Source organism: Micromonospora sp. CPM1 (assembly GCF_023896895.1).
GTDB lineage: Bacteria > Actinomycetota > Actinomycetes > Mycobacteriales > Micromonosporaceae > Micromonospora > Micromonospora tulbaghiae.
The window spans coordinates 170,335-281,516 of the sequence record NZ_JAMHIU010000003.1 but is presented as its reverse complement, the minus strand read 5'-3'; the positions used below and the strand labels follow the sequence as shown (position 1 = coordinate 281,516).

107 protein-coding genes (2 of these 107 only partly in view) are annotated in these 111,182 nt (G+C 74.0%); 52 read left to right on the top strand and 55 right to left on the bottom strand.

The window, feature by feature from the left end; genetic code table 11:
* Positions 1-473, top strand: partial view of an SDR family NAD(P)-dependent oxidoreductase gene (locus M8C11_RS05735; protein ID WP_252448669.1) — the 3' portion only. It extends 295 nt beyond the left edge of the window; only the last 473 of its 768 coding nucleotides appear in the window; the start codon falls outside the window, past its left edge; it ends in the stop codon at positions 471-473.
* Positions 474-675: 202 nt separating this feature from the next.
* Complete coding sequence (locus tag M8C11_RS05730) at positions 676-2,538, top strand: long-chain fatty acid--CoA ligase (RefSeq protein WP_252448668.1); 1,863 nt, start codon at positions 676-678, stop codon at positions 2,536-2,538.
* Here M8C11_RS05730 and M8C11_RS05725 read toward each other — a convergent pair.
* Entirely contained in the window at positions 2,446-3,417 is a 972-nt protein-coding gene (locus M8C11_RS05725) for an oxygenase MpaB family protein (protein ID WP_252448667.1), read from the bottom strand. The two genes, M8C11_RS05730 and M8C11_RS05725, sit on opposite strands and share 93 nt — an antisense overlap.
* A gap of 153 nt (positions 3,418-3,570) precedes the next feature.
* On the opposite strand from M8C11_RS05725, the gene M8C11_RS05720 reads away from it, so the two are divergent.
* Positions 3,571-4,788 carry an oxygenase MpaB family protein gene (locus M8C11_RS05720; protein WP_091423732.1) on the top strand — a complete coding sequence of 406 codons (1,218 nt, stop codon included), beginning with the start codon at positions 3,571-3,573 and terminating at the stop codon, positions 4,786-4,788.
* A gap of 13 nt (positions 4,789-4,801) precedes the next feature.
* Here M8C11_RS05720 and M8C11_RS05715 read toward each other — a convergent pair whose 3' ends face one another.
* A complete protein-coding gene (locus tag M8C11_RS05715; protein WP_252448666.1) occupies positions 4,802-5,965 on the bottom strand; it encodes a TetR/AcrR family transcriptional regulator in 1,164 nt (387 codons plus the stop codon).
* A gap of 92 nt (positions 5,966-6,057) precedes the next feature.
* Positions 6,058-7,266 carry a TetR/AcrR family transcriptional regulator gene (locus tag M8C11_RS05710; protein ID WP_252448665.1) on the bottom strand — a complete coding sequence of 403 codons (1,209 nt, stop codon included), beginning with the start codon at positions 7,264-7,266 and terminating at the stop codon, positions 6,058-6,060.
* 162 nt (positions 7,267-7,428) lie between these two features.
* On the opposite strand from M8C11_RS05710, the gene M8C11_RS05705 reads away from it, so the two are divergent.
* Positions 7,429-8,643 (top strand): acetyl-CoA C-acetyltransferase, encoded by a 1,215-nt coding sequence (locus M8C11_RS05705; RefSeq protein WP_120570672.1) that lies wholly within the window; start codon positions 7,429-7,431, stop codon positions 8,641-8,643.
* A 9-nt stretch (positions 8,644-8,652) separates the two neighbouring features.
* Positions 8,653-10,800, top strand: coding sequence for a 3-hydroxyacyl-CoA dehydrogenase NAD-binding domain-containing protein (locus tag M8C11_RS05700; RefSeq protein ID WP_252448664.1), 2,148 nt, complete (start codon positions 8,653-8,655; stop codon positions 10,798-10,800).
* A 6-nt stretch (positions 10,801-10,806) separates the two neighbouring features.
* Here M8C11_RS05700 and M8C11_RS05695 read toward each other — a convergent pair whose 3' ends face one another.
* Both M8C11_RS05695 and M8C11_RS05690 read right to left on the bottom strand, forming a co-directional pair.
* The gene (locus M8C11_RS05695) at positions 10,807-12,753 is read right to left on the bottom strand and encodes a GMC family oxidoreductase N-terminal domain-containing protein (RefSeq protein WP_252448663.1); all 1,947 of its coding nucleotides are present in this window, start codon (positions 12,751-12,753) and stop codon (positions 10,807-10,809) included.
* Between the two features lie 32 nt (positions 12,754-12,785).
* Positions 12,786-13,937 carry an acyl-CoA dehydrogenase family protein gene (locus M8C11_RS05690; RefSeq protein ID WP_252448662.1) on the bottom strand — a complete coding sequence of 384 codons (1,152 nt, stop codon included), beginning with the start codon at positions 13,935-13,937 and terminating at the stop codon, positions 12,786-12,788.
* A gap of 76 nt (positions 13,938-14,013) precedes the next feature.
* Between M8C11_RS05690 and M8C11_RS05685 the strand changes: the two genes are divergently transcribed.
* The gene (locus M8C11_RS05685; RefSeq protein ID WP_252448661.1) at positions 14,014-15,504 is read left to right on the top strand and encodes an aldehyde dehydrogenase family protein; all 1,491 of its coding nucleotides are present in this window, start codon (positions 14,014-14,016) and stop codon (positions 15,502-15,504) included.
* A gap of 1 nt (position 15,505) precedes the next feature.
* On the opposite strand, the gene M8C11_RS05680 is transcribed toward M8C11_RS05685, so the two are convergent.
* Positions 15,506-16,186, bottom strand: coding sequence for a GntR family transcriptional regulator (locus tag M8C11_RS05680; protein WP_252448660.1), 681 nt, complete (start codon positions 16,184-16,186; stop codon positions 15,506-15,508).
* Positions 16,187-16,241: 55 nt separating this feature from the next.
* On the opposite strand from M8C11_RS05680, the gene M8C11_RS05675 reads away from it, so the two are divergent.
* Genes M8C11_RS05675 through M8C11_RS05660 form a run of 4 tightly spaced genes read left to right on the top strand, consistent with a single transcriptional unit; the run spans position 16,242 to position 20,361 of the window.
* Positions 16,242-17,021 carry an enoyl-CoA hydratase-related protein gene (locus tag M8C11_RS05675; protein ID WP_252448659.1) on the top strand — a complete coding sequence of 260 codons (780 nt, stop codon included), beginning with the start codon at positions 16,242-16,244 and terminating at the stop codon, positions 17,019-17,021.
* Positions 17,018-18,178 (top strand): CaiB/BaiF CoA-transferase family protein, encoded by a 1,161-nt coding sequence (locus tag M8C11_RS05670; protein ID WP_252448658.1) that lies wholly within the window; start codon positions 17,018-17,020, stop codon positions 18,176-18,178. The genes M8C11_RS05675 and M8C11_RS05670 overlap by 4 nt, the downstream gene beginning before the upstream one ends.
* The gene (locus M8C11_RS05665) at positions 18,178-19,206 is read left to right on the top strand and encodes an LLM class F420-dependent oxidoreductase (protein WP_121683904.1); all 1,029 of its coding nucleotides are present in this window, start codon (positions 18,178-18,180) and stop codon (positions 19,204-19,206) included. Before M8C11_RS05670 ends, M8C11_RS05665 begins: the two co-directional genes overlap by 1 nt.
* 21 nt (positions 19,207-19,227) lie before the next feature.
* The gene (locus M8C11_RS05660) at positions 19,228-20,361 is read left to right on the top strand and encodes an acyl-CoA dehydrogenase family protein (protein ID WP_252448657.1); all 1,134 of its coding nucleotides are present in this window, start codon (positions 19,228-19,230) and stop codon (positions 20,359-20,361) included.
* On the opposite strand, the gene M8C11_RS05655 is transcribed toward M8C11_RS05660, so the two are convergent.
* The 4 genes from M8C11_RS05655 to M8C11_RS05640 form a co-directional block, all read right to left on the bottom strand.
* The gene (locus tag M8C11_RS05655) at positions 20,347-21,054 is read right to left on the bottom strand and encodes a TetR/AcrR family transcriptional regulator (RefSeq protein ID WP_120570663.1); all 708 of its coding nucleotides are present in this window, start codon (positions 21,052-21,054) and stop codon (positions 20,347-20,349) included. The genes M8C11_RS05660 and M8C11_RS05655 overlap by 15 nt on opposite strands.
* Positions 21,055-21,191: 137 nt before the next feature.
* On the bottom strand, positions 21,192-21,944 hold the full coding sequence (locus M8C11_RS05650) for a succinate dehydrogenase/fumarate reductase iron-sulfur subunit (protein WP_030499798.1): 753 nt from the start codon (positions 21,942-21,944) through the stop codon (positions 21,192-21,194).
* Complete coding sequence (locus M8C11_RS05645; protein ID WP_252448656.1) at positions 21,941-23,878, bottom strand: fumarate reductase/succinate dehydrogenase flavoprotein subunit; 1,938 nt, start codon at positions 23,876-23,878, stop codon at positions 21,941-21,943. Before M8C11_RS05645 ends, M8C11_RS05650 begins: the two co-directional genes overlap by 4 nt.
* 1 nt (position 23,879) lies before the next feature.
* Complete coding sequence (locus M8C11_RS05640) at positions 23,880-24,611, bottom strand: succinate dehydrogenase cytochrome b subunit (protein WP_199733105.1); 732 nt, start codon at positions 24,609-24,611, stop codon at positions 23,880-23,882.
* 35 nt (positions 24,612-24,646) lie between these two features.
* Between M8C11_RS05640 and M8C11_RS05635 the strand changes: the two genes are divergently transcribed.
* Positions 24,647-25,576, top strand: coding sequence for a LysR family transcriptional regulator (locus M8C11_RS05635; protein ID WP_252448655.1), 930 nt, complete (start codon positions 24,647-24,649; stop codon positions 25,574-25,576).
* 100 nt (positions 25,577-25,676) lie between these two features.
* Here the strand turns inward: M8C11_RS05635 and hrpA are convergent, their stop codons facing one another.
* Positions 25,677-29,672 carry an ATP-dependent RNA helicase HrpA gene (gene hrpA, locus M8C11_RS05630; protein WP_252448654.1) on the bottom strand — a complete coding sequence of 1,332 codons (3,996 nt, stop codon included), beginning with the start codon at positions 29,670-29,672 and terminating at the stop codon, positions 25,677-25,679.
* 141 nt (positions 29,673-29,813) lie between these two features.
* Between hrpA and M8C11_RS05625 the strand changes: the two genes are divergently transcribed.
* The gene (locus tag M8C11_RS05625) at positions 29,814-30,287 is read left to right on the top strand and encodes a cytidine deaminase (protein WP_121682967.1); all 474 of its coding nucleotides are present in this window, start codon (positions 29,814-29,816) and stop codon (positions 30,285-30,287) included.
* Positions 30,288-30,322: 35 nt separating this feature from the next.
* Here the strand turns inward: M8C11_RS05625 and M8C11_RS05620 are convergent, their stop codons facing one another.
* Both M8C11_RS05620 and M8C11_RS05615 read right to left on the bottom strand, forming a co-directional pair.
* Positions 30,323-30,682 (bottom strand): YciI family protein, encoded by a 360-nt coding sequence (locus M8C11_RS05620; RefSeq protein ID WP_252448653.1) that lies wholly within the window; start codon positions 30,680-30,682, stop codon positions 30,323-30,325.
* Between the two features lie 4 nt (positions 30,683-30,686).
* Positions 30,687-31,619 (bottom strand): MerR family transcriptional regulator, encoded by a 933-nt coding sequence (locus M8C11_RS05615; protein WP_252448652.1) that lies wholly within the window; start codon positions 31,617-31,619, stop codon positions 30,687-30,689.
* 119 nt (positions 31,620-31,738) lie between these two features.
* Between M8C11_RS05615 and M8C11_RS05610 the strand changes: the two genes are divergently transcribed.
* The 4 genes from M8C11_RS05610 to M8C11_RS05595 all read left to right on the top strand — a co-directional run bounded on the left by M8C11_RS05610 (position 31,739) and on the right by M8C11_RS05595 (position 35,779).
* Complete coding sequence (locus tag M8C11_RS05610; RefSeq protein WP_252448651.1) at positions 31,739-32,785, top strand: iron ABC transporter permease; 1,047 nt, start codon at positions 31,739-31,741, stop codon at positions 32,783-32,785.
* A gap of 140 nt (positions 32,786-32,925) precedes the next feature.
* Positions 32,926-33,918, top strand: a complete 993-nt coding sequence (locus tag M8C11_RS05605; RefSeq protein ID WP_252448650.1) for an iron chelate uptake ABC transporter family permease subunit — start codon at positions 32,926-32,928, stop codon at positions 33,916-33,918.
* A complete protein-coding gene (locus M8C11_RS05600; protein WP_252448649.1) occupies positions 33,915-34,802 on the top strand; it encodes an ABC transporter ATP-binding protein in 888 nt (295 codons plus the stop codon). Before M8C11_RS05605 ends, M8C11_RS05600 begins: the two co-directional genes overlap by 4 nt.
* A gap of 32 nt (positions 34,803-34,834) precedes the next feature.
* Entirely contained in the window at positions 34,835-35,779 is a 945-nt protein-coding gene (locus M8C11_RS05595; RefSeq protein WP_252448648.1) for an ABC transporter substrate-binding protein, read from the top strand.
* 55 nt (positions 35,780-35,834) lie between these two features.
* Here the strand turns inward: M8C11_RS05595 and M8C11_RS05590 are convergent, their stop codons facing one another.
* The 4 genes from M8C11_RS05590 to M8C11_RS05575 all read right to left on the bottom strand — a co-directional run bounded on the left by M8C11_RS05590 (position 35,835) and on the right by M8C11_RS05575 (position 39,059).
* The gene (locus M8C11_RS05590; RefSeq protein WP_252448647.1) at positions 35,835-37,094 is read right to left on the bottom strand and encodes an Nramp family divalent metal transporter; all 1,260 of its coding nucleotides are present in this window, start codon (positions 37,092-37,094) and stop codon (positions 35,835-35,837) included.
* Between the two features lie 77 nt (positions 37,095-37,171).
* Positions 37,172-37,363 carry a hypothetical protein gene (locus M8C11_RS05585; RefSeq protein WP_252448646.1) on the bottom strand — a complete coding sequence of 64 codons (192 nt, stop codon included), beginning with the start codon at positions 37,361-37,363 and terminating at the stop codon, positions 37,172-37,174.
* A 67-nt stretch (positions 37,364-37,430) separates the two neighbouring features.
* On the bottom strand, positions 37,431-38,300 hold the full coding sequence (locus M8C11_RS05580; protein WP_252448645.1) for a manganese catalase family protein: 870 nt from the start codon (positions 38,298-38,300) through the stop codon (positions 37,431-37,433).
* Positions 38,301-38,315: 15 nt separating this feature from the next.
* Complete coding sequence (locus tag M8C11_RS05575; RefSeq protein WP_252448644.1) at positions 38,316-39,059, bottom strand: sensor histidine kinase KdpD; 744 nt, start codon at positions 39,057-39,059, stop codon at positions 38,316-38,318.
* A 65-nt stretch (positions 39,060-39,124) separates the two neighbouring features.
* Between M8C11_RS05575 and M8C11_RS05570 the strand changes: the two genes are divergently transcribed.
* Positions 39,125-39,775 carry a response regulator transcription factor gene (locus M8C11_RS05570; protein ID WP_252448643.1) on the top strand — a complete coding sequence of 217 codons (651 nt, stop codon included), beginning with the start codon at positions 39,125-39,127 and terminating at the stop codon, positions 39,773-39,775.
* A gap of 137 nt (positions 39,776-39,912) precedes the next feature.
* Here the strand turns inward: M8C11_RS05570 and M8C11_RS05565 are convergent, their stop codons facing one another.
* The 3 genes from M8C11_RS05565 to trmB form a co-directional block, all read right to left on the bottom strand.
* Complete coding sequence (locus M8C11_RS05565) at positions 39,913-40,560, bottom strand: hypothetical protein (RefSeq protein WP_252448642.1); 648 nt, start codon at positions 40,558-40,560, stop codon at positions 39,913-39,915.
* Positions 40,561-40,679: 119 nt separating this feature from the next.
* A complete protein-coding gene (locus M8C11_RS05560) occupies positions 40,680-43,184 on the bottom strand; it encodes an RNA helicase (RefSeq protein ID WP_252448641.1) in 2,505 nt (834 codons plus the stop codon).
* Between the two features lie 75 nt (positions 43,185-43,259).
* Complete coding sequence (gene trmB / locus M8C11_RS05555) at positions 43,260-43,886, bottom strand: tRNA (guanosine(46)-N7)-methyltransferase TrmB (protein ID WP_233586196.1); 627 nt, start codon at positions 43,884-43,886, stop codon at positions 43,260-43,262.
* 139 nt (positions 43,887-44,025) lie between these two features.
* On the opposite strand from trmB, the gene M8C11_RS05550 reads away from it, so the two are divergent.
* A complete protein-coding gene (locus M8C11_RS05550; RefSeq protein ID WP_120570644.1) occupies positions 44,026-44,607 on the top strand; it encodes a hypothetical protein in 582 nt (193 codons plus the stop codon).
* 502 nt (positions 44,608-45,109) lie between these two features.
* Positions 45,110-45,718 (top strand): class F sortase, encoded by a 609-nt coding sequence (locus tag M8C11_RS05545; protein ID WP_256485494.1) that lies wholly within the window; start codon positions 45,110-45,112, stop codon positions 45,716-45,718.
* A 159-nt stretch (positions 45,719-45,877) separates the two neighbouring features.
* Here M8C11_RS05545 and M8C11_RS05540 read toward each other — a convergent pair whose 3' ends face one another.
* From M8C11_RS05540 to M8C11_RS05530, 3 genes are read right to left on the bottom strand one after another with little or no spacing between them, the layout of a single operon-like run.
* Complete coding sequence (locus M8C11_RS05540) at positions 45,878-46,192, bottom strand: antibiotic biosynthesis monooxygenase (RefSeq protein ID WP_018784922.1); 315 nt, start codon at positions 46,190-46,192, stop codon at positions 45,878-45,880.
* 25 nt (positions 46,193-46,217) lie between these two features.
* The gene (locus M8C11_RS05535) at positions 46,218-47,015 is read right to left on the bottom strand and encodes an exodeoxyribonuclease III (RefSeq protein WP_252448639.1); all 798 of its coding nucleotides are present in this window, start codon (positions 47,013-47,015) and stop codon (positions 46,218-46,220) included.
* Positions 47,016-47,052: 37 nt separating this feature from the next.
* Positions 47,053-47,973 (bottom strand): proteasome assembly chaperone family protein, encoded by a 921-nt coding sequence (locus M8C11_RS05530; protein ID WP_120570641.1) that lies wholly within the window; start codon positions 47,971-47,973, stop codon positions 47,053-47,055.
* Between the two features lie 392 nt (positions 47,974-48,365).
* Here M8C11_RS05530 and M8C11_RS05525 point away from each other — a divergent pair, with 392 nt between their 5' ends.
* The 3 genes from M8C11_RS05525 (at position 48,366) to M8C11_RS05515 (ending at position 50,241) form a co-directional block, all read left to right on the top strand.
* A complete protein-coding gene (locus M8C11_RS05525; RefSeq protein WP_252448638.1) occupies positions 48,366-49,217 on the top strand; it encodes a peptidase M23 in 852 nt (283 codons plus the stop codon).
* Between the two features lie 94 nt (positions 49,218-49,311).
* Positions 49,312-49,458: a hypothetical protein gene (locus M8C11_RS05520; RefSeq protein ID WP_013285352.1), complete on the top strand. Its 147-nt coding sequence runs from the start codon at positions 49,312-49,314 to the stop codon at positions 49,456-49,458.
* Between the two features lie 39 nt (positions 49,459-49,497).
* The gene (locus tag M8C11_RS05515; protein ID WP_252448637.1) at positions 49,498-50,241 is read left to right on the top strand and encodes an EcsC family protein; all 744 of its coding nucleotides are present in this window, start codon (positions 49,498-49,500) and stop codon (positions 50,239-50,241) included.
* Here M8C11_RS05515 and M8C11_RS05510 read toward each other — a convergent pair.
* Positions 50,218-51,072 (bottom strand): SGNH/GDSL hydrolase family protein, encoded by an 855-nt coding sequence (locus tag M8C11_RS05510; RefSeq protein ID WP_252448636.1) that lies wholly within the window; start codon positions 51,070-51,072, stop codon positions 50,218-50,220. The two genes, M8C11_RS05515 and M8C11_RS05510, sit on opposite strands and share 24 nt — an antisense overlap.
* A gap of 99 nt (positions 51,073-51,171) precedes the next feature.
* Complete coding sequence (locus tag M8C11_RS05505; RefSeq protein WP_120570637.1) at positions 51,172-51,765, bottom strand: antibiotic biosynthesis monooxygenase; 594 nt, start codon at positions 51,763-51,765, stop codon at positions 51,172-51,174.
* Positions 51,766-51,927: 162 nt separating this feature from the next.
* Here M8C11_RS05505 and M8C11_RS05500 point away from each other — a divergent pair, with 162 nt between their 5' ends.
* The 5 genes from M8C11_RS05500 to M8C11_RS05480 are packed head-to-tail and all read left to right on the top strand — an operon-like array spanning position 51,928 to position 56,495.
* On the top strand, positions 51,928-52,191 hold the full coding sequence (locus M8C11_RS05500; protein ID WP_120570636.1) for a DUF6343 family protein: 264 nt from the start codon (positions 51,928-51,930) through the stop codon (positions 52,189-52,191).
* A gap of 12 nt (positions 52,192-52,203) precedes the next feature.
* On the top strand, positions 52,204-53,616 hold the full coding sequence (locus tag M8C11_RS05495) for an NADP-dependent succinic semialdehyde dehydrogenase (protein WP_252448635.1): 1,413 nt from the start codon (positions 52,204-52,206) through the stop codon (positions 53,614-53,616).
* A 32-nt stretch (positions 53,617-53,648) separates the two neighbouring features.
* A complete protein-coding gene (locus M8C11_RS05490) occupies positions 53,649-54,623 on the top strand; it encodes a TIGR03885 family FMN-dependent LLM class oxidoreductase (protein ID WP_308212723.1) in 975 nt (324 codons plus the stop codon).
* Between the two features lie 37 nt (positions 54,624-54,660).
* Entirely contained in the window at positions 54,661-56,241 is a 1,581-nt protein-coding gene (locus M8C11_RS05485; protein ID WP_252448633.1) for a Na+/H+ antiporter, read from the top strand.
* Positions 56,238-56,495 carry a UBP-type zinc finger domain-containing protein gene (locus M8C11_RS05480; RefSeq protein ID WP_120570632.1) on the top strand — a complete coding sequence of 86 codons (258 nt, stop codon included), beginning with the start codon at positions 56,238-56,240 and terminating at the stop codon, positions 56,493-56,495. Before M8C11_RS05485 ends, M8C11_RS05480 begins: the two co-directional genes overlap by 4 nt.
* A 1-nt stretch (position 56,496) precedes the next feature.
* Here the strand turns inward: M8C11_RS05480 and M8C11_RS05475 are convergent, their stop codons facing one another.
* Entirely contained in the window at positions 56,497-57,030 is a 534-nt protein-coding gene (locus tag M8C11_RS05475; protein WP_252448632.1) for a GNAT family N-acetyltransferase, read from the bottom strand.
* A gap of 23 nt (positions 57,031-57,053) precedes the next feature.
* A complete protein-coding gene (locus tag M8C11_RS05470; RefSeq protein ID WP_252448631.1) occupies positions 57,054-58,301 on the bottom strand; it encodes an MFS transporter in 1,248 nt (415 codons plus the stop codon).
* Positions 58,302-58,494: 193 nt separating this feature from the next.
* Here M8C11_RS05470 and M8C11_RS05465 point away from each other — a divergent pair, with 193 nt between their 5' ends.
* Positions 58,495-59,598 carry a GNAT family N-acetyltransferase gene (locus tag M8C11_RS05465; RefSeq protein ID WP_252448630.1) on the top strand — a complete coding sequence of 368 codons (1,104 nt, stop codon included), beginning with the start codon at positions 58,495-58,497 and terminating at the stop codon, positions 59,596-59,598.
* 12 nt (positions 59,599-59,610) lie between these two features.
* Here the strand turns inward: M8C11_RS05465 and M8C11_RS05460 are convergent, their stop codons facing one another.
* Both M8C11_RS05460 and M8C11_RS05455 read right to left on the bottom strand, forming a co-directional pair.
* Positions 59,611-59,931 (bottom strand): multidrug efflux SMR transporter, encoded by a 321-nt coding sequence (locus M8C11_RS05460; RefSeq protein ID WP_069089914.1) that lies wholly within the window; start codon positions 59,929-59,931, stop codon positions 59,611-59,613.
* Positions 59,932-59,984: 53 nt separating this feature from the next.
* Positions 59,985-62,591: a glycoside hydrolase family 9 protein gene (locus M8C11_RS05455; RefSeq protein ID WP_252448629.1), complete on the bottom strand. Its 2,607-nt coding sequence runs from the start codon at positions 62,589-62,591 to the stop codon at positions 59,985-59,987.
* Positions 62,592-62,804: 213 nt separating this feature from the next.
* Here M8C11_RS05455 and M8C11_RS05450 point away from each other — a divergent pair, with 213 nt between their 5' ends.
* The gene (locus M8C11_RS05450) at positions 62,805-63,530 is read left to right on the top strand and encodes a PP2C family serine/threonine-protein phosphatase (protein ID WP_252448628.1); all 726 of its coding nucleotides are present in this window, start codon (positions 62,805-62,807) and stop codon (positions 63,528-63,530) included.
* 3 nt (positions 63,531-63,533) lie between these two features.
* Here M8C11_RS05450 and hrpB read toward each other — a convergent pair whose 3' ends face one another.
* Both hrpB and M8C11_RS05440 read right to left on the bottom strand, forming a co-directional pair.
* Positions 63,534-66,143 (bottom strand): ATP-dependent helicase HrpB, encoded by a 2,610-nt coding sequence (gene hrpB, locus M8C11_RS05445; RefSeq protein WP_252448627.1) that lies wholly within the window; start codon positions 66,141-66,143, stop codon positions 63,534-63,536.
* A 134-nt stretch (positions 66,144-66,277) separates the two neighbouring features.
* Positions 66,278-67,099, bottom strand: coding sequence for a SigB/SigF/SigG family RNA polymerase sigma factor (locus M8C11_RS05440; protein WP_252448626.1), 822 nt, complete (start codon positions 67,097-67,099; stop codon positions 66,278-66,280).
* A 333-nt stretch (positions 67,100-67,432) separates the two neighbouring features.
* Here M8C11_RS05440 and M8C11_RS05435 point away from each other — a divergent pair, with 333 nt between their 5' ends.
* The gene (locus tag M8C11_RS05435) at positions 67,433-68,170 is read left to right on the top strand and encodes a hypothetical protein (RefSeq protein WP_252448625.1); all 738 of its coding nucleotides are present in this window, start codon (positions 67,433-67,435) and stop codon (positions 68,168-68,170) included.
* Here the strand turns inward: M8C11_RS05435 and M8C11_RS05430 are convergent.
* Positions 68,119-69,708 (bottom strand): phospholipase D-like domain-containing protein, encoded by a 1,590-nt coding sequence (locus M8C11_RS05430; RefSeq protein ID WP_252448624.1) that lies wholly within the window; start codon positions 69,706-69,708, stop codon positions 68,119-68,121. The two genes, M8C11_RS05435 and M8C11_RS05430, sit on opposite strands and share 52 nt — an antisense overlap.
* 140 nt (positions 69,709-69,848) lie before the next feature.
* Between M8C11_RS05430 and M8C11_RS30195 the strand changes: the two genes are divergently transcribed.
* Positions 69,849-69,974: a hypothetical protein gene (locus M8C11_RS30195; RefSeq protein WP_255498982.1), complete on the top strand. Its 126-nt coding sequence runs from the start codon at positions 69,849-69,851 to the stop codon at positions 69,972-69,974.
* Positions 69,975-70,018: 44 nt separating this feature from the next.
* Here the strand turns inward: M8C11_RS30195 and M8C11_RS05425 are convergent, their stop codons facing one another.
* Positions 70,019-71,005: a pirin family protein gene (locus tag M8C11_RS05425; protein ID WP_252448623.1), complete on the bottom strand. Its 987-nt coding sequence runs from the start codon at positions 71,003-71,005 to the stop codon at positions 70,019-70,021.
* A gap of 11 nt (positions 71,006-71,016) precedes the next feature.
* Positions 71,017-71,499 carry a MarR family winged helix-turn-helix transcriptional regulator gene (locus M8C11_RS05420; RefSeq protein ID WP_073827571.1) on the bottom strand — a complete coding sequence of 161 codons (483 nt, stop codon included), beginning with the start codon at positions 71,497-71,499 and terminating at the stop codon, positions 71,017-71,019.
* A gap of 113 nt (positions 71,500-71,612) precedes the next feature.
* Here M8C11_RS05420 and M8C11_RS05415 point away from each other — a divergent pair, with 113 nt between their 5' ends.
* Positions 71,613-72,197 (top strand): DUF1684 domain-containing protein, encoded by a 585-nt coding sequence (locus M8C11_RS05415; protein WP_121684319.1) that lies wholly within the window; start codon positions 71,613-71,615, stop codon positions 72,195-72,197.
* 53 nt (positions 72,198-72,250) lie between these two features.
* On the opposite strand, the gene M8C11_RS05410 is transcribed toward M8C11_RS05415, so the two are convergent.
* Entirely contained in the window at positions 72,251-72,838 is a 588-nt protein-coding gene (locus tag M8C11_RS05410; protein ID WP_252448622.1) for a general stress protein, read from the bottom strand.
* A 111-nt stretch (positions 72,839-72,949) separates the two neighbouring features.
* On the opposite strand from M8C11_RS05410, the gene M8C11_RS05405 reads away from it, so the two are divergent.
* Positions 72,950-74,773 (top strand): glycoside hydrolase family 15 protein, encoded by a 1,824-nt coding sequence (locus M8C11_RS05405; RefSeq protein WP_252448621.1) that lies wholly within the window; start codon positions 72,950-72,952, stop codon positions 74,771-74,773.
* Positions 74,774-74,856: 83 nt separating this feature from the next.
* Positions 74,857-75,357 carry a metallophosphoesterase gene (locus M8C11_RS05400; RefSeq protein WP_252448620.1) on the top strand — a complete coding sequence of 167 codons (501 nt, stop codon included), beginning with the start codon at positions 74,857-74,859 and terminating at the stop codon, positions 75,355-75,357.
* 2 nt (positions 75,358-75,359) lie between these two features.
* On the opposite strand, the gene M8C11_RS05395 is transcribed toward M8C11_RS05400, so the two are convergent.
* Positions 75,360-75,584: a DUF3072 domain-containing protein gene (locus M8C11_RS05395; protein ID WP_252448619.1), complete on the bottom strand. Its 225-nt coding sequence runs from the start codon at positions 75,582-75,584 to the stop codon at positions 75,360-75,362.
* 101 nt (positions 75,585-75,685) lie between these two features.
* On the opposite strand from M8C11_RS05395, the gene M8C11_RS05390 reads away from it, so the two are divergent.
* The gene (locus M8C11_RS05390; protein ID WP_252448702.1) at positions 75,686-76,624 is read left to right on the top strand and encodes an NAD(P)/FAD-dependent oxidoreductase; all 939 of its coding nucleotides are present in this window, start codon (positions 75,686-75,688) and stop codon (positions 76,622-76,624) included.
* 10 nt (positions 76,625-76,634) lie between these two features.
* On the opposite strand, the gene M8C11_RS05385 is transcribed toward M8C11_RS05390, so the two are convergent.
* The 3 genes from M8C11_RS05385 to M8C11_RS05375 form a co-directional block, all read right to left on the bottom strand.
* Positions 76,635-77,924, bottom strand: a complete 1,290-nt coding sequence (locus M8C11_RS05385; RefSeq protein WP_120570616.1) for a sodium:proton antiporter — start codon at positions 77,922-77,924, stop codon at positions 76,635-76,637.
* A 101-nt stretch (positions 77,925-78,025) separates the two neighbouring features.
* Positions 78,026-78,703: an HAD family hydrolase gene (locus tag M8C11_RS05380; protein WP_252448618.1), complete on the bottom strand. Its 678-nt coding sequence runs from the start codon at positions 78,701-78,703 to the stop codon at positions 78,026-78,028.
* Between the two features lie 9 nt (positions 78,704-78,712).
* Positions 78,713-80,866 (bottom strand): SpoIIE family protein phosphatase, encoded by a 2,154-nt coding sequence (locus tag M8C11_RS05375; protein ID WP_252448617.1) that lies wholly within the window; start codon positions 80,864-80,866, stop codon positions 78,713-78,715.
* A 199-nt stretch (positions 80,867-81,065) separates the two neighbouring features.
* On the opposite strand from M8C11_RS05375, the gene M8C11_RS05370 reads away from it, so the two are divergent.
* Positions 81,066-81,923: a hypothetical protein gene (locus M8C11_RS05370; protein WP_252448616.1), complete on the top strand. Its 858-nt coding sequence runs from the start codon at positions 81,066-81,068 to the stop codon at positions 81,921-81,923.
* A gap of 60 nt (positions 81,924-81,983) precedes the next feature.
* On the opposite strand, the gene M8C11_RS05365 is transcribed toward M8C11_RS05370, so the two are convergent.
* Positions 81,984-82,346 (bottom strand): DUF6401 family natural product biosynthesis protein, encoded by a 363-nt coding sequence (locus M8C11_RS05365; RefSeq protein ID WP_252448615.1) that lies wholly within the window; start codon positions 82,344-82,346, stop codon positions 81,984-81,986.
* Between the two features lie 163 nt (positions 82,347-82,509).
* On the opposite strand from M8C11_RS05365, the gene M8C11_RS05360 reads away from it, so the two are divergent.
* Positions 82,510-82,956, top strand: coding sequence for a hypothetical protein (locus M8C11_RS05360; RefSeq protein WP_252448614.1), 447 nt, complete (start codon positions 82,510-82,512; stop codon positions 82,954-82,956).
* A 1-nt stretch (position 82,957) separates the two neighbouring features.
* Here M8C11_RS05360 and M8C11_RS05355 read toward each other — a convergent pair whose 3' ends face one another.
* The 5 genes from M8C11_RS05355 to M8C11_RS05335 all read right to left on the bottom strand — a co-directional run bounded on the left by M8C11_RS05355 (position 82,958) and on the right by M8C11_RS05335 (position 85,717).
* Entirely contained in the window at positions 82,958-83,170 is a 213-nt protein-coding gene (locus tag M8C11_RS05355) for a hypothetical protein (protein ID WP_018784964.1), read from the bottom strand.
* A 163-nt stretch (positions 83,171-83,333) separates the two neighbouring features.
* Positions 83,334-83,594 carry a hypothetical protein gene (locus tag M8C11_RS05350; protein WP_162959122.1) on the bottom strand — a complete coding sequence of 87 codons (261 nt, stop codon included), beginning with the start codon at positions 83,592-83,594 and terminating at the stop codon, positions 83,334-83,336.
* A gap of 99 nt (positions 83,595-83,693) precedes the next feature.
* Positions 83,694-84,155 carry an SRPBCC family protein gene (locus M8C11_RS05345; protein WP_120570609.1) on the bottom strand — a complete coding sequence of 154 codons (462 nt, stop codon included), beginning with the start codon at positions 84,153-84,155 and terminating at the stop codon, positions 83,694-83,696.
* 56 nt (positions 84,156-84,211) lie between these two features.
* Positions 84,212-84,628 carry a DUF2795 domain-containing protein gene (locus tag M8C11_RS05340; RefSeq protein ID WP_252448613.1) on the bottom strand — a complete coding sequence of 139 codons (417 nt, stop codon included), beginning with the start codon at positions 84,626-84,628 and terminating at the stop codon, positions 84,212-84,214.
* Positions 84,629-84,685: 57 nt separating this feature from the next.
* Positions 84,686-85,717 (bottom strand): YihY/virulence factor BrkB family protein, encoded by a 1,032-nt coding sequence (locus M8C11_RS05335; protein ID WP_252448612.1) that lies wholly within the window; start codon positions 85,715-85,717, stop codon positions 84,686-84,688.
* A gap of 138 nt (positions 85,718-85,855) precedes the next feature.
* Here M8C11_RS05335 and M8C11_RS05330 point away from each other — a divergent pair, with 138 nt between their 5' ends.
* Entirely contained in the window at positions 85,856-86,260 is a 405-nt protein-coding gene (locus M8C11_RS05330) for a ChaB family protein (protein WP_030499864.1), read from the top strand.
* Positions 86,261-86,335: 75 nt separating this feature from the next.
* Here the strand turns inward: M8C11_RS05330 and M8C11_RS05325 are convergent, their stop codons facing one another.
* Positions 86,336-87,769 (bottom strand): aldehyde dehydrogenase, encoded by a 1,434-nt coding sequence (locus tag M8C11_RS05325; RefSeq protein WP_252448611.1) that lies wholly within the window; start codon positions 87,767-87,769, stop codon positions 86,336-86,338.
* Positions 87,770-87,841: 72 nt separating this feature from the next.
* Here M8C11_RS05325 and M8C11_RS05320 point away from each other — a divergent pair, with 72 nt between their 5' ends.
* Positions 87,842-89,434, top strand: a complete 1,593-nt coding sequence (locus M8C11_RS05320; RefSeq protein WP_252448610.1) for an NAD(P)/FAD-dependent oxidoreductase — start codon at positions 87,842-87,844, stop codon at positions 89,432-89,434.
* 452 nt (positions 89,435-89,886) lie between these two features.
* Here the strand turns inward: M8C11_RS05320 and M8C11_RS05315 are convergent, their stop codons facing one another.
* Both M8C11_RS05315 and M8C11_RS05310 read right to left on the bottom strand, forming a co-directional pair.
* A complete protein-coding gene (locus tag M8C11_RS05315; RefSeq protein WP_121685420.1) occupies positions 89,887-90,654 on the bottom strand; it encodes a polyprenol monophosphomannose synthase in 768 nt (255 codons plus the stop codon).
* A gap of 90 nt (positions 90,655-90,744) precedes the next feature.
* Complete coding sequence (locus M8C11_RS05310; RefSeq protein ID WP_252448609.1) at positions 90,745-91,191, bottom strand: SRPBCC family protein; 447 nt, start codon at positions 91,189-91,191, stop codon at positions 90,745-90,747.
* Positions 91,192-91,374: 183 nt separating this feature from the next.
* Here M8C11_RS05310 and M8C11_RS05305 point away from each other — a divergent pair, with 183 nt between their 5' ends.
* From M8C11_RS05305 to M8C11_RS05270, 8 genes are read left to right on the top strand one after another with little or no spacing between them, the layout of a single operon-like run.
* Positions 91,375-93,039 carry an HAD-IIIA family hydrolase gene (locus M8C11_RS05305; protein ID WP_374667163.1) on the top strand — a complete coding sequence of 555 codons (1,665 nt, stop codon included), beginning with the start codon at positions 91,375-91,377 and terminating at the stop codon, positions 93,037-93,039.
* On the top strand, positions 93,036-94,010 hold the full coding sequence (locus M8C11_RS05300; protein WP_252448606.1) for a glycosyltransferase: 975 nt from the start codon (positions 93,036-93,038) through the stop codon (positions 94,008-94,010). The genes M8C11_RS05305 and M8C11_RS05300 overlap by 4 nt, the downstream gene beginning before the upstream one ends.
* On the top strand, positions 93,995-95,212 hold the full coding sequence (locus tag M8C11_RS05295) for a glycosyltransferase (RefSeq protein WP_252448604.1): 1,218 nt from the start codon (positions 93,995-93,997) through the stop codon (positions 95,210-95,212). Before M8C11_RS05300 ends, M8C11_RS05295 begins: the two co-directional genes overlap by 16 nt.
* Positions 95,212-95,934 carry an SIS domain-containing protein gene (locus M8C11_RS05290; RefSeq protein ID WP_252448602.1) on the top strand — a complete coding sequence of 241 codons (723 nt, stop codon included), beginning with the start codon at positions 95,212-95,214 and terminating at the stop codon, positions 95,932-95,934. The genes M8C11_RS05295 and M8C11_RS05290 overlap by 1 nt, the downstream gene beginning before the upstream one ends.
* A complete protein-coding gene (locus M8C11_RS05285) occupies positions 95,931-97,421 on the top strand; it encodes a PfkB family carbohydrate kinase (RefSeq protein WP_252448600.1) in 1,491 nt (496 codons plus the stop codon). The genes M8C11_RS05290 and M8C11_RS05285 overlap by 4 nt, the downstream gene beginning before the upstream one ends.
* 55 nt (positions 97,422-97,476) lie before the next feature.
* Positions 97,477-98,178, top strand: a complete 702-nt coding sequence (locus tag M8C11_RS05280; RefSeq protein WP_252448598.1) for an SDR family oxidoreductase — start codon at positions 97,477-97,479, stop codon at positions 98,176-98,178.
* Positions 98,175-99,134, top strand: coding sequence for a glycosyltransferase family 9 protein (locus M8C11_RS05275; protein ID WP_252448596.1), 960 nt, complete (start codon positions 98,175-98,177; stop codon positions 99,132-99,134). Before M8C11_RS05280 ends, M8C11_RS05275 begins: the two co-directional genes overlap by 4 nt.
* Positions 99,118-100,107, top strand: coding sequence for a DNA topoisomerase IB (locus M8C11_RS05270; protein ID WP_252448594.1), 990 nt, complete (start codon positions 99,118-99,120; stop codon positions 100,105-100,107). The genes M8C11_RS05275 and M8C11_RS05270 overlap by 17 nt, the downstream gene beginning before the upstream one ends.
* 176 nt (positions 100,108-100,283) lie before the next feature.
* On the opposite strand, the gene M8C11_RS05265 is transcribed toward M8C11_RS05270, so the two are convergent.
* The 5 genes from M8C11_RS05265 to M8C11_RS30190 form a co-directional block, all read right to left on the bottom strand.
* Positions 100,284-101,327 (bottom strand): helix-turn-helix domain-containing protein, encoded by a 1,044-nt coding sequence (locus M8C11_RS05265; RefSeq protein ID WP_252448593.1) that lies wholly within the window; start codon positions 101,325-101,327, stop codon positions 100,284-100,286.
* A 124-nt stretch (positions 101,328-101,451) separates the two neighbouring features.
* The gene (locus tag M8C11_RS05260) at positions 101,452-101,955 is read right to left on the bottom strand and encodes a hypothetical protein (protein ID WP_013285406.1); all 504 of its coding nucleotides are present in this window, start codon (positions 101,953-101,955) and stop codon (positions 101,452-101,454) included.
* A gap of 63 nt (positions 101,956-102,018) precedes the next feature.
* Positions 102,019-103,650, bottom strand: coding sequence for an ATP-dependent DNA helicase RecQ (locus M8C11_RS05255; protein ID WP_252448592.1), 1,632 nt, complete (start codon positions 103,648-103,650; stop codon positions 102,019-102,021).
* 49 nt (positions 103,651-103,699) lie between these two features.
* The gene (locus M8C11_RS05250; RefSeq protein WP_252448591.1) at positions 103,700-104,650 is read right to left on the bottom strand and encodes a TIGR03557 family F420-dependent LLM class oxidoreductase; all 951 of its coding nucleotides are present in this window, start codon (positions 104,648-104,650) and stop codon (positions 103,700-103,702) included.
* Positions 104,651-104,764: 114 nt separating this feature from the next.
* On the bottom strand, positions 104,765-104,887 hold the full coding sequence (locus tag M8C11_RS30190; RefSeq protein ID WP_255474080.1) for a hypothetical protein: 123 nt from the start codon (positions 104,885-104,887) through the stop codon (positions 104,765-104,767).
* A 139-nt stretch (positions 104,888-105,026) separates the two neighbouring features.
* On the opposite strand from M8C11_RS30190, the gene M8C11_RS05245 reads away from it, so the two are divergent.
* Entirely contained in the window at positions 105,027-106,526 is a 1,500-nt protein-coding gene (locus M8C11_RS05245; protein ID WP_120570592.1) for a glycoside hydrolase family 3 protein, read from the top strand.
* Between the two features lie 45 nt (positions 106,527-106,571).
* Here M8C11_RS05245 and M8C11_RS05240 read toward each other — a convergent pair whose 3' ends face one another.
* Both M8C11_RS05240 and M8C11_RS05235 read right to left on the bottom strand, forming a co-directional pair.
* Positions 106,572-106,859: a GNAT family N-acetyltransferase gene (locus M8C11_RS05240; RefSeq protein WP_252448590.1), complete on the bottom strand. Its 288-nt coding sequence runs from the start codon at positions 106,857-106,859 to the stop codon at positions 106,572-106,574.
* Positions 106,856-108,082: a cysteine desulfurase-like protein gene (locus tag M8C11_RS05235; RefSeq protein ID WP_252448589.1), complete on the bottom strand. Its 1,227-nt coding sequence runs from the start codon at positions 108,080-108,082 to the stop codon at positions 106,856-106,858. The genes M8C11_RS05240 and M8C11_RS05235 overlap by 4 nt, the downstream gene beginning before the upstream one ends.
* A gap of 98 nt (positions 108,083-108,180) precedes the next feature.
* Here M8C11_RS05235 and M8C11_RS05230 point away from each other — a divergent pair, with 98 nt between their 5' ends.
* The 4 genes from M8C11_RS05230 to M8C11_RS05215 all read left to right on the top strand — a co-directional run.
* Positions 108,181-108,540 (top strand): hypothetical protein, encoded by a 360-nt coding sequence (locus tag M8C11_RS05230; RefSeq protein ID WP_252448588.1) that lies wholly within the window; start codon positions 108,181-108,183, stop codon positions 108,538-108,540.
* A gap of 65 nt (positions 108,541-108,605) precedes the next feature.
* Positions 108,606-109,427, top strand: a complete 822-nt coding sequence (locus M8C11_RS05225; protein ID WP_252448587.1) for a DUF1206 domain-containing protein — start codon at positions 108,606-108,608, stop codon at positions 109,425-109,427.
* 76 nt (positions 109,428-109,503) lie between these two features.
* Positions 109,504-110,700 (top strand): mechanosensitive ion channel family protein, encoded by a 1,197-nt coding sequence (locus tag M8C11_RS05220; protein ID WP_252448586.1) that lies wholly within the window; start codon positions 109,504-109,506, stop codon positions 110,698-110,700.
* 239 nt (positions 110,701-110,939) lie between these two features.
* Positions 110,940-111,182 carry the 5' portion of a phage holin family protein gene (locus M8C11_RS05215; protein ID WP_013285414.1) on the top strand. The gene runs 192 nt beyond the window's last position, so only the first 243 of its 435 coding nucleotides appear in the window; it begins with the start codon at positions 110,940-110,942; its stop codon lies off the right edge, out of view.

Here is a 111,182-nt window from a genome sequence, read left to right as displayed (position 1 = left end):
CGGCGCTGCACCGCAGCGAACGGCTGAGCCTGGGGGACTGGCAGCAGGTGATCGACACCAACCTGTCCGGGGTGTTCGTCTGCGCCCGCGCGGCCGGCGCCGTCATGGTCGAGCAGGGCGCGGGCAGCATCGTCAACATGTCCTCCGTGCACGGTCAGGTCGGTTTCCCGCGCCTGGCCGCGTACAGCGCCAGCAAGGGCGGCGTCGAGCAGCTCACCCGCACGCTGGCGCTGGAGTGGGCGGCGGCCGGCGTACGCGTCAACGCGGTCGCGCCCGGCTACCTGGAGACCCCGATGACGGAGGGCCTGCGCGGCCACGAGCAGTGGTCGAGGCGGCTGCGCGACCGCATCCCGATGGGCCGGTTCGGCCGCCCCGAGGAGGTCGTCGGCGCGGTGCTGTTCCTGGCCTCGGACGCCGCGAGCTACGTCACCGGCAGTGTGTTGCACGTGGACGGCGGCTGGACCGCGCAGTGAGCCGCGGACCCTTTGGTTAGTCGGCGTTCGTCACCGCGTCACCGTCGCATGTCGATACAGCGCCAGATCGCGGGCGATCCTTCCCAGAAAGTTAACCCTCGTTTACAGTGCTGCCATCGGCTGCGGAACCCGCGCGGGCACCACGGCGGGGTGCGGCCAGCCCTGCCACCACCAGGCCCGGTTGCGTGTGAAGGAGTAGCCCATGGACCCCGCCGACGTCCTCGCCGAGGACTGCGCCAAGAAAGCCGCCGACCTGACCGTCCCGGCGCTGCTGCACCGCAACGCCACCGAGCACGGCGACCGGCCCGCGCTGACCACGCTCGGCCGCGACGACACCCGCACCTGGGCGCAGCTGCGCGACGAGGTCGCCGAGCTGTCCGCCGGCCTGGCCGAGATCGGCCTGGAGGCCGGGCGGCACATGCTGGTCATGATGTCCAGCCGCGCCGAGCACTGGCTGGTCGACCTCGCCGCGGTCCACCTGGGCGCGGTGCCCTCCACGATCTACCCGACGCTCAGCCCCGAGCAGATGCGCTACCTGGCGCGGCACAGCGCCGCCCAGGTGCTCGTGCTGGAGGGCCCGGCCGAGCTGGAGCGCTGGCGGCCGATCCTGCCCGACCTGCCCGACCTGCTCCGGGTGGTGCTGGTGGACGATCCGGGCGAAGCGTCGACGGAGGCCGTGCCGCTGTCCCGCGTGCGTACCCTCGGCCGCACCGCCCGCGAGGCGGACCCGGACGCCTTCGAGCGGCGCTGGCGCACGATCCGGCCCGAGCAGCCGGTGACGCTGCTCTACACGTCCGGGACGACGGGCGACCCGAAGGGCGTCGTGCTCAGCCACCACAACGTGCTCTACCAGGCGGTGGCGCTGGAGGCGATGGTGTCCGTCCCGGACCACGCGCCGACTGTGGCCTACCTGCCGCTCGCGCACATCGCCGAACGGTTCCTCGGCATCTACAACCCGATCTACCGCGCCGGGCACGTGACCATCTGCCCCGACGCCACGCAGCTCGTCGCGGCGCTGCGCACCGTCGGTCCCGCCTCGTTCTTCGGGGTGCCGCGGGTCTGGGAGAAGATGGCCGCCGGCGTCCAGGCCCACCTGGCCGGCGCCGAGCCCGCGGTCCGCGCCGCCGTCACCGCCGCGACCGCGGTGACCCTGGAGGCGTACGAGCTGCGCGCGGCCGGGAAGCCGGTGCCGGACGAGCTGGCCGCGCGGGTGGCGCAGGCCCGCGACACCGTGCTGCGACCGTTGCAGTCGACACTGGGCCTGCACAACATGGTCTGGCCCGGCAGCGGCGCCGCCCCGATCCCGGTGGACGTGCTGCGGTTCCTCGCCGGGCTCGGCGTCGACGTGCTGGAGGTGTGGGGTCTGACCGAGACCACCGGCACCGCCACCCTCAACACCCCCGACCGCTTCCGCACCGGGACCGTCGGCCGTCCCAACGTGGGCATGGAGGTGCGCCTCGCCGACGACGGCGAGGTTCTCGTCCGGGGTCCGCTCGTGTGCTCCGGCTACCTGCGCGAGGACGGCACCGTCGAGCCGGTCGTCGACGCGGACGGCTGGCTGGCCACCGGCGACGTCGGGACGCTCGACGACGACGGCTTCCTCACCATCACCGACCGCAAGAAGGAACTCATCATCACGTCCAGCGGGAAGAACATCTCGCCGGCGCAGATCGAGAACCTGCTGCGGGCGCACCCGCTCATCGGTCAGGCGGTGGCGATCGGCGACCGGCGGCCGTACGTCACGGCGCTGATCGTGCTGGACGAGGAGGTGGCGCCGCAGTGGGCGCGCACGCACGGCGTCGCCGACCCGCAGCTGCCCGCCCTGGCGTCGGACCCGGTGCTGCTGGCCGAGATCCAGGCCGCCGTGGACGCGGCCAACGCGCGGCTCGCCCGGCCCGAGCAGGTCAAGACGTTCCAGGTGCTGCCGTCGGCGTGGACGCCGGAGTCGGGCGAGCTGACCCCGACGTTGAAGCTACGGCGCCGGGTCGTCGTCGACCGGTACGGCGACCGGATCGACGCCCTCTACCGGCCGGGCGACGCGGTGGCGGAGCCCGTCACGGAGTAGCGCCGGGTCGATGCCGGGCGGGGGTGGCGGCGCGCCGAGGTCGGCGGGCCGGTACCCCCGCGGGTAGCCGGGATAGGTGCGGTTGCGCGGCGCGCGGGTCAGCCGGCTCACCGTCCGCGCGGGCAGCAGCCGCACCACGGCGGCCCGGGCGCGCAGCGCGCCGCCGACCAGCGCGGTCAGCGGCCGCGGCGCGGCCGGGAGCCCGAAGGCGGCGCGCATCTCGGGCGGCAGCAGCGCGCGCACGCCGAGGCGCGCGGCCGGGCGCAGCGGCGCCGGGTACCAGGACGCGAACAGGTCCAGCGTGTACGCCGCGACCCGCTCGTTGCTCGGCGTACGGCGGAACGTCTCGCGCTCGTACGCGTCCTTGAAGGCCCGGAACGCGGCGAAGTCCGCCGGGACGTCCCGGATGCCCATGCGCGCGCCGACGGCGCGGTAGTAGTGGAACGCGGCCAGCCGCTCGTGCTCGTGCAGCGGGCGCCAGCCGTAGCGGTCCAGCCAGTCGATGGGCTCGTAGACGAACGTGGACAGCACGTAGCGCATGTCGTCGTTCGAGATCGCGTACCGCCCGTGCGCCCGGTTGATCACCCGCAGCGCCTCCCGGCCGCGCGGCGAGTCGTACCCGTGCTCCAGCAGCTCGGCCATCAGCAGCGCGGTGTCGTCGTAGCGCTGCTGCGCCCGCAGCCGGAACTCGCCGGTCGCGTCGAGCAGCGCGGAGATGCCCGGCACGCAGAACGTGCGCAGCAGCGCCAGCTCCAGCGCCCGCTGGTAGTCGAAGGGGAACTCGTACCCGGCGGAGAGCCGGTAGATCTCGTGGTGGTCGCGTACCGGGTCGAGCGTCTCGATCCGGCGCAGCCAGCGGTACCGCCCGTCACGAGCCATCGCGACCACCTCCACCGTCCACCCTTGCCCATGCAGTCAAGCTCCTCTATGTTAATAGAAAATCACATCCCCGGATAACTCGAAACCTGCTTGTGCGCACCTCACGGGCCGGTGTTCAGGGCGATGTCCGGTCGAAACCGGGAAGTGGTGCTAATGGAGAATCTCAGTAGACGAAGCGTCCTGACGCTCGGTGCCGCGCTGGGACTGGTGGCGGTGGCGGACACCCCGAAGGCGTGGGCGTGGTCGTCGTCCGGCTCGATCGCCGGGACCGACACGGTCACCGACCCGTGGGACGTCTGGGACGACGACACCGACCCGCTCGTCGCCTCGCTGCTGGACGCCGGTCAGATCCCGGCGGTGAACACCGCGTTCGCGTCCTGGATCCGCAACGGCGACGCGCTGCCCGCCGGCCTGCCCCCGGCGCTCACCACCTACCTGCGGCGCGTCAACACGCTGCCGTCCTGGGCCGACCAGGCCAAGCTGGACCGCGCCGCCCAGTTCAACAAGCGCATGAGCATGTACCTGTTCCTGCTCTACGGCCTGGGCAGCGGGATCATGAGCACGGTGATCCCGCGCGAGGCCCGCAACGTCTACTGGTCCGAGGGCGGCGCGGACATGAAGTCGCGCGCCGCGAAGACCTTCACCTACGGGTACGACCTGAGCGCTCCCGACGCGTTCAAGGCCACCGGCAGCTTCGTGGTCACCTCGCACAAGACGCGGCTCACCCACGCGGCCGTACGGCACCTGCTGCCGCAGTCCGCGCCGTGGCGCGGCGTCACCGACCACCCGATCCCGATCAGCAACGGCGACATCCTCATCACCTTCCACAGCCTCGGCACCTACGTGCACCGCAAGCTGCTCGACTGGCGTCGCTGGGGCCTGCGGATGTCGGCCGCGGAGGAGGAGGCCTACCTGCACATGTGGCAGGTCGCCCTGCACCTGCTCGGGGTCCGCGACGAGTTCATCCCGAACAGCTGGGCCGCCGCCGAGGAGCAGTCCCGGTACGCGCTGAACCCGCTCCTCGCGCCGACGCCCGAGGGCATCGACCTGGCCGACATCCTGCTGAACCTGACGTCCTCGGTGGACCTGGGCGTCACCCGGGGATTCCAGCGGGAGTTCGCGCGCTACGTGCTCACCGACCGGATCGGCGACTGGCTGCGGCTGCCCCGCGACTACATCTCCCGGGGTGTGATCGAGGCCGGCTGGCCGACGTACGTGATGTTCCGCGAAGGGCTCTCGCCGCTCATGCCGGAGACGTTCGGCCTGTTCGACAGGTTCATCCGCGGGCTGGCGATGCTGTTCCTCAACAACGGCTCGTCCGCGTCGCACACCCCGATCACGATCCCGGTCATGAACCGGCCGGGCACCTGAGGCGCGTGCGGCTTCACAGCGTCAGGGCGCCGGTGACCAGCGCGGTCACCGCGTCCCGGTGGCCGGGCGAGTCCTGCCAGCGCAGGGCCCGCCCGGCCTCCACCGCCACGCCGAAGCCGGCGTGCACGAGCAGCCGGGCCTGCCGCCGGTCCAGGTCCGGCCGGACCGCCCGCAACTGCTGCTCCCAGACCGCGATGTGCTCCCGCTGGGCGAGGATGAGCGGACGCCGGACGTCGTCCGGAAGCCCGGCCACCTCGGCCTCGGCGACGCTGTTGAGGGTGTTGTGCTCGAAGCAGTAGGCCACGTACGCCGCCGCCAGCGCGACCACCGCCTGACGAGGATCGGCCGCCCGCTGGAGGCTGCGGTCCACGGCCTGGGCGAGCAGTTCCGCCGCCTGGAGGCAGGCGGCCACGAGGATGTCCACCTTGCCGGGATAGTGGCGGTAGATCGCGGACGGCGCGAGCCCCACCGCCTGGGCGATCTGCGCGTTGGTGACGGTGGCGAAGCCGTCCCGGGCGAACAGCGGCACGGCCGCGGCCAGGATCTCCGCGCGCCGGGTCCGGGGCACCGGCTGGGCGGGCAGCTCGACCAGCCGCGCCGTCCCGGCGGCGGTCGTCGGGTCGGTGGCCACCACCCGCATCGCGGACCGGAGCACCAGATCCTCGATCCGGCGCTGGGCGATCGAGGTGTGGTGCATGGTCACCGAGCCGATCACACCGAGGGCCGCGACCGCCCGCAGCCGCTCTTCGGGCAGCGGGTACTCCCGCCGTACCATCTCGGTCACCCGGCCCACGACGTGGCCGAACTTCGCGCGGAGCAGGTGGCGGTCCGCGCGCCCGAGGTAGCGGGCCTCCCACCGGTAGATGCCGCCGGAGGCGCGGTGCGCGACGGTGACCCGGGTGAGGGCCAGCAGCACGTCGGCCAGCGCCGCGTCGGGCGGCCACTCGTCGACGACCCCGACCAGGTTGTCCACCATGACGTTGGCGCACTCGGCGAACAACGCGTACTTGTTCGGGAAGTGCCGGTACAGCGCCGGCGCGCTGATGCCGACCGCCGCGGCGATCTCCTCCATGGACGCGCCGTGGTAGCCGCGCTCGCTGAACACCTGCCCGGCCGACTCCACGATGACCTGCCTGCGGTTGCGTGGCCGGGTGGCCGCGGCCGGCCCGGTGGTCACCGGACCGTCCGGGCGGACGCGGACGGGCACAGGACCATGGGTGTCAGTCAACCACAGCGGTTCACGCCGCCCGCGCCTCGCGATGACGCCGCTCAGGCGTGCAGCACGGCGAGCGCGAGCCGGGCGGTCCAGGTGTCGTAACCCGCGGTGCGGTCGAAGCGGCCGAGCCGTCCGACGTCGGTGACCACGTTCAGCGCGGCGTGCACGAGGACGCGGGCGTCGCCGGCCGGCAGGTCCGGCCGTACCGCCCGGACCAGGCCCACCCACTCCTCGACGTGCAGGCGTTGCGCGCCGCGCAACTCGTGGCGGTCCCGGTCCGGCAGGTTGTTGTTCTCCGCCAGGTACACCGCGACCAGGTCGCTCTGGCCGAACGCGAAGTCGACGTAGGCCCGCACCACCCGGTGCAGCGCGTCGGCCGGGTCGCTCGCGTCGGCGATCGCCGCGGTGGTGGCACCGGTCAGCCGGTCGGTGGCCCGGTAGTAGGCGGCCGCGAGCAGGTCGGCCTTGCCGGGGAAGTAGCGGTACACGCTGGACGCCTGCATGCCCGCGGCGCGGCCGATGTCCTCGACCGCGACGGCGTGGTAGCCGTGCCTGTGGAACAGCCGCATCGCCTCGATCAGCAGCAACTCGCGGCGCGACGCCGGGCGCACCGGGCCGGTGGCGGGCGTGTCCTCCGGCGCGGGACGCCGCCGCGGCGGCACCGCCGGCGCGTCGGTCCGCAGCAGCGTCCAGGCGACCCGGGTGAGCAGGTGCTCGGTGTCGGTGCCGGTGGCCGCGGCCCGGTACGTGGTAACGCTGCCGAACGCGCTCAGCGCCGCGTTCACCAGCAGGTCCGCCTGCCCGGCGGTCAGCTCGGGACGCAGCTCGCGCAGCGGCGCGGCGACGCGGCCGACGAGCGTGGCCATCGACGCGGCGAACTCCTGCCGGTGCTCGGGCGTCAGGTAGCGGCCCTCCCACTGGTACAGCCCGGCCACCCGCCGCCGGCTCACCGCGACCTCGGCGAGCGCGCGCAGCAGCTCGTCGAGCAGCCCGTCGGCGCTGTTCGCCGCCGGCTGCCCGGTCGCGGCGAGCAGGGCGCCGACGACCTCGCGGGTGGCGTGCACGAGGATCGCGTACTTGTTCGGGAAGTGCCGGTAGACGGCCGGCCCGCTGATGCCGACGGCGGCGGCGATCTCGTCCACCGAGACGCCGTGGTAGCCCCGCTCGCAGAACAGCTCGGCACCGGCGAGCGCGATCCGGGCCTTGCGGTCCTTGGGCCGTCTGACCGGTGCCGGGGCGGTGTCGCTGGCTGTTCGTCGCACCGCTACACGTTAGCGCCCCCTCGCGTGGATCCGGTGGCGCCCCTCGGCGGTTTCCGTCGCGGAGCCGGAGCCGGACAGCGCGGAACGCTTCTTGACAAGCGGCGGCAGGCTCAAGAAAAGTTAGGCGAAATTCGCATGCGGGTGAGCAATGAGGAGCTTGGCATGACGACCGATGCGTTCATCTACGACGCGTTGCGCACGCCGCGCGGGCGGGGCAAGCCGACCGGAGCGTTGCACGGGGTGAAGCCGGTTTCGCTGATCACCGGCCTGATCGAGGAGACCCTGCGGCGGATGCCCGGCCTCGATCCGGCGCTGATCGACGACATCGTGCTCGGGGTGGTGTCCCCGCTCGGCGACCAGGGCGCCGACATCGCCCGGACCGCCGCCGTCGCTGCCGGCCTGCCCGACACGGTGGCCGGCGTCCAGCTCAACCGCTTCTGCGCCTCCGGCCTGGAGGCGGTGAACATCGCCGCGCAGAAGGTGCGCTCCGGCTGGGAGGATCTCGTCCTCGCCGGTGGCGTCGAGTCGATGTCCCGGGTGCCGATGGGCTCCGACGGCGGGGCGTGGGCGCTCGATCCGGAGGTCAACTACACCACCGGGTTCGTGCCGCAGGGCATCAGCGCCGACCTCATCGCCACCATCGCCGGCTTCGACCGGGAGACGGTCGACGCGTACGCGCTCCAGTCGCAGGCGCGGGCCGCGAAGGCGTGGGCCAACGGCTACTTCGCCCGGTCCGTGGTGCCGGTCCGCGACCGCAACGGGCTCACCGTCCTGGACCGGGACGAGCACATCCGGGCGGACTCGACGGCGGAGAGCCTCGCCGCGCTGCGCCCCTCGTTCGCCGAGATCGGCCAGAAGGCGGGCTTCGACGCGGTCGCGTTGCAGAAGTACCACTGGGTCGAGCGGATCGAGCACGTCCACACCGCGGGGAACTCCTCCGGCATCGTGGACGGTGCCGCGCTCGTCGCGATCGGCAGCGAGGCGGCCGGCGCCGCCGCCGGCCTCACCCCGCGCGCCCGCGTCGTGGCCACCGCGCTCAGCGGCGCCGACCCGACCATCATGCTCACCGGCCCGGCCCCGGCCGCCCGCAAGGCCCTGGCCAAGGCCGGTCTCGGCGTCGACGACCTCGACCTGGTGGAGATCAACGAGGCGTTCGCCGCGGTGGTCCTGCGGTTCGTCGCCGACCTCGGCCTGAACCCGGACATCGTCAACGCCAACGGCGGGGCGATCGCGATGGGCCACCCGCTGGGCGCGACCGGCGCCATGATCCTCGGCACGCTCGTCGACGAACTGGAACGACGCGGCGGCCGCTACGGCCTGGCCACGCTCTGCGCGGGCGGCGGCATGGGCATCGCCACCGTGATCGAACGAATCTGAGGAGCACGAATGGCCAACACCATCCGGTGGGAGCACGGCGACGACGGCATCGTGCTGCTCACCCTCGACCACCCCGGCCGCTCGGCGAACGTGATGAACGCGGAGTTCGGCGCGAGCCTCACGGCCACGGTGGACCGGCTCGAAGCCGAGCGCGACCGGATCACCGGCGTGATCGTCACCTCGGCCAAGAAGACGTTCTTCGCCGGCGGCGACCTGGAGACCCTGGTGCGGCTGACGCCCGCCGACGCCGAGGCGTCCGCCGCCGACGCGGCCGCGCTCAAGCACGCCGTACGCCGGCTGGAGACGCTCGGCCGGCCGGTCGTCGCCGCGATCAACGGATCGGCCCTCGGCGGCGGGCTGGAACTGGCGCTGGGCTGCCACCACCGGGTCGTGCTCGACGACCCGGCCATCGAGATCGGCTTTCCCGAGGTCACGCTCGGCCTGCTGCCCGGCTGCGGCGGCGTGGTGCGTACCGTCCGGCTGCTCGGCGTCACCGCCGCGCTGACCGACTGGCTGCTGCGCGGCCAGCGCCGCCGGCCGCAGGACGCGCTCGCGCACGGGCTCGTCGACGAGATCGCCGCCGACCGGGACGCCCTGATGGCCGCAGCCCGCGACTGGATCGCCGCCCACCCGGACGCGACCCAGCCGTACGACCGCAAGGGCTACCGGATGCCCGGCGGCACCCCGTCCAGCCCCGGCCTCGCGATGCAGTTGCCGGCCATGCCCGCCCTGCTGCGCAAGCAGCTCAAGGGCGCGCCCTACCCGGCGCCCCGCAACATCCTCGCCGCCGCCGTCGAGGGCGCCCAGGTCGACCTGGACACCGCGTTCGCGATCGAGGGCCGGTACTTCACCGAGCTGGCCACCGGGCAGATCGCCAAGAACATGATCAAGGCGCTCTTCTTCGACCTCCAGGCCGCCCGGTCCCGGGCCGCCGGCGGGGACCACGAGCCGGTGCGCAGCGTCGCGGTCGTCGGCGCGGGCATGATGGGCGCCGCCATCGCGTACGTCTGCGCCCGCGCCGGCATGCGGGTGGTGCTCAAGGACGTTACCGCCGAGGGTGCGGCGCGCGGCAAGGCGTACTCGGCGGGCCTGCTCGACAAGGCCGTCGCCCGGGGCCGGACGACACCGGCGGAGCGCGACGAGTTCCTGGCCCGCATCCACGCCACCGGCGACGTCGCCGACCTGGCCGGCGTCGACCTCGTCATCGAGGCGGTCTTCGAGGACCCGGCGCTCAAGCACAAGGTGTACGCCGAGATCGAACAGGTCGCGCCGGACGCGCTCATCGCCTCCAACACCTCCACGCTGCCCATCACGCTGCTCGCCGAGGGCGTCAGCCGGCCGGAGGAGTTCGTCGGGCTGCACTTCTTCTCCCCGGTGGACAAGATGCCGCTGGTCGAGGTGATCCGCGGGGAGCGGACCGACGAGACCACACTGGGCCGCGCCCTGGGCGTCGTCCGCCGGCTGCGCAAGACGCCGATCGTGGTCAACGACAGCCGGGGCTTCTTCACCAGCCGGGTCATCGGGACGTTCACCAACGAGGGCGTGGCGATGCTGGCCGAGGGCATCCCGGCGGCGACCATCGAGCAGGCGAGCAGCCAGGCCGGGTATCCCGCGCCGGTCCTCGCGCTGATGGACGAGCTGACCCTGACCCTGCCCCGGAAGATCCGGCAGGAGACGGCCGCGGCCACTGTGGCCGCCGGAGGCACCTGGACGCCGCACGCGGCCGACGCGGTGATCGACCGGATGATCGACGAGTGCGGCCGGACCGGGCGCTCCGGTGGCGCCGGCTTCTACGACTACCGCGACGGGAAGCGGGCCGGGCTCTGGCCGGGTCTGCGGGAGCAGTTCGGCGGCACGAACCTGGACACGCCGTTCGAGGACCTCAAGGAGCGGATGCTCTTCATCGAGGCGATCGAGTCGGTGCGGTGCCTGGACGAGGGCGTGCTGACCTCGGTGGCGGACGCCAACGTCGGCTCGATCCTGGGCATCGGCTATCCGAGCTGGACCGGCGGCGTCCTCCAGTACGTCAACCAGTACGACGGCGGGCTGCCGGGCTTCGTGGCCCGCGCCCGGGTGCTGGCCGAGCGCTACGGCGAGCGGTTCGACCCGCCGCCGCTGCTGACGGCGATGGCCGAGCGGGGCGAACGGTTCGAGTAGCGGCGGTCAGAGCGCGGCGGCGAGTCGCTGGGCGTTCATGTACGCGATGGCCTCCACGGAGATCATCGGGTTGACGCCCAGCGACCCCGGGAAGGTCGACGCGTCGGCGAGGACCAGGTTGGGGACCTCCCACGTCGCGCCGTCCGGCCGGGCCACCGACGTCGCCGCGCTGCCGCCCATCCGGGCCGCGCCCATGATGTGCAGGGCGGCCATGGTGACCTGCCCGGGCGCGGTTCCCAGCGTCTCGACGTGCCGGACGAACTCGTCGACGGAACCCGTGCCGCGTTCCCAGACCGGGCCGCGCTGGTGTCCGGACCAGAGCCGCAGCGCTCCGGCCGCCTCGACGATCCGGGCCGCGCCGGCGATCCCCGCCCGCAGGTGGGCCGCGTCGTAGGGGGACAGGCGGTAGTGCACCACCGGCTCGCCGTCGCGGCCGACCCGCACCTCACCGCTGTCGCGGTCGCGGGTGATCACGCCGACTCCGCCGAGGTGTGGCAGCGCGCGCATCCGGTCCAGATGTGCCCGTCCGCCCGTCCAGCTCATGAACGACACGGCGGTGGCCGGGTTGGTGGCGGCGGTCTCGTAGATGACGCCGTAGCCGCGGCCGTCGAGGTCGGCGTGTTCGGTGGAGTACCGGGTCTGCATCCCGCCCTCCCACGGCCGGACCTCCTCGGCGAACACGCCCCACACGCCGGTCGCCGGATGCAGGTGCAGGTGCCGGCCGATGTTCGGGTTGGTGAGCCCGGAGCGGCGGAGCAGTGCGGGTGTCTGCACGCTGCCGGCGGCGACCACCACGGCGCGGGCGCGTACGGCGACCGGATGGCCGTCCGCGGTGTGGCCGGTCACGCCCGTCGCCCGGCCCGCTTCGACGGTGACGGTCCGCACGTCGACGCCGACGACGAGCCGCGCACCGGCGCGTTCCGCGTCGGCCAGCCAGGTCTTCGTCGCGGACCGTTTGGCGCCGATCCGGCAGCCCAGGCCGCAGCGCCCGCACTCGACACCGGTGTCGCAGCCGTCGACGTTGCGGGGCATCTCGTCGACGTGCCAGCCCAGCCGGTTCAGTCCGCGCTCCATCAGCGCGTCCCGGGAGGAGATCCGGCCGTGCTCGCGGTTGACGCCGAGCCGCGTCCACACCGCGTCGAGGCAGCCGTCGTACTCGTCGGTGGCGAACTGCGGCACGCCGAGCGCGGCCCACTCCTCGCGTACCCGGGCCGGGGTGGGGAACGACGTGGTGTAGTTCACCACTGTGCCCCCGCCGAGGCACTGTCCCTGGAGGAGGCTGAGCTGGCCCTCGGCGGTGGCGGCGGGGCCGGGGGCGTAGAGCCGGGACAGCCCGGACAGCTCCCCGCCGTCGAAGTCCCGGTCGTCGTAGTAGCCGCCCTTCTCGACGACGACCACGTCCAGGCCGTGCCCGGCGAGGACCGCGGCGGCAGTGCCGCCGCCGGCGCCGGATCCGACGACGACGACGTCGCAGTCCAGTGTGGCCGGCGCGGACGGGTGGACCGGGGTCAGCGGCGGCGCGGGCGCGTCGGCCCGGACCCCGAGCGGTCCGGGATAGCCGATGGCGTCCCACACGGGCGAGTGCCCGGCCGGCCCCGGCGTCAGGTAGTAGGAGAGGGTGGCGGCGCCCTTGAGTGCCTGGAACAGCGCCCGTTTGGCGGTGACCCGCGAGTGGGCCAGCGCGAGCAGCGTCCTCTCCCGGCGTTGCGGCGACTGCCGGGAGAACGGCTGCGCGCAACCGCCGAGGACGAACTGGGTGACCGGGGAGTCCCACCGGTCCAGCAGCCGCAGGAACTGCCGGACCTCGGCGGTGCGCGGATTGTGCAGGACGAGCGCGGCCATCACCTCGGTCGCGCCGAGCCGGCTGGCCGACGGGATCCCGGCGCCGTCACCCGGCGCGAACGTGTCGCAGATGCTCGCCAGGGCGGCGCGCTGGCGGTCGGACAGGTGCACGGTGCCTCCGATCGACCGAGGGGCCGGATGGGTCAGGACATCTGCTCGGACAGGCCGTACGTCTTGGCGATGATCTCGCGCTGGATCTCGCTGGCGCCGCCGTAGACGGTGGACACGATCGACGAGCGGACCAGGCGCTCCATGTCGAACTCGGTGGTGTAGCCGTAGCCGCCCATCATCTGCATCGCGTCCAGGGTGACCCGGCGGGCGGTCTCGGTGGCCTTGAGCTTCGCCATCGAACTCTCCCGGGGCAGCACCGTGTCCGGTGCCCTGTCGACCTTGGCGGCGGTGTCGTAGACCAGCAGCCGGGCGCACTCGATCTCGGTGGCCAGGTCGGCCAGCCGGTGCCGGAGCACCTGGAACGATCCGATCGGCCGGCGGAACTGCCGCCGGTTCCGGACGTACTCCACGACGTCGTCGAACGCCCGCTGCGCGGTGCCGAGCATGACGCTGGCGAGGATCAGCCGCTCCATGTTGAGCCCGGCCATCAGTTGCCGCCAGCCGTTGTCGACCTCGCCGACCACGGCGTCGGCGGGCAGCGCGCAGTCGGTGAAGTAGAGGTCGTTCACCTCCCGGCCGCCCATTGTGTCGATGCCGGAGACGGTCAGGCCGGGCGCCGAGGCGGGGACCAGGAACATGGTCAGGCCGTGGTGGTCGCCGGCCCGGCCGGAGGTGCGGGCGACCAGCAGGATGTGCTCGGCCAGGTGGGCGTTCGAACACCACGTCTTCTGGCCGTTGACGACGTACCCGTCGTCGCGGCGCTCGGCGCGGCAGCTCAGGTTCGCCACGTCGGAGCCGGCCTCGGGCTCGGACATCGCGACCGCCTCGATGACGCCGCGGGCCACTCCGGACAGGATCAGCTTCTTCTGCGCCGGCGTGCCGAACCGCTGGTAGGTGGCGGCCACGATGATCGAGGTGGTGAAGCCGCCGATCGGGGCCATCGCGCGGGCCGTCTCCTCCAGGAACAGGCACAGCTCCGTCATGCCGGCGCCGCCGCCGTCGAACTCCTCGGGCAGGGACAGGCCCAGCCAGCCGAGGTCGGCCATCTTGCGGTACAGCTCCGGGCTGTGCGGTTCCCGGCCGCCGTTCGTGAGGTTCCGCCGCTGCTCGCGGGTGCCCACCTCGCGGCGGCAGAAGTCCCGCACCGCCTCGACCAGGGATCGTTGCTCGTCGCTCCACTCCACCGCGGTACCTCCAGCGCGTCAGCAGGGATTGACAGCAAGGCTAGACTATCGAATATCAAATGTCAGGAGGCTGTCGATGACGTCCCTCGTGGAGCACCCTCGCCGGCTGCGCGTCGTCGACCCGGTGACAGGTGAGCACCGCGCCGACTACGAGATCGCCGACGACGCCGCCGTGCGCGCCGCCGTGGCGCGGGCCCGCGAGGCGGCCGGCTGGTGGGCCGCCCTGGACGCCCGGCAACGCCGCCGCCACCTGCTGGCGTACAAGGCGGCGGTCGCCGGCGGCATCGAGGAACTGGCCGGGATCGTCCGGAGCGAGACCGGCAAGAGCCTCGCCGGGGCGCAGCTCGAGGTGATGCTCGCCGTCGAGCACCTGGACTGGGCGGCCCGGCACGCCGCGCGGGTGCTCAGGCGACGGTCGGTCTCCTCCGGCCTGCTCGCGTTCAACCAGGCCGCCTCCGTCGAGTACGTGCCGTACGGCGTGGTTGGCGTGATCGGTCCGTGGAACTACCCCGTCTACACGCCGATGGGCGCGGTGTCGCACGCGCTCGCGGCCGGCAACGCGGTGGTGTTCAAGCCCAGCGAGTTCACCCCCGGCGTCGGTGTGTGGCTGGCCGAGCGCTGGCACGAGCTGTTCCCCGACCACCCGGTCCTCCAGGTGGTGACCGGCGACGGCACGACCGGCGCCGCGCTGTGCCGCGCGTCGGCCGACAAGATCGCGTTCACCGGGTCGGCCGCGACTGGGCGCGCGGTGATGGCCGCCTGCGCCGAGAGCCTGACCCCGGTGGTGATCGAGGGCGGCGGCAAGGACGCGCTGATCGTCACCGCCGACGCCGACCTGGACGCGGCCGCGCGGGCGGCGGTCTTCGGCGGCCTGGGCAACGCCGGGCAGACGTGTGCCGGCGTCGAGCGCGTCTACGTCGAACGGTCCGTCTACGAGCCGTTCCTGGCCACGCTCACCGACCTGGCACGGCAGGTCCGGCCGGGCGCCGAGCCGGACGCGCCGTACGGGCCGATGACCACACCCGCCCAGCCCGAGGTCGTCCGGCGCCACGTCACCGACGCGCTCGACCGGGGCGCCCGGGCTGTGGTCGGCGACGCGGATTCGGTCCGGCCCCCGTTCGTGGAGCCGGTCGTGCTGACCGACGTCCCCGAGGACAGCACCGCCGTCACCGAGGAGACGTTCGGCCCGGTGCTCGTGGTCAACCCGGTGGCCGACGCCGACGAGGCGGTACGCCGGACGAACGCGACCAGCTACGGGCTCTCCGGTTCGATCTTCACCCGCGACCGCCGCCGTGGCCTGGCGCTCGCCGGGCGGCTGCGGGCCGGCGCGGTGTCGGTCAACTCCGTGCTGGGGTACGCGGGCGTGCCGTCACTGCCCTTCGGCGGTGTGGGCGACTCGGGGTTCGGCCGGGTCCACGGCGCGGACGGCCTGCGCGAGTTCAGCCGGGCGCGATCGGTGACGTGGCAGCGGTTCCGGCCGCTGATCGAGGTGATGACGCTCCAGCCGTCCGCCTCCGCCATGAAGCGCTCGCTGGCGATGTTCGCGTGGCGTCATGGCCGCCGATGACTCACTCGTTCCACACGCCCAGCCCGTCGAGGTGCTTGACCAGCCGTTCCGCGCCGTCGGTGAAGTGCCGGGCCATGACCGGCCGGACGGCCTCCGGGTCGCGGGCTTCGAGCGCGTCGAGCAGCGCCTCGTGATCGGCGATCATGCCCGCCCGCCACTCGGGGTCGGCGGCGTAGAACCGCGACGGCGTGTAGCGGGTCACGGTCCGCAGCAGCCAGGACAGCTTGCGCGCGTCGGCGAGCCGGTTGATCCGGCGGTGGAACTCGTATTCGAGCTGCTCCACGCGGCTGACCTGCCGGGCCTGGGCGGCGCGGCGCAGCCGCTCGTGCTGCTGCCGCAGGTCGTCGAGCTGGTCCGGGGTGATGCCGGTGGCGACCCGGGCGGCCAGCTCACCGGCGATGTGGCCCTGGAGGCTGAACACGTCGATGATGTCCTGCCGGGACAGCGGCGCCACCACGTGCCCGCGGCGCGGTTGCAGCTCGACCATGTCCTCCGCGCGCAGCATCAGCAGCGCCTCGCGTACCGGCGTGATGCTCAGCCCGGTCTCCTGGGCGACCTCCTCCAGCCGGATGCGTTCGCCGGGGCGCAGCTGGCCGGACATGATCCGGTCGCGCAGCAGACTCGCCACGGTCTCGGAGAGCTGGGGCTGGGAGACGTTCTGGATCCTGCCGCGGTCCGCCACCACCTGAGGGTATCAAATGTCAAATGTCACAACAGGGAAGCCGGCTGGCGCCGGCTTGCGGGCCGCCACCAGCGGCGGCGTACGCACGATCTGGTTCGACCGGCCCGACCGGCGCAACGCGATGACGCTGGAGATGTTCCGCGACTACTACGCGGCCCTGGTGGCGGCGGACGCGGACCCGGAGGTCCGGGCGGTCGTCGTCACCGGCTCCGGTGACTGGTTCTGCTCCGGTGCCGACCCGGAGGCGCTGGCCGCACTGCTCGACGAGCGCAACCGTGACCTGCTCGCCGGCGAGTTCGGCTTCCCGCCGCACCTGCCGTTGACGCTCGGCACGCCGATCGTCGCCGCGATGAACGGCGGGGCGGCCGGCCTCGGCCTGGTCCACGCGCTCTACGCCGACGTGCGGTTCATGGCGGCGGAGGCGCGCCTGTCCACCACGTTCAGCCGGCTCGGCCTCGTCGCCGAGTACGGCAGCGCCTGGCTGCTGCCCCGGCTCGTGGGCGTCGGCGCCGCGCTGGACCTGCTGCTGTCCGGCCGCAAGGTCGACGCGGCGGAGGCGTTCCGGATCGGGCTTGTGCAACGCGTGCTCCCGCGCGACGAGGTGCTGGCCGAGGCACAAGCCTATGCCGCGGCCCTGGCGCAGCACTGCTCACCGGCGTCCATGGCGGTGATCCGGCGGCAGGTGTTCTCCGGCCTGGAGACCGGCGCCGACGAGGCCGCCGCCGACGCGATCCGCCTCATGGTCGAGTCGCTGGCCGGCGGCGACTTCGGCGAGGCCCTGCTCGGCCGGGCCCAAGGGCGCGCACCCCGCTTCGCACCCCGGGCCGGCGCGTGAGCGGCCCGCTCGCCGGCGTCCGGGTCGTGGAACTGGCCGGGATCGGCCCCGGCCCGTTCGCCGCCATGCTGCTCGCCGACCTCGGCGCCGACGTGGTCCGGGTCGACCGGCCGGAACCCGGCGCGTTCGCGGCCGGCGACCCCGGGCGGAACCTGCTCAACCGGGGCAAGCGTTCGGTCGTGGTGGACCTGAAGCACCCCGACGGCGCCGAGGTGGTCCTCGCGCTGGCCGGGCGGGCCGCGATCCTGATCGAGGGCTGGCGTCCCGGTGTCGCCGAGCGTCTGGGCGTCGGACCGGCCGCGGCGCTGGCCCGCAACCCGGGGCTGGTCTACGGGCGGATGACCGGCTGGGGGCAGGACGGGCCGCTGGCCCGCGCCGCCGGCCACGACATCGGCTACATCGCGGTGGCCGGGGCGCTGCACCCGATCGGCCGCGCCGGCGGGCCGCCGCAGATCCCGCTCAACCTGGTCGGCGACTTCGGCGGCGGCGCGCTCTACCTGGTCGTCGGCATCCTGGCGGCGCTGCACGTCGCCGGCGCCACCGGGCGAGGGCAGGTCGTCGACGCCGCCATCGTGGACGGCGCGGCCCACCTCACCACCCCGTTCGCCGGGCTGCTCGCCGAGGGTGCCTGGCGGCCCGAGCGGGGCCGCAACCTGCTCGACGGCGGCGCGCCGTTCTACGACGTGTACGCCACCGCCGACGGCGGGCACATGGCGGTCGGCGCGCTGGAGCCGCAGTTCTACGCCGAACTGCTGCGGCTGCTCGGGCTGGCCGACGCGGACCTGCCGGACCGGCACGACGTCACCGGATGGCCGGTGCTGCGCGCCCGCTTCGCCGAGGTGTTCGCCGGGCGTACCCGCGACGAGTGGACGGCCGTGTTCGACGGCACCGACGCCTGCGTCGCGCCGGTGCTGTCGCTGACCGAGGCGCCGGGTCACCCGCACCTTCACGCGCGTGGCACGTACGAGGAGCACTTCGGCGTCCGGCAGCCCGCCGTGGCGCCCCGCCTGTCCGGGACACCCGGCCGGGTCGGCGGCCCGCCGCCCGCGCCGGGCGCGGACACCGAGCCCGTCCTCACCGACTGGGGGCTGGACGAACACCTACCGCGGTGGCTGGACGGCGGCGCCGTCGGCCGGAAGCAGGGAGCAGCGCACTGATGCGTATCGGGACGACACTGGCGTACGCCGCCGATCCTCGCGGCGGCGCCGACGACGTGGCCGCCTGGGAACAGGACGGCCTGGACGTGGTCTGGGTGTCCGAGGCGTACGGCTTCGACGCGCCCACGGTCATGGGTTACCTCGCCGCCCGCACGAGCCGCGTCCACATCGGCTCCGCGATCCTGCCGATCTTCTCGCGTACCCCGGCCCTGCTGGCGCAGACCGCGGCGGGCCTGGACGCGATGTCCGGTGGCCGGGCCATCCTCGGGCTCGGTGCGTCCGGGCCGCAGGTGATCGAGGGATGGCACGGCGTCGCGTACGACCGGCCGCTGGCCCGCACCCGGGAGGTGATCGAGATCTGCCGGCGGGTGTGGCGGCGCGAGACGCTGACGAACGACGGCCTCTACCGGCTGCCGCTGCCGCCCGGCGAGGGCACCGGGCTGGGCAAGCCGCTGAAGATCCTCACCCACCCGGTCCGGGACCGCATCCCGATCCACGTGGCGAGCCTCGGCGACCGGAACGTCCGGATGACCGCCGAGATCGCCGACGGGTGGCTGCCGTTCCTCTACGACCCGCGGCGCGCGGGCGACGTCTGGGGCGCCGCGCTGGCGGCCGGCCGGGCGAAGCGGTCCGCCGATCTGGGGCCGCTGGAGGTGGTGGCCGGCGGGCCGCTGGCCATCGGCCCGGACGTGACCGGGCTGCGGGACCTCGCCCGGCCGCTGATCGCCCTGTACGTGGGCGGGATGGGCGCCAAGGGCCGCAACTTCTACCACGACCTGCTGTGCCGCTACGGCTACGCCGCCGAGGCGGACCGCATCCAGGAGCTCTACCTGGACGGCCGCAAGGCGGAGGCCGCCGCCGCGGTGCCGGCGGAACTGCTGGAACGCACCAGCCTGATCGGGCCGGAGAGCTATGTGCGCGACCGGGTCCAGGAGTACCGCGACGCGGGCGTGACGATCCTGAACGTCGCGCCGCTGGGCGAGGACCCCCGGCGCCTCGTCGCCGCCGTCGCGGACATGGCCCGGTAGCGCGGGGGAGGGAGCCGACACATGGACCGCACCGTCTTCACCGCCGACCATCTCGCGTTCGCCGAACTGGTGCGCGCGTTCATCGACAAGGAGATCACCCCGCACCACGAACGTTGGGAGGCCGACGGCATCGTCGACCGCGGCGTGTGGCGGGCCGCGGGCGCCGCCGGCCTGCTCGGCTTCTTCGTCGACGAACGGTACGGCGGCGCCGGCGTCACCGACCGGCGCTTCCACGCCGTCCTGACCGAGGAACTCGCCCGGGCCGGCGCGAGCGGTCCGGCGTTCGGCCTGCACAACGACATCATCGGGCCGTACCTGACCGACCTGACCACCGAGGAGCAGAAGCAGCGCTGGCTGCCGGGTTTCTGCTCCGGCGAGATCGTCACCGCCATCGCGATGTCCGAGCCGGGCGCCGGCAGCGACCTGGCGGGCATCACCACCACGGCGGTACGCGACGGCGACGACTGGGTCCTCAACGGGCAGAAGACGTTCATCAGCAACGGCATCCTGGCCGACCTGGTGATCGTGGTCGCCCGTACCGATCCCGGCGCCGGACGGCGGGGGATCAGCCTGCTCGTGGTCGAGCGCGGCATGCCCGGGTTCGAGCGCGGCCGCAACCTCGACAAGCTCGGCCAGAAGGCGCAGGACACCGCCGAGCTGTTCTTCGCCGACGTCCGGGTGCCGGCGGCCAACCTGCTCGGCGCCGAGGGCGAGGGCTTCGCCTACCTGATGCGCAACCTGCCGCTGGAGCGGCTGTCGATAGCCGTCGCGGCGCTCGCGGGCGCCGAGACGGTGTTCGCGCAGACGCTCGACTACTGCCGGCAGCGCCAGGCGTTCGGCCGTCCCATCGGCAGTTTCCAGCACAACCGGTTCGTGCTCGCCGAACTCGCCACCGAGCTGCGCCTGGGCCGGGTCTTCGTGGACCAGTGCCTGGTCGCGCCGGACCTCACCGCGGAGACGGCGGCGATGGCGAAGTGGTGGTGCACCGAGTTGCAGCAGCGCGTCGTGGACCGGTGCCTCCAGTTGCACGGCGGCTACGGCTACATGCGCGAGTACCCGGTGGCCCGCGCCTACCTGGACGCCCGCGTCCAGACCATCTACGGCGGCACCACCGAGATCATGAAGGAGGTGATCGGCCGGTCACTCGGCCTGTGAGCCGGGCTCCAGCATGGGTACGAGGAACCGCCGGGCCATCTCCCGCAGCGCGTCGGCGTCGTCGAGGTCGACGACGTGGCTCGGGGTGAGCAGGAAGGAGCAGGACAGGCGGGTCATCAGCTCGGCGGCCACCTCCACGTCCACTGTGGCGGCGATGGTGCCGGCGCGCTGCTCGCGACGCAGCTGCCCGGCGACGAACCGCTGCACGGTCGCCAGCGTCCGCCCGCCGTCGCTGATCATCGAGGGGATGAGCACGTCCGGTTCGACGCTCATCAGCCCGCCGATCAGCGGGTTGCGGCGGATCGCGTCCAGCGCGCTGACGAAGCCCAGCACCACCCGGTCGCCGACTGTCTCCGCCTGCTGGATGTCGACCAGGAACCGGTCGAAGTAGCGCCGGAACTCGCGGCGGACCACCTGCTCGACCAGCCGGTCCTTGGTGGCGAACCGGCGGTATGCGGTGATCCGGGAGACGCCGGCCCGGCGGGCCACGTCCTCCATGGTGGAGCGGCGGATGCCCATCCGGCAGAACTGCTCGTAGGCGGCGTCGAGGATCCGGGTGGCCACCTCGTCGGTGTCGTCGGCGCTGTGCAGCGCCTCGGTGAAGGCGCGTTCCAGCAGCGACTCCGGCGGGCCGGCCGGTTCGTCGTGACCGGCACCGGGGGAGGACGCCTGCGCCGGAGCGGTCCGGGCCATGGGTGCCCTCCCGGGAGAGACGGTGACGCGGTTGGCGCTTCACCGTACCAATCGCCGGGGCGTACCCCCGTGCGAGCGCGACCGCCGCGCCCTGCGGATGCGGGACGCGGCGGTCGCGTGGGTCGGGCCGTGTCCGGTCAGGAGCCGGCGCGCTTGGCCGTCGCCTTCAGGTAGTCCCGGTTGAGCCGGCCGATGGTGTTCAGCGGGATGCCCTTCGGGCAGGCCGCCGCGCACTCGCCGATGTTGGTGCAGCCGCCGAAGCCGGCCTCGTCGTGCGCGTCGACCATGCCGATCACCCGGGTGTAGCGCTCCGGCTGGCCCTGCGGCAGCAGCGAGAGCTGGGTGATCTTCGCGGCGGTGAACAGCATGCCGGAGCCGTTCGGGCAGGCCGCCACGCAGGCGCCGCAGCCGATGCAGGCCGCCGACTCGAACGCGGCGTCCGCGTCGGCCTTCGGCACCGGCACCGAGTGCGCCTCCGGGGCGCTGCCGGTCGGCGCGGTGACGTAGCCACCAGCGGCGATGATCTGGTCGAAGGCGTTGCGGTTGACCACCAGGTCCTTGACGACCGGGAAGGCGCGGGCCCGCCAGGGCTCGATGTCGATCGTGTCGCCGTCGGAGAACTGCCGCATGTGCAGCTGGCAGGCGGTGGTGCCGCGCTGCGGGCCGTGCGCCTCACCGTTGATCATGAGGCTGCACATGCCGCAGATGCCCTCGCGGCAGTCGTGGTCGAACGCGACCGGCTCCTCGCCGTCGAGGATCAGCCGCTCGTTGAGCACGTCGAGCATCTCCAGGAAGGACATGTCCGGGGACACGTCCTGCACCGGGTAGGTCACCATCCGACCCTTGTCCTCGGGGCCGTGCTGGCGCCAGATGCGCAGGGTCAGGTTCACTTGTAGCTCCGCTGCGTGGGGTGGACGTATTCGAAGGTCAGGTCTTCCTTGTGCAGCACGGGCTCACCGGTGCCGGTGTACTCCCAGGCCGCCACGTAGGCGAACCGGTCGTCGTCGCGCTGCGCCTCGCCGTCGGGCGTCTGGTGCTCGGCCCGGAAGTGGCCGCCGCAGGACTCCTCGCGGTGCAGGGCGTCGATGCACATCAGCTCGGCCAGCTCGAAGAAGTCGGCCACCCGGCCGGCCTTCTCCAGCGACTGGTTGAGCCCCTCGCCGTCGCCCGGGACGCGCACCCGCTGCCAGAACTGCTCGCGCAGCGCGCGGATCTCGTCGATCGCCTTGCGCAGCCCGGCCTCGGAGCGCTCCATGCCGCAGTGCTCCCACATGATCTGGCCCAGCTCGCGGTGGAACGAGTCCACGGTGCGGTCGCCGTTGATCGCCAGCAGCCGCTTGATCCGGTCCTCGACCTCGGTACGCGCCGCGACCGCATCAGGGTGGCTGGCGTCGACCTTGTCCAGCGGGCCGGAGGAGGCCAGGTAGTTGGCGAGCGTGTTCGGCAGCACGAAGTAGCCGTCGGCCAGGCCCTGCATCAGCGCCGAGGCGCCGAGCCGGTTCGCGCCGTGGTCGGAGAAGTTGGCCTCACCGATCACGAACAGGCCGGGGATGCTCGACTGGAGGTCGTAGTCGACCCAGAGGCCGCCCATCGTGTAGTGCACGGCGGGGTAGATCCGCATCGGCACCTCGTACGGGTCCTCGCCGGTGATCCGCTCGTACATCTCGAACAGGTTGCCGTACTTGGCCTCGATGGCCTTGCGGCCGAGCCGGTTGATCGCGTCGGCGAAGTCCAGGTAGACGCCGAGGCCGGTCGGGCCGACGCCGCGTCCCTCGTCGCACACGTTCTTCGCGGCGCGGGAGGCGATGTCGCGGGGGACCAGGTTGCCGAAGGACGGGTAGATCCGCTCCAGGTAGTAGTCCCGCTCGTCCTCGGGGATCTCCCGCGGGCTGCGCTGGTCGCCCTTGGCCTTGGGCACCCACACCCGGCCGTCGTTGCGCAGCGACTCGCTCATCAGGGTCAGCTTCGACTGGTGGTCGCCGGAGACCGGGATGCAGGTCGGGTGGATCTGCGTGTAGCAGGGGTTGGCGAAGTACGCGCCCTTGCGGTGCGCCCGCCAGGAGGCGGTGACGTTGCAGCCCTTGGCGTTCGTGGAGAGGTAGAAGACGTTGCCGTAGCCGCCGGAGGCGAGCACGACCGCGTCGGCCATCTCGGTGCTGATCTCGCCGGTGACCATGTCGCGGACCACGATGCCGCGCGCGCGGCCGTCGACGAGCACCAGTTCGAGCATCTCGTGGCGGGCGTTCATCTCCACGTTGCCCAGGCCGATCTGCCGCTCCAGGGCCTGGTACGCGCCGAGCAGCAGCTGCTGGCCCGTCTGGCCCCGGGCGTAGAAGGTGCGCTGCACCTGGGCGCCGCCGAAGGAACGGGTGTCCAGCAGGCCGCCGTACTCGCGGGCGAACGGCACGCCCTGGGCCACGCACTGGTCGATGATGTTGACGGACACCTCGGCCAGCCGGTGCACGTTCGACTCGCGGGAGCGGAAGTCGCCGCCCTTGACCGTGTCGTAGAACAGGCGGTGCACGGAGTCGCCGTCGTTGCGGTAGTTCTTGGCGGCGTTGATGCCGCCCTGCGCGGCGATCGAGTGGGCCCGGCGCGGGCTGTCCTGGTAGCAGTAGGACTTCACCCGGTAGCCCTGCTCGGCCAGCGTGGCGGCGGCGGAGCCGCCGGCCAGGCCGGTGCCGACCACGATCACCGTCATCTTCCGGCGGTTGGCCGGGTTGACCAGCTTCATCTCGAAGCGGTGGCGCTCCCACCGCGTCTCGATCGGGCCGTCCGGGGCCCGGGTGTCGGCGATCGGGTCGCCCTCGGTGTAGAGATCCATGTCAGGCCACCAATCCGGTGATCACGGCGAACGGGACCAGCAGGTAGCCGCCGACGAGCGCGACGGCGAAGACGAGTGCGGCGATCCGGGCCCGGCGCTCGCCCTTGGGCGTCTGCTGGCCGAGGCTGCGGAACGCGCTGAAGGCGCCGTGGCGCAGGTGGAAGCCGAGGGTCACCAGCGCGAGGGTGTAGAAGAGCGTGACGTACCAGCGCTCCGGCGCGAAGTCCGCGACGACGTTGCCGTACGGGTTCGACGGGTCGCCCTGCGGGTTCAGGTGACCCGTGGTCAGGTCCAGGATGTGGTAGATCACGAAGAGCAGGATGATCACACCACCCCAGCGCATCGTGCGGGCCGCGTAGTTCACGTGGATCTTGCGGCGGTGCGCGTACTTCACCGGCCGGGCGGCCCGGGACCGCATCGCGAGCATGGTGGCCGCGCCGATGTGCCCCAGGACGGCCAGGGTGAGCACCGTGCGCTGGATCCACAGGAACCACGTCGTCGGCAGCAGCGGCGTGCCGATGTCGCGCAGCCAGTGCGCGTAGTGGTCGAACGAGGTCTCGCCCGTGAAGATCTTCAGGTTCCCGAGCATGTGCAGGATCAGGAACAGCACAAGGATGATGCCCGTCACCGCCATGACGGCCTTGAGGCCGACGTTCGAGCGGATGGGCGACCGAGTTTTCGTGATTACCACGCGGTCGACGCTAGGAGCACTTCGATCAGGCGTCCAATGCATCGAAATCGCAGTGTTGATAGCCGTAAGCTATGTAGATGCAGCTCCATCAGCTTCGGTACTTCGTAGCGGTCGCCGAAGTACGACATTTCACCCAGGCAGCCGATCTTGTCGGCATAACCCAGCCCTCGTTGAGTAAGCAAATTCACGCCCTGGAGGCCGACCTGGGGGCCCCGCTGTTCGAGCGGGTAAGGGGCAACATCACACTCACCGCGGCCGGCGAGGTGCTGCTGCCGCTGGCCAAGCGGATCCTCGCCGACGTGGAGACCGCCACCCGCGAGGTGCAGGAGCTGGTGGGGCTGCGCCGCGGCCGGGTCCGGCTCGGCGCCACGCCCAGCCTGGCCACCTCGCTCGCCCCGCCGGTGCTGCGCCGGTTCCGCGACGCGCACCCCACTGTCGACCTGCGCGTGGAGGAGGGCGGCTCGCAGGACCTCGTCCGGGACCTGCTCCGCGGCGACCTCGACCTCGCCCTGATCATCATGCCGTCGGCCGGCACCGACCCGGGGCTGCGCGCCGACCCGATCCTGCGCGAGAGCCTGGTGGTCGCCTCGGTCGACCCGCTGCCCGGCGCCTCGGCCACCGGGGAACTGCGCATCACCGACCTGCGCGACCAGCCGCTCGTCATGTTCCGCGAGGGCTACGACCTGCGCGACGCCACGCTCCAGGCGTGCCGGGCGGCCGGGTTCGAGCCGACCCTGTCCGTCGACGGCGGGGAGATGGACGCGGTGCTCAGCTTCGTCGAGGCCGGGCTCGGCGTCGCGCTGGTGCCGGGCATCGTGGTGGCCCGCCGCCCCGGCATCCGGGTCACCCGGCTCGTGCCGCCCGGCGTCCGCCGGACCATCGCGGTGGCCCGCCGCCGCGACGTGGTGCCCACCCACGCCGGGCGCGAGCTGCGCCGCATCCTCCTGGAGTACGTCCACGACGCCACCGCCACCGCCGCCCTCCCCCCAGGCGTGGAGCCGTTATAGCTCCGCCGCCCCCGCCTCGTTGATCTTGCACTTTCGGCCCCGGCGAAAGGTGCGAATGCCCCTGCGCGGGGGCGTCAGGTGCAAGATCGGCGCGCAGGGGTCAGCGGCCCTCGGCGTCGTCCATGGCTCGGTAGATGCGCTGCTCCGACACCGGGTAGGGGGTTCCCAGGGCCTGGGCGAAGACGTTCACCCGCAGCTCCTCGATCATCCAACGGATCTGGCGCGCCGCCGGGGTCGCGCGCCTCGGCGGGGGCAGCGCGGCCAGCATGTCCTGGTACTCCTTCTGCACCGCGGCGACCCGGTCCTGCTGGGACTTGTCCCGCTGCGGGTTGCCCGGCAACCGGTCCAGCCGCCGCTCGATCGCGGTCAGGTAGCGCAGCACGTCGGGCAGCCGCGCGTACCCCGTCTCGGTGACGAAACCCTTGTGCACCAGGCCGGTGAGCTGGTTGCGGATGTCGGCCAGCGCGGCCACCACGGCGAGGTTCCGGGTGGCGCCGAGCCGCTGCTCCACCGCGTACGCGGAAGCGAGCACCCGGCGGACCCGCTCCATCACCTCGACGACCGTGTCCACCAGGTCGGCCCGGACCTTGTCGCGCAGCGCGGCGAAGCCCTCCGCGTCCCAGGCCGGGCCGCCCGCGTCGCCGATCAGCTTGTCGATCGCCGCGCCGGCCGCGTCCTCGATCAGCTCCGGCACGCTGCCGTGCGGGTTGCGCGACAGCGCCAGCTTCGCCTCGTTGCTCAGCCGCCCCTGGAGGAACTTCGCCGGTGACGGCGTCGTCAGCCGCAGCAGCCGCCGGGTGCCCGCCCAGTGCGCGGCCTCCTGCTCGGCGGCGGAGTCGAACACCTTCACCCCGACCGTCGCGCCCTCGTCCACCAGCGCCGGGTACGCGGTCACCGCGAAGCCGGCGCGTACCTGCTCGATGGTGCGCGGCAGGGTGCCGATCGACCACTCGGTCAGCCCGGTACGGGCCACGTCCGGCGCGGCGGCGGCCACGACCTGGCGTACCTCCTGGCGCAGCTCGCGTTGCAGCGCCGGCAGGTCCTTGCCCTCGGCGACCGGCTTGTCGTCGTCGCCGAGTACCCGGAACGTGACCCGCAGGTGCGGCGGGAGCCGGCTCAGGTCCCACGCGTCCGCCGGTACGGTCACGCCGGTCATCCGGCGCAACTGCCGGGTCAGCGCGGCGAGCAGCGGCTCCTCGCCCGGGGTGATCGCGGCGAGCGCGGCGCGGGCGTAGTCGGGCACCGGTACGAAGTTGCGCCGTACCGGCTTGGGCAGCGACCGGATCAGCGCGATCACCAGTTCCTCGCGCAGCCCCGGCACCTGCCAGTCGAAGCTCTCCGCCGGCACCTGGTTGAGCAGCGGCAGCGGGATGTCCACAGTCACGCCGTCGGTGGGCGCGGTCGGGTCGAACGTGTACGTCAGCGGCAGCGTCACGCCGTCGGCCCGCCACTCGTCCGGGTAGTCCTCCTCGTCCACCCCGCCGCGGCCGTCGTTGACGAGCAGTTCGCGGGTGAACGTGAGCAGGTCCGGCTGCTCCCGGCGGGTCTTCTTCCACCACGAGTCGAAGTGCCGGCCGGAGACCACGTCGGCGGGGATCCGCTGGTCGTAGAAGGCGAAGATGGTCTCGTCGTCGACCAGGATGTCGCGGCGCCGGGCCCGGTTCTCCAGTTCCTCGATCTCGGTCAGCAGCTTCTGGTTGTCCCGCCAGAACTGGTGGTGGGTCTGCCAGTCGCCCTCCACCAGGGCGTGCCGGATGAACAGCTCCCGGCTCAGGCCTGCGTCGATCCGTCCGAAGTTCACCTTCCGCGAGGTGACGAGCGGGATGCCGTACAGCGTGACCTTCTCGTAGGCCATCACCGCGGCCTGCTTCTTCTCCCAGTGCGGCTCGCTGTAGCTGCGCTTGACCAGGTGCTGGGCCAGCGGCTCGACCCACTCCGGCTCGACCCGCCCGGCCACCCGCCCCCACAGCCGGGACGTCTCCACCAGTTCGGCGGCCATCACCCAGCGCGGCGGCTTCTTGAACAGCGCGGACCCGGGGAAGATCCCGAACTTCGCGCCTCGCGCGCCGAGGTATTCGTGCTTCTGCGCGTCCTTGAGGCCGAGGTGCGACAGCAGGCCGGGCAGCAGCGACTGGTGGACCTTCGGGGTGTCGATCTCCTCCGGCAGGTCGGCGCCGGCGCCGCGCCGGCCCTCACCCTTGTCGGAGGTACGCAAGACCTGGCGCAACTGGCTGACGATGTCCTGCCACTCGCGTACCCGGAGGTAGTTGAGGTATTCGGCCTTGCACATCCGGCGGAACGCGCTGGACGACAGTTCCCGCTGCTTCTCCCGCAGGTAGCGCCACAGGTTCAGGTACGCGACGAAGTCGGACTCCTTGTCGGCGAACCGGGCGTGTGCCTGGTCGGCCTGGGCCTGCTTGTCGGCCGGGCGTTCGCGCGGATCCTGGATGGACAGCGCGGCGGCGATCACCACCACCTCGGTGGCGCAGCCGTTGCGCTCGCCCTCGAGGACCATGCGGGCCAGCCGGGGGTCGACCGGGAGCTGGGCCAGCCGCCGCCCCAGGGCGGTGAGCCGCTTCGCCGGGTCGGTCTCGGCCGGGTCGAGCGCGCCCAGCTCGTGCAGCAGGTTCACGCCGTCGGCGACGTTGCGCCGGTCCGGCGGGTCGATGAACGGGAACGCCGCGACGTCGCCGAGCCCGATCGATGTCATCTGGAGGATGACCGAGGCCAGGTTGGTCCGCAGGATCTCCGGGTCGGTGAACTCGGGGCGGGAGGTGAAGTCCTGCTCGTCGTAGAGGCGGATGCAGATGCCGTCCGAGGTGCGCCCGCAGCGGCCCTTGCGCTGGTTGGCGCTGGCCTGCGAAACCGGCTCGATCGGCAGCCGCTGCACCTTGAGCCGGCTGGAGTAGCGGGAGATCCGGGCGGTGCCCGGGTCCACCACGTACTTGATGCCGGGCACCGTCAGCGAGGTCTCCGCGACGTTCGTGGCCAGCACCACCCGGCGGTTGCTGTGCGCGGCGAAGACCCGGTGCTGCTCGGCGGTGGAGAGCCGGGCGTACAGCGGCAGGATCTCGGTGCCGAGCAGCGACCGCTTCTTCTGCACCAGCTTGCCCAGCGCGTCGGCGGTGTCGCGGATCTCCCGCTCCCCGCTGAGGAAGACCAGGATGTCGCCCGGCCCCTCGGCGGCCAGCTCCTCGACCGCGTCGCCGATGGCCTGGATCTGGTCCCGGACGTTCTCCTCGTCGGCCTCGTCCTCCTCCTCGGCCTCGGTGACCTCGACCAGCGGCCGGTAGCGGACCTCCACCGGGTACGTGCGCCCGGACACCTCGACCACGGGCGCCGGGTTGCCGTCGGCGTCGGCGAAGTGCTTCGCGAACCGGTCGGTCTCGATGGTCGCCGACGTGATGACCACCTTGAGGTCGGGCCGGCGGGGCAGGAGCTGCTTCAGGTACCCGAGGATGAAGTCGATGTTGAGGCTGCGCTCGTGCGCCTCGTCGATGATCAGCGTGTCGTACTGCCGCAGCATCCGGTCGGTCTGCAACTCGGCCAGCAGGATGCCGTCGGTCATCAGCTTGACCAGGCTGTTGTCGCCCACCTGGTCGGTGAAGCGCACCTTGTAGCCGACCACGTCGCCCAGCTCGGTGCCGAGTTCGTCGGCGATCCGGTCGGCGACCGTCCGGGCCGCCAGCCGGCGGGGCTGGGTGTGCCCGATCAGGCCGGTGATGCCGCGCCCCAGCTCCAGGCAGATCTTGGGGATCTGGGTGGTCTTCCCGGAGCCGGTCTCACCGGCCACGATCACCACCTGGTGGTCGCGGATCGCGGCGGCGATGTCGTCCTTGCGCTCGCTGACCGGCAACTGCGGCGGATAGGTGATCGCCGGCACGGCCGCGCGGCGCGACGCCAGCCGCGCCTCGGCCCGGGTCACCTCGGCCCCGATCTCGGCCAGCGCCGCCTCCCGCCGCTGCGGGTCGCGCAGCCTGCGCACGCCGTCGAGCCGCCGCTGGATCCGCCGCTGGTCGCGGAACATCAGGGGGGCGAGGCGGCGGTGCAGGTCGCGGGCGGTCTCAGGGGCGGCGGGTACGGCTGGATTCTGCATGTCGTCGCCAAGGATAGGCAGCCGCGCGGCGGACCGCCCCCGGGTTACCGGGCACCGGGCGTGCCCTCCCTGGCTGGGCCGTCCGCGCCGGATAAAGTTGCCGCCGACGAGGCCGACGGACGAGGCCGACGAGGGGCGGGGATGATCATGCGGGACACCGACCGGGCGCTCGTGCAGGCCGCCACCGCCGTCGCGAAGCTGCGCTGCCGCAGCGACAACCACACCGTCGCCGCCGCCGTACGCAGCACCGACGGCCGCGTTTTCAGCGGCGTGAACGTCTACCACTTCACCGGCGGCCCGTGCGCCGAGGTGGTGGCTCTCGGGGCCGCCGCGACCCAGGGCGCCGGTGAACTGGAGGCCATCGTCGCGGTGGGGGACCGGGGCCGGGGCGTCCTGCCGCCGTGCGGGCGCTGCCGCCAGGTGCTGCTCGACTACTTCCCGTCGATCAAGGTGATCGTCGGCCCGCCCGACGGGCTGCGCGCGATCCCGATCGCCGACCTGCTGCCCGAGACGTACGTCTGGTCCGACCAGCAGGTCGAGGTGCCCGCCGGGCCGCGCGCCGCGTTGTGGCCGATGCCTGTGGTGCCCGGCGTCCGGCAGGCCGCCGAGGACTGAACCGCCCCCGGCCCGGGCGCGGCGAGCCGCGGCGCTCAGTCGCCGGCGGCGGCCTCCAGCATCGAGCGGGGGACCGGCACCTGCTCGAAGCGGACCTGGCCCTCCGGCACCATCCAGCTGCTCAACTGCGCGACCAGCCGGCCCGCGCGGACCGCCGGGTCGTTGGCGTACAGCTCACGGGCCATCTGCGGGTCCACCGACAGCACCACGAAACCGCGGACACGCCCGTCGTCGCCGTCCAGGAACGGTCCGGCCGCGAGCACCGCACCCTGCTCCACCAGCCCGGCCTGGTGCGCCAGGTGGGCGTCCTGGATCCGGTCGAGGGCGTCCTGCGGCAGGTCCGGCGCGTCGTCCGGGCGGACCAGGAGCACCACCGTGTGCCTGTCGAATCGCATGTCCTCAGGCTAGGGGCTGCCGGGCGTGCAGTGCCCGGATCGACCAGTCCAGCACCGGGGCCAGGCTCTCGGGCGGTGGCCAGCCGTTGACCACGGAGAGCAGTTCCAGGTACCGCTCCCGGCGAGGGTCGCGCGCGGTCCGCAACCGGTCCAGCATCCGCCGGCGCAGGCTGGCGTCGTCCGGCCTGCCGCAGAGCCGTGCGTACCGGTCCGCTGCCCGGGCCAGGACGGCATCGGCCCCGGGCGAGGCCGGCTCGACACCGGCGGCCAGCGCCGGGGTCACCTCCTCCCGGACCACGGCGACCACGTCCCGGCGTACGCCCTCGGCGCCGGCCCGGTCCGCCTCGTGCTGCTCGGCCAGCCGGCGCAGCCCGGCCCGGAACTCCGGGTCCTGAGCCAGCTCGGCCAGTTCCACCCACGCCTCGACCTGGGCGTCGTCCGGATCGTCCGGCAGCTCCGGTGTGAGCGACCGGCGGATGCCCGCGAACCCCGGATCGGTCAGGCCGCCGAACGCCGCGTCGAGGAACTCGTCGACCAGTCGCCGTCGTTCCCGCGCGGCCAGGCCGGCCAGCCGGTGCAGCAGGTCGGCCTCGGACGGGCCGGCCCCGCGCCGGGCGATCACCGTGAGCACCGCGCGGCGCGACCGCAGCAGCCGGATCTGCGCGGTCAGCGCGTCCGCGTGCGCCGAGGCGACCTCGGCCAGGGTGACCTCCCGGGTCACCACCCGGCGCACTGTGGGCAGGTCCACGCCCAGCTCGCGCAACGTCCGTACCAGGTCGAGCCGGGCCACCGCGGCCGCGTCGTAGCGGCGGTGGCCGGCCGGCCCCCGGTCGGTGGGCGGCACGATGCCGCGGTCGGACCAGAACCGGATGGTCTTCACCGGCAGCCCGGTCCGCCGGGCCAGGTCACCGATCGAGTAGCGCTCCGCACCGTCCATGTGCCCACCATCGCGCCTCCCCCCGGTGGAGGCGCAACCCCATCGACAGCGCCCGCTTAGGTACGCCTTAGCAGGTCAGTTAAGGTAAGGCGCACCTAACTGGAAGGCCAAGATCCCTCGTGACCACCGTCGCCGTCCGGCCCGCGCGGGCCGGGGCTCCCGTCCGCCGCGGCACCGTACGCCGCGTCGCGGTCACCGTGGCGGCGGCACTCCTGCTCCTGCTGGCGCTGCTGGCCAGCCTGGCGCTCGGCAGCCGGCACCTCCCCGTCGACCAGGTGTGGCACGCGCTGGTGTCCCCGGACGGCGGCGACGCCACCACTGTGGTCCGGGACATGCGGCTGCCGCGTACCGCCCTCGGGCTCGTCGTCGGCCTGGCGCTGGCGCTGGCCGGGGTGCTGTTCCAGGCGGTGACCCGCAACCCGCTGGCCGAGCCGCGCATCCTCGGCATCAGCGCCGGCGCCTCGTTCGGCGTGGTGCTGGCCATCGCCGTGTTCGGGGTCGGCACGCTCGCCGGGTACGTCTGGTTCGGCATCGCGGGCGCGCTGCTCGCCGGGCTGCTCGTGTTCGCCGTCGCCAACCGCGCCCGCGAGGGCGCCAGCCCGGTCACGCTCGCGCTCGTCGGCGCGGCCCTCGACGCCGGTCTCGGCGCCATCGTGTACGCGCTGCTCAGCATCGACGCCCGCACGTTCGAGGAGTACCGCTTCTGGGTGATCGGCGGGCTGACCGGCCGCGACGTCGGCGTGGCCGGGCAGGTGCTGCCGTTCGTGGTGGCCGGGGTGCTGCTGGCCGCGCTCGCCGCCCGCGGCCTGGACGCGCTCGCCCTCGGCGACGACGTGGCCCGGGGGCTCGGGCACCGGGTCGCGCTGGTCCGGATCGCCGCCGGGGCCGGTGGCGTGCTGCTCACCGGCGCGGCGGTGGCCGCCGCCGGGCCGATCGCCTTCGTCGGGCTGGCGGTGCCGCACCTGGCCCGGGCGCTCGTCGGCGCGGACCAGCGGTGGACGCTCCTGGTCGCCGCGCTGCTCGGTCCCGCGTTGCTGCTCACGGCCGACGTGGCCGGCCGCCTGGTCGCCCCGCCCGGCGAGATCCCCGCCGGCATCATCACGGCCCTGCTCGGCGCGCCCCTCCTGGCCCTCCTGGTCCACCGAGCCAAGACGGTAACGACATGACCCGCCCCGCCCCCCACTCCCGCGATCTTGCACTCGCCGCCCCGGCCGAAGGGGCATTCCGGGCACCCGGAGGGCCCGAAGTGCAAGATCAACAACGTGGGACGCGGCGGCGCGGGCGCGGGGTTCTCCGGGTCGGGGCGGTGGTGGTGCCGTTCCGGTGGCGGCCGGTCGTGGTGGCGTTCGTGCTTTTCGTGCTGCTGTGCGCTGCGGTGGTGATCAGCCTGTCGCTGGGTACGCCGTACGTCGCCCCCGTCGACGTGGTGCGGTCGCTCTCCGGCGCGGGCACCCCGTACGACCTCGTGGTGCGCGACCTGCGACTGCCTCGCGCGGTCCTCGCGGCGGTGGCCGGCGCGGCCTTCGGCGTGGCCGGCACACTGATCCAGAGCGTCGCCCGCAACCCCCTCGCCAGCCCCGACGTCATCGGCGTCACCCAGGGCGCCGGGCTGGCCGCGACGATCGCGTTGACCAGCGGCGCGGCGGCGGTGCTCGTGGCGCCGGCGGCGCTGCTCGGCGGCCTGGCCGCCGCGGTGGTGGTGTTCGCGCTCGGCGCCCGGCACGGCCTCGCCGCCCAGCGGTTCGTGCTGGCCGGCGTGGCGGTGGCGTTCGCGTTCCGGGCGCTGATCGAGGTGGTCATGCTGACCGCCGACCCGATCGACGGGCTGCGCGCCCAGATCTGGCTGATCGGCACGCTCGCCGGCAAGGGGTGGAGCGAGGCGGCCTGGATCGCCGGCACGCTCGCCGTCCTGCTGCCGGTGCTGCTCTGGGCCGGGTGGGCGCTGCGCAGCAGCACGCTCGACGACGACACCGCGCGGGGGATCGGCCTGCGGCCGGTGGCCCGCCGGATCGGCCTGGCCGGGACGGGTGTGCTGGCCGCCGCCATGGTCACCGCCCAGGTCGGCGCCGTCGACTTCGTCGCGCTGGTGGCCCCGCAGGTGGCCCGCCGGCTGGTCCGCGCCGAGCGTCCGCCGCTGCTGTGCGCCGCGCTGCTGGGCGCGTTGCTGCTGGTCCTCGCCGACCTGGGCGCCCGCCGGCTGCTGGCGCCCACCCAACTGCCGGCCGGCGTGCTGACCGCCGCGATCGGCGGGCCGTACCTGATCTTCGTGCTGCTCCGCACCCGAGGGAGGCGGTCGTGACCGCGCTGCTGTCCACCCGCGACCTGGTCGTCGGCTACGAGGGCCGCACCGTGCTGGACGGACTGGACCTCGACCTGCCGGCCGACACGTTCACCGTGATCGTCGGCCCGAACGCCTGCGGCAAGTCGACGCTGCTGCGCACGATGGCCCGGCTGCTCACGCCGCGGCGCGGCGCGGTGCTGCTCGACGGCGCGGCGATCCGGGACCTGCCCACCCGGGACGTGGCCCGGCGGCTCGGCGTCCTGCCGCAGAGCCCGCTGGTGCCCGAGGGGATCACCGTGGCCGACCTGGTCGGGCGCGGGCGCCAGCCCTACCAGCGCTGGTGGCGTCAGTGGTCGGCCGAGGACGGGCGGGCGGTCGACGAGGCCATGCGGCTGGCCGACGTCAGCGCACTGGCTGACCGCGCGGTGGACACGCTCTCCGGCGGGCAGCGCCAGCGGGTGTGGATCGCCATGACGCTGGCGCAGGACACCGACGCGCTGCTGCTGGACGAGCCGACCACGTTCCTCGACCTGGCCCACCAGGTCGAGGTGCTGGACCTGCTGCACCGGCTGCGCGCCGAACGCGGTCGCACGGTGGTGGCCGTGCTGCACGACCTCAACCAGGCGGCCCGGTACGCCGGCCACCTGATCGCCATGCGCGACGGCGCTGTGGTGGCCGCCGGCAAGCCGCGCGAGATCCTCACCGCGGACCTGGTCCGCGACGTGTTCGGGCTCGACTGCGTGGTGGTGCCCTGCCCGGTCAGCGGCGCCCCGCTCGTGGTGCCCGCCCTCACCCAGACCGGGTCCACCCGGACCGCGCCCGCCCAGGCCGGCCCCACCCAGACCTCGGCCGTTCCGGCCGTCACGCCGGCCCCGGCCGGCGCCCCCGTCGGCGACGCCTGAGCGCGCCGGCCCGCACCACCGAAAGGAACCTGATGCGTCGTCTCGCCGTCGCACTCACCGCCGTCCTCGCTCTCGGCGTCGGCCTCACCGCCTGCGGGGAGAGCGACCCCGTCGCCGGCACCGGCACCGGGGAGACCCGGGAGATCACCCACGCCATGGGCACCACGAAGGTGCCCGTCGAGCCGAAGCGCGTGGTCGTGCTCGACACCGACAAGATCGACACCGCGCTGTCGCTTGGCGTCACCCCGGTCGGCGCGGCGACCGCCGGTGAGGCGAAGAGCTGGCCCACCTACTTCGGCGCGGACAAGCTCGCCGGCATCACCGAGGTCGGCGTGCTCACCGAGCCGGACCTGGAGGCGATCAACGCGCTCAACCCGGACCTGATCCTGGGCAGCAAGTTCCGCCAGGAGAAGTTCTACGACGAGCTGGCCAAGATCGCCCCGACCGTGTTCACCGAGAAGGTCGGCGTCACCTGGAAGGAGAACTTCCTCCTCGACGGCGCGGCGCTGGGCAAGGAGCAGCAGGCCAAGGACCTGCTGGCCGAGTACGAGAAGCGGGCGGAGGACTTCGGCGCGAAGCTCGGTGACGCCTCGGCCCGCAAGGTCTCCATCGTGCGCTTCATGCCGACCGAGATCCGCCTGTACGGCCCGGACTCGTTCTCCGGCATCGTCGTCGGCGACACCGGCCTGGGCCGCCCCGAGCGGCAGATGCTCGCCGGCAAGGAGGACAAGCGGATGGACCGGGTCAGCCCGGAGCGCATCGCCGAGGCCGACGGCGACGTGGTGTTCGTGACCGCGTACGGCGAGAAGGCCGCCGCCGAGCAGGCGAAGGTCACCGGCGGCACGCTGTGGAAGGGCCTGTCCGCGGTCAAGGCCGGCAAGGCGCACGTGGTCTCCGACGAGATCTGGATGACCGGCATCGGTGTGGGCGCCGCCAACAAGATCCTGGACGACCTGGAGAAGTACCTGGCCGCCTGAGCCCCGATCACCCGCGCCCGTCCCGCCGTCGCCGGCCGGACGGGCGCGGGTGTGTTCAGGCGGCCAGTTGCCAGAGCAGGAACGCGTTGAGCGCCACCACGAACGCGGTGATCGCCACCGCGGCGGCGGTGGTGGCCCGGCGGTTGACCAGGCTGCCCATCAGATCCCGGCGGCGCGTGAACATCACCACCGGGATCAGCGCGAACGGGATGCCGAAGCTCAGCACCACCTGGGACAGCACCAGCGCCCGCGTCGGGTCGACGCCGATCGCGAGCACCGCCAGCGCGGGCATCAGCGTGATCATCCGGCGTACCACCAGCGGGATCCGGCGGCGCAGGAAGCCCTGCATGATGATCTCGCCGGCGTACGTGCCGACGCTCGTGGAGGCGAGACCGGACAGGAGCAGGGCGACCGCGAACCCGACCGCGGCGGCCGCGCCGAGCGTGGTGGCGAGCCCGGCGTGCACGCCTTCGAGGGTGTCGGTGCCGGGGATCGAGGTGCCGTGGAAGCTGCTCGCAGCGACGAGCAGCATGGCCAGGTTGACCGCGCCGGCGATGCCCAGCGCGATCAGCACGTCGATCCGCAGGCCCTTGGCGATCACCCGCCGCTGCGTCTCGCCCTCGGCGGGCAGGCGGTTCGGGGTCAGCGCCGAGTGCACGTAGATGACGTGCGGCATCACCGTCGCGCCCAGGATGCCGGCGGCGAGCAGCATGCTGTCGGTGCCCTGCATCCGGGGCAGCAGCCCGGCCGCCGCGTCGGACACGTCCGGCTGCGCGCTGACCAGGTTGACCGCGAACGCCAGCACGATCACGCCGAGCAGCACCGCGATGGCGATCTCGAACGTCCGGAAACCTCTGGCGCGCAGCGCCAGGATGGCGAACGAGGCGGCGCCGACGATCAGGCCGCCGGGCAGCAGCGGGACGCCGAACAGCAGGTACAGCGCGACCGCCCCGCCGATCACCTCGGCCAGGTCGGTGGCCATCGCGACCAGTTCGGCCTGCGCCCACATGACCCGGTTGAGCGGACGGGGCAGGTGCTCCCGGCACAGTTCGGGCAGGCTGCGCCCGGTGGCCAGGCCGAGCTTGGCGGTGAGCGTCTGCACCAGCATGGCGGCGAGGTTCGCCGCCACCACCACCCAGACCAGCAGGTATCCGTACCGGGCCCCGGCCGTGGAGTTGGTGGCGAAGTTGCCGGGGTCGACGTAGGCGACCGCCGCCACGAACGCCGGCCCGAGCAGGATGAGGCGCCCACGGACCGGGCGCGGGGCGCGGGCGGTCCGTAGTGGGGGCAGGACTGGCGAGTCGTTGGTTACCACTGGTGCTCCTCGACGACGGACGACGGGATGACAGACGACTGACGGCGGGGGCGGCCGGGGTGGGGCAAGGGGCGAGGTCAGGCGGGTTCGTGCCGGGTGGTCGCCCGGTGGGCGGCCGGTGCCGGGTCGCGCTCCAGCGCGTCCGCGAACGGGACCAGCGCGGTGAGGGCGGCCAGCGCGAGGACGGCGGGCAGGGCCAGGCCGGCGCCCACGGAGGCGAGCGTGAGCAGGGCGAGGACGGCCGTCCTGATGCGGTTGGACGTGGACATGACGACTCCCGGACGGGTGCGGTGCGGGCGCCGGGCCGCCCGCGCGGCCGACCCGGCGCGGGCGAGGTCAGGTGAGCTTGCTCTTGACGGTGTTGGCGACCTTGCCGACCATTCCCGGGTTGGTGCCGTACAGGCGCGGGTCGCCCGGGGCGAGCACCGGCTCGGGGGCGTGCGCGCGCGGGCTGCTGTCGTAGCGGAACTCGCCCTTGCCGTCCGGCGTCGGACCGGAGGCCCACCGGCCCTCGGCGGCGTCCCGGCCGGGGGAGAAGTCCAGGTACGTGTAGCTGAACTCCTCGGTGAACTCGGGCGAGTCGGGGAAGGCGTCCGGCACCGGCATCTCCTCCAGGCCGTCGGACTTGAGCTGCTCGATGGCCGCCATCCACATGTTCTGGTGCATGGTGTCGCGGGCCAGCAGGAAGCGCAGCATCTGCTTGACGCCGGGGTCGTCGGTCATGTTGAACAGGCGGGCCACCTGGAGCCGGCCCTGGGCCTCGGCGGTGACGTTCAGGTGGAAGTCGGCCATCAGGTTGCCGCTGGCGGTGATGAAGTTGCCGTTCCACGGCACGCCGGCGCTGTCGACCGCCAGGGCCCCGCCGCCGCCGTGGATGAAGTGCGCCGGGTTGGACCCGCCGTAGATCGCGCCGACCATCGGGTTCTCCTCGGCGGCCTCCTCCAGCGAGAGCGGCGCGTTCTCCAGCAGCCGGGTGATCATCGTGGCGATCATCTCGACGTGGCCCATCTCCTCGGTGCCGACGTCGAGCAGCAGGTCCTTGTACTTGCCGGGCAGCCGGCAGTTCCAGCCCTGGAACAGGTACTGGTTGGCGACGGTCATCTCACCCCACTTGCCGCCGAGGACCTCCTGGAGGCGGCGGGCGAACGCGGCGTCCGGCCCGTCCGGCTTGGCCTCGAACTGCAGATCCTTCATGTGCGTGAACATGTCGTCTCCTCCGGTTCACCGATGCTGTCCTCTCCCGGGTGCCCGCTGCGGCGGCCCGCCGGGGCCGACCCGTGTCCCGGACGGGACAGGCAGCACCGGGACCGGCAGCCGGACGTCCACCACCAGCCCGCCGCCGCGTGGACGGCGGGCGCCCACCGTCCCGCCGTAGGTATCGACCAGGCGCCGCACGATCCACAACCCGAGGCCGTGCCCGGTGGCCGACGGGGCGGGCCGGGCCAGCGCCGCGCGCAACGCCGGACAGGGGCCACCCCGGTCGAGTACCGACAGCGTCAGCGTGGAACCGCGCGCCGCGGCGCGGACGACGACCTCGCCGCCGGCCGGGCCGTGGCGCCGCGCGTTGTCCACCAGGTTGGTGAGGATCTGCCGGACGTGCCGCTCGGGCACGGGCAGGCCGGCAGCGGTCCGGCCGATCCGCGCGCGCAGGCCGGGACCGGCCCCGGCCGTCACGGCGCGCACCACGGCGGCCAGGGGGACGCGGCGGGGTGGTTCCGGCTCGCCGGGGCCGCCGGGCCCGCCGAGGTCGTCCAGCAGGGCACCCAGGTGTACGGCGTGCTCGTGCGCCAGCGCCGCGATGGCCCGCCGGTCCGGCGTGGTCAGCGCCGGCTGCTCGGCGAGCGCCCGGGTGAGTGCCGCCAGTGCCCGCACCGGTGTCCGCAGCTCGTGGCAGAGCACCCGGATCGACAGCGACTCGTCGCGGTCGTCCGGACGTCCCCACGGGGTCATGGACTCCACAGCCATGCCGAGTTGTTCCCGACGGTTACTCACATATGCCACTAACCTGAAGCGGAAGGAGGAAAGCCGACATGGGGGACGGCACCGTCCGGCTCGCGGTGGTGGACGACCATGCGCTGTTCGTCCGCGGCCTGGAGCTGCTGCTGTCCGCCACCACCGACGGCCGGGCCCGTGTCGTCGGCTCGACCACCGACGCGGCCGGAGCCGCCGCGCTCGTCGCCCGCTGCGCACCCGATCTCGCGGTCGTGGACCTGCACATGCCGCCGCCCGGCGGCCTCCGGGCGATCGCCGCCATCCGCCGCACCAGTCCCCGCGTACGCGTCCTCGCCATGTCCGGCTCGGACGACCCGGTGCCGGCCGTGGAGGCGCTGCGCTGCGGCGCCGAGGGCTACCTGCCCAAGACCAGCGAGCCGGAGGATCTGCTGCCTCCACTGCTCGCCGTGCTGGACGGCTGGGCGGTGATGCCGGGTGCGCTGCTGCGACGGCTGGTCGGGCCCGCCCGGTCGCCCGGGCTCAACCTCGACGACGAGGAGCGCCGGCTGCTTCGGGCGATCGCGACCGGCGAGGCCACCGTGACGATCGCCGAGCGGATGCACACCTCGGAACGGACGGTGAAGCGGATGACCGCCTCCCTGCTGCGCAAGCTGCGGGTGACCAACCGGGTGGAGGCCGCCGCGCTGGCCGGGCGGGCCGGGCTGCTGGACGAGCGCTCCGACCGGTGAGGCGCCGACCCGGGCCGGCCGGGTCACCCCCTGCGGCGCGGTCCGGGCCGGGTCACCCTGCGGCGGCCGGCCCGGGGACGGCGAACGGCCGCCCCGGGGGAGCGGGACGGCCGTTCGGTCGGGCGGTGGTGAGCCGGTCAGGCGGCTGTGGACCAGATGGCCCGGAACGCGGCTGCCTCACCGGCCAGCCACTGCTCGATCTGCTCGGGCTTGACGTCGGCGGGCATCCGGTGCGCCTCGCCGCGCCGCACGTCTACCAGGACCGGCTCGGCGTGCGGCAGCACCGCGTCCATGTGCCGGGCCATCAGGTGCAGCGTGGCGAGCGTGGCCTCCTCGCTCGGCGGCGCCTCGTCGAAGTGCAGCCGGATCGCCTCGGCCCGGCCGTCGGCGTACCGGACGCCGAACTGGGGGTTGATCTTCACGGGCAGGTCACCCAGCATCGCCAGGGCGTCGCGGGTCTGGGCCAGGTCGACGCCGGCCGGCTCGCCGAGCGAGTGCAGCCAGCGGGTCGCGCCCGGCACGAGAGCCTCGTAGAGCGGCCGCCAGCGGGGCTTGACCACGTCGGCGACCTGCGCGAGGTGCGTGCCGCCGGTGTGGAACGCGACGTCGGCCTTGAGCGCCTTGACGAACTGGCCGTGCGGGTTGAAGCCGTGCCGGCTGGCCCGCTGCCGGCGTAGCCCGCCGACGAAGGTGGCCTTGGTGGGGCCGGTGCGGTCGACGTACCGGGTGAATCCGAGGAGGGTGGCGTAGGGGGTGACAGGGGTCGCGGAGGTGGGCGCAGTCACGAGCATCCTCCCAGGTCAGCAGCTCGATTAGTACATACATTCTAATCGACGGGTCTGACATCGCCCAGGGCACGAAAAGGGCCGCCCGGACATCCCGGGCGGCCCTTTTTCGCGTAGTCCTAGAGCTGGCCGACGTCGGTGATCCGGACCGCCGCCGCACCGGTCTCGTCGGACGTGGCGAGGTCGATCTCGGCGCTGATGCCCCAGTCGTGGTCGCCGTCCGGGTCGTCCAGGATCTGCCGGACGGTCCACCTGTCGCGGCCCTGCTCGATCATCAGCAGCGCCGGCCCGCGCGCGTCCGGGCCCACCCCGATCGAGTCGTACGCCTCGAAGTACGGCTCCAGCGCGTCGGCCCAGGCGTCGGCGTTCCAGCCGTCGCCGGCGTCCAGCTCGCCGAGCAGGTCCCAGCGCCGCAGCGCGGCCAGCTCGACGCGGCGGAACATCGCGTTGCGCACCAGCACCCGGAACGCCCGCGCGTTGCGGGTCACCGCCGGCGGCCGGTCGTCCAGCGACGCGGCCACCTCGGCCACGTCGGACGGGTTGCGCAGCCGCTCCCACTCGTCGATCAGGCTGGAGTCGACCTGGCGGACCAGCTCGCCCAGCCACTCGATGAGGTCGACCAGCTCCTCGGTCTTGGCATCCTCGGGGACCGTCTGCCGCAGCGTCTTGTAGGCGTCGGCGAGGTAGCGCAGCACCAGCCCCTCGGACCGGGACAGCCCGTAGAACTGGACGTACTCGGGGAACGTCATGGCCCGCTCGTACATGTCCCGGACCACGGACTTCGGGGAGAGCTGGTGGTCGGCGACCCAGGGGTGGCCCTGCCGGTACATCTCGTACGCGGACTCCAGCAGCTCGGCCAGGGGCTTGGGCCAGGTCACGTCGTCGAGCAGTTCGAGGCGTGCCTCGTACTCGATGCCTTCGGCCTTCATCGCGGCGACCGCCTCGCCGCGGGCCTTGAACTGCTGCGCGGACAGCACCTGGCGCGGGTCGTCCAGGATCGACTCGATCACGCTGAGCACGTCGAGCGCGTACGACGGGGACTCCCGGTCGAGCAGCTCGACGGTGGCCAGCGCCAGCGGCGACAGCGGCTGGTTGAGCGCGAAGTCGAGCTGGAGGTCGACGGTGAGGCGCACCCGCCGGCCGGTCTCGTCCGGCTCGGGCAGCTCCTCGACCACGCCGCCGGCGCGCAGCGCCCGGTAGATGGCGATGGCCCGGCGGATGTGCCGGCGCTGCGCGGCCGGGTCCTCGTGGTTGTCGGTGAGCAGGTGCCGCATCGAGGCGAACGCGTCGCCGGGGCGGCCGATGACGTTGAGCAGCATCGAGTGGCTGACCTGGAAGCTGGAGGTGAGCGGCTCCGGCTCGGCCTCGACCAGGCGCTGGAACGTCGGCTCGCCCCAGCCGATCGAGCCCTCCGGCGGCTTCTTCTTCACCACCTTGCGGCGCTTCTTCGGGTCGTCACCGGCCTTGGCGAGCGCCTTCTCGTTCTCGATCACGTGCTCGGGGGCCTGCACCACGACCCGGCCCAGCGTGTCGAACCCGGCCCGCCCGGCCCGGCCGGCGATCTGGTGGAACTCGCGGGCCTTGAGCAGCCGGGTGCGGGTGCCGTCGTACTTGCTCAGACCGGTGAACAGCACGGTACGGATCGGCACGTTGATGCCGACGCCGAGCGTGTCCGTACCGCAGATGACCTTGAGCAGGCCGGCCTGGGCGAGCGTCTCGACCAGGCGGCGGTACTTCGGGAGCATGCCGGCGTGGTGCACGCCGATGCCGTGCCGCACCAGCCGGGACAGCGTCTTGCCGAAGCCCGAGGTGAACCGGAAGTTGCCGATCGCCTGGGCGATCATGTCCTTCTCGGCGCGGGTGCAGACGTTCACGCTCATCAGCGCCTGCGCGCGTTCCAGCGCGGCGGCCTGGGTGAAGTGCACGACGTACACCGGGGCCTGCTTGGTCTCCAGCAGCTCCTCCAGCGTCTCGTGCAGCGGCGTGGTCGCGTACGAGAAGAGGAGCGGGACCGGCCGCTCGGCCGAGCGGACGACGGCGGTCGGCCGCCCGGTGCGCCGGGTCAGGTCGTCGACGAAGCGGGTGGTGTCGCCGAGCGTGGCGGACATCAGCACGAACTGGGCCTGCGGCAGCTCGATCAGCGGCACCTGCCAGGCCCAGCCGCGGTCAGGCTCGGCGTAGAAGTGGAACTCGTCCATGATCACCTGGCCGACGTCGGCGCGGCGGCCCTCGCGCAGCGCCAGGTTGGCCAGGATCTCCGCGGTGCAGCAGATGATCGGCGCGTCCGCGTTGACGCTGGCGTCGCCGGTGAGCATGCCGACGTTCTCGGCGCCGAAGACCTCGCAGAGCGCGAAGAACTTCTCCGAGACCAGCGCCTTGATCGGCGCGGTGTAGAAGGTCGTCCGGTCGTCGGCCAGCGCCGCGAAGTGCGCCGCGATCGCCACCAGGCTCTTGCCCGAGCCGGTCGGCGTATTCATGATCACGTTCGCGCCGGAGACGATCTCGATGACCGCCTCCTCCTGGTGGGGATAGAGGTCCAGGCCGCGCTCGGACGCCCAGGAGGCGAACGCGTCGTAGAGGGTGTCGGGGTCGGCGGTCTTCGGCAGCGCGGCGGTGAGAGTCATGGCGGCTCCCATCGTGCCTGGATCACACCGCGCCGCGCCAACCGGGTTCAGCGAACCGGCTTCCGGGCACCGGCTTCAGCGCCGCCGGTGGATCAGGTCGAAGACCTCCCGGCCGGCGGTCAGCGCGCGGCGCTCGAACTTCGTCACCGGCCGGTGCGCCGGACGCGGCGCGTAGCCGCCGTACACGTCCACCAGCTCCGGGTCGGCGGTGAGCGTCTCGCGCATCGACTCGGCGTACTCGGCCCAGTCCGTCGCGCAGTGCAACGTGCCGCCCGGCGCCAGCCGGGACCGCAGCAGCGCCACGTGCGCCGGCGCGATGATCCGCCGCTTGTGGTGGCGCGTCTTCGGCCACGGGTCGGGGAAGAAGACGTGCACCGCGTCCAGGCAGCCCTCCGGCATGGCCCGGACCAGGTCCAGCGCGTCCCCCTCGGCCACCCGGACGTTGTCCAGACCGTGGCGTTCGACCAGGTCGAGCAGGTTGGCGATTCCCGGCGTATGGACCTCGACCGCCAGATAGTGTCGGTCCCGGTCGGCCGCCGCCATCACGGCGGTGGCGTCGCCCATGCCGGAGCCGATCTCCAGCACCAGCGGCGCCCGTCGTCCGAACAGCGCCGTCGGATCGCACGGCCCGTCGAGGGCGGCGATCTCCAGGCCGTACGCGGGCCAGAGCCGGGTGAGCGCGTCGCGCTGCCGCTCGCTCATCCGTCCGCGACGCGGATGGAACGTGCGGATGCGGCCGGCGGCGATGTCGGGGAGGGTCACAGCGACCCGAGCCTAGCCCGGATCGGATGTGATGTGCCGCCGGGGGTGAGAGGATTCATCCCGTACGCCGGGAGGGGTCATGGGGTCGTTCAGGGTACGTAGGGCGCTGCTGGTCGCGGTCGCCGCGTGCGCCGCCCCGCTGGTCGGCGCGGTGCCCGCCCAGGCCGCGCCGCGCGCCGCCGAACCGGTGCCGGAACAGCCCCCGGCCGACGTGATCTTCGTGGAGGTCACCCCGGGCACCGTCTCGCCCGGCTACCTCGTCGGCATCCGGGCGAGCTGCCGCAACAACTCGGTTCCGGCGATCGTCACCTCGGACGCGTTCGGCAAGATCCAGGTGCAGCCGCAGCGCGGCCTGCTCACCGCCTCGCCGATGGTGCACGAGCGCACCCGGCCGGGCAACTACCGGGTCAAGCTGGAGTGCCCGGGCGGGGAGACCGCCTCCACCATGCTCCAGGTGGTCAAGCAGGGGCAGCCCACCCGGCAGCCGAGCCACGGGCCCAGTCACCTGCCCAGCCGCGGCCCGGCGACCGGTTTCGGCGGCACCGCCGGCCCCGGGCTCGGTGGCCTGCTGGTGCCCGTCGGGCTGGCGGTGACTGTGGTCGGCGCCGGGCTCGGCGTGGCCGCGTCCCGCCGGCACGCCCGCGGCGCCGCCAGAGGCTGAGGCCGCGATGGCCGAGCACTTCGTCCCGCCGCCCGCCGGATCACGGCGCTCCGGCCGGCCGTTCCTGGCCCTGCCCCCACCCGCCGCGCCGCCGACCGACGCCGCCCGTCCGTCCCGGGCCGGTCCGCCCGCCGACGTGGCTCGTTCGTCGCGGGCCGGCTCGCCGTCCACCGACGCGGCCCGGTTCTCCAGGGCTGATCCGGCCGCCGCGCCCCGTGCCGGCTCGCGGCCGGGCGGCGTTTCGGCGTCCGGGACTGGTCCGGCCGTGGGCTCGCCCCACCCGGCCGGGCGGAGCCGGCCGAACGCCGAGTCCGGATCGTCGGCCGTGCCGGTCTCCGGGTCGCGGCCGTGGATGCCGCCGCCCGCCGCGTCGCGACCGTGGTACCCGCCGTCGGCCGATCCGCCTGCCCTGCGTCCACGGCCCGCGGGGCCGCCGCCGGTCGAGCCGCCACCGGCGTCGCCGGGCAGGGGGGACCGGGGCCGGGGCTCCTGGTCGAAGCCGCTGGCAGTGGTGCTGGTGCTGGTCGGCGTGTTCGCCACCGGGGCCGGGCTGGGCCGCACGGCCGGGCCGTTCGACTTCGCCGACGCGTCGACCGAGTCGAGCCGGGCGAACGGGTCGGGCGCGGCCCCGGCGAGCGCTGCCGCTCCGGTCCGGAAGCCGGCGAGCCGGCCGGTACGCCTGGCGGTGCCGGCCATCAAGGTCAACGCGCCGGTCACGCCCGTCGGGCAGGCGAAGGACGGCTCGGTGGACGTGCCGCCGCTGACCGAGCACGACCAGACCGGCTGGTACGACAGGGGAGCGGTGCCCGGCGACCCGGGCCGGGCGATCATCGTGGGCCACGTCGACACCAAGAGCGGCCCGGCCGTCTTCTACCGGCTGCGCTCGCTCAAGCCCGGCGCGCGGATCCAGGTGACCCGCGCGGACCGCAGCGTGGTGACCTTCAAGGTGGACAGCGTCGAGTACTTCGACAAGTCGAACCTGCCCGCCGCCCGGGTCTACGGCGACTCCGGTCCGGCCGAGCTGCGGCTGATCACCTGCGGCGGCGAGTGGGTCGGCGGCCGTACCGGCTATCAGGACAACGTGATCGTCTTCGCGTCCCTGACGCCCTGACCGCTCCCGCCCTGACCGCCCGGCCCGCCCTGCCCGCCCGGCCCGCCCTGACCGCCCTGACCGCCCTGACCGCGTCGATCATGAAGTTGGCGGTGACAAAACGGACGGTGAGTGCCGCCAACTTCATGATCGACCGAGAAAGGGAGGGGGAGGGAGGGGTCAGGGTTTGGCGGGGACCTGCTGGACCACCTCGAACTCCAGCAGGGTGGCGCCGGTGGCCACGGGCTTTCGGGGTTCGCCGCCCTCAGCGTGCGCGGCCCGGGACGGGCCCTGCGCCCACGCCTGGTACGCCTCCTCGCTCTCCCAGCGCGTGTACACGAAGTAGCGGGTGTCCCCGGCGACCGGGCGCAGCAGCTCGAAGCCGAGGAAGCCGGGGGAGTTCTCCACCGCGCCGGCCCGGGCCGCGAACCGCTTCTCCAGCTCCTCGCCGGCGCCGGACGGGACGTCGATCGCGTTGATCTTCACGACAGCCATGCGTCCACCCTAACGAGCCTCGGACTCAGAACGTCTCGACGGCCGGTGCCAGGTCCGCGTCGACCACGATCGGGGCGTGGTCGGAGGGGCCCTTGCCCTTGCGGGCCTCCCGGTCCACGTACGCGGAGCGGACCGCGCGGGCGAACGACGCGCTGGCGTACACCAGGTCGATCCGCATGCCCTTGTTCTGGTGGAACATCCCGGCCCGGTAGTCCCAGTACGTGAACGGGTGCGGCCCCTTCATCGGCGTCGGCACCACGTCCTCCAGTCCCAGGTCGCGCAGCGCGGCCAGGGCGGCCCGCTCGGCCGGGGTGACGTGCGTGGAGGTGACGAACAGCGCGGGATCCCAGACGTCGGCGTCGGTGGGCGCGACGTTGAAGTCACCGCAGACGGCCACCGGCAGGGGACCGGCCACCTCGGCTTCCAGGGCGTCGCGCAGCGCCGCGAACCAGGCCAGCTTGTACGCGTAGTGCGGGTCGTCCGGCGCGCGGCCGTTCGGCACGTACACCGACCAGACCCGCAGCCCGTCGCAGGTGGCCGAGATGGCGCGGGCCTCGGGCTCGGGAAACCCGGGTTCGCCCGGGTAGCCGACCGCCACGTCGGCCAGCCCGACCCGGGACAGCACCGCGACCCCGTTCCACCGCCCGTCGCTGTGGCTGGCCACCTCGTAGCCCAGCTCGCCCACCTCGGCGACCGGGAACGCCCCGTCGGGGCACTTGGTCTCCTGCAGGCACACGACGTCGGGCTTCGTGCTGGCCAGCCAGTCGAGCAGCCGGGGCAGGCGGGCCTTCACCGAGTTGACGTTCCAGGTCGCCAGGCGCATGCCCCCAGCCTGCCGCATCCCCGCCCGCCCCGCCCGGTCAGCGCTCCGGGGTGTCGCCGGGGCGCGTCTGCTCGGCGAGGAAGCGTTCCAGCTCCGCGCCGAGTTCGTCGGCGGTGGGCAGCGGCCCGGTCTCGCCGGCGAGCAGGTTCTTCTCGCCCCGGCCGCGGGCGAACGCGTCGTACTGCTCCTCCAGCGCCTGGACCAGCGTCGCCGCCTCCTCGGTCTGGGTGACCTGGCGGTCGATCTCCACCCGGACCGCCTCGGCGGCGGTCCGCAGCGTCTCGACGGGCAGCAGCAGGCCGGTGCTGCGGGACACGGCGGACAGCAGCGCCTCGGCGGCGGCCGGGTACTCGGCCTGGGCCACGTAGTGCGGCACGTGCGCGGCGAAGCCGAGGGCGTCGCGCCCCTGCTCGCCGAGGCGGTACTCCAGCAGGTGGCCGACGCCGGCCGGCACCTGCACCTTCTGCAACCACGGCTCGTGTCCGGCGATCAGTTCCTTGCGGGTGGCGTGCGCGGTGACGCCGCTGGGCCGGGTGTGCGGCACCGCCATCGGGATCGAGTTGAGCCCGACGGTGAGCCGGACGTCGAGGCGGGCGCAGAGCCCGGCGACGGCGGCCACGAAACGCTCCCACTGCAGGTCCGGCTCGGGGCCGGTGAGCAGCAGGAACGGGGTCTCGTCGTCGTCGCGCAGCAGGTGCAGCTCCAGCGCCGGGGCGTCGTAGGACTCCCAGTGGTCCTCGACGAACGTCATCACCGGGCGGCGGGAGCGGTAGTCGAAGACCTGGTCCACGTCGAAGCGGGCGATCACCCGGGCGTCGAGCGAGGTGAGCAGTTGTTCCCGGGCGAGCCGGGTGGCGTTGCCGGCGTCGACGAAGCCGGTGAGGGCCTGGATCAGCACCGGCTGGCCGAGCTCGGGCAGCTCGTCGGTGAGTTCGTAGAGCTCGTGTGGATCGAGCACCGGTGGGGTCCTCCCTGTCGACGCGTACGGGGGAGCGCCGAGCGTGCGGCCTCCCCGATTCGGCCAACGTACCGGGGTGGGTGGTCCATTCCGTTACGGCACATCCGATGCCCGGATGATGATCACGATTCGGCTACGCCCCGGTCCGGCGACCCATATCCGGATCGTCCGAACGGACTAGTTAGTCGATCACCGGACGGGACCGGGAGGTCTGCGAGGTTCGTGCCCGCGCCGTGGCCGGTCCGGGCGCACGGGTGATTGGCCCGCTTTCCGAGGTCTGCCGCGCCCTGCGGCGGGCTGTGGCGCGATGCCCGGCTTGCGGCGGCCAGAGTGTGGCGAGGGCCACCCTTTCGGCCTGGGTGATCCCGGTTTGCCCTGCCTAGCCTCGTCGGATGCGTAACGACGGCAACCTCGACGACCCGTTCGGCTCCGGCCGCCCGGCTGACCGTTCGGACGATACCCCCTCCACCAACCGGTTGACCACACTCCGGGGACTGGTCCGGCGTACCCGCTTCTGGGCACCCACGAACCCCCGGCCCGGCCGGACGAAGCTGGCGGTCGCCACGGGCGCCGCCTGCTGCCTGGGCCTGGTCGGCGTCAGCCAGGCCGGCTTCGGCGCCCCGGACCGCGCCGCCGGCCCGGCGCCCTCGGCGGAGGTCGCCGAGCGCGCGGAGGTCGACGCCGCCTCCCGGGCCATGGCCCGGCCGAGCACCGCCCCCACCACCCCCACCCCCAGCGCCAGCCCGTCCGCGACGGCGAGCCCGAAGGCGACCGCCAAGCCCAAGCCGAAGAAGACCGTCCGGCAGATCGTCCCGGTCGCCGGCCTGGACCGCACCCAGATGAACAACGCCAAGAAGATCGTGCAGGCCGGCAAGGAGATGGGCATGCCGCGCCGCGCCCTGGTCATCGCGGTGGCGACCGCCATGCAGGAGAGCACCCTGCTCAACTACGCCAGCGGCGTGCTGCCCGAGTCGCAGAGCTACCCGCACCAGGCCGTCGGCTGGGACCACGACTCGGTCGGGTTGTTCCAGCAGCGCCCGAGCAGCGGCTGGGGCACCGTCGAGCAGCTCATGGACCCGGAGTACGCGACGAAGGCGTTCCTGTCCGCGCTGGCGGAGATCCCCGGCTGGCAGGACCTGCCGCTCTCGGTCGCGGCCCAGGCGGTGCAGATCTCGGCGTTCCCGGACGCGTACGCCCAGCACGAGTGGCGGGCCGGCGAGGTGGTGGCCGAGATCCTGGGCTGACCCGGACGGGTGGTTGCCGAAGGGCCGATTCGGGTATCAGGGACTTGCCGGTCCCAGGTACACATGAAGGGGACCGCGGGACGGGAGGACCCTCATGTCGCTGATGCAACGGATCACCGCCTTCCTGCGGTCGCCGCGGGGCCAGCAGTTGGTCGACCGCGGTCGGCGTGAGATGTCGAAGCCGGAGAACCAGGCCCGGCTGCGGCAGATCGCGAACCGGCTGCAGTCGCGCCGGCGCTGACCCGCGTCACCCCCGCCGCACGAGCCTCCGGAGCCCTTCGTGACCGACCCCGCCCCCGTCGACGGGGAGCCCAACGCCGTCCCCACCACCCCCGTCCCGCCGGTGGAGGCGCCCGAGGCGCCACCGGCGAAGCTGTGGGACCGGATGCGGGACGACCCGCAGTACGCGCCGGAGCACCTCGCCCTGGAGGCGGTGCGCCGGCTCGGCCCGGAGGCCGCGCAGTGGGCCGCCCGGGAGCGGGCGCTGCGGCCGGACGCGCCGCCGGAACAGCTGGCCGACCAGGCGGTTCGCAAGTTCGTCAACCACGCCCGGCTCTCCGGCGCGGTGTCCGGCGCGGCCGGGCTGCCCGGCGCGGTGATCGACGTGGGGGTGCTGGCCTGGACCCAGGCCCGGCTGGTGCTGCACGTCGCCGCCGCCTACGGCGCCGACCCGGCGCACCCCGACCGGGCGACCGACCTGCTGGTGCTCCAGCGGGTGCACAAGGTCGCCGAGACGGCTCGCCTCGCGCTGGGCGTGGCCGCCGGCCGGGAGCGGGCCGGCGCGTTGTTCGGCTCCGCCGGTGACCGGGCGCTGGGCCGGGTGATGCTCCAGCTCGGGGTCCGGCTGGCCCGGATGGCCGGGGTGCGCGCCGCCAAGCGGATGTTCGCCAAGGTCGTGCCGGGCGCCGCGATCGTGCTCGGCACCTGGGCCAACTCGTCGGCGACCAAGGAACTGGCCGACCGCACACGCGCCCTCTATCGCGCCGCCGGCCCCCGGCAGCTACCCGGCCCGCGCCAGCCCTGACCAGCCGGAGGCGTTCCAGGCCACCTCGGCCAGCCGGCCCTGACCGGCCGCGTTCGGGTGGAACCAGTCGAGCGCGTTGACCTGGTCCAGCGTGAAGCGGTGGCGGTGCACCGCGCCGCCGTCCCACCGGCAGCGTGACCCGTACGCCCGGCAGGCGGCGCGCAGTTGCCCGTCGTACGCCTCGATCCGGTCCCGGACGCGGGCCCGGCGGGCCACCGCGGCGGGCGCGGTCGACGTGGCGTCGGCCAGCAGTGCCGGGCAGACGCCCCGCGACCAGGCCCGCACGGCGCGGGGCTCGGTGTGCCCGATCTGCCAGAGCCGGTACAGGTCCGGGATGCCGGCCACCAGCACCCGGGCCTTCGGCCGGCCCTCGCGCAGCACGCCCAGCGCCGCGTCGACCTGGTCGCGGAAGGTCGCCACCGGCGTCATGTCGTCGACGTCACCCCGGCAGGCGTCGTTCGCCCCGATCAGCACGGTGACCAGGTCGGCCTTGTCGCGTACCGCCGAACGGGCCTGGCCGGTCAGCGCGGACGCGCGGGCCCCGGGCACCGCCCGGTTGTACGCCCGCAGCCCCGGCGCGTCCGCGCGCAGCCGCCGGTAGAGGCTCTCCACCCGCAGGCCGTCCCCGGTCGACCAGGAGTTGCGTTCGCAGCTCACCAGCACCAGGCAGGAGCCGTAGCCGGTGCTTACCGAGTCGCCGAGCGCGACCAGCACCCGCGGCTCGCCGGGGCGGGGCGTGCCGGACGGCCGGGGCGACGCCTCGCCGGAGCCGTCACAGGCGAGCGCGACGAGCGCCGCCAGGCAGGCCAGCGCGGCGGTCCAGCGTCTCATCGGTCCCCCGTCCGGCGGCGGCAACGGGCGCGTCGACCCTATGCCCCGGCGGAGTCCCGGCGGCGGTTCTGTCGGCTATCGGGCATCGACCACCGTCGTTCACATCTGTGGTGTCGGCGCAGGCCGGCCGTGCAGCCACCGGTGCAGCGCCCGGGTGATCCGGGGCAGCACGAGGTAGGTCATCAGCGGGGTGAGCACGAGCGTCATCAGCAGCGTCCGGCCGGCCAGCGGCACGCCGGCGAGGAACCGGGTGGTCAGCAGCGTGGCGGCCAGGCTGAGCGGGAAGAACGCCAGCCAGATCGTGACCGCCTGCTTCCAGCGTGGCGGCGCGGCCGGTTCCGGCTCGCCGAACGTCTCGACCACGTGGTCCACCGGCGGGTCGAACCAGCCCTCGATGCCGGTGCGCCGCTCCACCCGGGTGTGCTCGACGATGCCCTGCGCCGAGCTGAGCCACCAGCGCCGCTGCGGCGAGTCCTCCCAGCCGCGCAGCGTGTCCGCGTCGGCGAAGCGGTACATCACGTGCCACTCGCCCGAGCCGGGGGCGCTGCGGACGAAACCGGCGCCGAGGAAGCCCGGGAAGCTCTCCGCGAGCGCCGTCCCCGCCCGCATCCACGCCACCACCTCGTCGGTACGCGCCGGGTCGGCGCGCCGGGACACGGCGACGGTCACGGGTACGGCCTGCGTCGTGGTCATGCCATCCTCTCCACCGTCCGCGGGATCTCCGCCGGTACCGGCGCACCGATGTAACGCACCCGCCCGCGGGGCGCATCCGGCGCCTGCCCGCCGGGTGTCCCGGATCACCGGCGTTCCCGCGCCGGCCGGTTATCCCCGCCCGTGCCGGGGTAGGCCCCAGGAATGACCCGATCACAGCCCCGTCGCGCCCGTGGCACGGTCGGCCACGCCAACAGTGCCCTGAACCTGCGGCTGGCGCTCGCCACGTTCGGTCTGGTCGTGATGACCGTCTTCGCGGTGCTCGCGTTCGCCGCGGACGTCGCCTGGCTGGGTGTCGTCTGCGCGCTGCTCGCCGTGGTGGCGGTGGTCGACCTGGTCGTGATCCAGCGCCGCCGCGCCGCGCGCCGCCGGGAGGAACCGGGCGTGCGGCACTCGCTGTTCGAGTGACAGGAGTACGAGATGCCCATCGCCACCACCAATCCCGCCACCGGACAGGTGCTCAAGACGTACGAGGCGATGTCGGACGAGCAGATCGACGCCGCGATCGAGCGGGCCGACCTCGCCTTCCGGCAGTTGCGTGAGACCACCATCGCGCAGCGGGCCCGGTGGCTCACCGCCGCCGCCGACCTGCTCGACGCCGAGCGCGACGAGACCGCCCGGCTGATGACCACCGAGATGGGCAAGACGTACGCCGCCGCGAAGGCGGAGGTCACCAAGTGCGCCGCCGCCTGCCGCTTCTACGCCGACAACGCGCCGGGGATGCTCGCCGACGAGCCTGCCGACGCCGCAGCGGTCAAGGCGAAGCGGGCGTACGTGCGCTACCAGCCGATCGGCCCGGTGCTGGCCGTGATGCCGTGGAACTTCCCGTTGTGGCAGGTGATGCGCTTCGCCGCCCCGGCGCTGATGGCCGGCAACACCGGCCTTCTCAAGCACGCCTCCAACGTGCCGCAGACCGCGCTCTACCTGGAGGACCTGTTCCGCCGGGCCGGTTTCCCGGAGGGCGCGTTCACCACGCTGCTGGTCGGCTCCGACGCGGTCGACCGGATCCTCAGCGACCCCCGCGTCCGCGCCGCCACGCTCACCGGCAGCGAACCGGCCGGCCGGTCCATCGCCCAGATCGCCGGCCGGGAGATCAAGAAGACGGTGCTGGAGCTGGGCGGGAGCGACCCGTTCGTGGTGATGCCCTCGGCCGATCTGGACACCGCCGCCGAGGTCGCCACCACCGCCCGCTGCCAGAACAACGGGCAGTCCTGCATCGCCGCGAAGCGGTTCATCGTGCACACCGACGTCTTCGACGCGTTCGCCGAGAAGTTCGCCGCCCGGATGGCGGCGCTGCGCGTCGGCGACCCGATGGACGACGGCACCGACGTCGGCCCGCTGGCCAGCGAGCGCGGCCGCGACGAGGTGCACGCCCAGGTCACCGACGCGGTGGACCAGGGCGCGACGGCGCTGTGCGGCGGCGAGAAGCCGGCCGGGGACGGCTGGTACTACCCGCCGACCGTGGTCACCGACCTGCGCCCGGAGATGCGGATGTGGAGCGAGGAGGTGTTCGGGCCGGTCGCCGGGCTCTACCGGGTCGGCTCGTACGACGAGGCGATCGAGGTCGCCAACGGCACCAGCTTCGGCCTCGGCTCCAACGCGTGGACCAACGACCCGGCCGAGCAGGAGCGCTTCGCCGTCGACCTGGACGCCGGCAACGTGTTCATCAACGGCATGACCACGTCCTACCCGGAGCTGCCGTTCGGCGGCGTGAAGAACTCCGGGTACGGCCGCGAGCTGTCCGCCGCCGGCATGCGCGAGTTCTGCAACACCAAGACCGTGTGGATCGGCGAGGGCGAGGCCGGCGCGGGCGCCGGCGCGCACTCCGAGTAGACGCGATTGGCCGGGCGCCGTCACGGGTAGGAGTGGCGACCATGACGGCGTTCGGCTTCCACGCATCCCACGAGCAGATCCACCCGGCCCGGCTGCTGGAGGCGGTGATCCACGCCGAGCGCGCCGGCTTCGACGCGGCCATGTGCTCCGACCACTTCTCGCCGTGGAGCAAGCGGCAGGGCCAGTCCGGCTTCGCCTGGTCCTGGCTCGGCGCCGCGCTCCAGGCCACGAACCTGTCCTTCGGTGTGGTGAACGCGCCCGGCCAGCGCTACCACCCGGCGATCATCGCGCAGGCCATCGGCACGCTCGGCGCCATGTACCCGGGCCGGTTCTGGGCCGCGCTGGGCACCGGCGAGGCGTCCAACGAGCACATCACCGGCGAGGTCTGGCCGCGCAAGGACGTCCGTACCGCCCGGCTGCGCGAGTGCGTCGACGTGATCCGGGCGCTGCTCGCAGGCGAGGAGGTCAGCCACGACGGGCTCGTCACGGTGGACCGGGCGAAGCTGTGGACCCGGCCGGAGGAGCCGCCCGCGCTGGTCGGTGCCGCGGTCAGCATCGCCACCGCCCGCTGGTGCGCCGAATGGGCGGACGGGCTGATCACCGTCAACGCGCCGGTCGAGCACCTGCGGCGGATGATCGACGCCTACCGGGACGCGGGCGGACGCGGCCCGCTGCACCTCCAGGTGCACGTGAGCTGGGCGCCCGAGCAGGAGCAGGCCGAGGCGATCGCGTACGAGCAGTGGCGCAGCAACGTGTTCGCGCCGCCGGTCTGCTGGGACCTGGAGACCCCCGAGCACTTCGACGTGGCGAGCGCCGACGTGCCGATGTCCAAGGTCGCCGAGACCGTGAACGTCTCCGCCGACCTGGGCCGGCACATCGGCTGGCTGGAGGAGTACGTGGCGCTGGGCTTCGACCAGATCGCGCTGCACCACGTCGGGCAGGAGCAGCGCGCGTTCATCGACACGTTCGGCGCCGAGGTGCTGCCGAAGCTGCGCTCCGCCGCCTGATCACACATCGGCCCCTCGGCGCCTAGGCTCGTCGTTCGTGGATGCTCTGTTCGAGGTCGTGGTCTTCCTGGCCATCGCGACCTTCGGTGCGGCGCTGGCCCGCCGGCTCGGCCTGCTGGCGCCGATCCTGCTGGTGGTGCTCGGCCTCGCGCTGTCCTTCCTGCCGTTCTTCCCGCACGTGCGGCTGGACCCGGACCTGGTGCTGGTGGGCATCCTGCCGCCGCTGCTCTACGTGGCGGCGCTGGAGACGTCGGTGCCGGCGTTCCGGCTCAACCTGCGGCCGATCCTGCTGCTCGCCGTCGGGCTGGTCATCTTCACCGCGTTCGTGGTGGGCACCGTCGTGCACTGGTTCCTGCCCGAGCTGCCGTACGCGATCTGCCTGGCACTCGGCGCGGTGGTGGCGCCGCCGGACGCGGTCGCCGCCACCGCGGTGGCCCGGCGGGTCGGCCTGCCCCGGCGGGTCGTCACCATCCTGGAGGGCGAGAGCCTGGTCAACGACGCCACCGCGCTGGTGCTGCTGCGGGTGGCGATCGTCGCCGCGACCGCCACCACCGGCGGCGTCGGCGTCGGCGACGTGGCCCGGGAGGTGGTCGTCGCGGCCGGCGGCGGCATCCTGGTCGGCCTGCTGGGCGTGGTGGTCTTCGGCTACCTGCACAAGCGCATCACCGACCCGGTGCTGGACAACGCGCTGTCGCTGATCGTGCCGTTCGCCGTCGTCTTCGCCGCCGAGGAGATCCACGCCTCCGGCGTGGTCGCCGTGGTGGTGACCGGCCTCGGCATCGGCCACAAGCTGCCCACGTTGCTGTCGGCCGCCTCCCGGCTCCAGGTGACCGCGTTCTGGCGGCTGATCCGGTTCCTGCTCGAAGGACTGGTGTTCCTGCTGGTCGGCCTGCAACTGCCGGAGGTGGTACGCGACCTCGACGAGCCGTTCGGCTCGCTGGTGGCGATCACCGCGGCGGTGCTGGCCGCCGTCTTCCTGGCCCGGTTCGTCTGGGTGTTCCCGGCCACCTACGTGGCGCGGCTCGTGCCCCGGGTCCGGCAGCGCGACCCGGCGCCGCCGGTGCAGTTCCCCGTCGTCATCGGCTGGGCCGGCATGCGGGGCGTGGTGACGCTGGCCGCCGCGCTGGGCCTGCCGCTCACCCTCGCCGGCGACACGCCGTACCCGCGCGGGCTGCTCATCTGGCTGGCCTTCGCGGTGATCGTCGCGACGCTGGTCGGGCAGGGCGCCACGCTGCCCTGGCTGGCCCGGCGGCTGCGGCTGCCCCCGGACGACCCGGTGCAGGACGCGCTGTCCGCCGCCGGGGTGCAGCAGCGGGCCAGCCGGGCGGCCCGGGAACGGCTCGACGAGCTGGCCGCCGGCGCGCCGGAGGCGGTGGTGGAGCGCCTGCGCGGGCTGACCACCTCCCGGGCCAACCTGGCCTGGGAGCGGCTCGGCGGCACCGAACGGGAAACCCCCTCCCAGGCGTACGCACGCCTGCGGCAGGAGATGATCGACGCCGAGCGGGAGGTGTTCCGGGCCGCCCGCGACTCCGGGCAGATCCCGGAGGAGGCGCTCACCCGCGCCTATCGTGATCTGGATCTGGAGGAGTCCATGCTGCGACAGGAGGCCGTCGAATGAGTTGCCAGCACCTGGCCGAGGCGGGCACGGCCGAACCGGACACCACGACCGAGTGCCCCGACTGCGTGGCCATCGGCAACCCGGACTGGGTGCACCTGCGCGCCTGCCTGACCTGCGGGCACGTGGGCTGCTGCGACTCCTCGCCGTACCAGCACGCCACGAAGCACTTCGAGTCCGCGGGGCACCCGGTGATGCGGTCGATCCAGCCGGGGGAGTCGTGGCGCTGGTGCTTCGTGGACGAGGAGATCGGCTGACTCAGCCGACCCGGCGCTCCAGCACCTGCCCGGTCCACGTCGGACGGCCCGGCCGCTCCACGGTGAACGGCTCGGTGGCGGTGAACCCGCAGCTCTCGTAGAACCGCACGAGCGCCCGGTCCGGGCTGCGGAAGCAGTCCACCCGCAGCAGGCCGACGCCGCGATCGCGGGCCAGCTCCGCCGCGTACGCCAGCAGCCGCGCCCCGACCCCGCGTCCCGCGTACGCCCGGTCGGTGACCAGCAGGTTCACGTACAGCTCCGGTTCGGTGGCCGGCGGCACGTACTCGGTCGCCGCGCCCACCACCAGCGCGCCCACCACAGTCGCGTCGATCTCGGCGAGGTGCAGCCCGTCCCCGGCCGCCCACGCGTCGGCCTGGGCGATGCGGCGCGGGTCGATCGACGCCGGCTCGGTGCCCCACTGGTCGGTACGCCCGCGTTCGGCCAGCCAGGCGGTGGCGCTGTCGAGCAGCCGCAGCAGCGTGGGGGCGTCGCCGGGTCCACCCGGTCGGATGGTGATGCTCTGCTGGTCGGTCATCCCGCCATGCTGCTACACCGGGCTCAGCCGGGCACCCCGGCGGGTCGTGCCTCCGGCGCCGGCCGGTCCGCGATCGCCCGGCGGGCCAGCGCCGGGGCGGCCAGCCCGGCGGCGGCGAAGATCCCGCCGAGCACCAGCCAGCCGACCGGACCGCCGCCGAGCACCAGCAGCGTGAGCAGGCCCCGGCCGAGCGCCTGGGCCAGCCCGGCGAGCAGGCCGTCCGCGCCCTGGTAGGCGCCGATCGCATCCGGCGGGGCCAGGTCGTAGGCGAGGCCCGCGCCGGCCGCGCCGTGCCACAGGTCGCCCACCGTCCACACCGCGGTCGCGACGAGCAGCAGGACGACCGCCGGGAGCACCGGCAGGACGCCGGTCACGGCGTAGAGCGGTGTCGCCGCCGCGAGCACCAGCCCGGCCCGGCGCAGCTTCCGGGCGGCCGGCGCGGCACGCTCCGCGCCCCGGCTCAGCCGCACCGCGAGCAGCACGGTGAGGACCGTGTTGACGAGCAGCACCGCCGACACCACAGGCGGTGGCGCGCCGGCCCGGTTCACCGTCCACAGCGGCACGACGAGCACGAGCACCGTCACGTGCGTGCTCAGCACCGCCGACGCGCCGCTGACCGCGAGGAACCGTCCGTCCCGCAGCGGGCCGCCGCGCCGCAGCGTGCCCGGCGTGCGTCGCGCGCCGGCGGCGGCCGGTTGCGGCGGCAGGCGCAGCAGCAGCGCCGCCGAGAGCAGGTAGGTGGCCGCGTTGCCGACGATCAGCACCTGGTACGCCCGGTGCGTGTCCACGGCGAGCGCGATCCCGGCCAGCGCGGTACCGACGGTGATGCCCAGGTTCGCCACCGCGCGCAGCGTGGCGAAGGCGTGCACCCGGCCGTCCGGGCCGCCCACCGCGGCGACGAGCGCCGCCCGTACCGCCAGGTTGCCGGCCACGAGCAGCGCCTCCGGCACCGCCACCGCCAGGAACGCCGGGAACGAGCCGACCATCAGGTACGCCAGCGCGACGACCGCCTGGCCCACCTGGAGGGCGGCCCGGAGCGTACGCGGATCCCACCTGTCGGCCAGCCCGCCCAGCGGCACGCTCGCGCTCAGCCCGACCAGCCCGGCGACTGTGAGTCCGGCACCCACCGAGGTGGCGGAGAGCCCCACGTCCCGGGTCAGGTAGAGCGCCCCGCCCGCCAGCCACAGCCCCGCGCCGACGGTGTTGGCCAGCGTGGCGTACGCGAGCGTGCGCAGCGGGCCGGGCGGCGGGAGCGGCGAGACGCGTCCCATCAGCGGGGTCCGGCGAGGGTCATGGGGTGGACGCTAGGACTGTTCCGGCGGGCAGGGAGCCCCGCTCGGGGCGACGCCTGTCACACCGCGAGCCCGCCGGGGCGTCGCCGCCGCTGGTCACCGCCGAGCCACCCGGAGCACGGTTCGGGAAATCCGCTCGCCTGCCGGTCCCCGCTCTGCCAGGGTCGGCGCCGTGGAGCGCAGCAGGAACGCCCGGGCCGGGGAACTGACCGAGGTGCAGCGGATCGAGGTGGCCTCCGGCGCCCCGTTCCGGGAGATCGGCATGACCCTGGTGGCCGACATGCCACCGCTGCCGGTGGAGGCGCTGGCCGCCGGGCAGCGCGCCGGACGGCTGTGGGTGGCGACCGACCCGGCCGACCGGCCGATCGCGTTCGTACTGGCCGATCTGGTCGACGGCGCGGCGCACGTGCAGCAGCTCAGCGTCGACCCGGCGTACGCCCGGCGTGGCATCGGGCGGCGTCTGCTCGACCGGGTGGCGGAGTGGGCGTCGTCGCAGGGGTTGCCGGCGCTGACGCTGACCACGTTCCGCTCGGTGCCGTGGAACGGGCCCTACTACGTGCGGTGCGGTTTCCGCGAGCTGAGCGGGACGGAGTTGACGGCGGGCCTGATCGAGTTGCTGGCCGCCGAGGCGGCGCTGGGCCTCGACCCGGCCGAGCGGATCGCGATGCGCCGCCCCGTCCCCCGCACGGGGGCCGGGAGCGGTCAACCGGTCGACCGGGGCCGCGTCCCGTGCCACGATCGCGCGGTGTCCGCCCCCGTGAACACCCTGCTGCGCCGGCAGTTCGACCTGACCTGGGCGCTCGCCGAGTACCACCTCGACCGGCTGGAGCCGGCGGACTTCCTCTGGGAGCCGGGGAGACTCTGCTGGACCATGCGTCCCGGCCCGGACGGCGGGTGGCGGCCCGACTGGGCCGACACCGAGCCGGACCCGGTCCCGGTGCCCACGATCGCGTGGCTGACCTGGCACATCGGCTGGTGGTGGTCGGTCGCCGCCGACCACGTGCGGCGGCGGCCGGCGCGGGAACGCGACGACATCCGGTGGCCCGGGCCGGGCGACGACACGGTCGTCTGGCTGCGGGAGCTGCGGACGGAGTGGACCGACGCGCTGGACGGGCTGACCGCTGACGACCTGGACCGGCCGGCCGCGTACCCCTGGCCCGCCGACGCCGGGCTCACCGTCGCGGACCTGGCCGCGTGGGTGAACGCCGAGCTGATGAAGAACGTGGCCGAGATCGGGCAGCTCCGGTTGCTGCGGGCGGCGGGGCGGCCGGCCTGAGCGGGGGCGTGCTCAGTGCGCGCCGCCGAGGTTGAGCACCACCACCCCGGCGATGACCAGCCCCGCCCCGACCACCTTCGCCACGCTCAGCGGCTCGCCCAGGAACGCCGCGCCGATCGCCATGATGGCGGCGGTGCCGAGGCCGGACCAGACCGCGTACGCGACGCCGACCGGGATGTCCTTCACGGCCAGCGAGAGCAGCCCGAACGCGGACAGGTACGCCACGGCGAGGCCGAGCGTGGGCCAGAGCCGGGTGAAGCCGTCGGTGGCCTTGAGCAGACTGGTGCCGATCACCTCGGCGGTGATCGCGCCGAGCAGGAACAGGTACGCCATCGCAGGACCGTACCCGGTCCTGCGATGGCGCCCGGTCAGCTCGGTCAGCTCGGTCAGGAGACCGTGCAGGCCTTTCCGTTCAGGGTGACCAGCCCCGGATCCGGGTTCGGGAAACGGGACGCGGTGCCGTTGAAGCCGAACGTGGTGGACGCGCCCGGCGCCAGCTTCGCGTTCCACGACAGGTTCTTCGCGGTGACCGTGGCTCCGCTCTGGCCGAGCTGCGCCGACCAGGCCTGGCTCACCTTCTGGTCGCCGAGGAAGGCCCACCGCAGGTTCCAGCCGTTCACCGCCGTCGTGCCGGTGTTGCGCACCGTCACCTGGGTGGTGAAGCCGGACGGCCAGCTCCCGTGCGTGGTGTAGGTGACCGCGCAGGACGGCGCCGGCACCGCGCCGGCGTCACCCTGGTCGGCCAGGAACGACGCGAGCCACGCCAGCGCCGAGTTCCAGTTGATCGCCACCTCGTTCGTCGCGTACGAGTTGATGTCGTCGACGTAGCAGAACATCGGCGCGCACCCGGCGAGCAGGTTCGCCGCGAACGGGTCCTGGAGCGCGGCGTTCGGACCACCGGCGAGCGAGCCGGCCGGCGGGCGCGGCAGGTCCGGGTTCAGCTGGTGGCCGAAGATCCGGCTGTGCTGGTTGCGGGCGTGCTGCTCGCCCCACCCGGTCACGTACGACATGTTCAGCGCGTTGCGGCCGAACAGGTAGTCGGCGGCCTGCACCGCGCCGTCCCGGTACTTCGCGTCCCGGCTCAGGTCGAACGCGGTGGCCAGCACGATCGCGTTGTTCACCAGGTTGCTGTTGCTGCCCCAGACGTACGCGTCGGCGCTGCCCGGGAACGGCAGCCCGTACGCCTGGCCGGCGATCGTGGCCAGGTAGCTGTCGGCGGCGGCGGTGATGGACTCGCGGATGCGGGTCTTCTCCGCGGCGGGCAGCGTGTTCGGCACGGTGGCCAGGTCCAGGCGGCCCAGCGCGGCGACGCTCTGCCAGCCGAACGCGCCGCTCGGGGCGAACACGTCGGCGGTGTGCAGCGGCGAACCGGTGACGTCGGCCAGGTACGCCTTGTCGCCGGTGGTCAGCCACAGCTCGGCGGCGGCCCAGTAGAACTCGTCGCTGACGTTGGTGTCGTCGTACGCGCCGCCGCCGGTGCTGTCGCTGGCCGGGGCGTAGATCGCCGGGTTCGCCTTGGCCGCCGCGTACGCGGTCTTCGCGGCGGTGCCGCAGCGCGCGGCGAACGCGGCGTCGTACGGGGCGTACAGCCGCTGGCACTGCGCCGCGACGGCGGCCAGGTTCAGCGTGGCGGCGGTGGACGGCGCGTGCAGCTCGCGCGGCTGCGGGTCGTCCTGGGGCGACAGCGGCAGGCCGGTCCAGTTCCGGTCGTGGATCTTGTGGTGGACCATCCCGGCCAGCGGCTTGCCCGCCGGCACCTGCATGCGCAGCAGGAACTCCAGCTCCCAGCGGGCCTCGTCGAGCACGTCCGGCACGTCGTTGCCGCGCTCGGGCAGCCGCAGCGTGGAGTCGCCCAGGGCGGCGCCGCCGTCGGCGGTCTCGGCGGTCTTGGTCCGCTCGAAGGTGCTCAGCAGCTGGTAGGTGGCGATGCCGCCGTTGACGACGTACTTGCCGTGGTCACCGGCGTCGTACCAGCCGCCGCGCACGTCCAGCGAGTAGTCGCAGACGCCGGCCTGGCACGGCACGTCGGTGTCGCCCTGGTTGGGCTCGACGCCCAGGTGGCCGGCCGGGCGGGCGTACTCCTCGCCGATCAGGTCGCCGTCGATGGCGATGCCGCTGCGCTGGGCGTAGAAGAACTGCAGCGAGTCGGCGCGCAGCCGGTCGTAGAGCGCGCCGGAGATGTCGAACGGGTGGCTGGTCTCGCCGTCCACGGTCAGCGTGTAGCCGGTGCCCGGCTTGCGGTAGGCGGAGAAGTCGACGGTCTGCACGTTCTGCGCCGAGGCGGCGTCGGTGCCGCGCGGCGTGGTCTGCCCGCTGGCGACCACCGCGCCGGCCCCCGACTTGAGCTGCCACGGCAGCGCGTCGGTGGCCTCGGTGACCACAGTCGCGTGCTTCGGCCCGCCGGGCAGGTAGCCGACCTGGTTGACCCGGACCCGGGGACCGGTGTCCGGCTCGTACGGCGGTGCCGGCTCCCCGCCGCGCAGCGACACGTTGTCCAGGCAGAACGTCTGCGCCTGGGCGCTGCCGCCGACCTGGAAGATCAGCTGGGCGGTGGGGTTGTCCGCCGGGGAGGTGAACGTGGTGGTGACGCGCTGGGCGGTGCCGGTGGCTGTGGCGTCGACGCTCGCGTACGTGGTGTAGGGGGCGCTGCCGAGCTGGAGCACCGCCTTGACGGCCGCGCCGGGGGTCGCGGAGACGTCGAAGGACAACTCGTACTCGGCGCCCTGGGTCAGCGGCACCGCGTCCTGGCCGATGCCGGCGTCCCACGGGTTGGCGGTGCCCGCCGCGACGGAGGTGCAGAGCCGGCCGTCGACGACCGCGAGGTCGCCGGTGCCGTACGAGAACCAGGGTGAGACACCGGCGCTGAAGTCGCCGTTGCGGAGTTGTTCGGGGGCGTCCGGCGGCACCTCGGCGCTCGCCGGGCCGGCGGTGAGGCCGGTGAGCGCCAGCGTGGTGGCCGCGAGTGCGGCGAGCCGACGACGGGATCGGGTCACGGAGGTTCCTTCCGTGCTCGGGGGTGGTGGGGGAGACCGGAAGCTGGGAGCGCTCCCAATATCAGCCCGATGTTTCCATCGCGTTCCGCCGCTGTCAATCGATCCGGCCCGATGAGCGCCGCGCGCCCGCGCGCGGTTCGATTCGGCGCGCCACGTACGATGTCAGTGATCTCCTAGAGACATCCGAGCCCTCGACCTGGCAGGCTGCGACCCATGACCCTGAAGCTTCGTTCCGTCGGAGCGAGCGACCGTGGGCTGATCCGCAGCGGTAACCAGGACGCTCAGCACGCGGGCGCCTGGCTGGTCGCGGTCGCCGACGGCATGGGCGGCATGGCGGCCGGCGACCTGGCCAGCCGCATCGCCATCGACGCGGTCGCCCCGCTGGACGTGGAGACGCCGGAGCACGCGCTCGTCGCCGCGCTCCAGGGCGGGATCGAGCTGGCCACCGCGCGGATCCGCCAGGCCGTCGAGGAGGACCCGGAACGCCAGGGCATGGGTACCACGCTCACCGCGCTGCTGTTCGCCCGTACCGGCAGCTGCCTCGCGCTGGCGCACGTCGGCGACTCCCGGGCCTACCTCTACCGCGAGGGCGTGCTCAAGCAGGTCACCCGCGACGACACGTTCGTGCAGATGCTCGTCGACCAGGGCGTCATCACCGCCGAGCAGGCCAGCAGCCACCCCCGCCGGGCGGTGGTGACCCAGGCGCTGCAGGGCGACGAGGTCTCCCCGTCGTACGCCACGATGGTGCCCCGGGCCGGTGACCGCTGGCTGCTGTGCAGCGACGGCCTCTCCAACGTGGTCCGCGCGGACACGCTCACCGAGGTGCTCAGCGAGCAGCCGGGACGCGACGCCTGCGCGGCCCGGCTGATCGACCTGGCGCTGCGGGCCGGCGGCCCGGACAACATCACCGTCGTGATCGCCGACGTCGTCGAGGAGTAGCCCTCACCGACGTCGTGGGCTCGCCCGGCGGGTCGGCTCGGCGGTGGTCGGGTCCTCCGGCCAGGGATGGCGCGGGTAGCGCCCGCGCAGCTCCGCCCGCACCTGCGGGTATCCGCTGCGCCAGAACGACGCCAGGTCGGCGGTGACCGCCACCGGCCGCCCGGCGGGGGAGAGCAGGTGCAGCAGCACCGGCACCCGCCCGTCGGCGATGCGCGGCACGTCCCGCCAGCCGAACGTCTCCTGGAGCTTGACGGCCAGCACCGGGGCGGCCGGGTCGGCGTAGTCGACCCGGATCCGCGAGCCGCTGGGCACCTCGAGCCGCTCCGGGGCCAGCTCGTCCAGCCGCGCCGCCTGCCGCCAGTCCAGCAGCCGCCGCAACGCCGCCGTCACGTCCACCCGGCCGAGGTCGGCCCGGCGCCGGGCGCGGGCCAGCTCCGGGCCGAGCCAGACGGGTGCGCCATCCAGCAGCGCCGCGTCGGAGACGTCCGGCCAGTCGTCGCCGAGCGCCTGGCGGCAGAAGGCCAGCCGGCGGCGCAGCGCGGTCGCCTCCGGCGTCCAGCGCAACAGCCCTGTCCCCTCCTGCCGCAGCCCGTCCAGCAGCGCCGCCGCGACCAGCTCCGGTTCCGGCGCGGTGAGCGGCCGGTCGACCAGCTCGACCGCGCCGAGCCGGACCACCTCGCGGGCCACCACGTCCCCGCCGGACCAGGCCACCTCCCGTCCGGCGCGCAGCAGCGCCGCCCCGGCCTCCCGGGCGGTCGCCTCGTCGATCGGGGCGGCCAGCCGCACCCGGGCGGCCGGCGCGCCGGGGGAGCGGTCGGCCACCGCGACGGCCAGCCACGCCGCTCCGGCCAGCGCCGACCCGGGGGCCAGCTCCGCGGCGGTCCCGCCGGCCATCAGGTACGCGGACCCGCCCGGCCGCCGCGCCCGGGCCAGCCGTTCCGGGTACGCCAGCCCGGCGAGCAGCCCCGCGGCCAGATCGTCGGGCAGGCGCTCCCGCTCGTGTCCGGCCGGCCGCCCGGCGTCGCGCCGTTGCGCCGCCCGCCCGGCGGGCGCGCCGGTCTGTCGCCGGTCCGCCGGGCCTGCGGGTGAGCCGGGGCGCTCGTCCGCGCCGTCGGCGGGCAGGGCGGCGCGCAGGCGGCGTACCTCGGTGCGCCACCGCGCGGTGGCGGCCGGGTCGGTGCCGTCCCGCAGCCGCCGCCAGCGGGCGGGCAGGTCGTCCCCCGTGCCGCCCAGCGTGTCCTCGCCGAGGATCGCCACCACCTGGGCGGCCCGTTCGGCGCCGACCCGGGGCGCGCCGTCCAGCAGCGCCCGCGCCAGCCGGGGATGTGTGCCCGCCGCCGCTACCGCCCGCCCCCGCGCGGTGATCCGGCCGTCGTGGTCCACCGCGCCGAGGGTGGTCAGCGTCTCCCGCGCCACCGTCAGCGCGGCCGGCGGCGGTGGGTCGGGCAGCGCCAGCCCGGTGCCGTCCGGTGTGCCCCAGGCGGCCAGCTCCAGCGCGAACCCGGTCAGGTCGGCGGTGGCGATCTCCGGTTCGGGCTGCGGGGCGAGTCGCTCGTGCGTCGCCTCCGACCAGCAGCGGTAGACGGCACCCGGCGCCTCCCGTCCGGCCCGGCCGGCGCGCTGGGTGGCCCCCGCCCGGGACACCGGCACAGTCACCAGCGCGCCCAGCCCTCGGGCCAGGTCGGTGCGCGGCACCCGGCTCAGTCCGGCATCCACCACGACCCGGACGCCGGGCACGGTCAGGCTGCTCTCGGCCACCGCCGTCGCCAGCACCACGCGCCGCCCGGCGGCCGGGGTGAGCGCCGCGTCCTGGGCGGGCCCGGGCAGCCGTCCGTGCAACGGCAGCACCGCGACCTCGCGCAGGCCGCCCAGCCGACCGGCCACGGCGGCGATCTCACCCGCGCCGGGCAGGAAGACCAGCACGTCGCCGTCGCGTTCGCGCAGCGCCCGGCGCACGGTGGCGGCGACGTGGTCGAGCAGCGCCGGATCGACCCGGCCCGCACCGGGCGGCGTCACCGGGCGCGGCGGCGGCGCCCACACCCGCTCGACCGGGTGCAGCGCGGCCTCGGCGCGTACCACGGGGGCGGGGTCGCCGGCGCCGAGCAGCGCCGCGAACCGGTCGGTCTGCGGGGTGGCCGACATCGCCAGCAGCCACAGGTCGGGGCGCAGCGTCGCGCGGGCCTCGACGCTGAACGCCAGCGCCAGGTCGGCGTCGAGGTGCCGTTCGTGGCACTCGTCGAGCACTACCGCGTCCACGCCGGGCAGTTCCGGGTCGTGGTGCAGGCGGCGGACCAGCAGGCCGGTGGTGACCACCTCGACCCGGGTACGCGGCCCGGCCCGGCGCTCGCCGCGCACCGCGTACCCGATCCGGCCCCCGACCCGCTCGCCGAGCAGGGCGGCCATCCGGTGCGCGGCGGCGCGGGCGGCCACCCGCCGGGGCTGGGCGATCACCACGCGGCCGGTGACCGCGTCGGCGACCGCGAGCGGCGCGGTGGTGGTCTTGCCGGTGCCCGGCGGCGCCACCAGGACGGCGGCGCCGCGCTCGCGCAGCGCGTCGACGAGCGCCGGCAGGACCGGGCGGACCGGCAGGTCGAGCGGGATGTCGGCGAGCACCGACCCACTCTCGCACCGCACCGCCGGACGGGCCGCGCCGCCCCCGGGACGCGGAACGGCCCGGCCGGCGCACCGCCGACCGGGCCGGGTGGGCCGCCGCGCCGGGTCCGCCGACCCGGCTGCGGCCCCCCTTGCTAGTACGTTCCGTCGAGCTGACCGCGCAGCTTGGTCAGGGCCCGGGCCAGCAGCCGGGACACGTGCATCTGCGAGACGCCGATCTGCTCGGCGATCTGCGACTGGGTCAGGTTGCCGTAGAAGCGCAGCGTGAGGATCTTCTGCTCGCGCTGGTCGAGCGTGGCGAGCGCCGGGCCGAGGGCGACCCGCATCTCGGCCAGCTCGAACTCGCCGTCCTCGCCGCCGAGCAGGTCGCCCAGCTCGGTGGCCCGCTCGCCGTCGCCGGTCGGGGTGGACAGCGACACCGCGTTGTACGCGCGGGCGCCCTCCAGACCCTCCAGCACCTCTTCCTCGGTGAGCTTGAGGTGGGCGGCGATGTCGGCGACAGTCGGCGAGCGGCCGAGCGTCTGGAGCAGCGTGCTGTTGGCGTCGGAGATCGCCAGGCGCAGCTCCTGGAGCCGGCGGGGCACCCGGATGTCCCAGGTGCGGTCGCGGAAGTGGCGCTTCAGCTCGCCGATGATGGTGGGGATGGCGTAGCCGGCGAAGTCGACGCCGCGCGACGGGTCGAACTTGTCGATCGCCTTGATCAGGCCGATCGCGGCGGTCTGCGCCAGGTCGTCGTTGGGCTCGCCCCGGCCGCTGTAGCGGTGGGCCAGGTGGTTCGCCAGCGGCAGCCACGCCTCGATGGCACGGTCGCGCAGCGCGGGCCGCGACGGGTGGTCGGCGGGCAGCGCGGCCATCGCGGCGAGCAGGTCGGCGGCGCTGTCGGTGAGCGAGCGGGGGTCGAGCTTCGTGGCGGCGGCCGGCGTGGTCGCCGGTGCGCTGATCGTGGGAGCGGTCATGGGTGGTCCTCCCTGCACCTCGTCCACGGAAGAAAAAAGACGTGACGCTTAGGTTTAGGTTTCTGTCGTACGTTCGGAAGCCACCATAGCCCGATCGTGCTGCGGAAATCTAGCCGAAAGTACGATGTACTTAAGGTGTAAGCAGCCATGAAAGGTGTGAGCCGGTCGATATCGCGCTCGGCGAGGTGGCGGGTGGCGGTGACCGGTCGGCCCCGGCCGTACCCCGAGCGGTCAACGTGGAATCCGACACGTGGGCGAAGTGTCGCCTTTCTGTCGTTGTCCCGCCGACGGGACCGCCCGTAGCGTCCGTAGCGACACGTCAACGGAGGCACCGTGCTCGATCCCGCCGCGCCGCAACTCGTCATCAACGCCCGGACGCTGCTGTTCAGCTGGCTCCCGGCGGATCCCCGCGCGGTCGACACGCTGCTGCCCGCCGGGCTGCGCCCGCACCCGCAGCGTCAGGTGTTCGTCAACCAGTACGTGGTCGACGACGAGACGCAGACCTCCGGCTTCGGCGCGTACTCGCTCACCTACCTGGGTGTCTCACTGGCGGACATGGACCCGCCCGACGGCGAGACACCGGGCGGCTGGTGGACGCACTACCTCGCCTCCAGCGAGCGGGTCCGGCAGTACGCCGCCGCACGAGGCGCGCCGGCCGCCGCCGGAGAGACCCGCCTCGACCTGCGGGGCGATCAGCTCACCGCCGAGACCCGGGCCGCCGACGGCACGCTGCTGATCCGGGTCACCGCCCGGGTCGGGCACACCGGCACCGAGGCGCACATGGGCCACCACCGCTACCTCACCCGCAGCGACGGCGAACTGATCGTCACCGACTACCCGTACGTGGCCGAGCCGGTGTCACCGTTCGAGGTCGAGTCGGTGGAGTTCCCGGCCCCGGAGCACCCGGTCCACGCGCTGCGTCCGGCCAACCCGCTGCACGTGTGCTGGGGCTTCTACTCACCGCGCGTGTCGTTCGCGTACCCGGCCCGTCCGAACGTGCCGGACGAGCCGGCCGACCTTCACCAGGTGCCGGCGCGCCGGGCCCGCAGCGGCCTGCCGTCCGGGTCGTAGACCAGCCGGTACGCGGGCAGCGCCCAGAGCCGCGTACGCCACGGCAACCGCTCCGGGCGGTGCGGCCGCAGCCGGCCCGGCGGACGGGGACCGGCCCGGCCCCCGGCGTGCCAGCGGTCCAGCTCGTCGGCCGCCGCGGTGATCGCCGCCACCGCGTCCGCCGGGTCCAGCAGGTCGTCGTCCTGCGCGCCGCCGGGATCGCGGTCCAGGTGCTCGCGCCACAGCCGCAGCCGCAGGTCGCGGGCGAACACGCGGGCGCCGTCGCCCAGCCCGGCCGGATCGGCCGGCGCCCGCTCGTCACGGGTGTCGTCGAGCACCGCGCAGGACAGCTCGCTGTCGTGCGTCCAGGACCGGCGGTTGAAGTTGTCGCTGCCCACGCTGGCCCAGACGTCGTCCACCACGCAGACCTTCGCGTGTACGTACACCGGTGTGCCGTCATGGTTCTCCACGTCGAACACGTGCACCCGCTCCGGCGCGGCCCGGTGGCACAGTGACAGCGCCTGCTCCCGGCCGACCATGTTCGGCGGCAGCGCGAGCCGGCCGTCCACGTCCGGGTGCCGGGGCACGACCGCCACCAGGTGCAGATCCGGGTGCTCGTGCAGCGCCTGCGCGAACAGCTCCGCCACCTCGGTCGACCAGAGGTACTGGTCCTCCAGGTAGATCAGCCGCCGGGCCCGGCGTACCGCCTTGGTGTAGCCGCGGGCCACTGTGCGCTCGCCGTCGGGGGCGAACGAGTAGCGGGGCCGCACCGCCGGGTAGGTGCGCAGCACCTGCACGTGGTGCGGCCCGCACGGCGGCGGGTCGGCGGGCTGCTCGGGCAGCGGATCCGGGCGCAGGTCGGAGCCACGCAGCCGGTCCCGCAGGTACGCCATCGGGTTCTCCGAGTCCAGCGGCATCGGGTCGGTCCACCGCTCGCGGAACGTGGTGTCGAGCGCGCCGACCACCGGCCCGCGCACCGCGAGCTGCACGTCGTGCCAGGGCGGCGTGGGGCCGTACCGGGGGGACATGCCCACCGGCTGCGGGTCGCCGGCGTGATCGGCGTCGTCGCGGCGGCTGTGGCACAGGTCGATGCCGCCGGCGAAGGCGATGTCCCGGCTCGGGTCGCCGGGACGGCGCAGCACGACGAGCTTCTGGTGGTGCGAGCCGCCGCGCCGGACCCGCTGGTCGAGCAGCACCTCGCCGCCGGCCGCGCGGATCGCCTCGCTGAGGTCGCGGTTCTCCGCCTCGCTGTAGGAGAGCGTGTCGAGGTGGGAGCGCCAGACCAGGCCCTTGACGATCACGCCGCGCTGGGCGGCCCGGGCGAACAACTGCGCCACCGTCGGGCCGTCCGGGCGCATCCGCTCGTCCGGGTCGCCACGCCAGTCGGTGAAGAACAGGTGATCGCCCGCCGACAGCGACTCCACCTCGCTGATCAGGCGGTCGAAGTACGCGGCACCGTGAATCAGCGGCTCGGCGAGGTTTCCATCGGTCCAGACGGGTAATTCAGAGCCCGGGTTGGCGCGTTCCTGTGCGGTGAGGAACCAGTCCCGCAGAGTCACGTTCCACCCCCCGAGGTCGACGACGTCCTCACACGGTAGGACCCCCGGCAGGGCCCCGCACGTCGAGCAGCAGGTCGGCGTCGGTGCGCGCGTCAGGGGTGCGCCGGACCCCTGGACCGCGAAACCGAGGAGGCACCGACATGCCCGCCGAGACGACGAACACCGTGACCGACCGCGAGCAGGCGGTGGAGGGGGAGCGGGGTGCGCTGGTGGCGGTCCTGTTGATGGTGATCCTCGGGGTGGCCGGGATCTTCGCCGTCTCCTGAGACCGCGGCCGGGCGCCCCGGCGAACCGGGGCGCCCGTAGCAGGTCAGGGCCGGTCGCCCTGGCCGTCGCTGTGCGGCACCCGCCCGGACGGGACCACCCCGAGCCGGCCGGCCTGGAAGTCCTCGACCGCCTGGATCAGCTCGGCCCGGGTGTTCATCACGAACGGGCCGTAGTGCGCCACCGGCTCGCGGATCGGCTGGCCGCCCATCAGGTAGAGCTCCAGCGCCGGTGCGTTGGAGTCCTGCGCCCGGTCGGCGGTGATCCGCAGCGCCTCACCGGGCCCGTGCACGGCGAGCTGGCCGAGGTGGATCGGCCGCCGGTCGGTGCCGACGGTGCCGCGGCCGGCCAGCACGTACACCAGCGCGTTGAAGTCCGACCGCCACGGCAGGCTCAGCTCGGCGCCGGGCTGCAACGTGACGTGCGCGATGGTGATCGGCGTGTGCGTCGAACCAGGGCCCCGGTGCCCGGCGACCTCCCCGGCGATGACCCGGATCAGGCCGCCGCCGTCGGGCGTGGTCAGCAGCGCCGACTCCCGGCCGCGGATGTCCTGGTAGCGGGGCGCGCTCATCTTCGCCACCCGGGGCAGGTTGACCCAGAGCTGGAGGCCGTGGAACAGCCCGCCGCTCATCACCAGGTGCTCCGGCGGCGCCTCGATGTGCAACAGACCACTGCCGGCCGTCATCCACTGGGTGTCGCCGTCGGTGATGGTGCCGCCGCCACCGGTCGAGTCCTGGTGGTCCATGATCCCGTCGATCATGTAGGTGACCGTCTCGAAGCCGCGGTGCGGGTGCCAGGAGGTGCCCTTCGGCTCACCCGGCGCGTAGTCGACCTCGCCCATCTGGTCGAGGTGGATGAACGGGTCCAGCTCGGTCATCGGCACCCCGGCGAAGGCCCGGCGGACCGGGAAGCCCTCGCCCTCGTACCCGCTGGGCGCGGTGGTGACCCGGCGGACCGCGCGGTATTCGGTCGCCTCGCCGAGCTTCGGCAGGCGGGGCAGGACGAGGACGTCGTCGACGGTGATCGCGGGCATCGCGGGACTCCTTACTTGTCGGCCGGGGTGGACGACGCGGTGCGGTCGGCGCGCAGGCGCCGGCCGAGCCGCTCGAAGACCCGGGTGAGGCAGGCGACCTCGGCGTCGTCGAGGTCGTCGATCAGGTGTGCGCGGACGGAACGCAGGTGGTGCGGCGCGGCCTCGCGCAGGGCGAGCAGGCCGGCCGCGGTCAGCACGGCCTCGCTGCCGCGCCGGTCGGCCGGGCACGCCTCCTTCGCCACCAGGCCGCGCTTCTGCATGGTGGTGACCTGGTAGGTCAGCCGGCTCGGTGAGAACACCAGCCGGTCGGCCAGCTCGCCCATGCGCAGCCGCTGGCCGGGCGCCTCGGAGAGCAGCACCAGCACGTGGTAGTCGGCGAAGCTCAGGTCGCTGTCGGCGCGCAGGTCGTCCTCGAGCCGGGTGAACAGCCGCTGGCTCGACTCGATGTACGCGCGCCAGCAGGCCATCCGCTCCGCGTCCAGGCTCTCCGTCATGGCTCCGAGAGTAGCACTATTTAAAATTTAAACAAGTCCTCCCGGCGCAGGGGCTTCCGCTGCGCCGTGTACCTCTTTCAAACCTGAAGAGACGCCCCGGCTAGGGTCGGGGGATGGACGATCTCGACCTGCTCGACTGGCGGGAGCGGGTGGCCCGGCTCTACCTGTCCGACCTCGACCTGGCCGGGTTCCGGGCCGCGCGCGACGAGCTGTTCCGCACCCACCCGAGCAGCCCGGTGCCGCCGGCCGACCGGCCCGGCTTCACCGGGCTGCGCTGGTACCCGCCCGACCCGTCCGCGGTGGTGGAGGCGCCGCTGCGCCCCGCAACCGGGGAACTGCGCATCGACACCGGCGGCCCGGACGGGGTGGTCGCGTACCGGCGGGTGGCGGTCGCCGAGACGCCGTGGGGACCGCTGACGCTCTGGTGGATCGAGGCGTACGGGGGCGGGCTGTTCCTGCCGCTGCGCGACGGCACCTGCGGCGACGGCTCGTACGGCGGGGGCCGGTACCTCACCGACACGGTCAAGGGCACGTTCGGCCGCGGCCTGACCGTGCTGCCGGGCGACCGGGTCCGGCTGGACGCCAACTACCTCTACAACCCCAGCTGCGCCTACGACGACAGGTGGGCCTGCCCGCTGGCGCCGCCGGAGAACCGGGTGGACGTGCCGCTGCGGGCCGGTGAGCGGGCGTACCACTGACGCGGCGAGGGAGGACCCCGGCGGGGCCCTCCCTCGATGTCACGTACCGCCGGTCAGCGGGCGGTGGCGCCGGTCGGTGTCAGGTGCATCCGGCTGAGCATCTGCTGGGCCTGACCGGCCAGCTCCGCGTCCACGGTGACCGCGTACTGGGCGGCCCGCAGCGAACTGGCCGACGTGAAGTCCCGCTGCCCGCCGCTCATGGCGTGCGCGACCGCGCCGAACACGGCACCCCAGATCGCACCGATCACCAGCCCGACCAGGATCACCGCCAGCCAGTTCCCGGCGGTGAAGATGCCGAACAGCAACCCGATGAACAAACCGAACCAGGCGCCGGTGCCGGCCCCGAGCAGGGCCGCCCGGCCCGTGGTGAGCCGTCCCATCACGGTCTCCACGAGCGTGAGGTCCGTACCGACGATCGAGGTACGTTCCACCGGGAACCGGTTGTCGGCCAGATAGTCCACCACGCGCTGGGCGGACGGATAGTCCGGGTACGAGCCGATCGTGACGGTCGGCGCCCCGGCGTGCGGACCGTGCCCGTCCCCGCTCGGCGGCGTCGGACTCCCGCCCGGGCCGGACGGGAGGTTGTCGCTGCCCGGCATTCCGGGTTGCCAGGCCGCGGTCGGAGTCGAGGGTCTGGTCATGAGCATCCTCCTTCGTCAACTCGCCGCGTTCCCGCCGCCGGACAGTGGTAACGCGGCGAGCGGCACCGATGTGGCCAGGCATGGCGGCACCCGGGCCGGGTAGCCACAGTCGTGCCGACCCGACGGATCAGCGAGCACGGGTTCCTCGCCGACGGGCGCAGCGCGGCCCTGGTCGACCGGGACGGCGCGGTCAACTGGTGGTGCCCGCCCCGGTTCGACGCGCCGTCGGTGTTCGGGCGCCTGCTCGACGAGGACGCCGGGCACTGGACCATCCGCCCCGAGGGCGCGGCCACCAGCAGCCGCTCCTATCTGGACGACGCGCTGGTGCTGCGTACCGTCTTCACCACGGCGACCGGCACGGTCGCCGTCACCGACGCGCTGGCGCTGGAGCCCGGCGCGCGCGGTCACGACATCGGGATGCGCTCGCCGCGGGTGCTCGCCCGGCTGGTCGAGGGGCTGACCGGCGAGGTACCGATGCGCGTCGAGTACGCGCCGCGGTTCGAGTACGGCCGCGTCGGCGCCTACCTGACCGAGCGCGACGGCGTGGTGGCCGCCACCGCCGGCGCCTGCCGGCTGGAGCTGCGCGCCGACGTCCCGCTGACCATCGCCGGGGGTGCCGCCATCGGGAGGTTCACCGCCCGCGCCGGCAGCAGGCACCGCTTCACCCTCGGGTACGCCCCGACGTACGCCGGCGCCGAACCGGCGCTGCCCGACGCCGCCGAGGTGGTGGCGGAGACGGTCGCCGGCTGGCAGTCCTGGTCGGCGCTGCACGACTACCAGGGCGAGTACCGCGACGAGGTGCGCCGGAGCGCGCTCGCGGTGCAGGGCATGACGTACGCGCCCAGCGGCGCCGTGGTCGCGGCGGCCACCACCTCGGTGCCGGAGCGGCTCGGCGGCGACCGCAACTACGACTACCGCTACGTGTGGCTGCGCGACTTCAGCCTCACCCTCCAGGCGCTCTGGCGGGCGGCCTGCCCGGACGAGGCGGACCGGCAGTTCACCTGGGTGGCCCGGGCGATGGGCCGGATCGGCGACGAGCCGGTGCCGATCATGTACGGCGTCGAGGGGGAGCGGGACCTGACCGAGCACGACCTCGACCACCTGGCCGGGTACGAGCACAGCCGGCCGGTGCTCGTCGGAAACGACGCGTGGCGGCAGCGGCAGAACGACGTGCTGGGCGAGGTGCTCGACGCCGCCTGGCTGATGCGGTACTACCTCGACCCCATGTCACCGGAGGTCCGCGACCTGTTGCGGACGCTCGCCGACCAGGCCGAGCGTGGCTGGCACCGGCCCGACGCCGGGATGTGGGAGGGGCGCGGCCCGGAGCGGCACTACGTGTCGTCGAAGGTGGAGTGCTGGACCGCGCTGGACCGGGCGGTCCGGTTCGGTTCCCGCATCGGCGAACCCGCCGACGTGGCACGCTGGGCCGCGGCGCGCGACGAGGTGCGGGCGGCGGTGCTCAGCCGCGGCTGGAACGAGCGGGTCGGCGCGTACACCGGGGTGTTCGGCTCCGACGACCTGGACGCCTCGGTGCTGGTCATGCCGCTGGTCGGCTTCCTGCCCGCGAGCGACCCGCGGATGCGCGCCACGATGGACGTGCTGGAACGGCGGCTGTCCCGCGACGGGCTGCTGCGGCGCTGGGACGGCGACCCGGCCGGGTTCGTGATCTGCTCGTTCTGGCTGGCCGCCTGCCTGGCCGAGGCGGGGGAGCTGGACCGGGCCCGGCGGCTGTTCGAACGCCTCGCCGCCCGCGCCAACGACCTGGGCCTGTACGCCGAGCAGATCGACCCGGACAACGGTGAGCAGATGGGCAACTTCCCGCAGGCGTACTCGCACATCGGCCTGATCATCGCCGCCGGCCGGATAACGGACGCCGCCGCCCGCGCCGAGGCTTCCCGCCACCCCGCCACCGCCCCTTCCTCCCGTCGATCATGAGGTTGACGGCGAAGTCGATCTCCCTGAGTGCCGCCAACCTCATGATCGACGCGTCGACGAGCGGGGTGGGGGAGGATGAGGGGGTGGATCTGGTCGTGATGGCGGACACGCATGTGCCGAAGCGGGCGCGGGACCTTCCGGCGGTGCTGTGGGGGGCCGTGGAGGCCGCGGATGTCGTGGTGCACGCCGGGGACTGGGTGGACGTCGCGCTGCTGGACGCGCTGGAGGAGCGGTCACGCCGGCTGGTCGGGGTGTACGGCAACAACGACGGCCCCGAGCTGCGCGCCCGGCTGCCCGAGGTGGCCCGCGTCGAGCTGGACGGCCTGCGGGTCGCCGTGGTGCACGAGACCGGCCCGAAGACCCGCCGCGATGAGCGCTGCGCCGCCGCGTACGGCGACTGCGACCTGCTCGTCTTCGGGCACTCGCACATCCCCTGGGACAGCGTCGCCCCGGGCGGTCTGCGCCTGCTCAACCCCGGCTCACCCACCGACCGGCGGGCGCAGCCGTACGCCACGTACCTGACCGCGCGGGTGGCGGCGGGGCGGCTCGACCGGGTCGAGCTGCACCGCCTGCCCCCGCGCTGACCTCAGCGGCCCCGGCCGGTCTCCGCCTGGAGCTCGTCGATCCGCCGGGACGCCTCGGCCTTGGTCAGGCCCTCCGGCACCGGCTCGTCCGCCTCCTGGGCCAGGGTGTGCAGGTACGACTCCTGGGCGGCGGTGGGCGGCTCGTCGCCGGTGACCCAGTCGTCCGGGTCCTTGACGGCGGCGTCCGGGTTCACGTTCCTGTCGCTGGTGTTGTTGCGGTCGGCCATGTCGATCACCTCTCCTCGAACAGGTGTACCACTACCCCCGGTCAGGCGGGTTCATGCCGTCCGCCGCCTACGATCACCTGGTGACGGCGGACCGGACGGGCGTGGTGGTGGTCGGTGCGGGCATCGCCGGGGTGGCGTGCGCGACCGAGCTGGCGCGGGCCGGTGTGCCGGTACGGGTGCGCGAACGCGCCCGGGTCACCGGCGGGCGGATGGCCAGCAAACGCTTCGACGGCCGCCCGGCCGACCTGGGCGCCGCGTACTTCACCGTCGACGACCCGGACTTCGCCGCCGTGGTGGACCGGTGGCGGGCCGCCGGGCTGGCGCGGGAGTGGACCGACACGCTCGCCGCGTACGGGCCGGGCGGGCGCGAGCAGGTCACCGGCCCGATGCGCTGGGCCGCCCCGCGCGGGCTGCGCTCGCTCGTCGAGCACCTGGCCGGCGACCTGCCGGTGACGCACGACCGGCTGGTGATGACGGTCGAGCCCGGCCCTCGGGTGGACGGCACCGTCGCCGAGGCGGTCGTGCTCGCCATGCCCGGCCCGCAGGCCGCGCTGCTGCTGGACCCGGCGCTGGCCGAGGCGACCCGGGCGGTGGCCGCGCAGCGGTGGTCGCCGGCGCTGAGCGGGGTGCTGCACTTCCCGGCCCGCCGCTGGGCGGACTTCCGGGGCGCGTTCGTCAACGACCACCCCGTGCTCGGCCTGGTCTGCGACGACGGCGACCGGCGCGGCGACGGCGCGCCGGTGCTGGTCGCGCACACCACGGCCGAGTTCGCCGCCGGGCACCTGCTCCAGCCCACCGCCGCCCGGCCGGCGATCGAGCAGGCGGTCCGCGACCTGCTCGGACTGCCCGAGCCGGCCGTGTCGACGCACGTGCACCGCTGGACGTACGCGACGCCGGCCGCGCACGCCGGGAACGCCACGTTCCACCTGGACGACGACGGGATCGGCCTGGCCGGTGACGCGTTCGGCCGCCCGCGCGTGCAGACCGCCTGGCGCTCCGGCCGGGACCTGGGACGCGCGCTCGCCGCCCGGCTGGCCTGAACGTCCCGGCTCAGCCGGTGGCGCCCACGGGCTGCGCCGCCGAGCCGGCCCGCGTGTCCTCGCCGGTGCGCTCGCCCTCCCGGTCCAGCAACTGCATCACCGGTGTCGCGGCGATGCCGTGCGCCACCACCGACACCACCACCACGAGACCGACGGTGGCCCAGACCAGATCCGCCTGCGGGAAGTCGGTCTTGCTGGTGGCGTACGCCAGGTAGTAGAACGAGCCGACGCCGCGGATGCCGAACAACGAGATCACCCAGTGCTCGGCCGGCTTGCCCGGCGCCCCGCGCAGCGACAGCCACCCCGCCAGCGGCCGGATCACCAGCACCAGGGCCAGCCCGGCCAGCGCCGCCGGCCAGGTCAGCGGCGCGAGCAGCCCGCCGATCACGGCGCCGCCGAACAGCAGCAGCAACAGCACGGTGAGCAGCCGCTCCACCTGCTCGGCGAAGTCGTGCAGCACGGAGTGGAACTCGTGCGTACGCTCGGCGGCCCGGATCGCGCGGGCGGCCACGAACACGGCCAGGAAGCCGTACCCGCCGATCACCTCGACCAGCCCGTACGCGAGGAACGTCGCGGCCAGCGCGAGGAAGCCCTCGGAGTGCTTGGCCAGCCGCAGCTTGCTCGGGGCGCGGAAGAACAGCTTGCCGAGCAGCCAGCCGACGAGCAGCCCGCCGCCCACCCCGGCGGCGAGCTTGTAGAGCACGTCCACGGCGAACCACTCGCCCAGCCAGCCGGACGGCGCGAGCCCGGTGGTGGCGATCGCGATGGCCGCGTACACGAACGGGAACGCCAGGCCGTCGTTCAGGCCCGCCTCGGACGTGAGCGCGAAGCGCACCTCGTCCTCCGAGTCCTCCACATCGGTCGGTTCGCCCACCTGCACGTCGGAGGCGAGCACCGGGTCGGTGGGCGCGAGCGCCGCGCCGAGCAGCAGCGCGGCGGCCGGCACCAGCCCGGCCCACCACCAGCCGAGCAGCGCCACCGCGGCGATGCACAGCGGCATGGCGATCGCCAGCAGCCGCCAGGTCGACGACCAACGGGCCCAGCTCAGCGGACGGTCGATCTTCAGGCCGGCGCCCATCAGCGCGACGATCACCCCGACCTCGGTGAGGTGTGTGGTCAGCTCCGGCCAGCGCAGCGGGTCCGGTGTGGGCAGACCGGTGGGCAACACGAACACGAGCATGCCGAGCCCGAGGAACGCGATCGGCATCGACAGCGGCCGTCTCTCCAGGACCCGGGGCAGCACCCCGGCCAGCAGCGCACCGACGCCCAGCAGAGCGAACGCGACATCGACCGGTTCCACGACACCACCCTTCGGTCGCCCGTGGGCCGGGCGGCGGAGTCCAGCAGTGCCCCGAAGCGGGCCCGGCTAAGCCTGCGCGCGCCGGCCGATCGGACGGCCGGTCAGCCGAGCGTCGCGATGGCGCTGTCCGGCAGGGCGTGCAGCAGCGCCGCCGGGTCGTCGTAGACCGCCACCGCGCCCGCGCCGGCCAGCTCCGCCCGGCCGGTCCCGCCGCAGGTCAGCCCGATGCAGGGGATGTCCAGCTTCCCGGCGGCGGCCACGTCCCAGACCGAGTCGCCGACGAACACCACCCGCTCGGCGGCCAGCCCCGACTGCTCCAGCGCGGCGACCAGGATGTCCGGCGCGGGCTTGCTCTCCTGCGCGTCGGCCGACGAGGTGACCGAGTCGATCACGTCGTCCACGTCCAGCGCGGCGCGCAGCGCGGTCACCTCGTGCTCGGCGGCCGAGGTCGCCAGCACCACCCGCAGTCCGCGCTCCGCGCAGGCGCGCAGCAACTCCCGCGCACCGGGCAGCGGCGCCAGCCGCTCCCAGTACTCGGCGTAGAGCGCGTCGTGCGCGTCGCGCAGCCGGCCGTCGGCGTCCCGGTCCCGCTCCGCGCCGAGCAGGTGGTCGAGGAGCTTGTCCGAGCCCATGCCGATGGACCTGTGGATCCGCGCCATCGGCACCCGGTGGTCGGCCTGGCGCAGCGCCTCCCACCAGCTCACCGTGTGCAGGTACGTCGTGTCGACCAGGGTGCCGTCCACGTCGAAGAGGACACCGCGTCGCTTGTCGTCGGCCATGCCCGGCTCCTACCCGCCCGGGGCGTCGCCGACGCGCGGCTCACCCGCCGGAATGAGGATCTCGAACCAGACCGTCGAGCCGCGTACGGTCGGGTCGGTGCCCCAGGCGTCGCTCAGCTCCTCGATCAGGCCGAGCCCTCGGCCCCGGCTGCTGAGCGTGTCGGTCTGCGCCCGGGTGACCTGACCCCGGGTGCCCGAGTCGGCCACCGACACCAGCAGCCGCTCCGCGGACAGGTCGACCTCGACCCGGGCGGCGGTGCCGGCGTGCAGCAGCGCGTTCGTGGTCAGCTCGCTGGTGCACAGCACCGCCGCGCCGATCACCGCCTCGGGCACCTGCCACTCGCCGAGCTGCGCGGTCATCCAGTGCCGGACCCGGCTCGGCGCGGTCGGCTCGGCCGGCACCTCCATGCTCGCCGACCGGCTGGGGCGCACCGCGTACTCCACCGCGAGCACCGCCACGTCGTCCTCGGTGGCGCCCGGCACCGACGCGGTCGCCACCGCGCACAGCGCGCGCGGATCGCCGCCGGCCGCCCCGGCCACCGCCGCGCCCAGCCCGGCCATCCCGGCGGCCAGGTCCTGCCAGCGCCGCTCCACCACGCCGTCGCTGTAGAGCAGCAGGGTGTCGCCAGGGCGGAACGGCACGGTGGCGGTACGCGCCCGCCCGCCCAGGCCCAGCGGCGGGGCGGGCGGCACGTCGACGAACTCGGCCACCGCCGCGTCGGGTCCGGCCCGCCGGATCAGCGGCGCGGGATGACCGGCGCTGGCGAGCGTGATCCGCTCCCGCTCCGCCTCGACCACGCCGAAGACCACTGTCACGAACAGCTCCTGGGTGCCGCCCTCGACGCCGAGGCTGGCCACCAGCCGGTCCAGGCCGTCGAGCACCGCGTCCGGGCGGGGGTCGACCAGGGCGAGCGCGCGCAGCGCGGCGCGTACCTGGCCCATCCGGGCGGCGGCCTGCACGTCGTGCCCGGCCACGTCGCCCAGCACCACGCCCAGCGCGCCGGTGGGCAGCAGGAACGCGTCGTAGAAGTCGCCGCCGGCGGCGTTGCCGTCCACCCCCGGGTCGTAGCGCGCGGCGATGCGCAGCCGGGGCAGGTCCGGCAGCCGTTCCGGCAGCATGCTGCGCTGCAACATCTGGGCGGTGCCGTGCTGGGTCTCGAAACGGCGGGCCCGCTCGGCGGCCTGACCGATCAACTCCGCGGACGCGGCCAGCAGCGCCCGTTCCGCCGGGGACCAGGGGCGCGGCGCCCGGTAGCCCACCGTCAGCGAGCCCCGCACCGCCGTCGTACGGAGGGGGAGCGCCGCCAGCGCGCGGATCTTCTCGTCGTGCCGGTCCGCCGCGACGCCGCGCAGCGGCTGCCCGTCGGCGGTGAACGAGGCGACGCCGCTGCGCGCGGTCACCACCGCCGGCAGCGGCGACTCGGCGGGCATCCGGCGCCACAGCGGGGGCAGCCGCTCGTCGGCCTCGTCGAGCAGCTCGCCGCGGATGCGGCGGACCAGCCGCCAGGCGCTGCCCTCGTCCACCGCGAAGGACACCCGGTCGGCGTCGAAGGAGTGCAGGCAGTAGCGCAGCGTCACTCGCGCGACGTCGTCGAGCGTGAGCGTGCCGGCCAGCGCCGCCGCGAAGTCGCTCAGGCTCTGCAACTGCTGGGTCAGCTGGGTGGTCTGCGCCGAGACGGTGAGCACGCCGACGATCCGGCCGGTGGAGTCGCGTACCGGGCAGTGGCCCCGGGTGAACACGGCCGGCTCGGCCGGGCCCTGCCGGTCGGCCGGCAGCACCGCCTCCCGCTGCAGGAACGGCTCGCCGTGCCGGTAGACCCGTTCCAGCGCCTCACCGGCGCCCGGGTCGCGCCACACCTCGGCGAACGCCTCCGCCGCCGGCCGGCCCAGCGCGTCCGGATGCCGGTCGCCGATCAGCTCGGCGTACCCGTCGTTGTAGAAGACCACCAGGTCGTCGCCGAGGAGCAGGGCCATCGGCACCGGGGAGGCGAGCACCACGTCCGTCACGGCGCGTACCGCGGGGTCCCAGGTGTGCGGGGCGCCCAGCGACGTGCCGGCCCAGGGGTGGGCGGCCCCGGCCGCCGGCCCGCCGACGACGGGATCGGTGGGCGCTCCCGGTGCGGGGGCGGACGGTGTGGGAACCCGACCGACGGTGCCTGGCATGACCGCAGCCTAACCGGAGCGTGGCCGGGGGGTTCCGATCATGCGCCCGTGGCGGGTGCGGGTGCCGGGTGGCGCGGACGTTCGGGCAGGTCAGGGCGGTTCGGTGGGGCATGTCGGGAAATTGCCCCGGTCCGGCCCGGCGTGCTGCCCAGGTCACGGGGTATGCGGGCGGCGCAGTTCACGCGACAGGAGGGACATCATGCCGAAAACCCTCGCGGTCGGGCAGGTCGACATCAGTGCGGCCTGGACCGACTTCTGGAGGTCGGTGCTGCTCTTCGTACCGCGGGCGATCGCGTTCATCGCGATCCTCGTCGTGGGTTGGCTCATCGCCCGAGCCGTCCTCAAAATCGTGGACGCGGCACTGGAACGGGTGGGCTTCGACCGCGCCGTCGAACGCGGCGGCGTCAAACGGGCCCTGGAACGCACCAAGTACGACGCCAGCGACATCCTGGCCAGACTGGCCTACTACGCGGTCCTGCTGTTCACCCTGCAGTTCGCCTTCGGGGTGTGGGGACCGAACGCGATCAGCGATCTGATCCGCGGGGTGGTGTCCTGGCTGCCGCGGGCCTTCGTGGCGATCGTGATCGTGGTGATCGCAGCCGCCATCGCCAACGCCGTCCGGGACCTGGTGTCCGGCGCGCTGGGCGGGCTCTCGTACGGCCGGGTGCTGGCCAATGTGGCGGCGATCTTCATCCTGGCGCTCGGCGTGATCGCTGCGCTGAACCAGGTGGGCATCGCCACCACGGTGACCACACCGGTGCTGGTGGCGTTCCTCGCCACCGTGGCCGGCATCCTGATCGTCGGTGTCGGTGGTGGTCTGGTCAAGCCGATGCAGGACCGTTGGGACGGGTGGCTGCACCGGGCCTCGGAGGAGTCCCGGGCGTTCCGGGAGCAGCGGCAGGCCCAGCAGGCCGGTCGTGGCGACTACGAACGGCAGCAGGCCGACCGGGGCGGGCAGCCCACGCCGGCCGGACCGCAGCCGATGTCGGGCGCGGGCACGTACCGCTCCGGCGAGGCAGGGGACCAGACGCAGCAGTTCCGTCGGCCGGGCGGCTGACGGCAACGGGTGACGGGGTGTCCGCGGGGCGATCGCGGGCGCCCCGTAGCCGTGTCCGGGTCAGGCCAGGTGACGCGGGTCCAGCCCGCGGGCCAGCAGGCAGACCGCGAGCAGGCGGGTGAGCACCCAGTCCGGCTCGGACCAGTCCACCGGCTCCGTGGGTGCCATCCACCCGTGCTCCGACGCCGCGTCGCGCAGCCCTTCGGCGTACCCGGCGAGCGCCGCCACGGTCAGCGGGCGGCGGTCGCCGTCGAGGCTGTCACGTACCCCCGCCGCGTGCTGGTCGACCTCGGCGAGCAGCCCGGGGTTGGCGTGGGCCGCGGCGAGGCCGGCGGTGCCGACGGCGGCGGTAAGCGTGGTGAGGGTCGACCGCGCGGCCATCGCCGCGGAGCGGGTCGCGACCCGGTTGTTCGGCACGCGCATGGTGTCCGAGGCTATCGCCGGTCACCGCGGGCCGACCTCGGCCGAGCGGCGGATGCCCGGGTCGTCCGGGGGAGCGGCCGCCTCGTCCGCCGGGATTGAGTCGCCCGTGCGGGGGCAGAAGTCCGGTACGCAGACCACACGATCGGGGTCACGGAGGGACACGATGGGACAGCGGGCCGATGGACCGGACCGGGCACACCGGCGCCCGGACGGAGTGAGTGACGCCACCGTCGAGGCGCTGGGCAAGCTCAGCGAGGCCCTGGAGTGCGTCGAGCGGGCCCGCGGCCACCTGTACGAGCTGCACCAGCTCATCGGCCACGCCGACCTGATGCTCGACGACGCGGTGGAGATGTTCCGCTCCGCCGGTCATCCGGCGCTCGCCGAACGGATCGACACGGAACTGCTCGGCCGCAACGTCATCGCCGGGCGGTGGACGTTCCAGATCGTCGAGGACTTCGACGACGGCTACTACGCGCTCTTCCGGGAGCTGGACCGGCAGGCCCGCGACGAGCTGGCCGAGGGCCGGCGGCACCTCTACGAGGCGGAGATGAAGGAGCGGCGCCGCAGCCGGGGGATGCCGGGGCACGAGGCGCGCCCCGGCACACGCTGACTCAGTCGGAGGAGCGTGCTTCGGCCGGACGGCGCCGGGCGCCGTCGTCGGCGATGATCACGGTCGCGACCATCAGCGCCACCACCAGGCTGAACAGCCAGGAGCTGTCCTCGGTGAACCGGGCCGAGACCGGAGCCTGGATCGCGGCGAGCAGGAAGCCCAGCCAGGCGAGCTTGCGCTGACGGTTGGAGAGGAAACCGGAGCCCTGTTGCATCCCGAAAGTCTTGCGCGCATCGGGGGGAGTGCCGTCAGCCGTTCGGCCGATTCTAGATGGGCTGTCCGTTTTCCCGGCCGTCCGTACCGCACTTTTTGTCGTTTCGGCCGAGCATGAATCCGGCGGCCGCGGGCATCGGCACTGATGCCCGCAGCCGGCGGAGTCACATGCTGTCCGGGCCGGTCCGGCCGATCGTCGACGGCCGGTAGGCCCGGTCCGCGTCGGTCATCTCACGGCGCTCGGCCTCGGCGCCCGCGCCCCGGTCCACCGCCTCCGGGCCGTGGCCGAACGCGGCCTCCTCGCCGGCGTCGTTCGCGGTGACGTCGTCGCCCTGGCCGTCCGTGGCCGACCGGGCGACGGCCTGGTCCAGCTCGTGCAGGGGAGTGCGGTCCTCGTCGCGCCACTGGCGGTCGTTGTCGGTCATTCCCCTGCGGTACCCGGACCGGATGATCGCAAACGGCCGGGCACGGCGATGGCCGCCGGCGTCGCCGGCGGCCATCGAAACTCGGGTACGGGGGATGGATCAGGGGGTCGGCCGGTCGACCGCGCCGCGCCAGGCGCCGGTCTCCTGACCGCGACGCTCGATGAACTGCTTGAACCGCTCCAGGTCGCCCTTGGCGCGCCGGTCGACCACGCCCAGCTTGTCGCCGGCCTGCTCGACCACGCCGTGCGGCTCGAACTCCATCTGGAGCGTGACCCGGGTGTGCCCCTCGTCGAGGCGGTGGAAGGTCACCACGCCTGCCTGCTGGGTGCCGCCGGTGGAGCGCCAGGCCACCCGCTCGTCGGGCAGCTGCTCGGTGATCTCGGCGTCGAACTCGCGCTTCACGCCCGCGATCTCGACGGTCCAGTGGGTCATCGTGTCCGAGAGCTGCCGGACCTCCTGCACACCCTCCATGAAGTGCGGGAACTCCTCGAACTGGGTCCACTGGTCGTACGCGGTCCGGATCGGGACGTCCACGTCCACGTGCTCGGTAACGCCGCTCATGTCGGGGTTCCTCCTGTTCCGCTGGGTGTCTACGTACGGGCCGTGGGCCGGCCCGCTCACCAGCGCGTCGTCTCGTTCCTGTGCCCGAGTGCGGCCCACACCTCGGAGATCGTCTGGTAACGGGTGCCCTCGGGCAGGGTCTCCAGGGCGGCGACGATGTCCGCCGGCGCCTCGTTCTCCTGTGCGTTGGCGATCAGCGTGTCCCGGTCGCCGGGCAGCGCGGCCATGCCGATGAAGCGGCCGAGACGGCTGCGCTCCTCGACGTCCGCCGAGCTCATGCCCTTGGGGGCGCCGGTACGCAGCTCGCCCGCCGGGGCCGTGGTCGCCTCGGGCTGGTCCTCGCCGGCCGGTTCGGGCTGGCGGAACTCGTCGACCCGCGCACCGCCGGTGCCCGGTCCCTGGACGAGCCCCTTGACCTCGTTGCTCATCTGGTCGTCGACCCTGGGCGAGTGCTTGCTGCTGCCTCGTTCCATGCCTTGGGAGATGCCCCGGGGGGCCGCCGGTAAACCGGTGCCGGCCGGGGGAGCCGGTCATCCGGGCGGCAACCGGTCGGCCGTCTTCTCCCCGTCCGCCTTCTCCGCCTTGTCCTCGTCGGCCGCGGCGCGCGGCGGCAGCACCGGGTCGTCCGGTTCCTCGACCCCGGCCTGCATCGCCCGCCCGCGTTGCAGCTCGGCGTTCACCTGCACGCCGAGCATCAGCGCGCAGTTGGACAGGTAGAGCCACACCAGGAACGCGATGACCGCGCCGAGACTGCCGTACGTCACGTCGTACGAGCCGAAGTTGGCCACGTACAGGCCGAAGCCGAAGGAGGCGAGCACCCAGACCACGAGCGCCAGCGCGCCGCCCGGGGTGAGCCAGCGGAACCGCGGCTGGCGCACGTTCGGGGCGATCCAGAACAGCAGCGACAGCAGCGTCATGGCGACCACCGCGAGCAGCGGCCACTTCGCCACCGACCACGTCGTACGGGCCACCGCGCCGGCGTTCACCAGGTCACCCACCGCGTCGGTGACCGGGCCGCTGACGATCAGCCCGGTGGCGACCACTGCCAGCAGCACCAGCGTCACCGCGGCCATGCCGATCTGCAACGGGCGCAGCCGGTAGAACGGGCGGCCCTCCCGTACCCCGTAGATCGCGTTGGAGGCGCGGGTGAACGCGCCGATGAACCCGGACGCGGACCAGAGCGCGCCGAGTAGACCGAAGCTGAGCAGCACCTTCGCCGAGCCCTGCTGCTCGACCACGTTGCGGACCACGCCCACGAACGCGTCGTTGCCGACCACCGAGCCGGCGCCGATCTCCCGGGCCAGGTCGATCACGGTGTCGACGGTGCGCGGGCCGTCGGAGACCAGGCCGACCAGCGCGACCACCACGATCGTGGACGGGAACAGCGCCAGCACGCCGTAGTAGGTGAGCGCCGCGGCCCAGTCGGCGCAGTTGTCCGTGACGAAACCCTTGCCGCTGCGCACCAGCACACCGCGCCAGGTGCGCCAGTTGAGCTGGCGGATCCGCCGCGGGAGACGCGACCGTGTCCGGCCGCCGACCGTCTGTGGTGTCGTCACGGTCATGTCCGCCTCCTCCAGGCCCCGTCACCGGGCGTGGGCGGGCGGTACCCCCGGGGGGAAATCGACAAACCGGGTGCCGGTTTGCCCGCCGGGCGGGAGGGAAACACACCAGACACCCGATCGAGACTCCAGGAGGACGAGATGCCCGGGCGCGAGGTACTGCCCAGCACGCTGCGGCGCTCCCCGGCGAAGGCGCAGCGGACCTGGGAGAAGACGCACGACTCGGCGGTCGAGACGTACGGCGAGGGGGAGCGGGCGCATCGCACCGCCTTCGCCGCGGTCAAGCACGAGTTCGAGAAGGTGGGCGACCACTGGGAGCCCAAGGGCCGCAAGGGGCCCAGCGACAAGCAGGCCGAGGGCGGCGGCCCGGCCCGGCGCGCGCCGACGGCCGGCGGGGTGGACGCCAACGCCACCAAGGACCACCTCATGGAGGTGGCGAAGAAGCTGGACGTGCGCGGCCGGTCCCGGATGACCAAGCCGGAACTGGTCAAGGCGATCGAGAAGGCCAACAACAACGCGACCCGCAAGGCCCGCGGGGGTCGTTGACCCCTGGGGGTACGCCCCGAGCCCGGGACCGATGCGGTCCCGGGCTCGGGTCGTCCGGGCTCGTGTCGTCTGGTCTCACCAGTGGCCGCCGCCCGGCGCCTCCAGGTGCACCGCCTTCACGGTGCTGAACTCGTCCAGCAGTTCCGGGCCGTACCCGAAGCCCTGCCCGCTGCCCCGGCGTGGCTGGGCCGCGCCGCCGGGCGCCCCGCCGAACACAGAGTTGATCTTCACGGTGCCGACCGGCAGCTCCCGCCAGGCGCGCTGGGCGTGGCTCATCGAACCGGTCAGCACGGTGGCGGCCAGGCCGTACGGCGAGTCGGCCGCACAGCGCAGCCCCTCGCTGAACGAGTCGACCACCACCACCGGGGCGACCGGCCCGAACGTCTCCTCGCGGACCAGCGCCATGTCGTGGCGGCAGCCCTCGATGACGGTGGCCGGGTAGAACGCGCCGGGCCCGTCCGGCAGCACACCGCCGGTGCGTACCCGGGCGCCGTCGGCGAGCGCGGCGGTGACCTGCCCGTGTACGTGGTCCCGGTGCCGCCGGTCGACCAGCGGCGCGAGCTGCGTGCCCGGGTCACGGCCGGGGCCCACGGTGAGCGCCTCGGCGCGCGCCACGAGCGCGTCGAGGAAACCCTCGGCGACGTCGCGGTGCACGTAGATCCGCTCCACCGCCACGCAGATCTGACCGGCGTTGGCGAAGCAGCCGAGCGCCGCCTGTTCGGCCGCCCAGACCGGGTCGACGTCCGCGTCCACCACGAGCGGGTCGCTGCCGCCGTTCTCCAGCAGCACCTTCGCCCCGGTGCGCGCGCCCGCGGCGGCGATCGCCCGGCCGGTGGCCGTGGAACCGACGTGGGCGATCACGTCCAGCTCCTGCCCGGCCAGCGCGGCGCCCACCTCGCCGCCGCCGGTGAGCAGCGACAGCACACCGGCCGGCAACGCCGAGTCCAGCGCGCGGGCCAGCAGCCAGCCGGTGGCAGGGGTCCGCTCGCTCGGCTTGTAGACCACCACGTTGCCGGTGACCAGGGCCGCGCCGAGCAGTCCGCAGGACACCGCCACCGGGTCGTTCCACGGGGTGATCGCGGCGACCACGCCACGCGGCTCGGGGGCCATGAAGTCCAGGGCGTCGTGCGCGCCGTGCAGCGTCCGGCCGCCCCGCAGCGGGGCCAGTTCGGCGTACTGTCGCAGCGTGCCGATGCCCGCAGCCACCCCGCCCCGCGCGTCGTCGAGCGGCTTGCCCATCTCCGCCGTGGTCGCCTCGGCCAGCTCGCCGGCCGCCGCCTCGACCGCGTCCGCCGCCCGGTGCAGCGCCGCGGCCCGTTCCGCGGGTGCGGTCGCCGCCCACTCCGCCGCCGCGCCCCGGGCCGCCTCCACCGCCTTGGCCACCTCGTCGGCGGTGGCCACCGGCGCCCGCGTCACCGGCGACCCGTCCGCCGGATCGTGGACGACCAGCTCGCCGCCCTCGCCGCCGGCGCCCCACACTCCACCAATGAGCTGCGCAACCGTGTACATGCGGCCATGCTTGCCCCGGCCTGGGCGGGGCAAACGCGTTTCGCCCGGTGAGCGGCCGGGTAGGCGGATCCGATGACCTCCACCGCAGACGCCGTCGTCATCGGGGCCGGGCACAACGGGCTGGTGGCCGCGAACCTGCTCGTGGACGCCGGCTGGGACGTCGAGGTCCTGGAGGCCACCGAGGCGCCCGGCGGGGCCGTCCGCTCCGCGTACGTGACCGCGCCCGGTTACCTCAGCGACCTCTACAGCTCCTTCTATCCGCTCGGCTACGCCTCCCCGGTGCTCGACGGGCTGGACCTGGAACGGCACGGCCTGTCCTGGACGCACGCGCCGGACGTGCTGGCACACCTGCTGCCCGACGGCCGCGCCGCGGTGGTCAACCGCGACCTGGACGTCACCGCCGCCTCGCTGGAGGCGTTCGCCCCCGGTGACGGGGAGCGCTGGCGGCACGCGTACGCGGACTGGTGCCAGGTCGCCGAGCCGATGCTGCAGACCATCACCACCCCGTTCCCGCCGGTACGCGGCGGGCTGGGCCTGCTGCGGCAGCTCCGGGTCGGCGGCGCGCTCCGGCTCGGCCGCCGCCTCGTGCTCCCGGTCCGCAAGCTCGGCGCCGAGCTGTTCGAGGGCGAGGGCGGCACCGTGCTGCTGGCCGGGTGCGCCCTGCACACCGACCTGTCCCCGGAGGAGGCCGGCTCCGGCGTCTACGGCTGGCTGCTCGCCATGCTCGGCCAGCAGGTCGGCTGGCCGGTGCCGGTCGGCGGCGCCCAGCGGATCACCGACGCGCTCGTGACCCGTCTGGTCGAGCGGGGCGGGCGGATCACGTACGGCGCCCGGGTCGAGCGGGTGCTCACCGCCCGGGGTCGGGCGATGGGCGTCCGCACCGCTGGCGGCACCGACTGGCGGGCCCGGCGCGCGGTGCTCGCCGACGTGCCGGCGCCGGCGCTCTTCCTCGACCTGGTCGGCGCGGCGGCGCTGCCGCCCCGGATGGTCGAGGACCTGGCGCACTTCAAGTGGGACGGCTCGACGCTCAAGGTCGACTGGGCGCTGTCCGCGCCGGTGCCGTGGAAGAACCGCGACCTGGCCGGCGCCGGCACCGTGCACCTGGGCGCAGACCTCGACGGCCTCACCACGTACGCGGCCGAGCTGGCCCGCGGTGAGCTGCCGCGGGATCCGTTCCTGCTGGTGGGGCAGATGTCGGTGGCCGACCCGAGCCACTCACCGCCCGGCACCGAGTCGCTCTGGTCCTACACCCACCTGCCGTTCCGCCGGAACTGGCGGGCCGAGGAAGTGGCGGGGCACGTGGAGCGGATGGAGGAGGTGCTGGAGGCGGCGGCGCCGGGTTTCCGGGCGTCGATCGTCGGGCGGCACGTGGCCGGCCCGGCCGACCTGGAGGCCGCCGAGCCGAGCCTGGTCGGTGGAGCGCTGGGGGGCGGCACCGCCGCGGCGTACCAGCAGTTGTTCCTGCGCCCGATCCCCGGCCTGGGCCGGGCCGACACCCCGGTGGACCGGCTCTATCTGGCCAGCGCCTCCGCGCATCCCGGCGGCGGCGTCCACGGCGCGCCGGGGGCGAACGCGGCGCGCGCCGCGCTGGCCCGCGACCGGGCCGTCACCGGCGCGGTGTACGCCCGGACGATCGCCGCCGCCCACCGCACCGTCTACCGCTGACCCGACCGCATCTCCACCCGGATGCAGCCGTAGATCTTGGTACGAAAGTGCCCCTATGGGGGCCGTTTCCTACCAAGATCTACGGGCTGCCCGCGACGAGGTGCTCAAGCGGCATCGCTGATCGCCGACTGCGCCGACCGAGCCGACGGCTGATATCCGCCGCGCACTCGACGGCTGACGGCCGTCCACGATGCGTCACGCTGCGTGTTCGGCGCTGCAGCGATGGTAGAACTGCAACGCCGCCTTTGCTCTGCAGCCGCATACGCATCGGTCACGCACCGTGCCCGCACCGGGAGTCGGGCGGAACGGTGCCGTGAGGTTCGCCCCTGCTCAGAGCGGTGCTGCGCCGATGGTTGCAGAGCAAAGGGGCCGACGGGGGAAGTGGCGGGACGACCGCGCCCTCACGCCCGGTGACGATGGGGCGTGAGGGCGCGGTGGAGCTGCGGGAGCGTTCAGGTGTCGAGGTTGCGGTGCCGGCTGCGCAGCTTGAACGGCATCAGCGCGCTCTCGATCTTCGTGGCGGTGGTCATCTTCGAGTCGCCGTCGCGGCGCTCCTCGAAGCGGATCGGCACCTCGAGGATCGTGTGACCCAGCTTGGTGGCGAGGTAGTGCATCTCCACCTGGAAGCTGTAGCCGTTGGACTGCACCCGGTCCAGCCCGATCGCGCGCAGCGCGTCGGACCGCCAGATCTTGAAGCCGGCGGTCAGGTCGCGGATGCGTACCCGCAGCAGCGTGTGCACGTACAGGTTCGCCCAGCCGCTGAGCGCGCGCCGGTACAGCGGCCAGTTCTCGTCCAGCTCGCCGCCGGGCACGTAACGCGAGCCGATGACCACCGAAGCCTGGGTGGACAGCAGCGCGCCGAGCATGCCGGGCAGCGCCTCCGGCGGGTGCGACAGGTCGGCGTCCATCTGCGCGACGAAGTCCGCGCCGTCGTCGAGCGCCCGGCCGATGCCGTCCACGTACGCCCGGCCGAGACCCTCCTTGCCCGGGCGGTGCAGCACCGTCACCCGGTCCGGGTGCTCGATGGCCAGCTTGTCGGCGACCTCGCCGGTACCGTCCGGGGAGTTGTCGTCGGCGACCAGCACCTTCAGCCCCGGCAGCGGCAGCGCGAGGAGGCGCTCGACCAGCACCGGGAGGTTGCCCGCCTCGTTGTAGGTCGGAACGACGACGGTCAGGCGCGCATCCCCCCACGGGGAGGGTAACTGCACGGGTTCGATCATCACGGACATCCTCGGTCAGCCGACAGGTTCACCTGAGAGGGTAGCCAGTCCCTCGCGCGGCAGCCGCACAGACGCCCCGCCACCGATCGATCACCGCTCCGGCTTCTGCCGTGTCGCGATGTCGGACAGCCGGGCCAGCGTCTCCCGGTTGCGCAGGTGCAGCACCAGGTCGTTGAGTTTGGTCCGGACCCATCGCAGCGGCCCGGCGGCGAAGTCCTCGCCGATCGTCACCCGGGTCCGGCCGTCCTCCAGCGGCTCCAGGGCGAACGCCACGATCGCCTCCCCGGCCGGCCACAGCCCGGCGCGCAGCACGAGCCGGTGCGGCGCCTGGCACTCCAGCACCGTCGACTTGTCCTGGAGCGAGAACGGCCAGGGCCCGGCCCGATGGTGCAGGTTGCTGCCGACGCGCGGCCACGTGTCGTCCACGTCCCGCACGTGCGCGGTGCCCACCACCCAGTCGCTGTACGTCCACCCGTCCGCGAGCACCTCGAAGACCTGCTCCGGGGGCGCGTCGATTACCTTCTCCACAACCGCCATCATCGAGCGGTACCCCGGCGCGGGCCGTCGCTAACGGCGATCCGGGTTAGCTTCTCCGGGGCGGCGGGTATCGCCGGACACGGGCCGGTCGTGGCAGGCATGCACCCGGCTGTGCGGCACCGGCGGGGCGGCCAGGCGCCGACGTTGACGTTTACTCCTCGGGGCGTCGGGAACCCGCCGCCCGTGCGACGGGACCAGGAGCGGGATCAGTGCAGGTCAGCCCGGGTTGACCCGGGTGCTGACCGGTTCCCGTCCGGCCTGTACGACGCGGTGCTGCTGGACCGCGACGGCACGCTGGTGGAGGACGTGCCGTACAACGGCGACCCGGAGAAGGTACGGCCGGTGCCCGGCGCCCGGGAGGCGCTGGACCGGTTGCGGGCCGCCGGGTTGCGGCTGGCGGTGGTGACGAACCAGTCCGGCCTGGCCCGGGGCTGCTTCACGGCGCACGACCTGCGCCTGGTCAACGCCCGGGTGGAGGAGCTGCTCGGGCCCTTCGACCACTGGGCGATCTGCCCGCACGCGGAGGCCGACGGGTGCGCCTGCCGCAAGCCCGCGCCCGGCCTCGTACACGAAGCCGCCGCCGCGCTCGGGACCACGCCGACCCGGTGCGTGCTGATCGGGGACATCGGCGCGGACACGGCAGCCGCCGCCGCTGCGGGCGCCGCCGCGATCATGGTGCCCACGCCGGCCACCCGGGCCGCCGAGGTGGCCGCCGCGCCCACAGTCGCCGCCGACCTGCCGGACGCGGTGGGCATCGTGCTGGCCCGGATGCGCCTGACGGCGGCGCCGCGGCCAACGCACCGGTCGCGCCGGGGAACCGTGCTGGCGGTGCGCAGCGACGCGGCGGGAGACGTGCTGGTGACCGGTCCGGGCATCCGGGCGGTAGCGGCCGGCGCGCGTCGCGTGGTGCTGCTGTGCGGGCCGCGCGGCCGGGCCGCCGCCGAACTGCTCCCCGGTGTCGACGAGATCATCGAGGCCCCGCTGCCGTGGATCGACGCGCCCGCCCCGCCTGTCGACCCCGACGCGGTGCGCGCGCTGACCGACCGGCTCGCGGCGGTACGCGCCGACGAGGCGGTCGTGTTCACCTCATTCCACCAGTCCGCCCTGCCCCTGGCCCTGCTGCTACGCCTGGCCGGCGTACCCCGTATCAGCGCGATCAGCGACGACTACCCGGGCAGCCTGCTCGACGTGCGCCACCGCGTCCCGGCCGGCGTACCCGAACCCGAACGCGCCCTGTCCCTCGCCGCCGCCGCCGGCTTCGCGCTGCCCGACCACGACGAACCGGCGCTGCGCATCCGCACCGACCGGCTTCCGCCGCCCGCTGCCGACGCCGGGGCGCCCGGCTACGTGGTCCTGCACCCCGGATCCTCGGTGGAGACCCGCGCCTGCCCGGAGGAACTGGCCACCCGCGTGGTCCGGGTGCTCGGCGCCGCCGGTCACCGGGTCGTGGTCACCGGCGGGCCGGACGAGCGGGACCTGACCGCACGCGTCGCCGCGGCGGGCGGCGTCGACCTGGGCGGGCGGACCGGGCTGGACGACCTGGCCGCGGTGATCGCCGGGGCCGGCGCGCTGGTGGTCGGCAACACCGGCCCGGCGCACCTGGCCGCCGCGCTCGGCGTGCCGGTGGTGAGCCTGTTCGCACCCACTGTGCCGTTCGGACAGTGGGGACCGTACCGGGTGCCGACGGTGCGCCTCGGTGACGCGGGCGCCGCGTGCCGGGACACCCGCGCCACCGTCTGCCCGGTTCCCGGGCACCCGTGCCTGTCGGCGGTCGAGCCGGGACGGGTGCTGGAGGCGTTGCGGCTGCTGCGCGTACCGGCGCCGGTGGCGGGCGGGGTGGCCGGATGAACATCCTGCTGTGGCACGTCCACGGGTCGTGGACGACGTCCTTCGTGCACGGCAAGCACCGCTACCTGGTGCCGGTCACGCCGGACCGGGGTCCGTACGGGCTGGGCCGGGCGCGCACCTACCCGTGGCCGGACAGCGCCGTCGAGGTCACCCCCGAGGAACTGCGCGACACCGACGTGGACCTGGTGATCCTGCAACGCCCGGAGGAGATCGACCTGGCCGCGGAATGGCTCGGCCGCCGGCCCGGCCGCGACGTGCCGGCGATCTACGTCGAACACAACACCCCCAAGGGCGACGTGCCCAACACCCGCCACCCGATGGCCGACCGCGACGACCTGCTGCTCACCCACGTCACCTCGTTCAACCAGCTGTTCTGGGACAACGGCGCCACCAGGACCACAGTCGTCGACCACGGCGTCGTACCGCCCGCCGTCGAGTGGACCGGGGAACTCGACCGCCTCGCCGTGGTGATCAACGAGCCGGTACGCCGGTGGCGGGTCACCGGCACCGACCTGCTCGCCCGGTTCGCCGCGCTGGCGCCGTTGGACGTCTACGGGATGAAGGTGGACGGTCTCGCCGCCCACCTCGGCCTACCGGAGGACCGGCTGACCAGCCACGACGACGTACCCCAGCACGCCATGCACGCCGAACTCGCCAAACGGCGCGCGTACCTGCACCTGTGCCGCTGGACCTCACTCGGCCTCAGCCTCATCGAGGCCATGACCATGGGCATGCCCGTGGTGGCACTGGCCACCACCGAGGCGGTGGAGGCGGTGCCGCCGGCCGCGGGCGCGCTGTCCACCCGCGTCGACACGCTCGTCGACGCCGCCCGTGGCCTGCTGGACGACAGGGAGTCCGCCCGCCGGGCGGGCGCCGTGGCCCGGGCCGCCGCCCGGGACCGCTACGGCCTGGAGCGATTCCTCGCCGACTGGGACCGGCTGCTGGAGGAGGAAGTATGCGCATCGCGATGATCTCGGAGCATGCCAGCCCGCTCGCCGTCCTCGGCGGGGAGGACGCCGGTGGCCAGAACACGCATGTCGCGGAGCTCTCCGCCGCGCTCGCAGCCGCCGGTCACGACGTGCGCGTCTACACCCGCCTCGACGCGGTGGACCTGCCGGTGAGCGTCCGCACCCCGGACGGGTACGAGGTGGTGCACGTACCGGCCGGGCCGGCCGAACCGGTGGCCAAGGACGACCTGCTGCCGTACATGCCGGCGTTCGGGCAGTGGCTGGCCGACCGGTGGCGCACCGGCGACTGGCAGCCCGAGGTGGTGCACGCGCACTTCTGGATGAGCGGGCTGGCGGGTCTCGCCGCGGCCCGCCGCGCCGGCGTGCCGGTGGTGCAGACGTACCACGCGCTCGGCACCGTGAAGCGCCGCCACCAGGGTGTGCAGGACACCAGCCCACCGGGCCGGGTCGAGCACGAGCGGAAGCTGGGCCGCTCGGTGGACCGGGTGGTCGCCCAGTGCCAGGACGAGGTCGCCGAACTGGTCCGGATGGGCGTGCCCCGGTCCCGGATGACAGTCGTGCCGTCGGGGGTGAACCTGACGACGTTCTCCCCGCTCGGCCCGGTCGCCGACCGCGACGGCGGCCGGGCCCGCATCCTCACCGTCGGCCGGCTGGTCGAGCGCAAGGGCTTCCAGGACGTCATCCGGGCCGTCGCCGAGGTGCCGGACGCCGAGTGTGTGGTGGTCGGCGGGCCGCCGGCCGGGCTGCTGGAGACCGACCCGTACGCGTTGCGCCTGCGCGCGCTGGCCCACTCCCTCGGCGTCGCCGACCGGGTACGGCTGGTCGGCGCGGTCCCCCGGGAGGAGATGGGCCGCTGGTACCGGTCGGCCGACGTGCTCGTCGCCGCCCCCTGGTACGAGCCGTTCGGGCTCACCCCGCTGGAGGCGATGGCCTGCGGCGTACCGGTGGTCGCGACGGCGGTCGGCGGGCTGATCGACACGGTGGTGGCCGGACGCACCGGCGACCTGGTGCCGCCCCGGGAGCCGGCGGCCCTCGGCGCGGCGATCCGGGGCCTGCTCGGCGACCGGATCCGCCGCTTCGCCTACGCCACCGCCGCGCTGGAGCGGGCCCGCACCCGCTACTCCTGGGCCACCACCGCCGACCGCCTCACCGAGCTGTACGGCGAGGTGGCCACCGTGCGCCGTCCGACCCGGGTGGTCGCCTGATGACGGCCGGGACGCCGGCCGCCGGCGCGACGGTGCTGGAGGACCACCTGAGCCTGCTGGCCGCCGCGCTGCTGCCGCTGCGGGAGGCGGAACAGATGCTGGCCCGCTGGGGTGCGGAACTGGCGCAGCGGCTGGCCGCCGGTGGCCGGCTGCTGGTGGCGGGCAACGGCGGCAGCGCCGCCGAGGCCCAGCACCTCACCGCCGAACTCGTCGGCAAACTCCGCCACGACCGCCAACCCCTGTCCGCGATCGCACTGCACGCCGAAACCAGCGCCCTCAGCGCCATCGCCAACGACTACGGATACGACGAGACCTTCGCCCGGCAGGTCCGCGCCCACGGCCGGCCCCATGACATCCTCCTGCTCCTGTCCACCAGCGGCACCAGCACCAACCTCCTCACCGCCGCCCACGCCGCACACCAGACCGGACTGCGCTGCTGGGCCTTCACCGGACCCGCACCCAACCCCCTCGCCGACCTCTGCCACGAGCACCTGGCGATCGACTCGCCGGACGGGCAGGTGGTGCAGGAACTGCACCTGGTGGCCTCGCACGTGCTCTGCGAGTACGTCGAACTTGCGCTGCCCGCAGCGCTCGCCGCCCAGCCGGCGGCCGGGCCGGTACGCGCCGGTGTCGAGGTCGTCCTCACCGAGCCGGACCTCACCGAGCCGGACCTCACCGAGCCGGACCCGACGGCGCCGGCCGGCCGGGGAGGCCCGGCATGAGGGGACCGGTGGTGGTGCTCGGTGACACGCTGCTGGACCGCGACGTCGAAGGTCTGGTGAACCGGCTCTGCCCGGACTCCCCGGTGCCGGTGCTGGACGAGACCGTATCCGTCGACCGGCCCGGCGGCGCCGGGCTGGCCGCCGTCTTCGCCGCCGCGCAGGGCGCCGAGGTCGCGCTGGTCACCGCCGTCGCCGACGACGCGGGCGGGGCGCGGCTGGGCACGCTGCTCGCCGCCGCCGGGGTCCGGTTGTACGCGCTGCCGCTGGCCGGCGCCACCCCGGAGAAGATCCGGCTGCGGGTGCGCGGCCGGGTGCTGCTGCGCCACGACCGGGGCGGGACCGCCGGAGCGCCGGGTCAGCCGAGCGACGCCGTGCTGCGGCTGCTCGCCGACGCGTCCGCCGTGCTGGTCAGCGACTACGGCCGGGGCGTGGCGGGGCATCCGGCGCTGCGCGCCGCGCTGGCCGCCACCCGCGCGCCGGTGGTCTGGGATCCGCATCCGCGCGGGCCGGCCGCCGTACCCGGGGTGCACCTGGCCACGCCGAACGAGCCGGAGGCCCGCGAGCTGGCCAAGACGCCGCCGGGCGGGTCCCGCCTGGCCGTCGCGTCCCGCAGCGCGCACGCGTTGCGCCGCCGCTGGCAGGCGCGCGCGGTGGCGGTGACGCTCGGTGGGGACGGCGCGCTGCTCAGCCACTCCGGGTCCACGCCCCTGGTGGTGCCGGCGCCGCCCGCCGAGGGGGACACCTGCGGGGCCGGTGACCGGTTCGCGTCCACCGCGACGCTGGCGCTGGCCCGGGGCGCGCTGGTGTCCGAGGCGGTGCAGGAGGCGGTCGCCGAGGCGTCGGCGTACGTGGCCGGCGGTGGCGTCGCAGCCGCGCTGCCCGCGCCGGTGCGCGCGGTGGCCCCGGCGGCGGTCACCGGCGGCGGGGACCGGATCGGCGCCGGGGCGGCCGGCGAGGTGGTGGCCCGGGTACGCGCGGCCGGCGGCACGGTGGTGGCCACCGGCGGCTGCTTCGACCTGCTGCACGCCGGGCACGTGGCGACGCTCCAGGCGGCCCGGCAACTCGGGGACTGCCTGGTGGTCTGCCTCAACTCCGACGCCAGCGTGGCCGGGCTGAAGGGCCCGGAGCGTCCGGTCGTGCCGCAGGGCGACCGGGGACGGCTGCTCGCCGCGCTCGGCTGCGTCGACGCGGTGCTGATCTTCGACGAGCCGACCCCGGAGGCGGTGCTGTCCTGGCTGCGCCCGGACATCTGGGTCAAGGGCGGCGACTACGCCAGCGGCGGCGGCCCGGAGACGCTGCCCGAGACGGAGATCCTGGCCCGCTGGGGCGGTCACACGGTGGTCGTGCCGTACCTCGACGGGCGCTCCACCACCGACATGATCGCGGCGGCGCGGGCCGGGCGGGGCAGCGGCGGCTGGCCGGCCGTGCCGGTCGACCCGGCCGAGGCCGCCGCGCAGGTCCGGTCCACGGCGAAGGGAGCACGATGAACGAGCGACGCATCCGACCCGGCGCGGTCGCGCCCGCCGGTGCGATGGTGGCGGCGTGAGCGCCGGCGCGCCCGGAGCCGGGCCGACCGTCCTGGTCACCGGCGGCTCCAGCGGGCTCGGCGCGGCGGTGGTCGCCGCGGTGGCCCGCGCCGGCGGGCGCCCGCTGGTGCTGGACCGGCAGCGTCCCGCCGACGGGGTGCCCTGGGTCGAGTGCGACCTGGCCGACACCCGCGCCGCCGAGGCCGCCACCCGCGACCTCGCGGAACGCTCCGGCGGGCTGGACGCCGTGGTCACCGCCGCCGGGATGGACGTACCCGGGAAGCTGGCCGACATCCCGGCGGAGACCTGGGAGCGGATCGTCACAGTGGACCTGCTCGCCACCGCCGCGGTGATCCGGGCCGCGCTGCCCTGGCTGGAGGCGTCGCGGGGCAGCATCGTCACCGTGGCCTCGACGCTCGGGGTGAAGGCGGTCGGCGACGCGACCGCGTACTGCGCGGCGAAGTTCGGGGTGGTCGGCTTCACCCGCGCGCTCGCCGCCGAACTGGCCGGCGCGGTCGGCGTGACGCTGCTTATCCCCGGCGGGATGCGGACCGCGTTCTTCGACGAGCGGGACGCGCAGTACCGCCCCGGCCCGGACGCGGTGCTCAACGAGCCGGCCGACACCGCCGCCGCCGTCATGTTCGCGCTGTCCCAGCCGGCCGGCTGCGCGGTACGCGAGATGGTGGTCTGCGCCGCGCAGGAGTCCTCGTACCCGTGATCCTGGTGCTGCGGGCGCTCGGGGTCGGCGACCTGGCCACCGCCGTGCCGGCGCTGCGCGGCCTGCGCGCCGGCCTGCCGGGCCGGGAACTGGTGCTCGCCGCCCCGGCCTGGCTGGCGCCGCTGGCGGAGCTGACCGGGGCGGTCGACCGGGTGCTGCCCACCACCGGGCCGGACCGGATCGCCTGGACCGGCCCGCCGCCCGAGGTGGCGGTCAACCTGCACGGCCGCGGACCGCTGTCGCACCGGGCGCTGGCCGCCGTCCGCCACGGCCGGCTGCTCGCCCACCGCAACCCGGACGCCGGCCACCCGGACGGCCCGGCCTGGGACGACGACGAGCACGAGGTCCGCCGCTGGTGCCGGCTGCTGCACGCGTACGGGCTGCCGGCCGACCCGGGGGACCTGGCGCTGCGGCGTCCGGCGGTGACCGGCGTACCGGCCGGGGTGACGCTGCTGCACCCGGGCGGCAAGATCCCGGCGAAGCGCTGGCCGGCGGACCGGTTCGCCCGGCTGGCCCGGGAGCTGGCCGCGCGCGGGCACCGGGTGGCGGTCACCGGCTCGCCGGACGAGCGGGCGCTGGCCGAGCGGGTCGCCCGCGACGCCGGGCTGCCGCCGGAGGCGGTGCTGGCCGGCCGGACCGGTCTGGCCGAGCTGGCCGCGCTCGTCGCGGGCGCGCGGCTGGTGGTCAGCGGGGACACCGGCGTGGCCCACCTCGCCACCGGCTACGGCACCGCGTCGGTGGTGCTGTTCGGGCCGGTGCCGGCCGCGCACTGGGGCCCACCGCCGGACCGGCCCCGGCACCGGGCGCTGGGTGCGCTCGAGCACACCCCCGTCAACCGGGATTCGACCGGGTCGGGCCGGGTAGGAACCCACCCGACATTGAATGCCATCGGGATCGACGAGGTGGTGGCTGCGGTGGCCGACGTGGAACGGGTCTCCGGTGCGGTTGCGGCGTAGCGATCCGGGCCGGCCGGGGTACGCGCGCCGGCGACGTGGCAAGGGCTGGCTGTTCCTCGACCCGGCCGGCGAGCCGGTGCGCGACACCGGGGAGCTGGCCCGGCTGCGCGAGCTGGTGATCCCGCCCGCCTGGCGCGACGTCTGGATCTCGCCGTACCCGAACGGCCACATCCAGGCCACCGGCATCGACGCGGCGGGCCGCAAGCAGTACCTCTACCACCCGCACTGGCGGCAGAAACGCGACGAGGCCAAGTTCGACCACGTGCTGGAGGTGGCCCACCGGCTGCCCGCGCTGCGCGACCGGGTCACGCACGACCTGTCGCTGCGCGGACTGCGCCGGGAGCGGGTGCTGGCCACCGTCGCCCGGCTGCTCGACATGGGCGCGTTCCGGGTCGGCAGCGACCAGTACGCCACCGGCGACGACCCCACGTTCGGGGTGTCCACGCTGCGTCCCGAGCACGCCCGCTCCCGGGGCGGCTGCGTGGTGTTCGAGTTCCCGGCCAAGGGCGGCATCGACCAGGTCCGCCGGATCGAGGACGCCGAGCTGTGCCGGGTGCTGCTCAACCTGCGCCGCCGCCGGCGCGCCCAGGAGCGGCTGTTCGGCTACTGGGACGGCCGGGCCTGGCGCGACGTGCGCAGCGACGAGGTGAACGACTACCTGCGCGACGCCAGCGGCGGCGAGATGACGGCGAAGGACTTCCGCACCTGGCACGCGACGGTGCTGGCCGCCGCCGAACTGGCCACTGTGGGTCCGCAGCGCTCCGCGACCGCCCGCAAGCGCGCCGTGGCGGCGGTGATGCGCTCGGTGGCCGACCTGCTCGGCAACACCCCCACGGTGGCCCGGACCTCGTACGTGGACCCGCGCGTGGTCGACCTCTACCACGACGGGGTGCTGGCGCCGGTGCAGCCGGAGATGCCGCGCGAGGCGGTGGAGAAGTCGGTGCTGGCGCTGCTGGAGGAGGAGGCCGGCTGACGCCGACCGGCCCCGCCGGTCCTGGGGGGAAGCGCGACGGGGCCGGAAATCTCGGCCGCCAGTTGCGGTCTCGGGGGCCACACCGGGCGGGGCCGCCCGCGGCCGGGACCGCCGCGGACGCCGCGCCCGGCCCCCCGATATCCGTGGGCCCGCCACGAACGGCACGGGCCCGGGTTTCAGTATGTACGGGACAGGTTGACGGTGGATGCCGTGCTGTTGACGATCCGTGCCGGTTCCAGGTGACGGGTCCGGTACTCCTGAGGTGTCTCGCCCTGCGCCGCCCGGAAGACCCGGCTGAAGTGCGCCTTGTCCCGGAAGCCCCAGCGGGCGGCGACGACCTGGATCGGGCGGTCGCTCAGCGCCGGGTCCGCGAGGTCGCGGCGGCACCGGGCCAGCCGCTCGTCCCGGATGTACGCGGCCACTGTGGTCTCCTCGTCCTCGAAGAGACGGTGCAGCGAACGCACCGAGATGTGGTGCGCGTCGGCGACCGCGCCCGGATCGAGCGTGGCGTCGCCGAGGTGCTGGCGCACGTACGCGCGTACCTGGGCCTGGAGTGCCCGGCGCCGGACCTCGGTGGGCATCTCGTCCTCGGAGACGAGATTGCGGCCGAGCAGCGTGGCGACCAGGTCGAGACCGACGGCGCCGAGCCGTTCCGCGTCGGCCGCGTGGTACTGCTCGGGGTTCGCGGTGATCCGGGTGAGGAAGTCGGCGACCAGCCCGCCGATGCCCTCGGAGCCGGACATCCGGCCGGCGAACAGGGGAGCGAGCCGGCGGGGCGGCAACGGCAGCGCGTCGTACGGCACCAGGGCCGCGATCGAGCGGGCGAACTCGGGTCCGGCGGGGTCGGCGTGGTGACTGAGCTCGTGCGGCCGGGAGCAGTCGTAGAAGGTGAGGTCGCCGGGGCGGCACCGGGCGCGCTGCCCCTCCTGGTCGGCCTGGCTGGTGCCGCTGAGCGTCAACGCGAGCATGTAGTAGTCGGGGTCGGAGCGCTGGATCAGTTTCGCGGTGCGCACGCAGTCCACCGACGGGTAGCGGTGGCGGATGAGCTGCATCGGGCCCAGGTCGATGAACTCGGCCCGCGCCACGAAGTCGTCGGCGTGCGCGCTGTACACCCGCAGCGGCGTCGGGGTGCTCGCCATCGTGTCCAGCCACATGCCGAAGCGCTCCCGCGGCGGCAGCGCCTGCGTGTCGAGGACCTGCCGGTGCAGCTTCCCGTCCATCAACGACTCCCCGTGTTCGTCACACCCTGCACAAACAGGACGCCCCACGGGGCCGAAAAACGACACCCGTGGGGCCGTGACGTCCGTCATTGACGGATCTGCGCACGTTCTGTTAGGAGTCCGTTCAGTCGTTCAGCACCTGGGACAGCCGGTCGCGGAACCGCCGCTCGGAATCGGTCACCGCGTCGCCGCCGAGGCCCAGGATGCCGCCGGTGGAGGCCGCGCCCACCACCTGCTCGGCGATGTCCACCAGCCAGTGCCGGTACGCACCGGCCTGCCCCTCGTCCACCCGCGCGGCGAGCAGCGCGGACGCCTGCCCGGCCCGGGCCAGCACGTCCTCGATCATCGCCTTCGGGTCCTGCGGCGTGATGACCGGCAGCTCCGCGCCGGTCTCCGGGTCGCCCACCCGGTCGACGACCTCACCGGCCACGGCGGCGACCAGCGGGCTGGCCGACTCCCGGCCGGCGGCGATGGTCTCCAGCCCGGCGGCGTTCTCGGCCATGGTGCGGCGGGTGCCGTCGGACTCGGCGGCGGCCGCCGCGGTGAGCACCGACTGCGGCAGCCCCACAAGCAGTCCCCACTCCTCGTCGGAGACGCCGAACCGGGTGTACGCCGGCTGCTCGATCACGATCAGGCCCCTTTCGCCGTGGTCGTCGTTGTCGACGGGCGCCCCCGCGGCGCCCGGGTCAGGCTAGTCCAGCTCCAGCAGGCCCTGTTCGGACACCACGCGCACGGACAGCGTCTTGTAGCCCACCTCGTCGAAGAGCACGGTCATCCGGTCCTCCTCGTAGCTGAGCACCAGGCCGGCGCCCCACTCCGGGTGGCGTACCTGGCTGTGCACCGGGAACGGCCCGACCGCGCCGTCACCCGCGACGCTGGTGCCCGCGTGGCAGTTGTCGCAGTGCCCGCAGACCTCGTTCATCTGCTCGCCGAAGTACGCCAGCAGGGCCTGGCCCCGGCAGCCGGTGGTCTCGGCGAACGCGCGCATCATGTCGGTACGCGACCGGGTCACGGTCTGCTGCCGTTCCGCCTCGGCCAGCGCGGCGCGGCCGGACTCGGCGGCCGCCGGCGCGTACCGGGGTGCGCCGATGCGCTGCTTGGCGCGTGGCTCGGCGGCCCCGATCTGCTCCAGCAGGGACAGGTACTGCCCCAGCTTGCGCGGGCCGAGGCCGGTCAGCTCGCGCAGCTCCTTGCGGTTGCGGGCCTTGCCGCGCAGCACCGCGGCGAGCTCGGTCAGCTCCTTGGAGTCCGGCAGGCCACCGCTGAAGTAGCGCTGGAGGCCGACGTCCTCGGAGCGCCACAGCAGCAGCACCCGGGCCGGCGAGCCGTCGCGTCCGGCCCGGCCGATCTCCTGGAAGTAGCTGTCCGGCGAGTCGGGCAGCGCCATGTGCACCACCCAGGCGATGTTCGGCTTGTCGATGCCCATGCCGAACGCCGACGTGGCCACCATGATCGGCACCCGGTCGGCCAGGAACGCCTCGTGCAGCTCGTGCCGGGCCGCGGTGGGCATGCCGCCGTGGTAGAAGTCGGCCGGGTAACCGGCGTCGGTGAGCCGCTCGGCCAGCTCCTCGGCCGCCCGGCGGGTCGGCACGTAGATGATGCCGGGCCGCTCGTCGTCGCTCAGCAGCGCGATCAGCCGACGCCACCGGTAGTCCTCGGTCGGGCAGTAGGCCACCTCCAGGAAGAGGTTCGGCCGGTCCAGCCCGGAGACCACCACCTCCGGCTCGCGCAGCCGCAGCCGGGCGATGATGTCGTCGCGTACCGGCGGGGAGGCGGTCGCGGTGAGCGCCACCACGGGTGGCCGGCCCAGGCCGTCGATGAGGTGACCGAGCGCCAGGTAGTCCGGCCGGAAGTCGTGGCCCCACGCCGAGATGCAGTGGGCCTCGTCGATCGCCACCAGCGCCGGCTTCAGCTCGCGGACCTCGGCGAGCCGGTCCGGGTTGCTCAGTGCCTCCGGCGTGATGAACAGGAACTCCGCGCGCCCGGCGCGGATGTCCTCGATCGCCTCGGCCTGCTGGGCGGCGCTCTCGTCCGAGCTGATCCGTACCGCGCGCAGCTCCGGGCGCTGCCGTTCGTTGAGCGCGGCGATCTGGTCCTGCTGCAACGCCAGCAGCGGGGAGATCACCACCGTCGGGCCGGGGATCAGGCTGGCCGGGATCTGGTAGATCGCCGACTTGCCGGCACCGGTGGGCAGCACCACCAGGGCGTCGCGGCGCTTCATCACGGCGCGCATGGCGGCGAGCTGGTTGGGCCGCAGCGCGGTCCAGCCGAACAGGTTCCGCGCCGCCCGGCGCAGGCTGGAGGAGTGCGTGGTCAGTTTCATCAAGCGCCTCAGCTACCCCCGGTGATCCCGCGCGAAACCGTCCGGCCCGTCACCGGAGCCGGGGCAGGATCTCGCGCTGGTACAGGTCGAACAGGCCCTGCCAGTGCGGGCCGGTGTTCGCCACGTAGACCTCGTCGAAGCCGGCCTTGGCGTACTCGTCGATCATCTCCAGGTGGGCGTCGGCGTCCCGGCCGCAGACGAACGCCTCCCGCACCTGCTCGGGCCGGACCAGTTCGGCGGCCTGCTCGAAGTGCCGGGGGGAGGGGAGCACCTGGGACAGCTCGCCCGGCACGCCCGCGTTGGGCCAGCGCTCGTACGCGATCCGCGCGCCCTCGTCGGCGGTGTCGGCGTACGCCGCCTTGAACCCGCCCTGGCACGGCTTGTCGCCGCCGCCGGACTCGCGGAACCGGCGCACCATGTCGGCGTCGGGCATGGTGCTGACGTAGCCGTCGCCGATCCGGCCGGCCAGCTCGATCGACTTCGGGCCGAACCCGGAGACGTAGATCGGCGGGGGAGTGTCCGGCCGGGTGTAGATGCGGGCGTGCTCGACCGTGTAGTGCTTGCCGTGGTGGTTGACGAACTCGCCGCGCCACAGCTCGCGGATCACCTCGACCGCCTCCTCCAGCATCTCCAGCCGTACGTCGGTCTGCGGCCAGGCGTCGCCGAAGATGTGCTCGTTGAGCGCCTCGCCGGTGCCCACGCCGAGCACGAAGCGGCCCTCGTGCAGCACCGCGCTGGTGGCCGCCGCCTGCGCGATGACGGCCGGGTGGATGCGCATGGTCGGGCAGGTGACGGCCGTGGTCACCGGCAGCCGGCAGACCTGGCTGAGCGCGCCGATGGTGGACCAGACGAACGGGCTCTGGCCCTGGGCGTCGACCCAGGGGTGGTAGTGGTCGGAGATCCACAGTGCTTCGAAGCCGGCCTGCTCGGCGCCGCGCGCCTGGGCCAGCAGCTCCGCCGGGGTGTACTCCTCGCTGGACAGGAAGTAGCCGATCTTCATGATGTGCCCTCTCCGCGGTGACCGGCGGGTCCGCCGGTGCCCGGACGGCTCCGTCGTGTCCGGACAGGGCAAGCCCTACCCCCGGCGGGCGGCTCCAACCCGGGCGGCGCGGGATCAGCGGCGGAACATGGCCCGGATCGCGATCAGCAGGAACAGGCCGCCGACCACCAGGCCGAGCAGGCGTACGCCGGGGATGTCGGCGGCGCTGGTGGCGTCGGCGAGCGGCAGAGCGGGCATGTGGGAACTCTCCCACGGGCCGTCCCGGGGCGCCAGCGGCTAACAGTAAGGATTGTTGACTATTTAGCTGCGCGGTGTGACCATGTCAGCACCCGCCGGCCCTGGCGGGTCCGTGGGGGAGACGGGGGTACGACAGCACATGAGCGAGCGGACCGTGGGATCGACCGGAGACCTGGCGGCGCTCGCCGCCGCCGTCCTGCAACCGGGGTTCGTCGGCACCACACCGCCGCCGTGGGTGTGCCGCTGGCTCGGCGAGGGCCTCGGCTCGGTCGTCCTGTTCGCCCGCAACGTCGTCGACCACGAACAGGTCGCCACGCTCACCGCGAACCTGCGCGCCGAGCGGCCCGACGTCATCGTGGCGATCGATGAGGAAGCCGGCGACGTCACCCGGATCGAGTCCGCCCGGGGCAGCTCCCGTCCCGGCAACTACGCGCTCGGCGCGGTCGACGACCCGGCCCTGACCGAGGAGGTCGCCCGCGACCTCGGGGCCGAACTGGCAGCGGTCGGCGTGACGCTCGACTACGCCCCGGACGCAGACGTCAACTCCAACCCGGCCAACCCGGTCATCGGGGTGCGCTCCTTCGGCGCCGACCCGGACCTGGTCGCCCGGCACACCGCCGCCTGGGTACGCGGCCTGCAGTCCGGCGGCGTCGCGGCCTGCGCCAAGCACTTCCCCGGACACGGCGACACCCGGGTCGACTCGCACCACGACCTGCCCCGCATCGGCGGCGACCGGGCCCGCCTCGACGCGGTCGAGCTGGCCCCGTTCCGTGCCGCCGTGGCGGCCGGGGCGCAGGCGGTGATGACCGGCCACCTGCTGGTGCCGGCGCTCGACCCGGAGCTGCCCGCCACGCTCAGCCCGCGCGTGCTCGGCGGCCTGCTGCGCGAGGAGATGGGCTTCGGCGGCGTGGTGGTCACCGACGCGGTGGAGATGCGCGCGGTCGCCGACCGGTACGGCTTCACCGGCGCCGCGGTGCGCGCGCTGGTGGCCGGCGCGGACGCGATCTGCGTGGGCGGGGAACGGGCGACCGAGGCGGACGCCCGCGAGCTGCGCGACGCCATCGTCGCGGCGGTGATCAGCGGGGAGCTGCCCGAGGAGCGCCTCGCCGAGGCGGCCAAGCGGGTCGGTCAGCTCGCCGCGTGGAGCGTCGCCGCCCGCGCCCGCCGGGTCGCCGGCCCGCCGTCCGCCGACGGCTCACCGATCGGGCTGACAGCCGCCCGCCGCGCGGTACGGGTCACCGGCGACGCCGGGCTGCTGCCGCTGACCGGCCCGGCCCACGTGGTGGAGTTCGCGCCGCCGCGCAACATCGCCATCGGCGAGGAGACGCCGTGGGGCATCGCCGCGCCGCTGACCCACCTGGCGCCCGGCACCACCACCGCCCGCTACGCCGCCGACGCCGTACCGGCCGACCCGGGCGCGACGCCCGCCGGCCGGCCGCTGGTGCTCGTGGTACGCGACCTGCACCGCCACGACTGGATGCGCGACGCGGTACGCCGGGCGCTCGCCGCCCGCCCCGACGCGGTGGTGGTCGAGCTGGGCGTGCCCGAGCTGGTCACCGGCGCGGTGCACCTGGCCACCCACGGCGCCACCGCCGCCGCGGCGCGAGCCGCCGCCGAGGTGCTGACCGGGGCGCGCTGACTCCCGGCCCGGCCGGGTGGGGAGGTCCCCCGGCCGGGCCGGGCCTCACGGCTTGCCGGCCACCAGGTCGGCGTACTCCGGGTGGCGTTCGATGAACGAGGCCACGAACGGGCACTGCGGCACCACCCGGCCGCCCCGGGCGCGGACCTGGTCCAGCGCGCCCCGGACCAGCGCGGCCCCGACGCCCTGACCCTGGAACCGGTCGTCGACCTCGGTGTGCGTGAAGACGAGCGTCTCGCCCCGGAGCGTGTACGCGGTGAACCCGGCCAGCGCGTCGTCCACCAGGATCTCGAAACGGCGTTTCGCGGCGTTCTCCTCGACCAGAAAACTCACCGGATCATTCTCCCTCCGGGCCCGGCCAGCCGGTCCAGTTCGGCCAGCAGCCGGTCCACCTCGTCGACTGTGTTGTAGTGGTAGACGCTCGCCCGCACCGCGCCGCCGCTGCCCCGCAGGCCCATGCCCTCGAAGTACTCGTAGGCGTAGTAGTCGCCGTGCGACAGGCACAGGCCCGCCTCGCCCAGCGCCGCCGCGGTCTGCGCCGGGGTCAGGCCGGCCACCCGGAACGAGACAGTCGGGCAGCGCCGGGCCGGCGCGCCGTACACGGTCACGAACGGGCGGTCGGCCAGCCCGGCGAGCAGCCGGTCGAAGACCGCCTCCTCGTGCGCCTGCGCGGCGGCCAGGCCGGCGCGTACCCGCTCCCGCCGGTCGCCGGTCGCGGCCGGATCCAGACCGGCCAGGTGGTCCACCGCGGCGGTCACGCCGGCCAGCAGCGGGAAGCTCGGCGTGCCGTACTCGAACCGGTCCGGCACCCCGTCGGCGGAGGGGAGCAGCTTCGCCGGGCGCAGCGCCGCCCAGCGCGACGGGTCGGCGACCATCGCCGCCAGGTGCGGCCCGGACCACTTGTACGCGCTCGTCACCAGGAAGTCCGCGCCGAGCGAGGCCGCATCGGTCGGGCCGTGCGGCACCGAGTGCACGCCGTCCACGCACACCAGCGCGCCGGCGGCGTGCGCGGTCTTGGCGATCGCCGCCACGTCCGGCACGGTGCCGATCGCGTTGCTGCCTGCGGTCACCGCCACCAGCCGGGTGCGCTCGGTGACCAGGTCGGCGTACTGCCCTGCGGGCAGCTCGCCGGTCGCCGGGTCGAACGCGGCCCAGCGCACGGTGGCCCCGGCCGCCTGCGCGGCCTGCACCCACGGGCGGACGTTCGCGTCGTGGTCCAGCCGGGACAACACCACCTCGTCGCCCGGACGCCAGCCGGCGCCGAGCGTCCGGGCCAGCGTGTACGTCAGCGCCGTGGCGCTCGGCCCGAGCACCACGCCCGACGGCTGCGCGCCGAGCAGGTCGGCGACCGCGGCCCGTGCCCCGGCGACCAGATCCAGCGCGCGGCGGCCGGGCAGGAAGGCGGTGCTGCGGTTGCCCGTCGCGGCGCGCATCGCCCCGGCCACCGCCTCGACGACGGCGGTGGCGGTCTGGGTGCCCCCGGCGCCGTCGAAGTGGGCGAATCCCTCGCCCAGGGCAGGGTAGGCGGCCCGGACCCGGGCGACGTCGAAAGCCATTCCGGCACCCTAGCGCGCACCCCGGACACCCCGCCCGGCGTGGCCGGGCGCACCCGCGTGCTCGGTCGCTGTGGAACGGGCCGCCTATCCTTGGACGGGTGACGATCCGACGCGCCACCTCCGCCCCCGCCCGCCGCGCCGCCGGTCTGCTCGCCGGCCTCGCCCTCGGCGCCGCACTGCTCGCCGGATGCAGCTCCGAGGGCGCCGAGACCGACTGCGGCCTCGACGCCTGCACGATCACCTTCGACCGCGGCGTGGAGGCCAGCGCCCGGATCCTCGGCGTCGAGGCGAAGCTGATCGGCGCCGACGGCGACCAGGTCACGGTCGAGGTCGCCGGGGAACAGCTCTCGCTCACGGTGGGCCAGCAGGCCACCGAGGTCGCCGGCTTCCAGGTCAGCCTGGACAGCGTCACCGAGCAGCAGGTGGTGGTGCGGGTCGCGCGCGACCTCAGCGCCTGATCCGTTTCGGCCGTCCCGGCGGGCGGCGACGTTTGGAAAATCGCCCGCCGGGAGATTGAGGGCTCATGTCTCTCACCCGGAACGCCGGAGCCACCGCCGCCCAGGCTCGAAACAGCCGGTGGCTCGAACTGTTGACCCGTGCCGGCTTCATCGGTTACGGAATCGTGCACCTTCTCTTCGCCTGGCTGGCGCTGCAGATCGCCTTCGGCCGCTCGGGCGAGGAGGGGAACCAGAACGGCGCGCTGCGCACCCTCGGTGAACAGCCGCTCGGGAAGTTCCTCCTGATCGCGACGGCGGTCGGCCTGTTCGCCATGGCGATCTGGCAGGCCCTCGAAGCGATCTCCGGCCACGTGTCCAAGACCGGCAAGGAACGGCTGTTCGAACGGATCGCCTCGGTGTTCCGGGTCGTCGTGTTCGTCTGGCTGGGCTGGACCGCGATCAAGGTCTTCCAGGACGCCAGCTCCAACGCCTCGGACCAGCAGCAGCAGCTCTCCGAGAAGCTGATGGCCTCCGACGGCGGCCGGTGGCTGGTCGGGCTGGCCGGCCTGGCGCTCGCCGCGCTCGGCATCGGCATGGTGGTCTACGGCCTGAAGAAGAAGTTCGAGCGCAACCTCAAGACCGGCGAGATGAGCCCGAAGACCCGGCAGCTCACCCGTCGCCTCGGCATGGCCGGGTACGCCTCCCGGGGCGCCGTGTTCGCCATCGCCGGCGTGCTGGTCGTGATCGCCGCCGTGAACTACGACCCGGAGAAGGCGCGTGGCCTCGACGCCGCGCTGCGGACGCTGCGCGACCAGGCGTACGGGCCGTGGCTGCTGGCGCTCATGGCGCTCGGCATCGCCGCGTTCGGTGTCTACTGCTTCTTCCAGTCCCGGTACCGCAAGGTCTGATCCTGGTCGATACCCGGGCCGCCGGGCACCATTGGGCCTTTGCCCGATGCCCGCCCGTCGGAGGGAGAGAGAGTTCGTGCAGAGTTACGTCGTGACCGTCGCCGCCGCGCTCGCCGCGGCGGCGATCGCGTTGGTGCTGGCCCAGGTGGTGCACCGGGTCACCCGCCGTCTCGGCCGCCGCTCGCTGCTGATGACCGAGCTGACCGAGCACGCGCACCGCGCGTTCCAGGTCGCGGTCACGGTGGCCGCGGTGCAGTTCGCGGTCCGGTTCACCACCGCGTACGCGGTCGGCAGCCCGTGGCGGCAGTTCGTCCTGCACACGCTCGTGCTGGCGACGATCGCTGCCGCCGCCTGGCTGGTGGCCTCGCTGCTGGTCGTGGCGGAGGACACCGCGCTGGCCCGGTTCCGGGTCGACGTGCCGAACAACAGGCACGCCCGCCGGGTGCGTACGCAGGTGGTGCTGCTGCGCCGGCTCACCATCGCGGTGATCGTGATCCTCACGGTCGGCGTCATGCTGATGACGTTCCCGGCGGTACGCGGCGTCGGCGCCGGTGTGCTGACCTCCGCCGGTGTGATCGCCGCGGTCGCCGCGCTCGCCGCACAGAGCCTGCTCGCCAACGTCTTCGCCGGTCTCCAGCTCGCGTTCAGCGACGCGGTACGCCTGGACGACGTGGTGGTGGTCGAGGGGGAGTGGGGCCGGATCGAGGAGCTGACGCTCAGCTACGTGGTGGTGCAGATCTGGGACGACCGCCGGCTGATCCTGCCCACCTCGTACTTCACCAGCCGGCCGTTCCAGAACTGGACCCGTACCGAGGCGGCGGTGCTCGGCACGGCCGAGTTCGAGCTGGACTGGGCCGTCCCGGTGCAGGCGATGCGGGAGGAGCTGCGCCGCCTGTGCGAGGGCACCGAGCTGTGGGACGGCCGGGTCTGCGTGCTCCAGGTGACCGACGCGACCGGCGGCATGGTCAAGGTCCGCGCGCTGGTCAGCGCCGCCGACGCGGGCAGCCTCTGGGACCTGCGGTGCCTGGTCCGCGAGCACCTGGTGACCTGGGTACGCGACCAGCGTCCCACCGCCCTGCCCCGGCTGCGCGCCGAGGTCGGCGACACCACCGGCCCGCTGCCCTGGCAGGCGGTGCAGCCGCGCCGCCCGGTACGCCGCCCGATCGGCACCGAGGCGCCCGACGACGCGCGTGTCTTCGGCGGCAGCGACGACGGCGACGCCCGCAGCGAGGTGTTCGTGGGCCGGGAGGAGCACGCCGAGGCGCGTCGCTGACCCCGTACCCCGATCGGAGCCCCCGGCCGCCCACGGCGCCGGGGGTTCCCGCGTTCGGGCGGCTTTCCGGCCGGACGGGTTTGGCCGGGCGGTTGCGGGGGACGTGGTGCGCACGCCCCGGATCCGGTGCCCGGCACCGGGTTGCGGCGGCGCGCGGCCGGGCGGACCGGCCGCGCCGCGCAGGATTGACGGGCGGCGACTCCGGGCATACAGCGCGGTGATGACGAAAGGAGGACAGCATGGCTGACGTCGCGAGTCGCAGCACGTCGCGGACCGGGAGCGAACCGTCCACCGCCGAACTGGTACAGCGCGCCACCGAGCAGGTCACCCGCCTGGTGCGGGACGAACTGGCCCTGGCCCGTGCGGAGCTGACCCAGAAGGGCAAGCACGCCGGGATCGGGATCGGTCTGTTCGGCGGCGGCGGGGTGATGGCGCTCTACGGCGCCGGTGCCCTGGTCGCCACCGTGATCCTGCTGCTGGCA

Coding starts and splice junctions, on each gene's coding strand:
- M8C11_RS05665 (WP_121683904.1), top strand. CDS start 18,178: ATGCGTATCGGGACGACACTGGCGTACGCCGCCGATCCTCGCGGCGGC.
- M8C11_RS05500 (WP_120570636.1), top strand. CDS start 51,928: ATGACCCGATCACAGCCCCGTCGCGCCCGTGGCACGGTCGGCCACGCC.
- M8C11_RS05550 (WP_120570644.1), top strand. CDS start 44,026: ATGGGGTCGTTCAGGGTACGTAGGGCGCTGCTGGTCGCGGTCGCCGCG.
- M8C11_RS05595 (WP_252448648.1), top strand. CDS start 34,835: ATGCGTCGTCTCGCCGTCGCACTCACCGCCGTCCTCGCTCTCGGCGTC.
- M8C11_RS05640 (WP_199733105.1), bottom strand. CDS start 24,611: ATGCATTGGACGCCTGATCGAAGTGCTCCTAGCGTCGACCGCGTGGTA.
- M8C11_RS05730 (WP_252448668.1), top strand. CDS start 676: ATGGACCCCGCCGACGTCCTCGCCGAGGACTGCGCCAAGAAAGCCGCC.
- M8C11_RS05360 (WP_252448614.1), top strand. CDS start 82,510: ATGGGACAGCGGGCCGATGGACCGGACCGGGCACACCGGCGCCCGGAC.
- M8C11_RS05685 (WP_252448661.1), top strand. CDS start 14,014: ATGACGTCCCTCGTGGAGCACCCTCGCCGGCTGCGCGTCGTCGACCCG.
- M8C11_RS05535 (WP_252448639.1), bottom strand. CDS start 47,015: ATGCGCCTGGCGACCTGGAACGTCAACTCGGTGAAGGCCCGCCTGCCC.
- M8C11_RS05495 (WP_252448635.1), top strand. CDS start 52,204: ATGCCCATCGCCACCACCAATCCCGCCACCGGACAGGTGCTCAAGACG.
- M8C11_RS05655 (WP_120570663.1), bottom strand. CDS start 21,054: ATGGCCCGGACCGCTCCGGCGCAGGCGTCCTCCCCCGGTGCCGGTCAC.
- M8C11_RS05320 (WP_252448610.1), top strand. CDS start 87,842: ATGACCTCCACCGCAGACGCCGTCGTCATCGGGGCCGGGCACAACGGG.
- M8C11_RS05265 (WP_252448593.1), bottom strand. CDS start 101,327: ATGGACGGGAAGCTGCACCGGCAGGTCCTCGACACGCAGGCGCTGCCG.
- M8C11_RS05290 (WP_252448602.1), top strand. CDS start 95,212: ATGACGGCCGGGACGCCGGCCGCCGGCGCGACGGTGCTGGAGGACCAC.
- M8C11_RS05440 (WP_252448626.1), bottom strand. CDS start 67,099: ATGACCGCTCCCACGATCAGCGCACCGGCGACCACGCCGGCCGCCGCC.
- M8C11_RS05450 (WP_252448628.1), top strand. CDS start 62,805: ATGACCCTGAAGCTTCGTTCCGTCGGAGCGAGCGACCGTGGGCTGATC.
- M8C11_RS30190 (WP_255474080.1), bottom strand. CDS start 104,887: ATGCCCGCTCTGCCGCTCGCCGACGCCACCAGCGCCGCCGACATCCCC.
- M8C11_RS05235 (WP_252448589.1), bottom strand. CDS start 108,082: ATGGCTTTCGACGTCGCCCGGGTCCGGGCCGCCTACCCTGCCCTGGGC.
- M8C11_RS05425 (WP_252448623.1), bottom strand. CDS start 71,005: ATGCCCGCGATCACCGTCGACGACGTCCTCGTCCTGCCCCGCCTGCCG.
- M8C11_RS05335 (WP_252448612.1), bottom strand. CDS start 85,717: ATGACCGTGACGACACCACAGACGGTCGGCGGCCGGACACGGTCGCGT.
- M8C11_RS05725 (WP_252448667.1), bottom strand. CDS start 3,417: ATGGCTCGTGACGGGCGGTACCGCTGGCTGCGCCGGATCGAGACGCTC.
- M8C11_RS05395 (WP_252448619.1), bottom strand. CDS start 75,584: ATGGCCGACCGCAACAACACCAGCGACAGGAACGTGAACCCGGACGCC.
- M8C11_RS05410 (WP_252448622.1), bottom strand. CDS start 72,838: ATGACCAGACCCTCGACTCCGACCGCGGCCTGGCAACCCGGAATGCCG.
- M8C11_RS05470 (WP_252448631.1), bottom strand. CDS start 58,301: ATGGGACGCGTCTCGCCGCTCCCGCCGCCCGGCCCGCTGCGCACGCTC.
- M8C11_RS05540 (WP_018784922.1), bottom strand. CDS start 46,192: ATGGCTGTCGTGAAGATCAACGCGATCGACGTCCCGTCCGGCGCCGGC.
- M8C11_RS05580 (WP_252448645.1), bottom strand. CDS start 38,300: ATGTTCACGCACATGAAGGATCTGCAGTTCGAGGCCAAGCCGGACGGG.
- M8C11_RS05525 (WP_252448638.1), top strand. CDS start 48,366: ATGCGTAACGACGGCAACCTCGACGACCCGTTCGGCTCCGGCCGCCCG.
- M8C11_RS05705 (WP_120570672.1), top strand. CDS start 7,429: ATGACGACCGATGCGTTCATCTACGACGCGTTGCGCACGCCGCGCGGG.
- M8C11_RS05415 (WP_121684319.1), top strand. CDS start 71,613: ATGGACGATCTCGACCTGCTCGACTGGCGGGAGCGGGTGGCCCGGCTC.
- M8C11_RS05420 (WP_073827571.1), bottom strand. CDS start 71,499: ATGACGGAGAGCCTGGACGCGGAGCGGATGGCCTGCTGGCGCGCGTAC.
- M8C11_RS05720 (WP_091423732.1), top strand. CDS start 3,571: ATGGAGAATCTCAGTAGACGAAGCGTCCTGACGCTCGGTGCCGCGCTG.
- M8C11_RS05620 (WP_252448653.1), bottom strand. CDS start 30,682: ATGCGATTCGACAGGCACACGGTGGTGCTCCTGGTCCGCCCGGACGAC.
- M8C11_RS05645 (WP_252448656.1), bottom strand. CDS start 23,878: ATGGATCTCTACACCGAGGGCGACCCGATCGCCGACACCCGGGCCCCG.
- hrpA (WP_252448654.1), bottom strand. CDS start 29,672: ATGCAGAATCCAGCCGTACCCGCCGCCCCTGAGACCGCCCGCGACCTG.
- M8C11_RS05635 (WP_252448655.1), top strand. CDS start 24,647: ATGCAGCTCCATCAGCTTCGGTACTTCGTAGCGGTCGCCGAAGTACGA.
- M8C11_RS05505 (WP_120570637.1), bottom strand. CDS start 51,765: ATGACCACGACGCAGGCCGTACCCGTGACCGTCGCCGTGTCCCGGCGC.
- M8C11_RS05355 (WP_018784964.1), bottom strand. CDS start 83,170: ATGCAACAGGGCTCCGGTTTCCTCTCCAACCGTCAGCGCAAGCTCGCC.
- M8C11_RS05325 (WP_252448611.1), bottom strand. CDS start 87,769: ATGTACACGGTTGCGCAGCTCATTGGTGGAGTGTGGGGCGCCGGCGGC.
- M8C11_RS05340 (WP_252448613.1), bottom strand. CDS start 84,628: ATGGAACGAGGCAGCAGCAAGCACTCGCCCAGGGTCGACGACCAGATG.
- M8C11_RS05295 (WP_252448604.1), top strand. CDS start 93,995: ATGCGCATCGCGATGATCTCGGAGCATGCCAGCCCGCTCGCCGTCCTC.
- M8C11_RS05380 (WP_252448618.1), bottom strand. CDS start 78,703: ATGGCCGACGACAAGCGACGCGGTGTCCTCTTCGACGTGGACGGCACC.
- M8C11_RS05330 (WP_030499864.1), top strand. CDS start 85,856: ATGCCCGGGCGCGAGGTACTGCCCAGCACGCTGCGGCGCTCCCCGGCG.
- M8C11_RS05225 (WP_252448587.1), top strand. CDS start 108,606: ATGTCTCTCACCCGGAACGCCGGAGCCACCGCCGCCCAGGCTCGAAAC.
- M8C11_RS05615 (WP_252448652.1), bottom strand. CDS start 31,619: ATGGACGGTGCGGAGCGCTACTCGATCGGTGACCTGGCCCGGCGGACC.
- M8C11_RS05310 (WP_252448609.1), bottom strand. CDS start 91,191: ATGGCGGTTGTGGAGAAGGTAATCGACGCGCCCCCGGAGCAGGTCTTC.
- M8C11_RS05475 (WP_252448632.1), bottom strand. CDS start 57,030: ATGACCGACCAGCAGAGCATCACCATCCGACCGGGTGGACCCGGCGAC.
- M8C11_RS05315 (WP_121685420.1), bottom strand. CDS start 90,654: ATGATCGAACCCGTGCAGTTACCCTCCCCGTGGGGGGATGCGCGCCTG.
- M8C11_RS05285 (WP_252448600.1), top strand. CDS start 95,931: ATGAGGGGACCGGTGGTGGTGCTCGGTGACACGCTGCTGGACCGCGAC.
- M8C11_RS05585 (WP_252448646.1), bottom strand. CDS start 37,363: ATGTCCACGTCCAACCGCATCAGGACGGCCGTCCTCGCCCTGCTCACG.
- M8C11_RS05255 (WP_252448592.1), bottom strand. CDS start 103,650: ATGAAACTGACCACGCACTCCTCCAGCCTGCGCCGGGCGGCGCGGAAC.
- M8C11_RS05560 (WP_252448641.1), bottom strand. CDS start 43,184: ATGACTCTCACCGCCGCGCTGCCGAAGACCGCCGACCCCGACACCCTC.
- M8C11_RS05245 (WP_120570592.1), top strand. CDS start 105,027: ATGAGCGAGCGGACCGTGGGATCGACCGGAGACCTGGCGGCGCTCGCC.
- M8C11_RS05365 (WP_252448615.1), bottom strand. CDS start 82,346: ATGCGCGTGCCGAACAACCGGGTCGCGACCCGCTCCGCGGCGATGGCC.
- trmB (WP_233586196.1), bottom strand. CDS start 43,886: ATGAGCGAGCGGCAGCGCGACGCGCTCACCCGGCTCTGGCCCGCGTAC.
- M8C11_RS05510 (WP_252448636.1), bottom strand. CDS start 51,072: ATGAGACGCTGGACCGCCGCGCTGGCCTGCCTGGCGGCGCTCGTCGCG.
- M8C11_RS05660 (WP_252448657.1), top strand. CDS start 19,228: ATGGACCGCACCGTCTTCACCGCCGACCATCTCGCGTTCGCCGAACTG.
- M8C11_RS05300 (WP_252448606.1), top strand. CDS start 93,036: ATGAACATCCTGCTGTGGCACGTCCACGGGTCGTGGACGACGTCCTTC.
- M8C11_RS05460 (WP_069089914.1), bottom strand. CDS start 59,931: ATGGCGTACCTGTTCCTGCTCGGCGCGATCACCGCCGAGGTGATCGGC.
- M8C11_RS05520 (WP_013285352.1), top strand. CDS start 49,312: ATGTCGCTGATGCAACGGATCACCGCCTTCCTGCGGTCGCCGCGGGGC.
- M8C11_RS05480 (WP_120570632.1), top strand. CDS start 56,238: ATGAGTTGCCAGCACCTGGCCGAGGCGGGCACGGCCGAACCGGACACC.
- M8C11_RS05375 (WP_252448617.1), bottom strand. CDS start 80,866: ATGCCAGGCACCGTCGGTCGGGTTCCCACACCGTCCGCCCCCGCACCG.
- M8C11_RS05250 (WP_252448591.1), bottom strand. CDS start 104,650: ATGAAGATCGGCTACTTCCTGTCCAGCGAGGAGTACACCCCGGCGGAG.
- M8C11_RS05370 (WP_252448616.1), top strand. CDS start 81,066: ATGCCGAAAACCCTCGCGGTCGGGCAGGTCGACATCAGTGCGGCCTGG.
- M8C11_RS05575 (WP_252448644.1), bottom strand. CDS start 39,059: ATGGCTGTGGAGTCCATGACCCCGTGGGGACGTCCGGACGACCGCGAC.
- M8C11_RS30195 (WP_255498982.1), top strand. CDS start 69,849: ATGCCCGCCGAGACGACGAACACCGTGACCGACCGCGAGCAGGCGGTG.
- M8C11_RS05570 (WP_252448643.1), top strand. CDS start 39,125: ATGGGGGACGGCACCGTCCGGCTCGCGGTGGTGGACGACCATGCGCTG.
- M8C11_RS05700 (WP_252448664.1), top strand. CDS start 8,653: ATGGCCAACACCATCCGGTGGGAGCACGGCGACGACGGCATCGTGCTG.
- M8C11_RS05625 (WP_121682967.1), top strand. CDS start 29,814: ATGATCATGCGGGACACCGACCGGGCGCTCGTGCAGGCCGCCACCGCC.
- M8C11_RS05350 (WP_162959122.1), bottom strand. CDS start 83,594: ATGACCGACAACGACCGCCAGTGGCGCGACGAGGACCGCACTCCCCTG.
- M8C11_RS05345 (WP_120570609.1), bottom strand. CDS start 84,155: ATGAGCGGCGTTACCGAGCACGTGGACGTGGACGTCCCGATCCGGACC.